Origin of the sequence: Kitasatospora sp. NPDC001261, from assembly GCF_042896795.1 — a bacterium.
In the GTDB taxonomy this organism is placed as follows: domain Bacteria; phylum Actinomycetota; class Actinomycetes; order Streptomycetales; family Streptomycetaceae; genus Kitasatospora.
Genome location: NZ_JBIAXP010000008.1, coordinates 2,154 through 113,208, shown reverse-complemented (window position 1 = coordinate 113,208; position 111,055 = coordinate 2,154). Strand labels below are relative to the sequence as shown.

Annotated in this window: 102 protein-coding genes; 57 read left to right on the top strand and 45 right to left on the bottom strand. The window is 74.8% G+C overall.

Annotated elements, in window-relative coordinates; all coding sequences use genetic code 11:
• Window positions 1-170: 170 nt before the first annotated feature.
• Together ACFY4B_RS13240 and ACFY4B_RS13235 are read left to right on the top strand one after the other, a co-directional pair.
• Window positions 171-1,550 carry a sensor histidine kinase gene (locus ACFY4B_RS13240; protein ID WP_387967794.1) on the top strand — a complete coding sequence of 460 codons (1,380 nt, stop codon included), beginning with the start codon at window positions 171-173 and terminating at the stop codon, window positions 1,548-1,550.
• Window positions 1,547-2,224: a response regulator gene (locus ACFY4B_RS13235; RefSeq protein ID WP_387967792.1), complete on the top strand. Its 678-nt coding sequence runs from the start codon at window positions 1,547-1,549 to the stop codon at window positions 2,222-2,224. Before ACFY4B_RS13240 ends, ACFY4B_RS13235 begins: the two co-directional genes overlap by 4 nt.
• A gap of 39 nt (window positions 2,225-2,263) precedes the next feature.
• On the opposite strand, the gene ACFY4B_RS13230 is transcribed toward ACFY4B_RS13235, so the two are convergent.
• Window positions 2,264-3,094, bottom strand: a complete 831-nt coding sequence (locus ACFY4B_RS13230) for an SAM-dependent methyltransferase (RefSeq protein WP_387967790.1) — start codon at window positions 3,092-3,094, stop codon at window positions 2,264-2,266.
• A 239-nt stretch (window positions 3,095-3,333) separates the two neighbouring features.
• On the opposite strand from ACFY4B_RS13230, the gene ACFY4B_RS13225 reads away from it, so the two are divergent.
• The 6 genes from ACFY4B_RS13225 to ACFY4B_RS13200 all read left to right on the top strand — a co-directional run bounded on the left by ACFY4B_RS13225 (window position 3,334) and on the right by ACFY4B_RS13200 (window position 8,915).
• Window positions 3,334-3,681, top strand: coding sequence for a PRC-barrel domain-containing protein (locus ACFY4B_RS13225; RefSeq protein ID WP_049651501.1), 348 nt, complete (start codon window positions 3,334-3,336; stop codon window positions 3,679-3,681).
• A 106-nt stretch (window positions 3,682-3,787) separates the two neighbouring features.
• Window positions 3,788-4,054, top strand: coding sequence for a metal-sensitive transcriptional regulator (locus ACFY4B_RS13220; protein ID WP_049651499.1), 267 nt, complete (start codon window positions 3,788-3,790; stop codon window positions 4,052-4,054).
• Window positions 4,055-4,417: 363 nt separating this feature from the next.
• Window positions 4,418-5,854 carry an endonuclease/exonuclease/phosphatase family protein gene (locus ACFY4B_RS13215; RefSeq protein ID WP_387967788.1) on the top strand — a complete coding sequence of 479 codons (1,437 nt, stop codon included), beginning with the start codon at window positions 4,418-4,420 and terminating at the stop codon, window positions 5,852-5,854.
• A gap of 44 nt (window positions 5,855-5,898) precedes the next feature.
• Entirely contained in the window at window positions 5,899-7,902 is a 2,004-nt protein-coding gene (locus ACFY4B_RS13210; protein ID WP_387967786.1) for a phosphocholine-specific phospholipase C, read from the top strand.
• Window positions 7,903-7,987: 85 nt separating this feature from the next.
• Window positions 7,988-8,461 (top strand): VOC family protein, encoded by a 474-nt coding sequence (locus tag ACFY4B_RS13205; protein ID WP_380737195.1) that lies wholly within the window; start codon window positions 7,988-7,990, stop codon window positions 8,459-8,461.
• Between the two features lie 4 nt (window positions 8,462-8,465).
• Entirely contained in the window at window positions 8,466-8,915 is a 450-nt protein-coding gene (locus tag ACFY4B_RS13200) for an SRPBCC domain-containing protein (RefSeq protein ID WP_387967784.1), read from the top strand.
• A gap of 37 nt (window positions 8,916-8,952) precedes the next feature.
• Here ACFY4B_RS13200 and ACFY4B_RS13195 read toward each other — a convergent pair whose 3' ends face one another.
• Together ACFY4B_RS13195 and ACFY4B_RS13190 are read right to left on the bottom strand one after the other, a co-directional pair.
• Window positions 8,953-10,206, bottom strand: a complete 1,254-nt coding sequence (locus ACFY4B_RS13195) for an aromatic acid exporter family protein (protein WP_387967782.1) — start codon at window positions 10,204-10,206, stop codon at window positions 8,953-8,955.
• A 131-nt stretch (window positions 10,207-10,337) separates the two neighbouring features.
• On the bottom strand, window positions 10,338-11,072 hold the full coding sequence (locus tag ACFY4B_RS13190) for a polyprenol monophosphomannose synthase (protein WP_387967780.1): 735 nt from the start codon (window positions 11,070-11,072) through the stop codon (window positions 10,338-10,340).
• 158 nt (window positions 11,073-11,230) lie between these two features.
• Between ACFY4B_RS13190 and ACFY4B_RS13185 the strand changes: the two genes are divergently transcribed.
• On the top strand, window positions 11,231-12,067 hold the full coding sequence (locus ACFY4B_RS13185; RefSeq protein ID WP_387967778.1) for a hypothetical protein: 837 nt from the start codon (window positions 11,231-11,233) through the stop codon (window positions 12,065-12,067).
• A gap of 10 nt (window positions 12,068-12,077) precedes the next feature.
• Here ACFY4B_RS13185 and ACFY4B_RS13180 read toward each other — a convergent pair whose 3' ends face one another.
• Complete coding sequence (locus ACFY4B_RS13180) at window positions 12,078-13,673, bottom strand: N,N-dimethylformamidase beta subunit family domain-containing protein (protein ID WP_387967776.1); 1,596 nt, start codon at window positions 13,671-13,673, stop codon at window positions 12,078-12,080.
• Between the two features lie 406 nt (window positions 13,674-14,079).
• On the opposite strand from ACFY4B_RS13180, the gene ACFY4B_RS13175 reads away from it, so the two are divergent.
• The gene (locus tag ACFY4B_RS13175) at window positions 14,080-15,981 is read left to right on the top strand and encodes an amino acid transporter (protein WP_387826484.1); all 1,902 of its coding nucleotides are present in this window, start codon (window positions 14,080-14,082) and stop codon (window positions 15,979-15,981) included.
• A gap of 64 nt (window positions 15,982-16,045) precedes the next feature.
• Here ACFY4B_RS13175 and ACFY4B_RS13170 read toward each other — a convergent pair whose 3' ends face one another.
• Window positions 16,046-16,315, bottom strand: coding sequence for a GlsB/YeaQ/YmgE family stress response membrane protein (locus tag ACFY4B_RS13170; protein WP_049651509.1), 270 nt, complete (start codon window positions 16,313-16,315; stop codon window positions 16,046-16,048).
• A gap of 271 nt (window positions 16,316-16,586) precedes the next feature.
• Here ACFY4B_RS13170 and ACFY4B_RS13165 point away from each other — a divergent pair, with 271 nt between their 5' ends.
• Entirely contained in the window at window positions 16,587-16,952 is a 366-nt protein-coding gene (locus ACFY4B_RS13165) for a hypothetical protein (RefSeq protein ID WP_049651510.1), read from the top strand.
• A gap of 60 nt (window positions 16,953-17,012) precedes the next feature.
• Here ACFY4B_RS13165 and ACFY4B_RS13160 read toward each other — a convergent pair whose 3' ends face one another.
• Together ACFY4B_RS13160 and ACFY4B_RS13155 are read right to left on the bottom strand one after the other, a co-directional pair.
• Window positions 17,013-17,813, bottom strand: a complete 801-nt coding sequence (locus ACFY4B_RS13160; protein ID WP_387967774.1) for a HEAT repeat domain-containing protein — start codon at window positions 17,811-17,813, stop codon at window positions 17,013-17,015.
• A 96-nt stretch (window positions 17,814-17,909) separates the two neighbouring features.
• On the bottom strand, window positions 17,910-18,620 hold the full coding sequence (locus ACFY4B_RS13155; RefSeq protein ID WP_387967772.1) for a TetR/AcrR family transcriptional regulator: 711 nt from the start codon (window positions 18,618-18,620) through the stop codon (window positions 17,910-17,912).
• Between the two features lie 141 nt (window positions 18,621-18,761).
• Between ACFY4B_RS13155 and ACFY4B_RS13150 the strand changes: the two genes are divergently transcribed.
• The gene (locus tag ACFY4B_RS13150) at window positions 18,762-19,961 is read left to right on the top strand and encodes an FAD-dependent monooxygenase (protein ID WP_387967770.1); all 1,200 of its coding nucleotides are present in this window, start codon (window positions 18,762-18,764) and stop codon (window positions 19,959-19,961) included.
• A gap of 40 nt (window positions 19,962-20,001) precedes the next feature.
• Here the strand turns inward: ACFY4B_RS13150 and ACFY4B_RS13145 are convergent, their stop codons facing one another.
• Window positions 20,002-21,987: a hypothetical protein gene (locus ACFY4B_RS13145; protein WP_387967768.1), complete on the bottom strand. Its 1,986-nt coding sequence runs from the start codon at window positions 21,985-21,987 to the stop codon at window positions 20,002-20,004.
• A gap of 262 nt (window positions 21,988-22,249) precedes the next feature.
• On the opposite strand from ACFY4B_RS13145, the gene ACFY4B_RS13140 reads away from it, so the two are divergent.
• From ACFY4B_RS13140 to ACFY4B_RS13130, 3 genes are all read left to right on the top strand, one after another.
• Window positions 22,250-23,335, top strand: coding sequence for a substrate-binding domain-containing protein (locus ACFY4B_RS13140; protein ID WP_387967766.1), 1,086 nt, complete (start codon window positions 22,250-22,252; stop codon window positions 23,333-23,335).
• 280 nt (window positions 23,336-23,615) lie between these two features.
• Window positions 23,616-24,242: a CBS domain-containing protein gene (locus tag ACFY4B_RS13135; protein ID WP_241853098.1), complete on the top strand. Its 627-nt coding sequence runs from the start codon at window positions 23,616-23,618 to the stop codon at window positions 24,240-24,242.
• 162 nt (window positions 24,243-24,404) lie between these two features.
• Window positions 24,405-25,055, top strand: coding sequence for a beta-glucanase (locus tag ACFY4B_RS13130; RefSeq protein ID WP_074004845.1), 651 nt, complete (start codon window positions 24,405-24,407; stop codon window positions 25,053-25,055).
• 40 nt (window positions 25,056-25,095) lie between these two features.
• On the opposite strand, the gene ACFY4B_RS13125 is transcribed toward ACFY4B_RS13130, so the two are convergent.
• A complete protein-coding gene (locus tag ACFY4B_RS13125) occupies window positions 25,096-25,635 on the bottom strand; it encodes a hypothetical protein (protein ID WP_387967764.1) in 540 nt (179 codons plus the stop codon).
• A 152-nt stretch (window positions 25,636-25,787) separates the two neighbouring features.
• Here ACFY4B_RS13125 and ACFY4B_RS13120 point away from each other — a divergent pair, with 152 nt between their 5' ends.
• Complete coding sequence (locus tag ACFY4B_RS13120; protein WP_387967762.1) at window positions 25,788-26,159, top strand: SHOCT domain-containing protein; 372 nt, start codon at window positions 25,788-25,790, stop codon at window positions 26,157-26,159.
• Between the two features lie 120 nt (window positions 26,160-26,279).
• On the opposite strand, the gene ACFY4B_RS13115 is transcribed toward ACFY4B_RS13120, so the two are convergent.
• On the bottom strand, window positions 26,280-26,690 hold the full coding sequence (locus ACFY4B_RS13115; protein WP_049658109.1) for an organic hydroperoxide resistance protein: 411 nt from the start codon (window positions 26,688-26,690) through the stop codon (window positions 26,280-26,282).
• A gap of 194 nt (window positions 26,691-26,884) precedes the next feature.
• Between ACFY4B_RS13115 and ACFY4B_RS13110 the strand changes: the two genes are divergently transcribed.
• The 3 genes from ACFY4B_RS13110 to ACFY4B_RS13100 all read left to right on the top strand — a co-directional run bounded on the left by ACFY4B_RS13110 (window position 26,885) and on the right by ACFY4B_RS13100 (window position 29,093).
• The gene (locus ACFY4B_RS13110) at window positions 26,885-27,358 is read left to right on the top strand and encodes a MarR family winged helix-turn-helix transcriptional regulator (protein ID WP_387967761.1); all 474 of its coding nucleotides are present in this window, start codon (window positions 26,885-26,887) and stop codon (window positions 27,356-27,358) included.
• Window positions 27,359-27,684: 326 nt separating this feature from the next.
• On the top strand, window positions 27,685-28,257 hold the full coding sequence (locus ACFY4B_RS13105; RefSeq protein ID WP_049658113.1) for an RNA polymerase sigma factor: 573 nt from the start codon (window positions 27,685-27,687) through the stop codon (window positions 28,255-28,257).
• A complete protein-coding gene (locus ACFY4B_RS13100) occupies window positions 28,254-29,093 on the top strand; it encodes a hypothetical protein (RefSeq protein WP_387967759.1) in 840 nt (279 codons plus the stop codon). The genes ACFY4B_RS13105 and ACFY4B_RS13100 overlap by 4 nt, the downstream gene beginning before the upstream one ends.
• 70 nt (window positions 29,094-29,163) lie before the next feature.
• Here the strand turns inward: ACFY4B_RS13100 and ACFY4B_RS13095 are convergent, their stop codons facing one another.
• From ACFY4B_RS13095 to ACFY4B_RS13085, 3 genes are all read right to left on the bottom strand, one after another.
• Window positions 29,164-29,832 carry a GAP family protein gene (locus ACFY4B_RS13095; protein WP_049652843.1) on the bottom strand — a complete coding sequence of 223 codons (669 nt, stop codon included), beginning with the start codon at window positions 29,830-29,832 and terminating at the stop codon, window positions 29,164-29,166.
• Between the two features lie 231 nt (window positions 29,833-30,063).
• Window positions 30,064-31,476 (bottom strand): argininosuccinate synthase, encoded by a 1,413-nt coding sequence (gene argG / locus ACFY4B_RS13090; protein ID WP_049652841.1) that lies wholly within the window; start codon window positions 31,474-31,476, stop codon window positions 30,064-30,066.
• A gap of 212 nt (window positions 31,477-31,688) precedes the next feature.
• Window positions 31,689-32,348, bottom strand: a complete 660-nt coding sequence (locus tag ACFY4B_RS13085) for a rhomboid-like protein (protein ID WP_387967756.1) — start codon at window positions 32,346-32,348, stop codon at window positions 31,689-31,691.
• Between the two features lie 248 nt (window positions 32,349-32,596).
• On the opposite strand from ACFY4B_RS13085, the gene ACFY4B_RS13080 reads away from it, so the two are divergent.
• Window positions 32,597-33,418: a rhomboid-like protein gene (locus tag ACFY4B_RS13080; RefSeq protein WP_387967754.1), complete on the top strand. Its 822-nt coding sequence runs from the start codon at window positions 32,597-32,599 to the stop codon at window positions 33,416-33,418.
• Here ACFY4B_RS13080 and ACFY4B_RS13075 read toward each other — a convergent pair.
• From ACFY4B_RS13075 to ACFY4B_RS13035, 9 genes are all read right to left on the bottom strand, one after another.
• Complete coding sequence (locus ACFY4B_RS13075) at window positions 33,379-34,266, bottom strand: YhjD/YihY/BrkB family envelope integrity protein (protein WP_079272594.1); 888 nt, start codon at window positions 34,264-34,266, stop codon at window positions 33,379-33,381. The two genes, ACFY4B_RS13080 and ACFY4B_RS13075, sit on opposite strands and share 40 nt — an antisense overlap.
• Window positions 34,267-34,540: 274 nt before the next feature.
• Entirely contained in the window at window positions 34,541-34,921 is a 381-nt protein-coding gene (locus tag ACFY4B_RS13070; RefSeq protein WP_049652838.1) for a VOC family protein, read from the bottom strand.
• A 101-nt stretch (window positions 34,922-35,022) separates the two neighbouring features.
• Window positions 35,023-36,180 (bottom strand): methyltransferase, encoded by a 1,158-nt coding sequence (locus ACFY4B_RS13065; RefSeq protein ID WP_387967752.1) that lies wholly within the window; start codon window positions 36,178-36,180, stop codon window positions 35,023-35,025.
• 283 nt (window positions 36,181-36,463) lie between these two features.
• Window positions 36,464-37,366 (bottom strand): STM4011 family radical SAM protein, encoded by a 903-nt coding sequence (locus ACFY4B_RS13060; RefSeq protein ID WP_387967750.1) that lies wholly within the window; start codon window positions 37,364-37,366, stop codon window positions 36,464-36,466.
• Window positions 37,367-37,377: 11 nt separating this feature from the next.
• Window positions 37,378-38,712, bottom strand: a complete 1,335-nt coding sequence (locus ACFY4B_RS13055) for an STM4012 family radical SAM protein (protein WP_375873808.1) — start codon at window positions 38,710-38,712, stop codon at window positions 37,378-37,380.
• On the bottom strand, window positions 38,709-39,551 hold the full coding sequence (locus ACFY4B_RS13050) for an STM4013/SEN3800 family hydrolase (protein ID WP_375873868.1): 843 nt from the start codon (window positions 39,549-39,551) through the stop codon (window positions 38,709-38,711). The genes ACFY4B_RS13055 and ACFY4B_RS13050 overlap by 4 nt, the downstream gene beginning before the upstream one ends.
• A gap of 29 nt (window positions 39,552-39,580) precedes the next feature.
• Entirely contained in the window at window positions 39,581-40,705 is a 1,125-nt protein-coding gene (locus tag ACFY4B_RS13045; RefSeq protein WP_375873809.1) for an STM4014 family protein, read from the bottom strand.
• Between the two features lie 16 nt (window positions 40,706-40,721).
• Window positions 40,722-41,663 carry an STM4015 family protein gene (locus ACFY4B_RS13040; protein WP_375873810.1) on the bottom strand — a complete coding sequence of 314 codons (942 nt, stop codon included), beginning with the start codon at window positions 41,661-41,663 and terminating at the stop codon, window positions 40,722-40,724.
• Between the two features lie 90 nt (window positions 41,664-41,753).
• Complete coding sequence (locus ACFY4B_RS13035) at window positions 41,754-42,731, bottom strand: STM4015 family protein (RefSeq protein ID WP_375873811.1); 978 nt, start codon at window positions 42,729-42,731, stop codon at window positions 41,754-41,756.
• Between the two features lie 201 nt (window positions 42,732-42,932).
• On the opposite strand from ACFY4B_RS13035, the gene ACFY4B_RS13030 reads away from it, so the two are divergent.
• The 4 genes from ACFY4B_RS13030 to ACFY4B_RS13015 all read left to right on the top strand — a co-directional run bounded on the left by ACFY4B_RS13030 (window position 42,933) and on the right by ACFY4B_RS13015 (window position 46,629).
• On the top strand, window positions 42,933-43,259 hold the full coding sequence (locus ACFY4B_RS13030) for a hypothetical protein (RefSeq protein WP_074004833.1): 327 nt from the start codon (window positions 42,933-42,935) through the stop codon (window positions 43,257-43,259).
• Between the two features lie 128 nt (window positions 43,260-43,387).
• Window positions 43,388-44,503 carry a DUF6745 domain-containing protein gene (locus ACFY4B_RS13025; protein WP_259317017.1) on the top strand — a complete coding sequence of 372 codons (1,116 nt, stop codon included), beginning with the start codon at window positions 43,388-43,390 and terminating at the stop codon, window positions 44,501-44,503.
• 114 nt (window positions 44,504-44,617) lie between these two features.
• Window positions 44,618-45,415, top strand: coding sequence for a MerR family transcriptional regulator (locus ACFY4B_RS13020; RefSeq protein WP_375873813.1), 798 nt, complete (start codon window positions 44,618-44,620; stop codon window positions 45,413-45,415).
• Complete coding sequence (locus tag ACFY4B_RS13015; protein ID WP_375873814.1) at window positions 45,412-46,629, top strand: glycosyltransferase; 1,218 nt, start codon at window positions 45,412-45,414, stop codon at window positions 46,627-46,629. Before ACFY4B_RS13020 ends, ACFY4B_RS13015 begins: the two co-directional genes overlap by 4 nt.
• 34 nt (window positions 46,630-46,663) lie before the next feature.
• On the opposite strand, the gene ACFY4B_RS13010 is transcribed toward ACFY4B_RS13015, so the two are convergent.
• The 5 genes from ACFY4B_RS13010 to ACFY4B_RS12990 form a co-directional block, all read right to left on the bottom strand.
• The gene (locus ACFY4B_RS13010; RefSeq protein WP_387967745.1) at window positions 46,664-47,302 is read right to left on the bottom strand and encodes a VC0807 family protein; all 639 of its coding nucleotides are present in this window, start codon (window positions 47,300-47,302) and stop codon (window positions 46,664-46,666) included.
• The gene (locus tag ACFY4B_RS13005; protein WP_387967743.1) at window positions 47,299-47,961 is read right to left on the bottom strand and encodes a TetR/AcrR family transcriptional regulator; all 663 of its coding nucleotides are present in this window, start codon (window positions 47,959-47,961) and stop codon (window positions 47,299-47,301) included. Before ACFY4B_RS13005 ends, ACFY4B_RS13010 begins: the two co-directional genes overlap by 4 nt.
• A 78-nt stretch (window positions 47,962-48,039) precedes the next feature.
• The gene (locus ACFY4B_RS13000; RefSeq protein ID WP_387967740.1) at window positions 48,040-48,813 is read right to left on the bottom strand and encodes a methyltransferase domain-containing protein; all 774 of its coding nucleotides are present in this window, start codon (window positions 48,811-48,813) and stop codon (window positions 48,040-48,042) included.
• 779 nt (window positions 48,814-49,592) lie between these two features.
• Window positions 49,593-50,039 carry a tetratricopeptide repeat protein gene (locus ACFY4B_RS12995; protein ID WP_375873817.1) on the bottom strand — a complete coding sequence of 149 codons (447 nt, stop codon included), beginning with the start codon at window positions 50,037-50,039 and terminating at the stop codon, window positions 49,593-49,595.
• Window positions 50,040-50,336: 297 nt separating this feature from the next.
• Window positions 50,337-50,828, bottom strand: coding sequence for a GNAT family N-acetyltransferase (locus ACFY4B_RS12990; protein ID WP_074004827.1), 492 nt, complete (start codon window positions 50,826-50,828; stop codon window positions 50,337-50,339).
• A 98-nt stretch (window positions 50,829-50,926) separates the two neighbouring features.
• Here ACFY4B_RS12990 and ACFY4B_RS12985 point away from each other — a divergent pair, with 98 nt between their 5' ends.
• On the top strand, window positions 50,927-51,856 hold the full coding sequence (locus ACFY4B_RS12985; protein WP_375873818.1) for a LysR family transcriptional regulator: 930 nt from the start codon (window positions 50,927-50,929) through the stop codon (window positions 51,854-51,856).
• A gap of 187 nt (window positions 51,857-52,043) precedes the next feature.
• Complete coding sequence (locus ACFY4B_RS12980; RefSeq protein WP_375873819.1) at window positions 52,044-52,433, top strand: DUF4259 domain-containing protein; 390 nt, start codon at window positions 52,044-52,046, stop codon at window positions 52,431-52,433.
• Between the two features lie 93 nt (window positions 52,434-52,526).
• Here ACFY4B_RS12980 and ACFY4B_RS12975 read toward each other — a convergent pair whose 3' ends face one another.
• The 3 genes from ACFY4B_RS12975 to ACFY4B_RS12965 form a co-directional block, all read right to left on the bottom strand.
• A complete protein-coding gene (locus ACFY4B_RS12975; RefSeq protein WP_387967987.1) occupies window positions 52,527-53,969 on the bottom strand; it encodes a SulP family inorganic anion transporter in 1,443 nt (480 codons plus the stop codon).
• A 161-nt stretch (window positions 53,970-54,130) separates the two neighbouring features.
• Window positions 54,131-54,733: a carbonic anhydrase gene (locus ACFY4B_RS12970; protein ID WP_049653421.1), complete on the bottom strand. Its 603-nt coding sequence runs from the start codon at window positions 54,731-54,733 to the stop codon at window positions 54,131-54,133.
• A gap of 199 nt (window positions 54,734-54,932) precedes the next feature.
• Complete coding sequence (locus tag ACFY4B_RS12965) at window positions 54,933-55,295, bottom strand: hypothetical protein (RefSeq protein WP_074004824.1); 363 nt, start codon at window positions 55,293-55,295, stop codon at window positions 54,933-54,935.
• 266 nt (window positions 55,296-55,561) lie between these two features.
• Here ACFY4B_RS12965 and ACFY4B_RS12960 point away from each other — a divergent pair, with 266 nt between their 5' ends.
• Entirely contained in the window at window positions 55,562-56,323 is a 762-nt protein-coding gene (locus ACFY4B_RS12960) for a class I SAM-dependent methyltransferase (RefSeq protein ID WP_387967737.1), read from the top strand.
• Between the two features lie 67 nt (window positions 56,324-56,390).
• Here the strand turns inward: ACFY4B_RS12960 and ACFY4B_RS12955 are convergent, their stop codons facing one another.
• Window positions 56,391-57,992, bottom strand: coding sequence for an ABC-F family ATP-binding cassette domain-containing protein (locus tag ACFY4B_RS12955; protein WP_387967734.1), 1,602 nt, complete (start codon window positions 57,990-57,992; stop codon window positions 56,391-56,393).
• 258 nt (window positions 57,993-58,250) lie between these two features.
• Here ACFY4B_RS12955 and ACFY4B_RS12950 point away from each other — a divergent pair, with 258 nt between their 5' ends.
• Window positions 58,251-59,165 carry a RimK family alpha-L-glutamate ligase gene (locus ACFY4B_RS12950; protein WP_387967732.1) on the top strand — a complete coding sequence of 305 codons (915 nt, stop codon included), beginning with the start codon at window positions 58,251-58,253 and terminating at the stop codon, window positions 59,163-59,165.
• A 74-nt stretch (window positions 59,166-59,239) separates the two neighbouring features.
• Here ACFY4B_RS12950 and ACFY4B_RS12945 read toward each other — a convergent pair whose 3' ends face one another.
• Window positions 59,240-60,574 carry an NAD(P)/FAD-dependent oxidoreductase gene (locus ACFY4B_RS12945; RefSeq protein WP_387967730.1) on the bottom strand — a complete coding sequence of 445 codons (1,335 nt, stop codon included), beginning with the start codon at window positions 60,572-60,574 and terminating at the stop codon, window positions 59,240-59,242.
• A gap of 472 nt (window positions 60,575-61,046) precedes the next feature.
• Here ACFY4B_RS12945 and ACFY4B_RS12940 point away from each other — a divergent pair, with 472 nt between their 5' ends.
• The 4 genes from ACFY4B_RS12940 to ACFY4B_RS12925 all read left to right on the top strand — a co-directional run bounded on the left by ACFY4B_RS12940 (window position 61,047) and on the right by ACFY4B_RS12925 (window position 65,671).
• Window positions 61,047-62,210: a magnesium and cobalt transport protein CorA gene (locus ACFY4B_RS12940; RefSeq protein WP_049654602.1), complete on the top strand. Its 1,164-nt coding sequence runs from the start codon at window positions 61,047-61,049 to the stop codon at window positions 62,208-62,210.
• Window positions 62,211-62,613: 403 nt separating this feature from the next.
• Window positions 62,614-63,474: an SDR family NAD(P)-dependent oxidoreductase gene (locus ACFY4B_RS12935; protein ID WP_387967728.1), complete on the top strand. Its 861-nt coding sequence runs from the start codon at window positions 62,614-62,616 to the stop codon at window positions 63,472-63,474.
• A gap of 336 nt (window positions 63,475-63,810) precedes the next feature.
• Window positions 63,811-65,376: a hypothetical protein gene (locus tag ACFY4B_RS12930; RefSeq protein WP_387967726.1), complete on the top strand. Its 1,566-nt coding sequence runs from the start codon at window positions 63,811-63,813 to the stop codon at window positions 65,374-65,376.
• 133 nt (window positions 65,377-65,509) lie between these two features.
• Window positions 65,510-65,671 (top strand): hypothetical protein, encoded by a 162-nt coding sequence (locus ACFY4B_RS12925; RefSeq protein ID WP_387967724.1) that lies wholly within the window; start codon window positions 65,510-65,512, stop codon window positions 65,669-65,671.
• 18 nt (window positions 65,672-65,689) lie between these two features.
• Here ACFY4B_RS12925 and ACFY4B_RS12920 read toward each other — a convergent pair whose 3' ends face one another.
• Window positions 65,690-66,046 (bottom strand): hypothetical protein, encoded by a 357-nt coding sequence (locus tag ACFY4B_RS12920; protein ID WP_387967722.1) that lies wholly within the window; start codon window positions 66,044-66,046, stop codon window positions 65,690-65,692.
• Between the two features lie 123 nt (window positions 66,047-66,169).
• Here ACFY4B_RS12920 and ACFY4B_RS12915 point away from each other — a divergent pair, with 123 nt between their 5' ends.
• The 4 genes from ACFY4B_RS12915 (at window position 66,170) to ACFY4B_RS12900 (ending at window position 69,041) form a co-directional block, all read left to right on the top strand.
• The gene (locus ACFY4B_RS12915) at window positions 66,170-66,766 is read left to right on the top strand and encodes a helix-turn-helix domain-containing protein (RefSeq protein WP_049654612.1); all 597 of its coding nucleotides are present in this window, start codon (window positions 66,170-66,172) and stop codon (window positions 66,764-66,766) included.
• Window positions 66,767-66,828: 62 nt separating this feature from the next.
• Window positions 66,829-67,842, top strand: coding sequence for a signal peptidase I (lepB, locus tag ACFY4B_RS12910; protein WP_117493041.1), 1,014 nt, complete (start codon window positions 66,829-66,831; stop codon window positions 67,840-67,842).
• A gap of 222 nt (window positions 67,843-68,064) precedes the next feature.
• On the top strand, window positions 68,065-68,286 hold the full coding sequence (locus tag ACFY4B_RS12905; RefSeq protein ID WP_375873829.1) for a hypothetical protein: 222 nt from the start codon (window positions 68,065-68,067) through the stop codon (window positions 68,284-68,286).
• Between the two features lie 95 nt (window positions 68,287-68,381).
• On the top strand, window positions 68,382-69,041 hold the full coding sequence (locus ACFY4B_RS12900; RefSeq protein WP_049654596.1) for a zinc ribbon domain-containing protein: 660 nt from the start codon (window positions 68,382-68,384) through the stop codon (window positions 69,039-69,041).
• A gap of 96 nt (window positions 69,042-69,137) precedes the next feature.
• On the opposite strand, the gene ACFY4B_RS12895 is transcribed toward ACFY4B_RS12900, so the two are convergent.
• Complete coding sequence (locus ACFY4B_RS12895) at window positions 69,138-70,823, bottom strand: LCP family protein (protein WP_387967719.1); 1,686 nt, start codon at window positions 70,821-70,823, stop codon at window positions 69,138-69,140.
• A gap of 248 nt (window positions 70,824-71,071) precedes the next feature.
• Here ACFY4B_RS12895 and ACFY4B_RS12890 point away from each other — a divergent pair, with 248 nt between their 5' ends.
• Window positions 71,072-71,455 carry a hypothetical protein gene (locus ACFY4B_RS12890; RefSeq protein ID WP_107418885.1) on the top strand — a complete coding sequence of 128 codons (384 nt, stop codon included), beginning with the start codon at window positions 71,072-71,074 and terminating at the stop codon, window positions 71,453-71,455.
• A 234-nt stretch (window positions 71,456-71,689) separates the two neighbouring features.
• Entirely contained in the window at window positions 71,690-72,898 is a 1,209-nt protein-coding gene (locus ACFY4B_RS12885; protein ID WP_074004815.1) for a PLP-dependent aspartate aminotransferase family protein, read from the top strand.
• A gap of 86 nt (window positions 72,899-72,984) precedes the next feature.
• Here ACFY4B_RS12885 and ACFY4B_RS12880 read toward each other — a convergent pair whose 3' ends face one another.
• Window positions 72,985-74,757: a SpoIIE family protein phosphatase gene (locus ACFY4B_RS12880; protein ID WP_387967716.1), complete on the bottom strand. Its 1,773-nt coding sequence runs from the start codon at window positions 74,755-74,757 to the stop codon at window positions 72,985-72,987.
• 349 nt (window positions 74,758-75,106) lie between these two features.
• Here ACFY4B_RS12880 and ACFY4B_RS12875 point away from each other — a divergent pair, with 349 nt between their 5' ends.
• Complete coding sequence (locus ACFY4B_RS12875; RefSeq protein ID WP_387967714.1) at window positions 75,107-76,330, top strand: ROK family protein; 1,224 nt, start codon at window positions 75,107-75,109, stop codon at window positions 76,328-76,330.
• A 229-nt stretch (window positions 76,331-76,559) separates the two neighbouring features.
• Window positions 76,560-77,096, top strand: a complete 537-nt coding sequence (locus tag ACFY4B_RS12870; protein ID WP_387967712.1) for a hypothetical protein — start codon at window positions 76,560-76,562, stop codon at window positions 77,094-77,096.
• Between the two features lie 37 nt (window positions 77,097-77,133).
• Here the strand turns inward: ACFY4B_RS12870 and ACFY4B_RS12865 are convergent, their stop codons facing one another.
• From ACFY4B_RS12865 to ACFY4B_RS12850, 4 genes are all read right to left on the bottom strand, one after another.
• Window positions 77,134-77,793 (bottom strand): transcriptional regulator, encoded by a 660-nt coding sequence (locus tag ACFY4B_RS12865; RefSeq protein WP_387967710.1) that lies wholly within the window; start codon window positions 77,791-77,793, stop codon window positions 77,134-77,136.
• 162 nt (window positions 77,794-77,955) lie between these two features.
• Window positions 77,956-78,351 carry a hypothetical protein gene (locus ACFY4B_RS12860; protein WP_049658815.1) on the bottom strand — a complete coding sequence of 132 codons (396 nt, stop codon included), beginning with the start codon at window positions 78,349-78,351 and terminating at the stop codon, window positions 77,956-77,958.
• A 181-nt stretch (window positions 78,352-78,532) separates the two neighbouring features.
• Window positions 78,533-79,438 (bottom strand): ketopantoate reductase family protein, encoded by a 906-nt coding sequence (locus ACFY4B_RS12855; protein WP_387967708.1) that lies wholly within the window; start codon window positions 79,436-79,438, stop codon window positions 78,533-78,535.
• Window positions 79,439-79,496: 58 nt separating this feature from the next.
• Window positions 79,497-79,676: a hypothetical protein gene (locus tag ACFY4B_RS12850; protein ID WP_387967707.1), complete on the bottom strand. Its 180-nt coding sequence runs from the start codon at window positions 79,674-79,676 to the stop codon at window positions 79,497-79,499.
• Window positions 79,677-79,800: 124 nt separating this feature from the next.
• Between ACFY4B_RS12850 and ACFY4B_RS12845 the strand changes: the two genes are divergently transcribed.
• The 4 genes from ACFY4B_RS12845 to ACFY4B_RS12830 all read left to right on the top strand — a co-directional run bounded on the left by ACFY4B_RS12845 (window position 79,801) and on the right by ACFY4B_RS12830 (window position 84,577).
• Window positions 79,801-80,820, top strand: a complete 1,020-nt coding sequence (locus ACFY4B_RS12845) for an ankyrin repeat domain-containing protein (protein WP_387967705.1) — start codon at window positions 79,801-79,803, stop codon at window positions 80,818-80,820.
• A 97-nt stretch (window positions 80,821-80,917) separates the two neighbouring features.
• Window positions 80,918-81,682, top strand: a complete 765-nt coding sequence (locus tag ACFY4B_RS12840; protein WP_074004966.1) for an ABC transporter ATP-binding protein — start codon at window positions 80,918-80,920, stop codon at window positions 81,680-81,682.
• A gap of 5 nt (window positions 81,683-81,687) precedes the next feature.
• On the top strand, window positions 81,688-83,079 hold the full coding sequence (locus ACFY4B_RS12835) for an FtsX-like permease family protein (RefSeq protein ID WP_387967702.1): 1,392 nt from the start codon (window positions 81,688-81,690) through the stop codon (window positions 83,077-83,079).
• 223 nt (window positions 83,080-83,302) lie between these two features.
• Window positions 83,303-84,577: a sensor histidine kinase gene (locus ACFY4B_RS12830; protein ID WP_387967700.1), complete on the top strand. Its 1,275-nt coding sequence runs from the start codon at window positions 83,303-83,305 to the stop codon at window positions 84,575-84,577.
• Window positions 84,578-84,628: 51 nt separating this feature from the next.
• Here ACFY4B_RS12830 and ACFY4B_RS12825 read toward each other — a convergent pair whose 3' ends face one another.
• Window positions 84,629-85,297, bottom strand: coding sequence for a response regulator (locus ACFY4B_RS12825; protein ID WP_387967698.1), 669 nt, complete (start codon window positions 85,295-85,297; stop codon window positions 84,629-84,631).
• 188 nt (window positions 85,298-85,485) lie between these two features.
• Here ACFY4B_RS12825 and ACFY4B_RS12820 point away from each other — a divergent pair, with 188 nt between their 5' ends.
• Window positions 85,486-85,914, top strand: a complete 429-nt coding sequence (locus ACFY4B_RS12820) for a MarR family winged helix-turn-helix transcriptional regulator (RefSeq protein WP_049654197.1) — start codon at window positions 85,486-85,488, stop codon at window positions 85,912-85,914.
• Window positions 85,914-87,359 (top strand): MFS transporter, encoded by a 1,446-nt coding sequence (locus ACFY4B_RS12815; RefSeq protein ID WP_387967696.1) that lies wholly within the window; start codon window positions 85,914-85,916, stop codon window positions 87,357-87,359. The genes ACFY4B_RS12820 and ACFY4B_RS12815 overlap by 1 nt, the downstream gene beginning before the upstream one ends.
• Before the next feature lie 363 nt (window positions 87,360-87,722).
• Here ACFY4B_RS12815 and ACFY4B_RS12810 read toward each other — a convergent pair whose 3' ends face one another.
• A complete protein-coding gene (locus ACFY4B_RS12810) occupies window positions 87,723-88,253 on the bottom strand; it encodes a DUF5959 family protein (protein ID WP_181970917.1) in 531 nt (176 codons plus the stop codon).
• Window positions 88,254-88,508: 255 nt separating this feature from the next.
• Window positions 88,509-89,504 carry a ScbA/BarX family gamma-butyrolactone biosynthesis protein gene (locus ACFY4B_RS12805; protein WP_387967694.1) on the bottom strand — a complete coding sequence of 332 codons (996 nt, stop codon included), beginning with the start codon at window positions 89,502-89,504 and terminating at the stop codon, window positions 88,509-88,511.
• Window positions 89,505-89,965: 461 nt separating this feature from the next.
• On the opposite strand from ACFY4B_RS12805, the gene ACFY4B_RS12800 reads away from it, so the two are divergent.
• Window positions 89,966-90,679: a ScbR family autoregulator-binding transcription factor gene (locus ACFY4B_RS12800; protein WP_117493055.1), complete on the top strand. Its 714-nt coding sequence runs from the start codon at window positions 89,966-89,968 to the stop codon at window positions 90,677-90,679.
• Between the two features lie 292 nt (window positions 90,680-90,971).
• Window positions 90,972-91,826 (top strand): AfsR/SARP family transcriptional regulator, encoded by an 855-nt coding sequence (locus tag ACFY4B_RS12795; protein WP_082345890.1) that lies wholly within the window; start codon window positions 90,972-90,974, stop codon window positions 91,824-91,826.
• Between the two features lie 114 nt (window positions 91,827-91,940).
• Here the strand turns inward: ACFY4B_RS12795 and ACFY4B_RS12790 are convergent, their stop codons facing one another.
• Entirely contained in the window at window positions 91,941-92,435 is a 495-nt protein-coding gene (locus tag ACFY4B_RS12790; protein ID WP_387967690.1) for an SgcJ/EcaC family oxidoreductase, read from the bottom strand.
• A gap of 34 nt (window positions 92,436-92,469) precedes the next feature.
• A complete protein-coding gene (locus tag ACFY4B_RS12785; protein ID WP_387967688.1) occupies window positions 92,470-93,189 on the bottom strand; it encodes a TioE family transcriptional regulator in 720 nt (239 codons plus the stop codon).
• Between the two features lie 146 nt (window positions 93,190-93,335).
• Here ACFY4B_RS12785 and ACFY4B_RS12780 point away from each other — a divergent pair, with 146 nt between their 5' ends.
• Window positions 93,336-94,490, top strand: a complete 1,155-nt coding sequence (locus ACFY4B_RS12780; protein ID WP_387967686.1) for an erythromycin esterase family protein — start codon at window positions 93,336-93,338, stop codon at window positions 94,488-94,490.
• On the opposite strand, the gene ACFY4B_RS12775 is transcribed toward ACFY4B_RS12780, so the two are convergent.
• The gene (locus ACFY4B_RS12775; RefSeq protein ID WP_387967684.1) at window positions 94,403-95,545 is read right to left on the bottom strand and encodes a LysR family transcriptional regulator; all 1,143 of its coding nucleotides are present in this window, start codon (window positions 95,543-95,545) and stop codon (window positions 94,403-94,405) included. The genes ACFY4B_RS12780 and ACFY4B_RS12775 overlap by 88 nt on opposite strands.
• Before the next feature lie 71 nt (window positions 95,546-95,616).
• Between ACFY4B_RS12775 and ACFY4B_RS12770 the strand changes: the two genes are divergently transcribed.
• The 8 genes from ACFY4B_RS12770 to ACFY4B_RS12735 all read left to right on the top strand — a co-directional run bounded on the left by ACFY4B_RS12770 (window position 95,617) and on the right by ACFY4B_RS12735 (window position 110,920).
• On the top strand, window positions 95,617-96,282 hold the full coding sequence (locus ACFY4B_RS12770) for a maleylpyruvate isomerase family mycothiol-dependent enzyme (RefSeq protein WP_387967682.1): 666 nt from the start codon (window positions 95,617-95,619) through the stop codon (window positions 96,280-96,282).
• Between the two features lie 163 nt (window positions 96,283-96,445).
• Window positions 96,446-97,570, top strand: a complete 1,125-nt coding sequence (locus ACFY4B_RS12765; protein ID WP_049659093.1) for a PP2C family protein-serine/threonine phosphatase — start codon at window positions 96,446-96,448, stop codon at window positions 97,568-97,570.
• Window positions 97,571-97,981: 411 nt separating this feature from the next.
• Window positions 97,982-99,307: an MFS transporter gene (locus ACFY4B_RS12760; RefSeq protein ID WP_380778027.1), complete on the top strand. Its 1,326-nt coding sequence runs from the start codon at window positions 97,982-97,984 to the stop codon at window positions 99,305-99,307.
• A 132-nt stretch (window positions 99,308-99,439) separates the two neighbouring features.
• Window positions 99,440-100,777: a non-ribosomal peptide synthetase gene (locus tag ACFY4B_RS12755; RefSeq protein ID WP_387967680.1), complete on the top strand. Its 1,338-nt coding sequence runs from the start codon at window positions 99,440-99,442 to the stop codon at window positions 100,775-100,777.
• Between the two features lie 318 nt (window positions 100,778-101,095).
• Entirely contained in the window at window positions 101,096-104,188 is a 3,093-nt protein-coding gene (locus ACFY4B_RS12750; RefSeq protein WP_387967678.1) for an amino acid adenylation domain-containing protein, read from the top strand.
• A 54-nt stretch (window positions 104,189-104,242) separates the two neighbouring features.
• Window positions 104,243-106,093 (top strand): amino acid adenylation domain-containing protein, encoded by a 1,851-nt coding sequence (locus ACFY4B_RS12745; protein WP_387967676.1) that lies wholly within the window; start codon window positions 104,243-104,245, stop codon window positions 106,091-106,093.
• 76 nt (window positions 106,094-106,169) lie between these two features.
• Window positions 106,170-108,086, top strand: coding sequence for a non-ribosomal peptide synthetase (locus ACFY4B_RS12740; protein ID WP_387967983.1), 1,917 nt, complete (start codon window positions 106,170-106,172; stop codon window positions 108,084-108,086).
• On the top strand, window positions 108,083-110,920 hold the full coding sequence (locus tag ACFY4B_RS12735) for a condensation domain-containing protein (protein ID WP_387967674.1): 2,838 nt from the start codon (window positions 108,083-108,085) through the stop codon (window positions 110,918-110,920). The genes ACFY4B_RS12740 and ACFY4B_RS12735 overlap by 4 nt, the downstream gene beginning before the upstream one ends.
• Window positions 110,921-111,055: the final 135 nt, after the last annotated feature.

Sequence of the window (111,055 nt, the reverse complement as noted above, 5' to 3'; positions counted from 1 at the left end):
GTACGGCCCGGACAGCGGTTCGAACCCCAACCGTTACCGTTGCTGTCGGGGACCGCCGTACGTCCGGAGCCCCCGACCCCGCCCGCCGCTCCCACCGGGAGCGGCGCGGCACGAACTGGCGATGCCCGGGCGCGGGCGCGGCCAGCGTCCCCCGACCGGAGAGCACGAGCATGAGCGACATCTGGCAGCGCCTGCGCCGCGACCATCCCCGGTTGCTCGACGCGGCAGGCGGCGCGGGCGTGATCACGGTCACCGGCCTCGGTGCCACCATCGACCAGAACGGCGGCCACTTCACCCCGTTCGCCGCGCCCACCTTCGCCATCGCGCTGTTCTCCGCCGTCACCGTGCTCGCCCACCGCCGCCACCCGCGCGCGGTGGTCGCCGTCACGCTGCTCTGCACGATGGCGCTCGCCATGGTCAGCCCCCGGCTCACCCCGACCGTGGCCACGCCGCTGCTGCTCGCCCTCTACTTCCTCGCCATCCGCACCGACCGTGCCACCGCGCTGCGCGCCTCGGTCGTCACCGCCGTCCTGCTCACCGGGATCACCCTGCTGCTCGGCCCCGGCGGGCCGATCAGCGAACGGCTCGGCGTGCTCGCCTGGGCCCTGCTGCCCGGCGCCCTCGGCGACTCCATCCGCAACCGCCGCGCCCACCTCGCGGCCATCGAGGAGCGCGCCGAACGCGCCGAGCGCACCCGCGAGGAGGAGGCCCGTCGGCGGGTCGCCGACGAGCGGATCAGGATCGCCCGCGACCTCCACGACGTCGTCGCCCACCACATAGCCCTCGCCAACGCCCAGGCCGCCATCGCCGTCCACCTCATGGACAACCACCCCGTCCAGGCCCGGGAGGTGCTCAGCCACATCACCGACGCCACCGGCTCGGCCCTCCAGGAACTGCGCGCCACCGTCGGCCTGCTGCGCCGCGCCGAGGACCGCGCCCCGCTCGAACCCGCCCCCGGCCTCGACCGGCTGCCCGAACTGATCAACACCTTCGAGCGGGCCGGTCTGCCGATCCGGCTCTCCGTCGAGGGCGAGGCCCGGCCGCTGTCGCCCGGCGTGGACCTCACCGCCTTCCGGATCGTCCAGGAGTCGCTCACCAACGTGGCCAAGCACGCCCACGGCGCCGACGCCGAGATCACCCTCGCCTACAGCGGCAGCCGGGTCGCGGTCAGCGTCGCCAACGGCCGCCCGACCGCGACCGGCCGCCGCCGCGCGGTGCCGCTGCCCCAGCACCCGCCGAGCGAGGGCGGCTTCGGCCTGATCGGCATGCGCGAGCGGGCCGGGGCGGTGGGCGGCCGGCTCAGTGCCGACCGGCGGCCCGACGGGGGCTTCCTGGTCACCGCCGAACTGCCGCTGCGCACCGGCGCCCGCGACGACGGCCCCGAGTCCGTGGGCGCCCTCACCGCCGCCGACGTCGCCCGGGCCGCCAGGGCCGCGCGCGCCGCCCCTACCGGTCGCCCGGCACAAGCCGATCGCCCGACACCAGCCGAAGGACAGGACGGCGCCGCCCGAGCGGACGGCGCGGTCCGAGAGGAGAGGGACCACGCATGACCATCCGGGTACTGCTCGCCGACGACCAGGCCCTGCTGCGCGGCGCCTTCCGGCTGCTGATCGACGCGGAGGAGGACATGGAGGTGGTCGGCGAGGCCGCCGACGGCCGGGAGGCCGTCGAACTCGCCCGGGCCACCAGGCCCGACGTCGTACTGATGGACATCCGGATGCCCGGCACCGACGGCCTCGGCGCCACCGCCGAGATCTGCGGTGACGAGGCGCTGTCCGGCACCCGGGTGCTCATCCTCACCACCTTCGAGATCGACGAGTACGTGGCCCAGGCGCTGCGCGCGGGCGCCGGCGGGTTCCTCGGCAAGGGCGCCGACCCGAAGGAGCTGCTCGCCGCCGTCCGCACCGTCGCGGCGGGCGAGGCACTGCTCTCGCCCGCCGCCACCCGGGCCGTGATCGAGCAGTTCCTGGCCCAGCCCGAGCCGGCCTCCGCCGCCTCCACGAGCGAGCGGCTGTCCGTCCTCACCGCCCGCGAGCGCGAGGTGATGTCGATGGCCGCCACCGGCCTCACCAACGAGGAGATCGCCGAGCGGATGTTCGTCAGCCCCTTCACCGTCCGCACCCACGTCCACCGGGCGATGTCCAAGCTCGACGCCCGCGACCGCGCCCAGCTCGTCGCCATCGCCTACCAGACCGGCCTGGTCCCGCCCGGCCGCCCGAACTGAGGCCCGCCCGGCCGGCGGTGGCCGGTCCGGCCCCGCAGCTCAGGGCTTGCGGGCCACGGCGCCGTACATGCTGACGCGGTCGGCGCCCGGGGCGGGGGTGGTGTCGGGTCGCCAGAGGGGGACGGTGGTCACACCGGGGTCGAGGAGGTCGAGGCCGTCGAAGAAGGCCCGGACCTCCTCGCGGGAGCGGCCGACGAGGGGTGCGGTGGCCTTGTCGTAGACACCGGTGACCCGGTCGCGGATCTCGGCCGGGATGAAGTCGGCGGTGCCGTGGGAGAGGACCAGGTGGCTGCCGGAGGGCAGGGCGTCCAGCAGGGCGGCGAGGGCCTGGTGGGGCCGGTCCTCGTCCCGCAGGAAGTGGAGGACGGCGGCGAGGACGAGTCCGACCGGGCGGGAGAGGTCGAGCAGGTCCGCCGCCCGGACGGCGTCCAGCAGCGCGGCGGGCTCGCGCAGGTCGGCCCGGATGACGGTGGTGTGGCCGGGGCCCGAGCCGGCCATCAGGGCGCGGGCGTGGCTGAGCACGATCGGGTCGTTGTCCACGTAGACGGTCCGCGCGCCCGGTCGGGCCGCCTGGGCGATCTCGTGGGTGTTGCCGGCCGTGGGGATGCCGGTGCCGATGTCGAGGAACTGGTCGATGCCGAGTTCGGCGACGCACCGCACCGCGCGGGTGAGGAAGCCGCGGTTGGCGCGGGCGGTGGAGCGGAACTCCGGGTTGGCGGCGAGCGCCTTCTCGGCGGCGGCGCGGTCGGAGGGGAAGTTGTCCTTCCCGCCGAGGTAGTAGTCGTACATCCGGGCCGGGTGCGGCACGTCGGGCCGCAGGTCGGCCGGGATCCCGGCCCCGCCGGACTCCCACATGTTCTCGTATCCCACGGTTGCCGTCTCCTCTGCCCCGGGCGCCACGGACGATCCACTCGCGGCCCTGTTGGCGGACAGCCTAAAGCCCAGGTCACGGCCCGGGTACCGGTTGGTCGGGTCACCCCCGTATGTCCCTTTTCGTCGGGCGGGGCGGGCTCCCGGGCTCGCCGCGCGCCCCTGCCGCTCCCGGCGCAGGATGGAGGTCCGGGCGGGGGAACAGCCGGGGACGGGAGGTCAGGCCCGTGGGCATCGCGATGGCGGACATCCGCGAGTGGCGCGGCCACGCCGTGGTCGACGAGAAGGGCCACCGCATCGGGTCGCTGGAGTCGGTCTACGTCGAGACGGCCAGCGATGAGCCGTTCTTCGGCACGGTCACGGTCGGTTTCGCCGGCCGGCGCCGCCTGGTGTTCGTCCCGCTGGACGGGGCGGTGGCCGGGCCGGACTACCTCCGGGTGGCCTACCCGCGCAACCAGGTCAAGCAGGCCCCGGCGATCGGCACCGACGACGTGCTGCCCGCCGAGGACGAGCCCGCCGTGTTCGCGCACTACGAGCTGCCGTACGCGACCGGCGCGGGCGGGGAGCGCCGCCTGGCCCGCCGCTGAGCCGAGCCGTACCCGGGGGCGCCGAGCACGGCTTTCGCCAGCCGGGAATGAATACCCCGCCGGGTACACTTGTCCATCGACAGTCGATGTGAAAGGCGGCCCCGACATGCAGGTGGACGAGGAAGCGGTCGGCGCGGTCCTGAACCGGCTGCGCCGCGCGCAGGGCCAGTTGGCCGGAGTGATCGCGATGATCGAGGCGGGCCGGGACTGCAAGGACGTGGTCACCCAGCTCGCCGCCGTCTCGCGCGCGCTCGACCGGGCGGGGTTCAAGATCGTCGCGAGCGGCATGCGCCAGTGCATGGCCGCCGCCGACCAGGACGCCGCGCCGATGAGCGAGGCCGAGCTGGAGAAGCTCTTCCTCGCCCTGGCCTGACCGGGCGGCACCCGGTTCGACAGTACGGTCCGACGAGGGCCGCGGCGGATCCTCCCGCCGCGGCCCTCGCGGCATGTCGGCGGAAACACCGGAGGAAGCATCCGCGAACCTGCCCGCCGAAGCACCCGCGACCACACCCGCGCCGCGGGCCGACGGCCCCGCCCAGCGAAGTTCCCGTACCGCCCGACGCTCCGTCATGCGTCGTTCACGCGCCGGTCGCCGGCCTTCGGGTGAATGAGGGCCGCCCGCAGTTGTACAGCCAACTGCGTGCGCTCCCCTCCTCCCAGTCTCCGTGACCAGCCGAACCCGGCCCCGGCGAACCGTCCCCCGGCGGTCCGGCCCCGGGCGGCGGACAGGACAACCGTGGCCGCAGGCAGCGCCCTGACGTTCAGTTCCTCCACCAACCCCACCGAAGGCGACCGGCTCACCTTCCACTGGAGCACCGACGCCCCCGACGCCAAGAACTGGGTCGGCATCTACGACGGCGACCGCCAGCCCGGCAACGGCGGCTCGCTGCTGTGGAAGTACACCGCGGGCACCTCGGGCGACGTCCAGCTCGACACCTCCGCGCTGACCGGCGGCCCGTACACCGCCTACCTGCTCGCCAAGGACGGCTACGGCATCCTGGCCCGCACCGGGCCGTTCACCTTCCGCCCCAAGCCCGCCGTCGTCCGCCCGCACGCCGCCGTCGACGCGTTCACCGCCACGCCCGTCGCCCCGGGTGCCGCGGTGACGGTCCGGCTCGGCGGCCTCTGGTCCCGCCCGGCCGGCAACCCGGCCGGCTCCGCCACCTACCGCAAGGTGAGCGGCCCCGCCTGGGCCTCGGTCGGCGCCGACGGCACGCTCACCGGCACCGCCCCCGCCACCCCCGGCCGGAACCCCGAGCCGGTGGTCGTCGGCGTCAGGGACAGCGCGGGTGCCACCGACACCGTCACCGTCCTCGTCCCGGTGGCGGACCCGGCCGCCCCGCCGCGCCTCAAGGCCGCCAGCTGGAACCTGCACGACGCGGGCTCGGCCCACACCGACGCACTGGAGAAGCAGCTGCGCATGGTCCTCGCCCAGGGCCTGGACGTGCTCGCCCTCCAGGAGACCGCGGGGGAGCGGGCCAGGACCCTGGCCGACGCCCTCGGCTGGTACGCCTACCAGAGCCCGGGCAGCGTCGGCATCCTCAGCCGCCACCCGCTCACCGACGTCACCCCGCCGACCGCCGAACTGCCCGCCGCCGTGGCCACCCTGCGGCTGCCCGGCGGCCGCACCGTCCGGTTCTGGGCCGCCCACCTGGACGAGGCGGGCTACGGCCCGTACGCCGTCCAGGACGGCCGGACCGCCGCCGAGGTGGAGGCCGCCGAGAACGGCTCGCTGCGGCTGAGGCAGGCCAAGGCGCTGGCCGCCGCCGTCCGCGCGGACATCGCCCGGCGCACCCCGGTGGTGCTGGCCGGTGCGCTCTCCTCGCCCTCGCACCGGGACTGGACGGCCGCCACCGCCGCCGCCCACCAGGGGGTCGGCGCGCTCGCCTGGCCGGTCACCGTGGCCCTCCAGGGCGCCGGATTGACCGACACCTTCCGCGAGGAGAACCGCGACCCGGTCAAGGCCCCCGGTGCGACCTGGTCGCCCACCCGCAAGCGGCGCGGCGACCGCCCCGAGCCGCAGGACCGCACCGACTACGTCCAGTACGCGGGCCCGCTGAAGTTGGTCGAGGCGCACACCCTGGCCGTCGGCTGGCCGCAGCCCGAGCCCGGCTCCGCCGCCAACGAGTGGCCCTCCGACACCGCCGCCGCGGTCGCCACCTTCCAGCTCTGAGCTCCCAGGCTCCCCGACTCCCAGCTCCGAGAGGCCAGTTCGTCATGCCCGAGCTCTCCCGCCGCACCTTCGTCGGCGCCACCGCGGCCGCCGGCGCCACCGCCCTGTCCGGCCTGACGGCCGCCCAGGCCGCCGCCGCCCCGGCCCCCGCTCCCGCCGCCGGTGCCAAGCCCGGCACCCCGCTGACCGGCACCGTCAAGGACGTCAGGCACGTCGTCGTCCTGATGCAGGAGAACCGTTCCTTCGACCACTACTTCGGCACCCTGGCCGGCGTCCGCGGCTTCGGCGACAAGCAGGCGCTCCAGTTCCCGGACGGCACCGACGTCTTCCGCCAGCCCGACGGCCGGCGCAGCGACGGCGGCGTGATGCTGCCGTACCGGATGGACACCGCCAAGTACAACGCGCAGAACGCCGGCGGCCTGCCGCACGACTGGGCCACCGGCCACCAGGCCATCAACAACGGCGCGATGAACAAGTGGATCGCCGCCAAGGGCGAGCGCACCATGGGCTACTTCACCCGGGACGACATCCCCTACCAGTACGCCCTGGCCGACGCGTTCACCGTCTGCGACGCCTACTTCACCTCGCTGGCCGGCCCGACCGACCCCAACCGGCTCTACCTGTGGACCGGCACGTCCGGCCCCGGCCGCGACGGCACCACCGGCCCGTGGATCGACAACACCCCGGTCACCGACAACCCCGTCGCCGACTGGACCACCTACGCCGAGCGCCTGGAGGCGGCCGGCGTCAGCTGGCGCGTCTACCACAACCCCAGCAAGGACGAGCGCACCGGCGACTACGACGACAACGCGCTCTCCTACTTCAAGCAGTTCCACAACTTCCCGCACGACGACCCGCGTTACGTCAACGCGATGACGAAGTTCGACCCCGCCGACTTCGACCGCCACTGCAAGGACGGCACCCTGCCGACCGTCTCCTGGCTGGTCGCGCCGTACCTGTTCTCCGAGCACCCGGAGGCCGGCCCGGCCTACGGCGCGCACTGGGTCGACCAGGCCCTGCGGTCGCTGACGTCCAACCCGGAGGTCTGGCGGCACACCGTCTTCCTGGTGATGTACGACGAGAACGACGGCTACTTCGACCACATGGTCCCGCCCACCCCCGAGCCCGGCACCCCCGAGGAGTTCACCCAGGGACGGGCCATCGGCCTCGGCAACCGGGTGCCGCTCTGGGTCGTGTCGCCCTGGTCGCGCGGCGGCTGGGTCAACTCCCAGGTCTTCGACCACACCTCGGTGCTGCGCTTCATGGAACTGGTCACCGGGGTGGCCGAGCCCAACATCTCGGCCTGGCGCCGGGCCGTCTGCGGCGACCTCACCAGCTGCTTCGACTTCGCCGCCCCCGAGCTCTCGATCCCGGTGCTGCCCGACACCAAGGCCCTGATGGCCAGGGCCGACGCGGGCACCAGGCTGCCCGGCGTCGCGCTGCCGGCGGTCGGCGCCCAGGCGATGCCCGTCCAGGAGCGCGGCGAGCGCCCGCACCGCCCGCTGCCGTACCAGCCGTGGGCCGACGTCGAGGTGGACCGGAAGACCGGCAAGGTCACCTGCACGATGAGCAACGACGGCTCGGTGGCCTTCCCGTACACCGTCTACCCGAACATCCTGCTCCCCTTCGCCGGCACCCCGTACACCGTCGCCCCCGGCGCCACCGCCCGGTACGTATGGGACGCCGCCACCACCGACGGCCGCTACGACTTCACCGTGCACGGCCCGGACGGCTTCGTCCGGCGCTTCGCCGGCACCGTGGTCCGCGACGGGCAGGACGGCCAGAACGACATCGGCGTGCCGATCGTCACCGTCGACCTGCGCGGCAGCCGCAAGCTCACCCTGCAGCTCGTCAACGACGGGATGACCGACGTGGCCTTCACCGCCGCGCCCAACGACTTCGCGGGCACCGCGCAGACCGTCTGGGTCAAGCCCGGCAAGCAGGCCAACCTGGCCTGGCCGCTGGACGAGCAGGGCCGCTACGACGTCGTGGTGACCGCCCACACCGGTCAGCGCTTCGTCCGGCGCTACGCGGGCTGGGTGCACTGACCCGGCGACGGCCGGGGGCGCCGATCCGGTGACCCCCGGCCGTGGCTCGGCCGCCCCGACGGACCCCGCCGTTACCGTCGGGCGCATGCAGAAAATCACCACCTCCCTCTGGTTCGACGACCAGGCCGAAGAGGCCGCCGCCTTCTACACCACGCTGTTCCCGAACTCCCGGGTCCTCAGGACCACCCGCTACGGCGAGACCGGCCCCGGCCCGGCGGGCTCGGTGATGACCGTCGAGTTCGAGCTCGCCGGCCGCGCGTACGTGGGCCTCAACGGCGGCCCGGCGTTCCACTTCACCGAGGCGATCTCGCTCCAGGTGGCGTGCGACGACCAGCAGGAGGTCGACCGACTCTGGGCGGAACTCACCGCCGACGGCGGCCAGCCCGGCCCGTGCGGCTGGCTCAAGGACCGCTACGGCCTCTCCTGGCAGATCACCCCCCGGGTGCTGCTCGACCTGGTCGCGGGCGAGGACCGGGCCACGGCGGACCGCGTCTTCGCGGCCATGCTGCGGATGCAGAAGATCGAGATCCAGCCGCTGCTCGACGCGGCGAAGGGGTGAGCCCGTGACCGCCTTCAGCCACCGCGGCATCACCTACCTGCGGGCCACCCCCGAGCGGGTCTGGCACGCGCTCACCAACGCCGACGAGTCCGGCCTCTACTGGGGCCACCGCAACGTCTCCACCTGGCTGCTCGGCGCGCCCTGGGAGCACCAGCGGACCGACGGCTCCGGGACCGCCGACGTCATCGGCACCGTCGAGGCGGTCGACCGCCCGCACCTGTTGGTCACCACCTGGGCCGGGCCGCAGGAGGGGCGCGCCGCCTTCCCCTCCCGGGTCACCTTCGAACTCCGGGGCTGGCACGACCTCACCCGGCTCACCGTCACCCACGTGGACCTCGCCGACGAGGCCGCCCGGGCGGACGCCGAACAGGGCTGGTCGGCGGTGCTCGCCAACCTCAAGACCTACCTGGAGACCGGCCACCCGCTGCCGCAGGAGCCCTGGCTGATGCCCTGAGACCCCGGCGCCCGCCAAACCGCCGGGTGTTCCACCGCTACGCCGCCGGGCGATCCGCCGCAGCGGACGTCCGGCCGCCGCGGGCCCGTTCGCCCCGCAGCAGGCGGCGCAGCCAGGCGTAGCGGGAGAACCGCTCCCGGTTCGCCACCGAGGCCCGGTCCAGTTCCTCCATCAGCCGCCGGCCGCGGTGCTCCAGGTCCATCTCGTCCAGGATGCGGTCCACCTCGGCCAGTATCGAACCGTGCAGCTGCCAGGCCTCCGGGTGCTCCTGGACCTTGCGCAGCAGCACCTGGGCGACGTTCTCCCGGCAGGCCCAGGCCGCCGCCAGCTCGGCGGTCAGCCGCTCCTCCGCCTCCTCGGCGCTGCGGCTCACCTGGGTGGTCACCAGCACCGCGTAGCTCACCATCGCGCCGCCGACGTGCGCCAGCAGCTCCTCCAGCCCCGTGGCGACGTCCGGCGGGAAGAGCCGTTCGCCGGGCGCGCGCCGCTTGGCCAGGTCGGTCAGCGAACGGGCCAGCACCCGGATCACGACGACGCAGATCTCCAGGGTGTCCAGCCCGGTGCGCAGCACCAGCCGGGACAGCAGCCCCTCGCTGATCCGCGGGTTGAACCGCAGGCTGTCCTCGGCCTGGCGCAGTGCCGCGTCCACGTCGGCGATCGCCTGGTCCAGCCGGCGGGCCTCGTGCAGCCGCTCGGCGGCCCGGGCCACCGGGGTGGGGCGGCCCAGCTCCTCGGAGATGTCGAGCAGCAGCTGGCGGGCCCGCCGGGCCAGGTCCTCGATCGACTCCCCGGCGGTGTCCACCCAGACCGGCGGCGCGAACACCAGGTTGAACAGCAGGCCGACGGCCGCGCCGATGAGGGTCTCCAGCACCCGGTCCCAGGCCTGCGAGGCCAGCTTGGTCACGCCCAGGATCAGCATCGCGCTGATCGCGACCTCCTGGACGAACTCCTCGACCCGGACGAACCGGCCGACGACCAGCGAGGCCAGGATGATCAGCCCGAGGCTCCACCAGGAGAGCCCGACCACCGCGCTGAACCCGATCGCGATCAGCACCCCGACCACCACCGAGTTGACCCGGCGGATGCTGGTCTTGAGCGTCGAGTAGACGGTGACCTGGACGACCAGCAGCGCGGTCAGCGGCGCCGTCAGCGGAGCGGGCTCGCTGCTCAGCCGCGTCGCCACCGCGAAGGCGATGGTGGCCGCGACGGTGGCCCGGACGCTCTGGACCACGAACGGTTCTCGGGTGCCGCGGCGGACCAGGTCCGTGAGTGTCTCCGGGAGAAGGGCCATGTCGCCCTTCTTTCCCCGCGGCGGCCGTTCACACCGCTCCGGCGGCGGTCCGGCACCCGTACGACCGCACCGGGCCGGCGTCCTGCCGTGCCCGGTCCCGTCCGGTCCCGCCTGGTCCCGTCGGTGCCTCGTCAGCCCTCGCGGTTGAAGCGCAGCTTCCAGGGCGCCAGCGCGGACTCGACCTGCACGCCCATGCTCATCTTCGAGGCGCCCTCGATCCGCTCCTCGAAGCGGATCGGCACCTCGCGGATCGTCATGCCCTGCTTGACGACGCGGTAGTTCATCTCGACCTGGAACGAGTAGCCGTTGCTCCGCACCGTCGGCAGGTCGATGGCGCGGAGGGTGTCCGCCCGCCAGGCCTTGAACCCGGCGGTGGCGTCCCTGACCCCGAGGCTGAGGATCGTGTTGACGTAGAAGTTCGCCCAGGCCGAGAGCGCCTTGCGGTGCCAGGGCCACTCCTCGGCGGTGGAGCCGCCGGGGACGTAGCGGGAGCCCAGCACCACGGCGGTGTCGCCGCCGAGCAGCAGCTCGACCATCGCGGGTATCGCCGAGGCCGGGTGGGAGAGGTCGGCGTCCATCTGCACCACGACGTCGGCGCCCTCGTCCAGGGCCCTGGCCATGCCGGCCAGGTAGGCGCGGCCGAGGCCGTCCTTCTCGGTGCGGTGCAGCACGCCCACGGTGCCGCCGGAGTCCGCGGCGAGCTTGTCGGCGATCTCGCCGGTGCCATCGGGGGAGTTGTCGTCCACCACCAGCAGGTGCAGGTCGGGCACCTGGAGCTCCGCGAGCAGGCCCGCGAGGACCGGGAGGTTCTCCCGCTCGTTGTACGTGGGGACGACCACAACGACCTTGGGGGAGGCCTCGACCATGTTCTGTTTCCCTCGTGCCTGCTCCGGATGAGACCGTGCGAGTGTATCGGGCGTTCCGACTACCTCCCGCCCCGGCCGGAGGTCGGAAGCCCGTTCGATCACGATGCGGTACCGTGACGGGCCGCGAACGCCCGGAACAGTAGCCCCGGAGACCTCCCATGACGATCCGTCGCACCACTGTCCTGCCCGCCACCGCCCTCGTCGTCGCGCTGGCCGCGCTCACCGGCTGCGGCTCCGACGCCACCGCGCCGCCGCCCGCCGCCGGGACGTCCGCGGGCGGGGTGCCCGCCGGCGCCACCACCGGAGCACCACCGGAAGCCACCGGGGCACCGGGGGAGGCCACCGGGGCGCCCGCCGACCCGACCGGGGCCTTCGACCCCGCGGTCGCGGTCGCCCACCGCTCCCGGGAGTCGTACGCGGCGACCTCCGAGATGACCGTCGAGACGGGCGAGGGCGCCGAGAAGGACGTGCTCACCGTCACCGGCCGGGCGAACCACAACACCCCGGCCGAGGGGTCCCGCCTGGAGACCAAGATGGTCCGCGGGTCCTCCGTCCTGGCCTGGGAGGAGAAGGTGGTCGTTGACCAGGCCGTCTACCGGCGGGACAAGGAGAACGGCGGGACCGGCTGGACGACGGACCAGAAGCCCCCGGCGAGCGCCGGGACCGGCGCGCAGGACACGGACGGCTACGCCAAGGTCCTGCTGGACGCCGGGCCCGCCGCCCGCAAGGGCATGGAGACCGAGGCGGGCGTGCCGGTGTTCCACCTGGCCGCCCGGCTCTCCCCGGCCGAGCTGCGCCGCGCGGACCCGACGTACGGGGACGGACGGCAGAACCAGGGCACGGACGCGGCGGACGTCCAGCTGTGGATCGACCGGCTCGGCCGGACGGTCCGGGTCGAACACTCGACGGTGGTGGCCGGCCGGCCGGTCGTGACGAGGGAGCGCCTCTCGGACTTCGGCCCCGCGGAGACCTTCACCGCGCCGTCCGCGGGCTGACCCAGCGCGGCTAGGCCGGGCCGTAGACGGCGTCGAGGTTGTCCTGGGCCGGGTGGGTCCGGCCGGCCGGGCCGGCGGCGAAGGCGCGCAGGACGTTCTCGGTGACCTGGCGGACCAGGTCCCCGGCGTGCGAGTCGATGCCGTGGTCGGCCCGGCCGCCGCCGGGGCCGCGGGCCTCCAGCGCCTCGACCCAGCGCATCGTCCCGGTGGCGAACACCCCGGCCCCGCTCGGCACGGTGTAGTAGGCGGTGTCGGAGTGGGAGCGCCGGCCGTCGCACACCACGGGGGAGTGGGCGATCACCTCGATCGGGCGCGGGGTGGGGAAGCCGGTGTGCACCCGGTCGTACTCCACCCCGACCAGGTGCGGGAAGGAGGCCCCCGCCGCGACGCCCGTCCCCTCGTACGCCCAGTGCCCGGGCGAGGTGACCACGTACGGGGCGTCCACCGGGTAGCCGTCGTAGATGACGCCGAGCATCGAGCTCTCCGGGTCGGCGCCCGGTCCGGTCCGGAAGTCGGTGGTCGCCGGGGCGCCCGCCTGGTGGCCCGGGTCCTGCGCCCAGGCGTCCTTGTAGCAGACCACCGTGCGGTCCGGCCCGAGGTCGGACGGCTCGAAGCGGATCCGGCGGTAGCAGCAGTTGGCGCCCAGGACCGCCAGGTTGGTCCCGGCGTCGCGGGCGGCGACCACGTTGGCCCGCTGCTCGGGCGACCAGTACTCGTCGTGGCCGAGCGACAGGACGGCGCTCGCCCCGGTCAGCAGGCCGGGCTCGCGGGCCACGTCGACGCCGGTGGTGTAGGCGAGCGGCAGGCCGAGGCGTTCGGCGAGGGCGACCAGCGGCGCCTCGTAGACCAGGAACAGCCCGGCGCCGTGGTCGTAGTCGTACGGCCGGTCGAAGACGACCTTCAGCGAGCGGGTGGCCAGGCCGCCGGTCGGGCCGTTGTAGAGGCTGTAGCCGCCCCACTCGTTGTAGGCCTGCCAGGTCGCCGGGGCGCTCATCACCACGGTCCGGCCCGCGGTGCTCGCCGAGCGGACGGTGAGCGGGACGTAGCGCTGCCCGGAGCCGTCCTCGGCGTCCAGCCGCAGCAGGTAGGCGCCCTCGGGCCAGCCGGCGGTGTCCACCGCGAGGGTGCGCTGCCAGCCGGTCAGGACGGTGCGGGTCGCCGGGTCCACGTGCGGCGCGGCCTGCTTGCCGCCGGGGACGTGCTCTCGGCGCCAGACCAGCCGGGCGCGGGCGCCGTCGTACCAGCCCATCCGGTAGGCGGAGACGGTGAACGCGGCGGCGGGGGTGGAGACGTGCAGGCCGAAGGGCTCGCCGGGCAGGACGCTGACCCGGTCGGCGAAGCCCTCGATGGCGCCGTCCGGGCCGGGGTCGGTGATCTCCCAGTCGGCGTTGCCGGGGCGGGAGCGCTCGCTCGTCGGGCCGGTGTGGCCGTCGGCGGCCGGGCCGGCGGTGCCGGGTGGCGTGGACGCCGGGGCGGTCGGCGCGCCCGCCGCCCCGGCGGACGGGTGCGCGGCGGGGGCCGCATCCGGGCGACGGGGGCCGCAGGAAGTGACGGCGGCCGCCATCAGGCCCAGGCCCAGGATCCTCCGCCGACTCGGCTCCGCCACCGCTTCCTCCGTTTTTCCTGTCCCTGCCCGGTCCGTGGGCACGCCGGCCCGGCCGGTGGCGCGCTGTGCGGCGCCGGCCCGGTGCGTCGGTGCGCGCGGACATCCTCGCGTGTTCCGCGAGGTCCGTGCAGCCTGGCACACCGGACCGGGCGCGGCCGCACCCGCCTCGGGACGGCCCGCCACCGGGGAGGGCCGTACGGGCGCACCCGGGCGTGTCGGCCCGCGCGGTTGACCGGCCCCGGCGGGCCGGTCCCCTAGCCTGACCAGGCCCGCCGTCCGGCGGCCACAGGGGGTCCGGAGCCGTACGAGGCCGGCCGAGTCGTGGACAGGGGTGCCCGTGGTGTCGTCGGGGTCGGCCGAAGCAGGGGCGGGGCCGGTCACCCGGCGCGGGCGGTTCCGGGAGTGGATGCTGGAAGGCCTGGCCGACCTGGCCAAACAGCACCCAGGCCCGCACGCCGAGGCGCCGCACGAGAAGGGCCAGCGCTGGTGGCGGGTCATGTGCCTGACCGGCCTGGACTACTTCTCCACGCTCGGCTACCAGCCCGGCATCGCCGCGCTCGCGGCCGGACTGGTCTCGCCGCTGGCGACCATCGTGCTGGTGGTCGTCACCCTGCTCGGCGCGCTGCCCGTCTACCGGAGGGTCGCCCAGGAGAGCCCGCACGGCCAGGGCTCGATCGCGATGCTGGAACGGCTGCTCTCCTTCTGGCAGGGCAAGCTCTTCGTGCTCACCCTGCTGGGCTTCGCGGCCACCGACTTCATGATCACCATCACCCTGTCCGCCGCCGACGCCAGCGCCCACCTGGTGGAGAACCCGCACCTGCACAGCGCCCTGACCGGCAAGCAGGTGATGCTGACCCTGATCATGATCGCGCTGCTCGGTGCCGTCTTCCTCAAGGGCTTCAGCGAGGCGATCGGCCTGGCGGTGGTGCTGGTCGCGGTGTACCTCTCGCTGAACGTCGTGGTGGTCGCCAACGGGCTGTGGCACGTGCTCAAGGCCCCGCACGTGTTCAGCGACTGGACGCACGCGCTGACCGTGGAGCACGGCAACGCGATCGCGATGATCGGCGTCGCGCTGATCGTCTTCCCGAAGCTGGCGCTCGGCCTGTCCGGCTTCGAGACCGGCGTCGCCGTGATGCCGCACATCGAGGGCGACCCGGACGACACCGAGGAGAAGCCCACCGGCCGGATCCGCGGCGCCCGCAAACTGCTGACCACCGCCGCCGCGATCATGAGCGTGTTCCTGATCGCCACCAGCTTCATCACCACGCTGCTCATCCCGGCCGACCAGTTCAAGGCCGGCGGCCAGGCCAACGGGCGGGCGCTCGCCTACCTCGCCCACGAGTACCTGGGCAGCACCTTCGGCAGCGTCTACGACCTGTCCACGATCGCCATCCTCTGGTTCGCCGGGGCCTCCGCGATGGCCGGGCTGCTCAACCTGATGCCGCGCTACCTGCCCCGCTACGGCATGGCCCCGCACTGGGCCCGCGCGGTGCGGCCGACTGTCATCGTGCTCACCCTGATCGCCTTCCTGGTCACCTGGATCTTCGACGCCAACGTGGACGCCCAGGGCGGCGCCTACGCCACCGGCGTGCTGGTGCTGATCAGCTCCGCCGCCATCGCGGTGACCATCGCCGCCCACAAGGCCGGGCAGCGCCGTTGGCGCACCGGCTTCGCGGTGATCGCGGGGGTGTTCCTCTACACCACGGCGGTGAACATCGCCGAGCGGCCGGACGGGGTCAAGATCGGCGCCTGCTTCATCGCGGGCATCATGCTGCTCTCGTTCCTGTCCCGGCTCAAGCGGGCCTTCGAACTGCGCGTCACCGACGTGGTGCTGGACGACGTCGCGGACCGGTTCGTCCGGGACTACACCCACCGCCCGCTGCGGCTGATCGCCAACGAGCCGAACAGCCGGGACCTCGCCGAGTACCGCGACAAGATCCACCAGATCCGGCGGGACAACGACATCCCGGCCGAGGACGACCTGGTGTTCGTCGAGGTCACCGTGCTCGACCCGTCCGACTTCGAGGCCGTGCTGACGGTCCGCGGCGAGGTGCTGCACGACCGCTACCGGGTGCTGGCGCTGGAGAGCTCCAGCGTGCCCAACGCGCTGGCCGCGCTGCTGCTCGAGGTGCGCGACCGCACCGGGCAGCAGCCGCACATCTACTTCGAGTGGACCGAGGGCAACCCCTTCGCCCAGTTCCTGCGGTTCTTCCTGTTCGGACAGGGCGAGATCGCCCCCGTCACCCGCGAGGTGCTGCGCGAGGCCGAACCGGACCGGTCCCGCCGGCCGGCCGTCCACGTGGGCTGAACGGGCGGCCCGGCCGGCTGGTCGGCCGGCGGGTCGGCCGGTCCGGGTGCCGGGGGTCGGCCGGTCAGCGGTTCTGGTGGGACTTCGTCCACGCGGGCGCGACGAAGGCCACCAGGGCGACGGCGAAGGCCAGTTGCAGGATGTGCCGGATCCAGTCGATGCCCGAGGTGTGGCGGACGCCGATCCAGCCGGAGACGGCGTTGCCGAGCCAGGCTCCGGCCGCGCCGAGCAGCATGGTCAGCCACCAGGGGATCGACTGCGGTCCACGCAGGATCAGTTTGGCGAGCACGCCCAGCACGAAGCCGATGAGCAGAATCCACAGGAGCTGGAACATCGCAGTCCACCTTCCGGGCGCTCCCGGGGCCGACGGCCCGGTGCGCCGAATCGCCGATGACGCGGTTCGTCCCATGATCACCCGGATCCGGCGAACGGGCATGTCGACGGGAGAGTGCGCAGGTCAGCCGCGTACCGGTGGAGCGCTCCCGGCGGGGAATGGGCGAGAACGCGCCGCAGGTCGGGCCGGAAAGTCGCTGTCCGTCATCGGCTCCGCACGGATAGGAATGGGCGGGACGCGGACGCGCCGCGTCACCGAGAGGAGCCGCCCCGTGATACGCCTTCGTTCCGCCGTCCTGACCCTGGGCTGTACCGCCGCCGCGCTGACCCTGACCATGGGGACGGCCCAGGCCGCGCCCGGTGACACCAGCACCAGCTGCTCCTCCTCGCTGACGCCGGGCGGCTTCGTGGACGTCCAGTGGTGGAACAGCGCCGGCTGCGGCTCCGGTTTCACCCCGAACACCAAGAAGATCATGCAGCTCACCGGCTACCCGGTCGGCACCGTGGTCAACGCCTGCGCCTCCACCTGGCCGCCGGCCGGCTGGACGATCGTCAGCACCTACTACGGCTCCGGCTGCAACTACTCGGCGGTGCCGAGCCTGGAGAAGAACTCCTGGCAGCTCAAGCGCGTCTCCTGATGGCGGCGCACCGGCCGGCGGAGCGGTGCTGCCCGTCCGGGGCGGGCCGCCGGCCGGGGCTCAGCTCTCCCTGACCGCCTCGACGGCCCCGCGGACCAGCGGGTCCGGATCGTCCGCCAGGCCGTCCAGCAGCTCGGCGACGCCCGGGGTCGACCAGCCGCCGACGGCCCAGACCAGGTCCGTCCGCACGCCCGGGTGCGGGTGGTCGGCCAGTCGGGCGAGCAGGTCCACCGGGCCGCGGCGGCGCAGTCCGAACCAGTGCAGGGCGGTGCGCAGTTCGTACGGGTCGCCGGGTTCGCCGGCCGCCGCGATCCGGGCGAGCAGCACCGGGACGGGCGGCGGCGGGCCGTCCAGCGGGTGCGGGTGGCGCTCGCGCAGCCGCCTGCTGCCGTACTCGCCGCGGATACGGCAGCCGAAACAGGTGCAGGGCCGGGTGCCGTGGGCGCCCGGGACGTAGCGCCAGCCGGTGGCCTGCGGCACGGCGCGGACCCGGTGCACCTCGCGGGCGCCCACCGCGCGCGGCAGGAACACCTCCCAGCCGCGCGGGTCGGGCAGGGCGCCGATCCGCCGGACCGCCTCGGCGGCCCGCACCGGCCGCTGGGCGTCCTGGGCGCGGTCGCGGTAGTGCCCGGTCAGGACCTCCTGCCCGTCGTCCAGCCGGAGGTGCACCGCGACCAGTGCGCCCTTGGGGCCGAACCGGGCCAGCTCGCGCAGCCACTGGTGGGTCAGCGTGTACGAGGGCAGCACGGGGAAGCAGTACACCCCGCGTGCGCCGCCCTGGCCCCGGCTGTCGGCGCGGATCCCGGCGCGGCGGATGCGCGGCGCGTTCGCCGCGGCGGTCAGGTGCACGAACATCGCCATGGGGCGCGATCCTAGCGAGCGGCCGGGTGGCCGGCCGAGCGGTTTTCCCGGGCCTCCGGTTCCTCGCCACCGGGCGTTCCGGGGCGCTGCCGCGGGTCAGGCGCCGGCCGTGCGGCGTTCGATCAGGGCGGCCAGCCCGTCCAGGATGCGCTCCAGGCCGAACTCCAGCGCCTGGTCGCGGCCGTCGGGGTCGGCCATGGCGGCGGCGACCGCCGGGAAGCGGTCGGCGTTCTCCTGGACCACGGTGCCGAGGGCGGCGAGGAGTTCGGCCTCGGGGGTGTCGGCGGGGCCGGCGGCGCGGGACTGCGCGGCGATTCCGCGCACGTGCCCGGTGAGCAGGACGGCGGCGTCCATCCGTTCGGGGCCGGTCAGCCCGTGGCCGTCGAGCGCCGCCACCACCCGTTCCAGCCAGGCGAGTTCCCTCGGACCGAGCGCCCGCGCGCCGACGGTGGCGTCCAGCAGCCACGGGTGCCTGGCGAAGGACTCGGCCAAGTGGTGGGCCCAGGCGGTGAGTTGCTCCCGCCAGTCGGCATCCCCCGGTGCGTCCGGGGGCGCGTCGACGGCCGACTCGACCATCAGGGCGACGAGTTCGGCCTTGCCGGGGACGTAGCGGTAGAGCGACATCTTGGTGAAGTCGAGCAGCCCGGCCACCTTCTGCATGGAGACCGCGCCGAGCCCCTCCGCGTCGGCGACCTCGACCCCGGCCGCGGCGATCCGCTCCAGGCTGAGGGCCGGCTTCGGCCCGCGGGTGGGTTTGGGGGCCGGGCCCCAGAGCAGCCGCACCGTGTCGTTCGCCGCCTCGGCCATCATCCGCTCCCGTTCTGGGGGTTCCGTTCGGGGCTTGCCACCTGGGGGGTTGCCCTTCCCGCTCAACTGTGTCTACCGTACACAGCAACAAACAGTGTCCGCCAGACACAGTTTCACGATCCTCGGACGGAGTGGATTCCCATGAGCACCAAGGTCCTGATCTCGGGCGCGAGCATCGCCGGCCCCGCGCTCGCCCACTGGCTGGGCCGGTACGGCTTCGAGGTGACCGTGGTCGAGTTGGCCCCCGCGCTGCGCGACGGCGGCCAGGACGTCGACTTCCGCGGCCGCACCCACCTGACCGTGCTGGAGCGGATGGGCGTCCTGGAGGAGCTGCGCACGCTCGGCACCGGCGGCAGTCCGATGACCTTCGTCGGCCCCGACGGGCGCCAGCTGCTGCACCTGCCCGCCGAGTTCGCCGGAGGTGACCTGGAGGTCCCGCGCGGGGAGCTGGCCCAGCTGCTCCACCGGCACAGCAGCGCCCGCGCCGAGTACGTCTTCGGCGACTCGATCACGGCGCTGGAGGAGACTCCGGACGGGGTCCGGGTCGCCTTCCGGCACGAGGCGCCGCGCGAGTTCGACCTGGTGATCGGCGCCGACGGGCTGCACTCCACCGTCCGCCGGCTCGCCTTCGGCCCCGAGCAGCGCTACGTCCGCCACCTCGGCTACTACGCGGCCACCTGGCAGCTGCCCAACGACCTCGGACTGCCCGTCGGCGGGGTCGGCCTCAACGTCCCCGGCCGGCTGATGTCCGTCGGCGCCGACCACCGCGACCCGAGCCGGGCCGGTGCGTTCTGCCTCTTCGCCTCGCCCGAACTGTGCTACGACCGCCACGACCCGGCGCGGCAGAAGGAACTGGTCCGGGCCGCCTTCGCGGGCCTCGGCTGGCGGGTGCCGCAGCTGCTGGAGAGCCTGGACGCCGCCCCCGAGCCGTACTTCGACTCGATCAGTCGCGCCGACGTGCCCGCCTGGTCGACCGGTCGGATCGCCCTGATCGGCGACGCCGCCTGCGGCGCGACCATCGGCGGCATGGGCACCGGGACGGCGGTGGTGGCCGCGTACGTCCTGGCGGGCGAGCTGGCCCGCGCCCGCGGCGACCATCGGGCCGCCTTCGCGCGGTACGAGCACCTCCTGCGCGGCTACGCGCAGGGCTGCCAGAAGGGCGGCGACCGCACCGGTCCGTTCCTCGCGCCGCGTACGGCCACCGGGCTGCGGTTCCGCAACGCGTTGCTCAACCGGCGCTGGGCGCTGGAGAAGATGCTGGAGCTGGGCAAGCAGGTCAGCAGCGTCGAACTGCCTGACTACGAGCGGGAGCTGTCCCGTCGGCCGCGGGCCGCGGCCTGAGCGGGAGCGCTCGGGGTGGAAGGGGGATGGGGCGCGGGGCTCAGTGCGGTGGGTCGATCCGGGCGCCGTTGTCGAGCAGCGCCTCCACCTGGACGGCCGCGCGGGCGGGGCGTTCGACGGCCAGGGTGCGGTCCGGCGCGGGCCGGTCGGCGGACCAGCCCGAACCCTTGACGGTGAGCCGGGTGACCCGGCGGCTGCCCGCCGCGAGCACGAACTCCGTCCCGTGCGGGGAACGCCACCAGGTCCAGGCCACGGCGTCCCGCTCGAAGCGGCCGCAGGCCCGGCCCGGTCCGCCGCCGGTGCGCTGCGCGCCGCGGGCGCCCGGCAGGACGACGGCGGTGGCCGCACTGCCCGCGCCGTCCCAGCGGTCGGCGCGCAGGCAGACCCAGGAGGCCGAGCCCGCGTTCTGCGGCAGCGGCTGGAGGGCGAAGGCCCAGAGGTTCAGCTGTTTGACGCCCGGTGTGCCGTCCGGAACGGCGCAGCCGGCCCGGGACCAGGCCTGCAGCGCGTCCTGGGCGGTCGCCTCGCGCGGCTCGCGGTCGGCCTGGGCTCGGTCGGGTGGTGAGCCGTCCGGCTGGGGGCGCTCCGGTGGCGGGGCGTAGGTGAGGTGTGCGGGGATCAGGCCGCCCAGGTCGGCCAGCAGGAAGGCGGACCTCTCGGCCTTCTCGGCGACCACGGGGGACGAGTGCAGCTGGAGCAGGGTGGCGCCCTGGCAGTCGGCGGGCCCGCCGGCCGGGGCCGGGGAGGTGAGGCCGTCGGGGTGGTCCAACGGGCGGGCGGGGGTGTCGGGCCGGTCGATCCGGCGGGTCTCGGCGGAGTCCACCCAGGGCGCCAGCAGGTAGCGGACGGTGGCGCCCTGACGGCGCAGGACCACCGCGCCCGCCGTGGTCGGGTCCGCGTCGTCGGCCCGGGCGAGGTCCAGGTCTCCGCTGTCCCGACCGCCCTGACCGTTCTGGCTGTCGGTGTAGCGGGCGATCCGCTCGCCGTCGGAGAACACCACCACGCCGGTGCCGTCCACCGTCCCGGCGAACAGCAGGTGCGGCCCGGGCGCGGCGGGCGGACCGGCGTCCGTACCCGGCTCGGCGTGGGTCCGGCTGCCGGGCCGGGCCCAGGCGGCCAGGGCGCGGCCGAGCAGCGCGCCGTCCTCGCGCCGCTCGCCACGGGCGGGCCAGGCGGTGAAGTCGACCCGGCTGGTGTGCTGCCAGGCGTCGGAGGCGACCCGGACCAGGTGGGACGGGTCGGGGTCGGCGCCCGCGAGCGGCACCGTCGTCGGACGGCCGGGCGCCGCCGGGTGCGAACCGCCCAGCACGCCCGCCGTGGTGGTGAGGCCGAGCACGCCGACCGCGAGCGCGGCCGTCAGCGTACGGCGCCGGCGTAGCAGGTCGGTGGGCTGCACCCGGACGGCGCAGGGGTCGAAGGCGGGCGGCAGCGGATCCGGACCGGACGGCACCTGCCCGGCCACGGCCACCGCCACCGCCGGGTGCGCCACCCCGGCCTGCCGCAGCACCTCAGCGGCCCGTTCGATGCTCAGCCCCTCGACCGTCCGCAGGGCGAAGGCCGCCCTGGCCGGGGCGGAGAGCGCGGCGAGCGCGTGGTCGAGTTCCGCGTCCCCCTCGCCGCCGTGCGGGGTGAACAGCCGCAGGCCCCAGACCCGGGGCGTGAGGAGACGGGCGGCCGGGCGGGGCCGGAGCGCGGCGCGCAGCACCCGCAGGCGCAGCGCGGCGTAGTCCGGGTCGTCCGGGGCGTCCGCGCCTGCCGGAGCGTCGGAGGGCCCGGGCCCGGGCCCGGGCGCGGACGGTCGGACGGCGGTTCGGTCCGTGCGGGCCCAGCGGGTGGGCAGGGCGCGCTGGACGGCGCAGTGGGCGGCGAGCACCCGGGTGTGCCGGTCGCGGTCGGCTGGCAGCGCCAGGTAGGCGAGCCGGACCAGCCGTCGGTAATGGCGCACCAGCGAGGCCTCCGCCAGGGCCACCGGGCGCGCCGCGACATCCCGGCGCAGCGCGGCCGTGCTCACCGTCCGTACTGCCAAGGGGCCCTCCCGGGAGCCGTACCGCTGTCGTGGTGGACGGTCCAACGAGTCGATCATGTGATGGTTGCGCCGTCCGGGGTGATCGGCGGGCATATGACGGACGTGCGGCGCGCCACCGCTGGAAGAACGTCCGGCGAGCGATGGCGGCCCGCCCGGTGCCGACCAGCGGCGACGGCCGCCCGCCGGGTTCGGCGGGGCTGTCGCGGCCGGTACGGACCGCCGAGGATCCCGGTACCGCCCGCCGACCCCCGAAGGACACCGCATGCCTCGCCTCGTCACCCGGGCCGGCGCCGCCGCCGCACTGGCCGCCGCGCTCGCCCTTGCCACGGCCGCCCCCGCCCCCGCCGACCCGCCGACGCCGGCCGCCGCCGACCTGGTCGGCGTGGGCGCCCCGGCCGCCGACGCGCTCTTCAACCAGCTCGCGGCGGACTACAACGCCTCGCTCGCGGCGGCCGGGGACACCACCTCGCCCCGGCTCTACAGCTGGGACGCCCGGGGAACCAGCAGGATCACGCCCAAGACCGGGGCCTACGAGATCTTCCGGCCGACCAACACCCGGAGCGCCCTCAACGCCCTGGTGTTCAACAGCAGTGGAACGGTCGACTTCGCCAGGCTGAGCAGGCCGCCACAGCAGGGCGACCCGACCTCGATCGACTTCGTCCCGCTCGTGAGGGACGCGGTGACCTGGGCGGCCCCGGCGGGCGGCAACGCACCGAAGAACCTGACGACCGCCGATCTGCGGTGGATCTACTCCTGCGACATCACCAACTGGCGGCAGATCGACCCGAGCCTTCCGGACGCGACGATCAGGCCCGTGGTACCCGGTGTCCACGTCTCGGACCCCGCCACGCTTCGATCGTCCTACCTCTCCGACGAGATGACCGCCTTCGCGGCCGCCGCCTCCCCGAACGGCGATCCGGGCACCTTCTACGCGGGCCCGTGCGTGACCTCCGGCGTCGCCGAGGACCAGGGGGAGGACGCGGTCCTGCACGACCCGAACGCGATCGTCCCGTACTCGGTCGGCCGCTGGGTCGGACAGGTCACCGGCGGTCACCGGAAGCCGGGCGACGACCCGGGAGTGCTCGTGCCGCAGTCCCTGGACGGAACGGCGCCCACGGTCGACGGCGGGACCAACCCGGCCTTCCTGACGACCTGGCACGGCCGGACCCTCTACCTCGGGGTGCGGGACGGCGACTGGACGAGTGCCGACGCGCAGGGACGGGCGCTGCGGGCCGTGTTCGGTCGGAACGGCTGGTTCTGCACCTCCCCGGCGGCCGCGGCGGCCGTCCGGAGCCACGGGTTCCTGCGGGTGCCCGTCTTCGTCTGCGGGGCGACCACGCACGCCTGACGGCGTCGTTCCCGCGGCTGCCCCGGTCGGGGACGTGGTGCCGGTGCCCAGTGGGGGCGTGGTGCCGGGCTGTGGTGCCGGTGTCCGGTCGGGGGCGTGGTGTCGGGGCCGTGTCAGCAGGTCGGGGCACAAGGTCCCGCCCGTTCGGCCCCTTGGCCCCTGGCGGTCGCGGCCGTTACGGGCGATGCTGCCGGTACCGGCCGGGACGATCCGCGTCCGGTCGGACCAGCATCGTTGGACGAGGTGAACCGGCGTGCGGCATGCCACCGTCGAATCCGTGATGACCAGCCCCGTGGTCCTGGTCTCGCCCGAGACCGGATTCCGGGAGATCGTGACGCTGCTGAGCGAGTACGACATCACCGGCGTACCGGTGGTGGACCCGGAAGGGCGACCGCTCGGCGTGGTCTCGGAGGCCGACTTGCTGCGCACCCTGGCCGCGCAGGAGGACCCGGCCAGCCTGCTGCCCGCGCCCGAGTCGGCGCAGGCGGGCCCGGACGGCGAGGTGACCGCGGCCGACCTGATGACGGCGCAGCCGGTCTGCACCACGCCCGGCACCAGCGTGGTCGCGGCGGCCCGGCTGATGAGCCGGCACGGCCTGAAGCGGCTGCCGGTGCTGGACGAGGAGGGGCGGGTCGTCGGCATGGTCAGCCGCGGTGACCTGCTGCGGGTCTTCCTGCGCGAGGACATGGTGATCCGGCGGGAGATCGTCGAGGAGGTGCTCGGCCGGATCGACGGGGTCAGCCCGGCGGAGATCGGGGTGGAGGTCACCCAGGGGCGGGTGGTGCTCAGCGGCACCGTGCCCGAGCAGCACCTGGTGCCGATCGTGCTCAACCTCTGCCGCTCGGTGGACGGGGTGGTCTCGGTGACCGACCGGCTCGGGGCCGGAGGCGCGGCTCCGGTCGGCTGACCTGCTCGGCGCCGACCCCTGACCGGCCGTACCGGTCCCGAATCGCACGTTCGTCCCGGACCCGAACGATCCACTTCGCATACTGCGGAGGGTATCGGGTAACTCACCCTGTGTGCCTGGCGGTGCGGACTGCCGGGACGCCAGCGCTCCGGGGAGGCGGCCGTGGCAGTCGTGTTCGACGCGGACTTCACTTCGACCAGGCAGTGGATCGCCGGGCGCAGCAGCGCCTATCCCCGGATGGGGCCGACCAACCGGAGCGACCACAAACTCGACTACCTCAGCCGCGACTACTGCCCCGACGGGCAGTTCACGGCGGTCAGGCGGCACAGTGGCGGGCTGTGGAGCTGCAGTCTGCTGACCACCGAGGGCAGTCCCGACGGCTTCCAGCTCCGCGCCGGGGACGTGCTGTCGGCGAGCGTGACACTGCCGGTCGAGCTCGGTGCCTGGCCGGCGATCTGGACCTGGCGGGACGGCGGCAACGAGGTGGACGTCTTCGAGTACCACCCCGACAACCCGGACCTGCTGGAGATCTCCAACCACGTCCGCGGCGGCTTCCGGTACTGGCACGGTGCGAGCGCCGGGATCGGGCCGGGGGCCACCTTCGGCCTGCGGGTGGTGCTCGGCGCGAACTCGGTGGACTGGTACGTGGAGGACGAGCTGGTCTACGCGGACCTGCACGGGGTCGGGGCCGCGTGGCACGCGTACCTGATCGTCAACATGTCGGTGGCGGACGGGACGTATCACGACCGGCCGCCGTACGGCGGGCCGGACCGGCTGAGCTGGGTGTGCCACAGCCTCCAGGTCGAGCGCTGAGGGAAGCGGGGAGGGCGAGGGCGGGCAGGGGCGCCCGGGGCTACGGTTCGTGGGGCGCGAAGGAGGCGGTGATCGGGCCGCGGGGGGCGTACCCGCCGCGTGCGTCGACGGGGGTGAGCAGGCCGCGGGGGCCCTGCGAGCCGTACGGGTTGTGCGGGTCGGCTGGGGCGTGTGGGCCGTGCGGGTTGGAACGCTGGAACCAGATCGCCCGGCGGTACGGGCCGATGTGGGCCGGGTCGGCCACGTACAGGTCGTCGCGCGGGGCGCGCTCGTTGCCCGGGGCGAGCGCCGCGTCCACGGCGCGGTCGGCGATCGCGCGCAGCAGTGCGGTGGCGGTGGCCTCGGCGGCGGCCGGCGCGATGGCGAGGGCCGTGAGCTCGGCCCAGAGCGCGGTGGCGACGTAGCCGATCGGGGAGTGGCCGAGCGCCGGGTGGGGGCGCGTGTCCGGGTGGCGCCGCAGCACCCCGGCGGCGACGAGCTGCTCGGGGGAGCGGTCGTCCTCCGGCGGGTGGAAGGCCATGGACGGCTGGTGAGCCGTGGGCCGCTGGGGGTGGAACGCGGGCGGCGGATGGTGGGTCACCAGCGGCACGCTACCCCGGTGGGGCCCGGGAACGGTTGCCGGAACGTTTTCTCAGCCCACCCTCACGCCGCTTTCACCACCGGCGGGAGCACGATGGTGGTAGGCGCTGCTCACCTCGGCGGGCCCCGACGGGGCCGGAGGAGGAGGTCCTGATGAGGTACTGGCACGGGCACGGCCACTACGTGGGTGGCTGGGGCATGGGGCTGATGGCGTTCGGGACGCTGATGTTCCTGGTGATCGTCGTCCTGCTTACCGTGGCCCTGTTCCGCTACGTAGCGCGCTCGCGGCAGCCGATCCCGCCCGGGCGGGCGGCACCCGGCGCCGGAGGAGCCGGGGCGGGCGGTCCGCACGGCTGGGGCCCGGTGGGGCAAGGGAGTCAGGGAGGGCAGGGAGGGCAGGGAGGTCCGGGGGTGTCCCCGGAGCAGTTGCTCGCGGAGCGGTTCGCTCGGGGTGAGATCGACGCGGAGGAGTACCGGCACCGACTGGACACGCTGCGTTCGGCGAACGGGCCGGGAGGCGACTGAGCCCAGGGAGGACGGACCGGGACCGCCGCAGTTCGCGTGCGGCGGGCCCGGTCCGTCGGTGGGGCGGTCGGAGGGCGCTCGGGGTGCTCTTCCTCCCGGGGCGCTCCTTCTCGGGGGTGCTTACTCGACGACCAGCTCGACCGGGATGTTGCCCCGGGTGGCACGGGAGTACGGGCACACCTGGTGCGCCTGCTTGACCAGCAGCTCGCCGGTCTCGCCCGCGAGGGACTCGGGCAGCTCGACGCGCAGCACGACGGCGAGGGCGAAGCCGGCCTCGTCCTTGCCGATGGACACCTCGGCGGTCACCGAGACCTCGCTGGTGTCCACCCGGGCCTGGCGGCCGACCAGGCCGAGGGCGCTGGCGAAGCAGGCGGCGTAGCCGGCGGCGAAGAGCTGCTCCGGGTTGGTGCCCTGGCCGCTGCCACCGAGCGCGGGCGGCATGGCCAGCGCGAGATCCAGCTGTCCGTCGGAGCTGACGGCGCGGCCCTCCCGGCCGTTGGCGGTGGCGGCTGCGGTGTAGAGCGCGTCCATGGTGGCTTCCCCTTCGGGTCCTGGATGTTCCTGTGGTCGGTTGTCCGGTCGGTTGCAGGCCCGGTGTGCTGGGCGGCGGCCGCTCGGTCGGTGGTGCGGTGGTGCGGTGGTGCGGTGGTGCGGTGCAACAAGTAGAGCACGCAATTCAATTGTGCACAACTAAATGGCGTGATGGTGATCGGTACCATGGGTTCATGACGACTCACCCCGGCATGGCGGACGAGGAGCTGCTCCGCCTCGACCAGCAGATCTGCTTCTCGCTCAACGCGGCCTCCCGCGCCTTCGGCGGCGTGTACCGGGTGCTGCTGCGGGACTTCGGGCTGACCTATCCGCAGTACCTGGTCATGCTGGTGCTGTGGGAGGAGGGCGAGCTGCCCGTCAAGCGGATCGGCGAGCGGCTGCGACTGGACTCCGGGACGCTCTCCCCACTGCTCAAGCGCCTGGAGGCGGCCGGGCTGGTGCGCCGCGAGCGGAGTCCGGAGGACGAGCGGTCGGTCACCGTCCGCCTGACCCCCGAGGGGTCGGCGCTGCGCGAGCGGGCCGGGCAGGTTCCGCGTCGGCTGCTCGCGGCGACCGGGCTGCCGGTCGAGGACCTGGTCGCACTGCGCGGGCTGCTGGAGCGGGTGACCGCCACGCTGGATGCGGCGGAGGTGGAGCCGGCGCCGTAGGGGGTTTGGCTCCTGAGGGAGTGGGGGGCCGCTTTGCGGGGTGGGGTCCGCAGGGTTGTGGGGATGGTGCGGGTGGTGCCGTGGGGCTTGTCAAGCAACACCCTTGCGCACTGTGATCTGGGTCACGTTGCGAGTCTTCCGGCTGGGTGCGCGAGGGTGAAGCGGCAGGTCAGCCGCACTGTTCAAAAGTGAACGGAAACGTTCGGCAATTGTCTGCCCGATCCGGTCAACATCCCGGACCTCCCGGACGGTTACACCACGAGCCCCAAGGGGCCGTCGGCGTGCCACCAGGCGGGCCGGCCAGCCGACCACGAAAGGGGGGTCGCGTGAGCACTCCCGGGCCGGGCGAGGAGCGGGGTCTGCGAGCCGACCCGCTCGGCGACCTGCCGAACGACTTCGAGGCCTTCTTCACCCGCGAGAACTCCGGCTACCTCCGCTACGCCCAGCAGCGCCTGCGGCACCGTGAGGACGCCCAGGACGCCGTGCAGAACGCGGGCACCACGCTCTACAAGAACTGGCGCCGGGCCCTGGCCAGCCCCGATCCGCAGGCCTTCGCCTTCAAGATCGTCAAGGACGCCGTGGTGGACGTCATGCGCGAGCGCCGGCGCACCGAACGCAAGCGACTGCGGGTGATCGCCCAGCGCCGCCCCGACACCAGCCAGGACGAGCTGAACGAACTCGCCGAGCTGGACGCCCTGGACTGGGCGATGGAGGAACTCGCGCGGGCCGCACCCGTCCAGGCCGACGTGGTCCGGCTGCGCCAGGCGGGGCTGTCGTACCACGACATCGGACGGTCCCTCGGCATCGCGCACACCACTGCCCGCACCTACTACAGCCTCGGGCGGCGTCACCTGGAGTACCTCCTGGAGCACCAGGACGACGGCGGGGCGCAGACATGAGGGTCGTGGACCTGCTGCGCGCGCACGCCGTCGAGCTGGAGCGGGAGTTCGACGACCATGATCCGGTGGACTTCACCCGCCGACTGGCCGAGCGGCTCGCCGCTGCCCGGCGGACCGCCCCGGCGCTGCGCGAACGCCCCGCCAGGCCGCCCGCCGGGGCCCGGCCACCGCACGCTCCGCTCTCGGGGCCGAGCCCGGGAGCGGCAGCGGGGGCGGGTTCAGGGCTCGGCGCGGGAGCGGGGGCCGGAGCCGGTCCCGGCCTGCGGTCGGGCTCCGGTTCGGGGGCGGGGTCCGGCCCAGGCCCGGGGTCCGGCCCGGGGTCGGTGCCGGGGCAGTCCCGGTGGGCCGGGGGCCGGGCGGAGCTACGGCGCGATTTGCGGCACCTGTGCGCGGGGGTGGCGGGCGCGGTCGAGCCGGGGGAGCTGGCCCTGGACCTCGAACTCGCCGAGAAGACCGCCTTCCGGACCCTCGGCTGCCTGCTGTACGGCATGGGCCGTGCGGCGGACGGCGTCTTCTGGTGGCGGATAGCCGCCCAGTACGGGGACCAGCTGGCCGTGCACTGCCTGGCCGTGCACTACACCGCCGAGGGCGAACGGTGCGACGCGGCCCGCTGGGCCGCCCAGGCCCAGGACCTCAGCGCCCCGGGCCGCCTGCCGGAGCTGGCGCCCGACGTCCGGCCGGGCGGGGCGGCGGAGCTGGCGCGGGTGCTGGCGGAGCGCTACGACGGCGAGATCCTGCTGACGGTACGGGAGGCGGTGGCGGCGCGGCCGACGGCCGACCCCGGGCGGTTGGGGGTCCGGGCCGTGCGGGGGCGGGGGGTGGTGCGGATCCGGTGACGGGGACGGGGTGGGTAGGAAAGCGGGCCGGCCCGAGGGGTGGGCCGGTCGGGGTCGGGTAGGCGGGGGCTCACGTGAGCCCGGAGACGGCGTCGCCCAGGTACTCGGCGCCGAGCAGCAGCGGGACGGTGATCATGATCGCCGCGCTGTGCGTGGCCGTCCAGGCGCGCCACTCGCCGAGGGTGCGTCGTGCCTGGGCGCTTCCCCGGAGGTGCGCCGCGAGCGGCAGCAGGGTGCCCAGCGAACCGAGCAGCACCATCAGGGCGGTGGCCACCGCCTTCTCCCCGCCGCCGGTCGGCGCGGCGGCGATGGAGGCGGCGCCGCCGACGGCCGGGACCAGGGTCTTCGGGTGGGCGATGACCAGGACCACGGCGAGACCGGCGGACCGGGCGGCGGTCAGCCGGTCGATCGAGAGCAGCCAGGCCGGTGGCGCGGTCACCCGGCCGGGTCGCGGTCGTTCGCGCCACTGCCGGGCGGCCAGCAGGACGAGTACGGTGCCGAGGGCGAGCTTCAGCCAGGACGACCAGGTCGGTGTGGTGCGGGCGGGGTTCAACGCGGTGCCCGCGGTTACGACGGCGGCCGACACCGCGGCGAGGCCGAGCAGCCAGCCGGCCGTGAAGGCGACCCCGTTGGCCCGGCCGCGCGGTGAGGCGAGGACCAGCAGGACGGCGATCAGCGGCAGCGGGCTGAGCGCGACCGCCACCGCGGAGGCCAGCATCGGGCCGATCGCTTCACCCATCCCCGGACCTGCCTTCCCGTCGCCGGGTGCCGTCCGCCATTCAGCTCCCGTCGGGCGGGCAGCGCACGGCCGGTGCCGCCGTTCGGGTGAGGGCGGGGCGGAGCGTGGACGGGGAGCGGTGGCGGGTGCCGGGGCCGGGAGGCGGGGGCGGGCGGAGCGGAGGCGCCGGGGGAGCGGCCGAGGGCCGCCGCACCGCTGGGGTGCGACGGCCCTCCGCGGGCGTGAGGCGCGTCAGTCGGTGCCGGACTCGAGCGCCGCGTGGTCGAGCGCGTTCGGGTCCTCCTCGTCACCGTTGCCGGCGGCGATGGGAGCCGCGCCGCCCGGGGCGAGCTCGCCGATCAGGCCGCTCCACGGTGCCAGCTGGCCGTGCACCGCGTACTGCTCCAGCTTGCTGCGCGAGTCGGCGATGTCGAGGTTGCGCATGGTCAGCTGGCCGATGCGGTCGTCGGGGACGAACGCGGCGTCGACGCTGCGCTCCATCGACAGCTTCTCGGGGTGGTAGCTGAAGTTGGGGCCCTGGGTGTCGATGACCGAGTAGTCCTGGCCGCGCCGCAGCCGCAGGGTGACGCTGCCGGTGACCGGGTGGCCGATCCACCGCTGGATGCTGTCCCGGAGCATCAGCGACTGCGGGTCGAACCAGCGGCCCTCGTACAGCAGCCGGCCGAGCCGCCGTCCCTGGGTGTGGTACGTGGCGATGGTGTCCTCGTTGTGGATGGCGTTGAGCAGCCGCTCGTAGGCGATGTGCAGCAGCGCCATGCCGGGGGCCTCGTAGATGCCGCGGCTCTTGGCCTCGATGATGCGGTTCTCGATCTGGTCCGACATGCCCAGACCGTGCCGGCCACCGATGGTGTTGGCCTCGTGGACCAGGTCGACGGCGCTGGCGAACTCCTGGCCGTTGATCCGGACCGGGCGGCCGAACTCGAACTCGACGGTGACGTCCTCGGTCTGGATCTCGACCGCCGGGTCCCAGAAGGCCACGCCCATGATCGGGCTGACGATCTCCAGGGAGGCGTCCAGGTACTCCAGCCGCTTGGCCTCGTGGGTGGCGCCCCAGATGTTGGCGTCGGTGGAGTAGGCCTTCTCGGCGGAGTCCCGGTACGGCAGGTCCCGCTCGGCGAGCCACTCGGACATCTCCTTGCGGCCGCCGAGCTGGTCGACGAACGCCTGGTCCAGCCACGGCTTGTAGATCCGCAGGTTGGGGTTGGCGAGCAGGCCGTAGCGGTAGAACCGCTCGATGTCGTTGCCCTTGTAGGTGGAGCCGTCGCCCCAGATGGAGACGCCGTCCTCCTGCATGGCGCGCACCAGCAGCGTGCCGGTCACGGCGCGGCCGAGCGGGGTGGTGTTGAAGTACGTCTGCCCGGCGGAGCGGATGTGGAAGGCGCCGCAGGCGAGGGCGGCCAGGCCCTCCTCGACCAGCGCGGCCCGGCAGTCCACCAGCCGGGCCTGCTCGGCGCCGTACGCGCGGCCCCGGGCCGGGACGTCGGCGAGGTTCGGCTCGTCGTACTGGCCGATGTCGGCCGTGTAGGCGTAGGGGAAGGCACCGTGTTCGCGCATCCACGCTACGGCGACGGAGGTGTCCAACCCACCGGAGAATGCGATGCCGATCCGTTCACCGACCGGCAGCTTGCTCAAGACCTTCGACATGGATGCACCCTTGACCCGCGTGAGCGGGCCCCTGATCTAGCGATGTGTGACGGGATTCGGCGTAATCGATCCGATGCCCGAACTCTGGCATAGATTTGCAGAGTAATGCAAGAGCATACGGAGCCCCGGGTGGCGACGAGGGCTCTCCCGGCTGCTGCGCGTCGACCGGCCCGTTGGTCAACTTGCTTGACTGGACGGGTGGTTGGTGTGGATCAGGAGGCCGGTGCGGGCGCCCGGGTGCGCATCCAGACGGTGCGGGAGGCGAGGGCGCCCAGCCCGAGGGCGACGAGGTGGCCGGCGTCGGCCAGCTGCTGGTCCAGCGCCCAGGCGCCGGCGAGGGCCAGGGCTAGCGCCGGCAGGCCGTAACGGCGCAGCGGGCGCGGGCCGAGCGCGAGGAGGCAGGCGCCGGTGGCGACCAGGCCGTAGCTGATGCCCACGTCCCGGGCGCGGGAGAGTGCGCCCGGGATGCGGGCGGTCAGCATCACCCACATGGCGCCCTCGGTGAGCAGCGTGGCGCCCAGGTGCCCGAAGACGAAGACCGCACCGGCCCGGGCCGGACCCCAGCGCCACTCGGCCAGGCCCAGGACGGCGGCGACCGCCGCGATCCCCGCCCAGGCCGGAACCCCGTCGACCACCAGGCCGCTGGTGAACAGGGTCCACCACTTGCCCACTTCCATGTGATGGACGTTGCTGCTGTTGTGCCGGACGAACCGGGCCCGCTCGGCATGGCCCTGGCTCGCCAACCAGGAGGCCGTCACCGTCAGCAGTAGGACGTACGCCGTGGTGAGGCGCAGGCGGACGGCGGCTCTCAGCGCCGGGTGCCGGGGAGCGGCGGTGCCGGTCGGTGTCCTCGTCGCGAGGCGATCGCTCATCGTGCCTGGTGCCCTTGCTCGGCGGTTCCCGGTATCGGCCCCGCCCGGTGCGTGGAGGGAAGGCCGCGACCGGGACGGTCCGAGCGCCAGCGTACGCGAGCGCCGTGGAGGCCGTCGGGGCCGGCGGCGGGGCGTGTGAGGTGGGCGGATTCCCGCGGGCTGCACAGGGACGGCGGGTGGCGGGTGGCGGGTGGCGGCCGGGTCTGGCGGGGGCGAGGGTAAGGGGGAGGAGTGTCGAGGAGGCGCCGATGGCCGGCAGCACAGCCAGGGGCGCCAAGGCGCACCGGCGGCCCTGGTGGGCGCGTGCCGTCCACGCGGTGTGGGCCTATGTCCGGCGCGCGCCGGGTACCTACACCTGGCTGGCGGTCCTGCTCGTCACCACGCAGGTGATCCGGCACGTCGATCCGGCGACCGCGGACCGCATCCTGGAGCGGCGTTCGACCAACCTCCACCATCTCCAGGTGTCGCCGGTGCGTGTCCTGGTCACCAGCGCCCTGTGGATCGCGGGTGGCGGCTGGCCGTTCTACTTCCTGCTGTACAACCTCTTCCACGTGCCCGCCGAACGATGGCTGGGCACGCTGCGCTGGATCTCGGTGGCGGCGCTCGCGCACGTCGGCGCCACCTATCTCAGCGAGGGCGTGCTCGGCTGGGCGATCCACCGGGGGCTGGCCTCGCCGAGGGCCCTCTACACCCTGGACTACGGCGTCAGTTACGCGCTGGCCGGCGTGGTCGCGGTCCTCACCTACCTGATCGTGCGTCCCTGGCGGTACCTGTACGCGGTGGGAGTGCTGGTGGTCTACGGACTGGGCGTGCAGCAGAGCCGGGACTACACGAGCATCGGCCACTTCAGCGCGGCGCTGATCGGGTTCGCCTGCTACCCGCTGACCCGGGACCGCCCGGGCTCCTTCGACCCGGTCGCCTCGGTCCGTGCGGGCTGTCGGCGGGTGCGCGGGCGGTCGGGTCGTCCGACGCCGTCGGCGCGTTCGTCGGTGTGGCGGGTGTGGCGGGTGACCAGTGCCGGGGCGGCTGGTCAGGTTCCGCGCCGTTCGGGGCCGGTCGGCCCCAGGTAGGCGCTGAGCGGCCTCTCCTGGGCCAGTACCGCGCCGGCCGTGATGGCGAAGGTGACGGCGATGCAGAAGGCGATCAGCCAGGACAGCACCATCAGCACCAGGCCCAGCGAGCCGTACTGGGCCAGTGAGCGGTTCAGTGCGATCGGCATGTAGATCCGGGCGGTCAGCGACATCGCGGTGGACGCGATGGCGGTGAGCAGTGCTCCCGGCACCAGGGACAACCAACGGATCCGTGCGCTCAGCAGCAGGCGGGCGGTCCACCACCAGACCAGGAAGGAGGCCGTGAAGGTCAGTGGCAGGCCCAGCCAGAGCCCGGCGCCGAAGCCGTTCCGCAGCACGCCCTGGAACAGCAGCACGACCACCCAGCAGGCGATCCACAGCAGCCACCGCCAGGCCGCGACCCGGGTGCCGGACTTCGGCAGCTGCCAGGCGTGTTCGCAGACCCGGGCGACCGCCCGACTACAGCTCGTGCCGGACAGCAGTGCCATCAGCAGGCCGATGATCCCCGTGGTCTGCCGCAGGTCGCCGGGGCTGTACAGCGCCTGGCGCAGTTGCTCGGCGGAGGCGCCGGAGATGCCGAACAGCGAGCGCAGTGAGGAGTTCATCTGGTTCCGCACGCCCTCGGGGGCGAAGGCGGCCACGGCGAACAGGAGGGGGATGGAGGTCAGGAACAGCTGGGAGGCCATCCGGGTGGCGGAGTCCAGTAGGCCGGGGGAGAACAGGCGGGCGGTCAGCTCGGTGATCACCGGGAAGCGCCGCTCGGCCTCACTCCGTGCCCGCACGACCCGCATGCGGGCCAGGAGCAGCTGTTCCTTCCGGCGGCCGCGGGTGCCCCTCGGCAATCTCATCCCTCGGTCCTCCCGCATCCGGGCGGCGGTCCGCACCAGTCAAGGCGAGGCGGTGGCGGGCCGCCACCGGAGCGAGGCGTCCGGAGCGGCCGCGACCCGGGGGCGGCCGCTCCATCGGCCTGGCCGTTCTTCGTGTTCGGGCGGGTCCAGCCAAGGATGGCCACCCGGCACCTGCCGCTGCTGCCCGGCCTGTTCCGTACGAGCGGGCCGGGCAGCAGCGCCGTGTCCGACGGGTGCGGTGCAGCGCTTGACGGGTGGGCCGGGTGCGGGACGGCTACTGGCCGACCCGCTGGGACACGCAGACGATGTTGCCTTCGCTGTCCTTGAACCAGGCCGCGCGCATGCCCTCGCCCTCGGCGACCCCGTTGACGGTCTGCAGACCGGGGAAGTCGTACTCCTCGAAGGTGATGCCGCGGTCGCGGAGGCCGGCCATCTCGCCGTCGAGGTCGGCGACCTTGAAACTGGCGAGGGTGTGGGCGGCCTGTCCACCGCTGGGAGTGCGGTAGACGGTGAACTGGGTGCCGCCACAGTCGCAGACGAACTCCTCCTCACCTTCCTCGGCGAGTTTGAGGCCGAGGGTGTCGGTGTAGAAGGCCTTGGCGCGGGCGAGATCGGTGGCGGGGATGACTGCTTGCAGCGGAGCGTCTCCAAGCATGGTGTTTCGCCTCCTCTCTGTCACCAGGCTAGGGACGTGCGGGCCGGGTCGCCCGGTGGGCGCAGGGCTGCTTCGGGCTGTGTGCGGCAGGTCGCCGGGAGTCATGCGGGGACCAGCCTCCAGAGCGAGGTGACCTCCGCGGCGCGGGCGGTGTGGAGGAGGGGGTCGGCCCGGTCGGGGGTGGTGGCCCTCGGGTGGCGGGGGACGGTGTCGAGGCGCCCGGTGACGCGCAGCCCGGCTCCGGAGACGGCACCGAGCAGATCGGCGCGGGAGCGCAGGCCGAGGTGCTCGGCGAGGTCGGAGAGGACGAGCCAGCCCTCGCCGCCGGGCAGCAGACGGTCGGCCAGGCCGTCGAGGAAGCCGCGGAGCATGCGGCTGCCCGGGTCGTAGACGCCCTCGTCGAGCGCGGAGCCCGGCCGACCGGGCAGCCACGGGGGATTGCAGACGACCAGGGCGACCCGGCCGCGGCCGGGAGGGTAGAGGCCGGTGCCGGCGGTCTCGATGCGGTCGGCGAGACCGAGCCGGTGGGCGTTGTCGCGGGCGCAGGCGAGGGCGCGCGGGTTGGCGTCGGTGACCAGGACCTCGTGCAGGCCGCGCCGGGCGAGGAGCGCGGCGAGCACACCCGTGCCGGTGCCGAGGTCGTAGGCGGTGGGGTGGTCATGGGCGGCCGGCGGCAGCGGCGCCCGGGCGACGAGGTCGACGTACTCGCCGCGGACGGGTGAGAAGACCCCGTAGTGCGGGTGGATGCGGGCGCCGAGGGCCGGGACCTCGACGCCTCTGGCGCGCCACTGGTGGGCGCCGATCACACCCAGGAGCTCGCGCAGGGACACGATTCTGTTGTCAAGGAGCGGTCCGTAGGCCGCCCGGCAGGCCTCGCGGACGTCGGGCGCCCGGTGGAGCCGGACGCGGTGATCCGCGCCGAGCGGTACCAGCAGCATGCCCAGGACGCGCGCGAGGCGGGCGCGCTCCCGGCGGTGCTGCCGGAAGGCCTCGGCCGAGGAGCCGGGGGCGGATCGGGGCCGGCGCCGCTCGGCGCGGCGGCGCATGGCGTGCAGGAGGCGGAGCGCGCCGGGGTAGTCGCCCTGCCAGAGCAGGGCGGTCCCCTCGCAGGCCGACCGGTAGGCGGCCTCGGCGCGCAGGGTGTCGTCGGCGGCGATCAGGCGGCGCGGCGGGGGCGTGCCGTTCTCGCTGTGCCAGGGTGCGGGCAGGACGGAGGTGGTGGGCAGGGTGACGATGCTTGGCCGGTGGGTGTCGGACACCAGGGGTTCCTCGAGGTCGAACGTGCAAGGGGCACGAAGAGCACTTCGACGAGGAGGCGAGCAGCAGGCGCGTCGGGCCGTGGCGCCGCCGGGACGGCGGGCGCGGGCGTCAGGCCGGGTGCGGCTCGCGCGTCGAAGCGCGAGCCGGGGTGTCACCGAGCACGAGGCCCGGCACGACGGCGAGTCGTATGCCACTGATCATCTGAGGGCCTCCCTTCCGAACCAGCTGGTCCTGCGCGGTTGTTCGTACGCTTTCACACAGAGTGGCCGACTGGCAACCGATTTATGACCGGCCCCCGGACCAGCCGTGCGGCACGCGCTCCAGCACACCCGCGCCGAACAGCTCGTACAGCGGCAGCGTCTCCAGGTGGACGTAGCCGATGTGGCAGTCGCAGACCGGCAACGGGCAGGCTCGCGGCAGCAGTTGCGCGCGGTAGCTGCCGTCGTAGAGGTTGCCGAGGACGTCCCGGACGAAGTGGCAGCGGCGCACGGTGCCGTCGCCGTCCACCGACAGCACGGACTCCCCGGTGCGGCACGGCAGCCCGGCGCTGGGGTGGGCGTGCCGGCTGTAGCCGAAGTGCGGGTCGACGGCGGCCCATTGGGCGGCCTCGGCGTCGGTGTAGCCGAGGCCCTCGGCGGCGTTGACCCACAGGTAGACGCCCTCGGGGAGCTCGGCGCGCAGCCGGCGGGCCTCGGCGAGGTGTTCGGGTTGGCCGACGACGCCGACGCTGTAGCGCACGCCGAGTGCGTCCAACTCCTGGCACTTGGCGAGGAAGCGCTCGCGGGTGACCTGGCCGGGATGGAAGGTGACCCAGAGGGCGAGGGTGTCGAGGTCCGCCTCGGTGAGCCAGCCCGTGCGGCAGCTGAGGTTAGTCTGGATCGCGACCCGGCGGACGTGCGGCAGGCGGCTCAGCTCGACCAGCGCGCGGCGGTACCAGGACCGCACCAGCCCCTCGCCCCAGGGGGTGAACAGCAGCGACAGGGTGTCGCCGGTGCCCGCGCGCCCGGCGGCCCAGCCGGTGAAACGCTCCAACGCGGCCCGGTCGGACCGCAGTTGCTCCGGGCTGTCGCGCCGCTTGGCGAACGGGCAGTACGGGCAGTCGTAGTCGCAGGAGGCGAGCGGGCCGCGGTAGAGCAGGGTGAGGCTCCGCGCCCCGTCCTCCGGCAGCGGTGAGGCGGAGGGCATGCCGAGGAAGGTCATTTCGCCTCGTACGCCGCCATCAGGGCCCGGACCTCGGGCGAGAACAGCATCGGCCCGGCGGCGTCCGAGTGCGCCAGCCCCTCCGGGCTGAGCCGCAGGAACTCCGCGTCGCCGTCGTCGAGCCACCCGCGCTCCGCGAACTCGGCCAGCTCCGCCGGGAAGTCCTCGGCCGGTGAACCGCCGAACCGGGCGCGGTAGTCCGCCAACGGCAGACCCTCGGCCTGGAGCAGCGACTGCACCAGGTGCCGCCGGCGCGGCTCCGCGCCGCCCATCCGGTGGCCCACCTCGGCACGGTGGAAGTCCTCGGTGGCGACGTAGTCGTCGATGATGCCGCGCACCTCGGTGGCGTTCACCGCGTAGTCGAAGGAGTAGTGCAGCTGGGAGGTGTAGGAGCGGGCGCCGCAGCCCAGGCCGACCATGCCGTCGGTCTGGCAGGCGTACTCGCCCGCGCCGGCCTGCGGGGAGGCGGCGCGACGGAACATCCGCATCGACACCTGCTGGTAGCCGTGGGCGAGCAGGTGGTCGCGGCCGGCCCGGTAGAGCGCGAGCCGGCGCGCGTCCCAGGCGGCCCGGCTCTCCTGCTCGCCGCGCCGGGCCAGGCCGGTCAGCGGGCGGACGTACAGCGGGTAGAGGTACAGCTCCTCGGGCTGCCAGGCGAGCGCGGTGTCCAACGAGCGGAGCCAGCTCGCCTCGGTCTGGCCCTCGATGCCGTAGATGAGGTCGATGTTGAGCACCGGGAACCCGGCCGCGCGGATCCGGCCGAGGGCGGCCTCCACCTCGGACCGCTTCTGCGGGCGGACGGCGGAGCGCGCCTCGGCGTCGTCGAAGGACTGCACGCCCAGGCTCAGCCGGGTGGTGCCCCGGGCGGCCAGCACCTCCAGCCGGTCGGCGGTCGCGGTGGCGGGCGAGGCCTCCACCGAGAGGGGTATCGCCCGCAGGTCGGCGCCCATCCGCCGCTCGGCGATGTCGCACAGCCGCTCCAGCTCACCGGCCGTCAGATAGGTGGGCGTGCCGCCGCCGAACGCGGCCAGCGCGAACCGGGCGCCCCCGTCCAGCGCCGCGCGCACCGCCGTGGCCTGGCGCTCCAGGGCGTCCAGGTAGGCCGTGGTCAGGCCCTCGGGGCTGCCGATCCGGGTGAACAGGTTGCAGAAGCCGCAGCGGACCTCGCAGAACGGGATGTGCAGGTAGAGCGAGAGCGCGTGCTGCGCCTCGCCGGCCCACAGCTCGCGCAGCGGCGGGCGCTCGGGCAGCGGGCGGTAGGCCGTCTTGTGCGGGTACGCGTAGACGTACGACTGGTACGGCGAGTCCGGGCGAGGGGGTGCGGTGGTCATGCGCGCTCCTCGGAGGTCGTGGCGCTGCCCGCCGCTCGGGCGGGGAGGGTGAAGTGCGCGTACGGGACCGACCAGACCACCTCGTGGCCGATCCGGTGGCCGGTGTAGCCGTCCTCGCCGTAGGCGGTGCCGTGGTCGGAGCAGACGATCGCGAAGCAGGGGCGGCGGGCGCTCATCGCGGCGAACAGCCGGCCGATGTGCGCGTCCACGTACTCCAGGGCCGCGGCGTGGGTGGCCCGGGAGTCCCCGTGCTCGCGGGTGGCTCCGGGCAGGTGGAACCAGTTCGGCTGGTGCAGCGCCGAGACGTTCAGGAAGAGGAACAGCGGCTGGTCGGCGGACTGTTCGGCGGCGACCCGCTCGGCCCGGGCGACCTGCTCCTCGAAGGACGTCGGCGAGGCCACGCCCAACCCGGGCGCCCAGTGGCTCTCCTGGAAGAGGCCCGGCAGCACCGAGCCCAGCGGGCCCTGCTTGTTGAAGAACCCGACACCGCCGATGCACACCGTGCGGTACCCGGCCGCGGCCAGGGCCGTCGGCAGGTCGGGGGCGTCGAAGACCCAGGTGCGCGGGGCGGTGCTCTCGGAACCGGCGAAGCGGGCCGCGAACAGGCGCGGGTGCGGGCCGTCCGGGGAGGCGGGCGTCGGCAGGAAGCCGGCCAGGATCGCCTGGTGGGAGGCGTAGGTGAAGCTGCCGGGCGCGTGCCGGTGCTCCCAGCGGCCGCCGGGGAGGACGGCGGCGAGGTTCGGGATGCGGCCGGCGGCGGCCAGCTCCTCGGCGACGTCGAGGCGGAGCGTGTCGAGGGTGACGAGCAGCAGGTCGTGGCTGCCCACGACGGCGTTCATGTCGGGGGACGGGAGGGTGGTCGGGTGGTTCATCGAGCGGGTTCCGTGATCTGGTGGTCCGTCGCCGCGGGCGACGACGGGGAGGGGGCGGTCAGCGCGGCCAGTTGGGCGCCGTAGGTGTCGAGGCCCTCGGCGGGGCCGCCGGGCAGGCCGGTGAGGTTGGGGAGCAGGTCGCCGAAGGCGTTCACCTCGCCGACCAGGGCGCGCCGCCAGCCGGTCGTGGGCAGCACGTCGACGCCGACCATCGGTGAGCCGGGGAAGCAGGCCGCCGCGCGCTCGGCCGTCTCCAGCAGGGCCGGCCAGGCCGGCCCGGCGGCCTCCCGGGCCTGGTCGAGGCTGCCGCGGGCGCCGCCGAGGTGCAGGTTGGTCATCGGCTGGCCGCTGGTGCGCACCACGGCGTGGGTGGCGCGGCCGGAGACCACCACGACCCGCAGGTCCGCCGAGCGCCCGGACTGCGAGGCCTTCGGGATCCACTGCTCGACGTGCAGCCCGTCCGGTGCCAGGCCGTCGACGATCGCGGCGACCTCCCGCTCGCCGCGGTAGCGGCGCACCCGCAGCGAGTTGTGGAGCCGGCCGTCGGCCAGCTCCACCGAGGTGGTGGCCTGCAGCTGCCCGCGCGGTCCGAACTCCAGGGCCATCACCCCGGAGGCGGAGGAGCCGTGCGCCGGCTTGACGAAGACCCGGTGCAGGCCGGCCTCGGCGAGGCGCCCGCGCAGGTGCTCCCAGCCGGTGACCTCGCCGCCGAGCGCCCTGGGCACCGGCACCCCGGCCCCGGCGAGCAGCGCGTGGGTACGGCGCTTGTCGAACATCACGGCGACCTCCTCCGGATCGCCGAGCAGCCGTACGCCGGGCCGGGCGGCCAGCCCGCGCAGCGCGGCCATGACCCCCGCGTACCAGACGGCCGTGCCCTCGACCCTGGTCGGGGCGTAGCCGGGGCCGAGCGCCTGGCCGCGCAGCAGCCGGTCGACCTCCGGCTCCTCGCCGGGCGACTCGATGCGCAGCAGACCGCCCTCGGGCAGCCGGTACCGGCCGCGCAGCACGTCCAGCCAGGGCAGGACGGCGGGCTCGGGCAGCCCGGCGGCCCGGGCGGCGGCCGCGAACAGCGTCACCCGTCGGTGCCCCGGGTTGCCCAGGACGGTCAGTCGCACGGTCATCGCCTCCGCCGCCCGCCTACTCGGAGACCGAGACGTAGCGGTCGTCCTCGTCGTCCGGGTCGTCACCCTCGGCCTCGTCGAGGTCGACCCCGACCCCGGGCAGGGCCTCGGACAGACGCTCCTGCATCGCGTCGCTCAGGTAGTGGTGGTGCAGGTCGAGGGAGTTCAGGTGGGTGAGGGGCTGGCCCTCCAGCAGGGCGGTGGCGCCCTCGTCCGTCAGCACGCCCATGGAGAGGTCGAGCGACTCCAACCGGGCGACTATCGGGGCGTGGGCGAGGGCGGCGGCGATCTCGTCCTGGAACTCGCTGTTGGACAGCCCGAGGTGGCGCAGCTCCGGCAGCCGGGAGCCGTCCAGGAACGGCGCCAGGTCGTCCATCGTGGCGTCACCGCCGTACTCGTCCACGCCGAGCCAGAGGTCCAGACGCTCCAGTGCGGGCAGCTCGGAGGCGGCCACCGCGCGCACCACGGTGGCCGGCAGGCCGCCGGACTCGAAGCGCAGGCTGGTCAGGGCGTCATGACGGACCGGATCCAGGCCGAGGTCCGTACCGCCGCGCACGGCCAGCGACTTCAGCGCGGGGAAGGCGGCCAGCAGCGGGGTGACATCGTCCATCACCAGCCAGGAGACCTCGCACTCGTCGTAGGTCACCTCGGCGAGGAACAGCGCCTCCAGGGCGGGCAGGCGCCCGGCCTCGGCCGTGAGGGCCTCGATCACCGGGCCGACGGAGCCGTAGCCCTCGGCCCCGTTCCACCAGGGACCGATCACCAGGGCACGGACGCTCGCCGGATCGACGTCCTGGAGGAAGGACTGCCAGAGCTGGGCGAAGTCCTGCTCGGAGCGGTACGCGAGGGCGAGCCGCCAGGCGACGCTGTCGGCGGCGGGCCGCGGCCGGGTGTCGTCGGGGGCGAACTCGTGGATCGGCAGCTCGTGGAAGCGTTCGATGTGGCGGGAGATGGACATATCGGATCCTGGTCGGTCGGGGTGGGCGAGTACGCGGGCTGTCGGGCTGTCGGGCTGTCGGGCGATCAGGCGGGCGCGGGGCGTTGACGACTACTCGGCCACGGCCACGTAGCGCCACTGGTCGTCGGGCTTGCCGGGCTCGGAGAGGTCGACCTCGACACCGGCCAGGGCCTGGCGCAGGCGCTGCTGCATCTCCTCGGTGAGGTAGTGGTGGTGCAGGTCGAGGGAGTTCAGGTGGGTGAGGGGCTGGCCCTCCAGCAGGGCGGTGGCGCCCTGGTCGGTCAGCACGCCCATGGAGAGGCTGAGCGACTCCAGCCGGGCGACGACGGGCGCGTGTGCCACGGCGGCCGCGATGTCGTCCTGGAACTCGCTGTTCTGGAGGCCGAGGTGGCGCAGCTTGGGAAAGCGGGTGCCGTCCAGGAACAGCGCGACGTCGGCCATCGTCGCGTCGCCGCCGTAGTTGTCCACGCCCAGCCAGAGCTCCAGCCGCTCCAGGGCGGGGAAGTCACAGCCGGCCACCGAGCGCACGACCGAACCCGGCAGGCCGCCGGCCTCGAAGCGCAGCGCCTCGAGGGCCTCGTGCCGCAGCGGCTTCAGGGCCAGACCGCCCTTGCCGTCCCAGTCCTGCGAGGCGCCGCGGACCACCAGCTCGGCCAGCCGCGGGAAGGCCGTCAGCAGCGGCGTGATGTCGCACTGCTGGATCCAGGAGATCTCGCACTCCTCGAAGGTGATGTCGCCGACGAACAGGGCGCGCAGGGCGGGCAGCCGGCCGGCGGCGGCGACGATCGCCTCCATCGGCTCCTGGAAGCCCTCCGGCTCCTCCGGGGACCACTGGCCGATCACCAGGGCGGTGACCCGCTCGGTGTCGACGGCGCCGAGGAACTGCTCCCAGCGTTCGGCGAACGTCGCCTCGGACTCGTAGTCGAGCTTGACCCGCCAGGCGGCCGAGGCCGCGTCCGGCAGTTCGAGGGCGCCCGATCCGCCCTTCTCCTCGGCCTCCTCCAAGGCCTCCACGAAGTCGAAGACGGGAAGGCCGTGGAACCGCTCGATGTGGTCGTTGACAGTCATGCGCTGCTCCTCTGGGGTCTGGGCCGAACAACTGTCTACCAGCCGGGACTGACAATCCGGCGGCCGGGTCGCCGTCCGGGCGCGTTGTCAGACCCTTGCTCTATGTTCGGGTCCTGGCTCCGGAGAGTGACCGCGGCGGACGCGGCGGAGCCATGGGTTCCGGCGTCCGCCGGAGCCCCTCCGTACGGCGAGGGAGGACTGATGTACCGCCAGGGCGATGTGCTGATCGTGCCGGTAGAGGAGGGCGCGGTGCCGCCGAGGGTGGTGGAGCTGGCCGTGCAGCCCCGGGACGCGCGGGGCCGGATGGTGCTCGCGCTCGGCGAGGTCACCGGGCACGCGCACGCCGTGGTCGGCCCCGGCGTGCTGCGCCGGGAGACCGGGCCGTTCGGCGCGGGCTGGCTGCACCTGCCCGAGGGCGGCCGGGTGGTGCACGAGGAGCACGCGGCGATACCGCTGCCCAAGGGCTGGTACCGGGTGGTCCGCCAGCGCGAGTACGTGCCGGGTGCGGTGCGGATGGTCGCGGACTGACGACCGCTCCGCCCGCCGTACGGGGGTCGGCGGGCGGGTGCGGACACGAGGGCGGAGCGCGGCCGTGGCCGCGGCACGGAACGGGAACGGACGGCCGGGCGGGGAGCCCGGCCGGGAACGGAGCAGGGATGGAGACGGTGATCCACGACGAGGTCCACGGCGACCGGGCGCAGGCGCGGGAGCTGCCCGGGCCGGTCGAGGTGACGGCCCGCTGGCGGGCGGCCGCGGCGGCCACCGGAGCGGGCGACCGGGCGGCGGCCGAGCGCGCCGTCCGGGCCGCCTACCGGGCGGCCGGGCTGCCCGAGCCCGCGGCGATCCGGTGGTTCGGCTCGCCGCTCGCCGCGACCGGGGCGGCGCTGGAGCTGCGGGCCGCCGGGGCGGAGAGCGTGCGCGAGGCCGTGCGCACCAAGCCCTGGGAGGAGGCCAGGCGGCGGGCCGTCGAGCAGGTCGGCGCCGCCGGGTGGGCGGGCCACTGGGCGCTCACCGGGGGCGAGCTCGGCCCGGTCACCACCCCGCTCGCCGACCGGCTGCGCAACGCGGTGCTCGACCGGCTCGCCCCCGAGGCCGACCGGGAGGCCGACGCCGCCGTGGCCGAGGAGGCCCGGGCCCGTCGCACCACCGTCCGGCTCGCCCTGCTGGACGCCGTGCGCGGCCAGCACGACGCGCCGTGGTTCGCCGCCTTCGAGGCCGCCGGGGCGAGCGCCGCCGCCGCACCACTGGCCGAGCTGGCCCGGGAGGTCGGCTGGTGGTGGCCGTACCGGGACGTGGCCCTGCTCAGCGAACGGCCGACCGGCCTGCACCGCGACGAGGCCGGGCGGCTCGACCGGGCGGACGGGCCCGCCCTGGAGTACGCCGACGGCTTCGCCCTGCACGCCTGGCGCGGCATGCCCGTCCCGCCGGAGTTCCTGGCCGGCCTGGCCGAGGTGACGGCCGAGCGGATCCGCACCGAGGAGAACGCCGAGCTGCGCCGCGTCCTGCTGGAGCACTACGGCTACGAGCGCTACCTGGCCGACTCCGGCGCCGAGCCCGTCCACCGGGACGAGACCGGCGTTCTCTGGCGGATCGTCCTGCCCGACGACGAGCCGGTGGTGATGGTCGAGGTGGTCAACTCCACGCCCGAGCCGGACGGCACCCACCGCACCTACTGGCTGCGCGTCCCCCCGAGCACCCGCACCGCGCGAGCCGGGGTCGCCTGGACCTTCGGCATACCCGAGACCGCCTACCACCCGCAGCGCGAGACCTGACCGAGGACGCCGTCCGGCATCCGGAGCAGGCCCCTGAGCTGCGCGTGTTGACCCTTACCCCACGTCAGGCCGCACGGTGGGGCGCAGTGAACGCACGGATGATCGGAGGGACGCATGAGCTGGTCGGTGGGCCAGGTCTCCGGCTTCGCCGGGGTCACGATCCGGACCCTGCACTACTACGACCGGTCCGGGCTGCTCACGCCCAGTGAGCGAAGCCCGGCCGGCTACCGGCTCTACAACGGCGCGGACCTCGCCAGGCTCCAGCAGATCCTGTTCTACCGGGAACTCGGCTTCCCGCTCGACGAGATCGCCGACATCCTGGCGGACCCGCAGGCCAACGCCCTCGACCACCTGCTGGCGAGACGACACGCCCTCACCGAGCAGATCGCCCGGCTGCAGAAGCTGGTCGACGTCGCCGAGCGGGCCATCGAGGTCCAGCGCACCGGGGTCGAGCTGAGTCCGGAGGAGCGCTTCGAGGTCTTCGGGGACGTCGTCTTCGACCTCAGCTACGCGGCCGACGCCCACCTCAAGTGGGGCGAGCGGGACAGCCACCAGGAGGCCCTGGCCCGCGCCGCCACCCACTCCAAGGAGGACTGGCGGCAGCTGATGGCGGAGGCCGCGGAGTGGCGCGGCCGACTGCTGGAGGCCTTCGACCGGGCACTGCCGGTCGACCACCGGACGGTGCTGGACCTCGCCGAGCAGCACCGGCAGCACATCACCCGGTGGTTCACGCCCTGCCCGCCGGAGATGCACTGCCGGATCGCCGACGACTACGAGGCGGACGCCCGTGCCTTCGCCCTCGTCGTCCCGCCGGCCGAGCAGCGCCCGGGGTTGGCCGGCTACCTGCGTGCGGCGATCGGCGCCAACGCCGAGCGGCGCAGCGGGAGCGACCCCGAGGAGGCGGCCCGATGAGAATCCTCGTCACGGCCGCCGGATCGCACGGCGACGTCGCCCCCTACACCGGTCTCGGGGCGTACCTGCGCGGTGCGGGGCACGAGGTCGCGCTCGCGGCGCCCGAGACCTTCCGCGAGCTGGTGGCCGGCAGCGGCCTCGACTTCCGCCCGCTCCCGGTCGATCCGCGCGGGGCGGGCACCGGTCCGACGGGTGGGCGCTCCGAACTGCTCGCGCGGGCCGCGGCGTTCATCGGGAAACTGGGTGACGGGCTCGCGGACGCCGCCGCGCCCGGAGCCGATCTGCTCCTGCTGAGCACCACCACCGCGCCGCTGGGCTGGCACCTCGCGGAGGCGATGGGCGTCCCCAGCATCGGGGTCTACCTGCAACCCACGCTGCCGACACGGGAGTTCCCGCCGGTCGTCGGGGGCGGCCGCTCGCTGGGGAGCTGGGGCAACCGGGCGGCGGGCGCGCTCGGCCAACGGGTCGTCGACCGCCTGCACGCCGGGGCCGCACACCGGCTGCGGTCGCGGCTGGGCCTCCCGGCGCTCTCCCAGACCGCGCGCCGGCGGGCCGTGGAGCGGGCGCACTGGCCGGTGCTGCACGGCTTCAGCCCGACCCTCGTACCGCGCCCGGCCGACTGGCGGCAGGGGCTGCGGGTGGTCGGCAACTGGTGGCCGTACGTGGCGGAGGACTACGGCTTCCCGGCCGAGGTCGAGGACTTCCTGCGGGCAGGGCCGCCGCCGGTGTTCATCGGCTTCGGCAGCATGGCGGCGGGGCAGGGCGAGCGGCTGAGCGCCCTGGCGGTGGAGGCCCTGCGGCGGGCGGCAGTCCGGGGCGTGGTGCAGGCCGGCTGGGCCGGGATCGCCGGGGAGGGCGACGACGTGCTGACGGTCGGCGAACTGCCGCACGCCCGGCTCTTCCCGCGCATGGCGGCGGTCGTGCACCACGCGGGTGCGGGCACGGCGGCTGCGACGCTGCGCGCGGGTGTGCCGAGCGTCCCGGTCCCGGTGACGGCGGACCAGCCGTTCTGGGCCGACCGGCTCCGCCGGCTCGGTGCCGCCACCGCTCCCGTCCGGTTCGCCGACCTGACCGCCGACCGGCTGGCGCAGGCCATCCGTCAGGCCGTCGAGGAGCGGCGACTGCGGGAACGGGCGCAGGAGGCGGCCCGCGCCCTGGCGAAGGAGGACGGCGCGGGCCGGGTCGCGGAGGCGGTGGTGGCCTTGGGCGGGTAGTGGAGGAAGCGCGGACGGCCCGGCCCCGTTCCGGTCAGGCCCGCAGGCCGTGGCGCCTGGTGTACCGGAGGTGGAAGACGAGCAGCGGCGCGGCGATCACCGGCCAGCACAGGTTCATGGCCGCCGGGGCGGTGTCGATGGGAAGGAGGTACGCGAAGGCCAGTTGGGCAAGGGCGTTGAGCAGGCTGGCCGCGCCCCAGACCGCGGTGAGCACCCGGACGCCGTGACGGAACGCGGAGTCCTGCTCCCAGCGTCCCTCCCAGGCACGCAGCCCGTCCTCGCCCGCCTTGGCCTGCACGAAGGAGCGGAAGACCACCATCAGCGCCGGGCGCCCGTAGCCGACGGAGGCCAGCAGCCAGATCCCGAGGAGCCCGCCGAGCATGCCCGTCCAGGCCTCGCGGATCAGCAGGGTGCGGGCGTCCCCGGTGAGAACCGAGAGCACCAGACCGAGGGCGATCATGCTGAGGATCAGCAGGGCCAGGAAGTCGACGCGGCGGGTTCGGACCAGCCGTACCACCACGGTGACCGCGGGTACGGCGGCGGACCACAGCAGGGCCCACCACTGGTCCGCGCCTGCCGAGCGCAGCCCGTAGTAGACGGCGAGAGGAAGGACGAGATCGATCAGCAGGGGTAAGAGGAGGGCGGTTCGGCGCGGGGCGGCGTGGAGGGTCACTTCGTCTCCTCGGTCCCGGCCCCGGCCTCGGTCCCCGTCGCGAGGGCGAAGAGGGTGACCAGCTCGCGCCCGTAGGCGCGGACGTCGAAGTCGTCCCCGGCGGACAGGCGGTTGGCGGCCGCATCGATCGAGGCACGGATCGCCAGGGCCATCGCCTCGGGGTCGAACGGCCGGAAGTCACCGCTGAGCTGTCCGTCCCGCAGGTGTCGGACCAGCAGCGAGACGGGGGTGTCGAAGCCGGCGGAGCTGACCAGCGGGCTGCCGTCCTCCCGGCGGGCGTTGGCGAGGACGTCCACCAGCGCCCGTACCTCGACCGGGTGTTCCGCCAGGAACTCCAGGTTCGCCTCGATGTAGGCGGCCAGCTGCGCGGCGGGCGCGGACCTGGCATGGATGCGCGGCTGCATGAAGGCCTGCGCCGACTCCTGGACGGAGTCGACGAGGGCCTGGAAGAGGTCTTCCTTGTCCTGGAAGTGGTACGAGATCAGCCGCACGCTGGAGAGCTTCGCCCGCTTGGCGATCTGCGCGAACGAGGCCCGGGCGTAGCCGAGTTCGGCGACGGTCCCGATCGCGGCGGCGACGATCTGGGCGCGTCGGGCATCAGTGGTGACGCTCCGGCCGGAGGCGGGGGCGTCAGGAGAGGAGTCAGGATTTACTCGCATGAGTAAAAATTAACATGGATCGGCAAAAGTGGAGGCGCAAAAGGGCCCTGCCACGGCAGGCCGTTGCGTCCGCGCAGGTCAGGGCGTCCGGGCGATCAGGACGGGCTGGAAGAAGCCGGTGTCGGCGGGCTGCTCCCAGCGGATGCCGGCCAGGCCGGCCTCGGCGGCGAAGGCGCTCAGCTCGTCCTGGGTGAGCGCCCAGTACGTGGAGCGGCGGACTGCGACCCGCCACTCGTCGGCCTCGTCCGGCAGCAGCCGGAAGAGCTCGAGGTCGTACCGCTCGCCGTCCTCGTGCCACTGCCAGAGCTGGAAGAGGACCGACCGTCGGCCGCCGTGCTCGGCGGTCTGCGGCGGAGTGGAGGCGGGCCGGGTGCGGCGCAGCTCGTCGTACGGGCGGGTGGTGACCAGGAGCAGTCCGCCCGGGCGCAGGACCCGTCGCATCTCACCGAGCGCGGCGCGGACGTCCTCGGCCGTGAGCAGGTGGGGCAGCGCGTTGTCGGCGCAGACGACGACGTCGAACCGGCCGTCCGGGAAGGGGAGTTCTCGCATGTCGGCGGCGGCGGTGGGCAGCCGGAGGCCGCGCCCGGCGGCCTCGGCGGTGGCGCGGGCGGCGGCGACCGGGCTCAGGTCGGTGCCGGTGACGCGGTGGCCGAGGGCGGCCAGGCCGATCGCCTGGGTGCCGATGCCGCAGGCGCAGTCCAGCACCTCGGCGGGGCCGTCGCCGAGAGCCGCGCGGACCACGGCGTCCAGCGCGGAGCCCTGACGGGCGAGCGAGGCGTTCCAGTCGGCGTAGAGGAGGTGGTAGTCGTCGGCGAAATCGTCGTAGAAGCGGCCGAGGGCGGACTGGCTCATGGTGTCAGGACCTCCAGGGGGCGTCGGCGGGAGCGGCAACGGTCCGCCGCGGCGCCATCATGGCGCGGCCGTACCGGCGGTGAGTACCCGTTTTTCGGGGCCGTCACGGAACCGCCGAGAGGCGGGGAGCGGGGAACGGGGGCCGCTGGACGGCCGGCCGATCCACCGGCAGGACGGCGCCTACGCCGCGGTGATGCGGACCGATGCGGACGAGTGCGCCTTCGACCAGCTGGTCGTCGAGGCCCAGATCGAGGCCGTGTCCGTGGACGGTTGGGACTTCTCCTGGCTGGGAGGCCCCGGGCGGGCTACCGGTGGTGCCAGTCGGGCGGCTGGGCACGGCGGCAGGGACCCTGGACGTCCAGACCGGTGACGGTGAGGTGCCTGCGGGCACCGGGCGGCTGGACGGGCGCCCGTCCGTGCTCGTCGCCACCGAGCCCTGGTCGCCGAACCCGGACCGCGCCACGTGGTTGCTGAACCCGCTGGGCGCGGGGGCTGCCGAGCATGCGTAGCGGGAGGGCGTTCAGCGTGCTGATGAGCTGACCGCGCAGCAGGAAGCGTCGGACCGTGAGCCGGTGGGGCCAGTCGACGCCGGGCCCACCGGGCCCGGGTGCCAGGCGAGATCGGGCGGCGGCCGGCCCAGGTCCGAGGAGCTGCCGACGGCGTCGACCCGGGCGCGTAGCGGCCGCAGCGGGGCTCGGACCGGGCTCGACGTCGTGGTACCTGCCCGGCCCCGGGCGGTCAGGGATGGGGTTCCGGGTGGCTCACCCGGTGGCAGGCGGTCAGGACGTGACGGCGCCCGGGCGGTTCAGGTCGGCCCGAGTCCTCAGGAACCCGAGGTACTTGGGGTCGTCCTCCTCGAAGATCTCGGGCCCGCCTCCCATGAAGGCCCTGATCAGCTCGTCCGCGGCGCGGTCGTGGTCGCCCAGCTCGAAGGCGGTCTGGCCCAACCGTAGGTGGACGTACGGATTGCCGAGTCCGTCGGGGCACTGGACCGCGTTGTGGAAGCACTTGTAGGCCCTGTCGTGGACGCCCAGTCGGAGGTGCACGTCTCCGATCGCGACGTAGATCCAGGTCGCGGCCGCCCATGCGCGGTGGTCGCCCGGCAGCAGCCGAAGGGCTTCGAGGTAGCGCTGCTTGGCATCGGCGAACTCTCCCAGTCCGACCAGCGCATCACCCTCCTGGCACAGGGCCCTGATCTCCGTACGAATCCCGTCGGGCAACTCCACGGTCGTCCCCCCGTCCTGAGGTGCTTCGCGCGCACCGGGCGCGTCACGTTCCTCGATGCTCCCGAACCCCGGGCCGTGATCGTACCGGTGGGCTGCCGGGCCGCTGCCACGGCCGCCGCTGCTACCGACGGGCCCGTCGCTGCCGAAGGGCCCGTTGCCGCCGACGACGGCACCGCTGGGTCACGAGTCACCGCCGTCACGACCGTGGTGACCACCGTCCATGCCGACCTCCTCCGTTCACGCGTCCGTCCGCACCGCAGGTGCAGGCGCGGGCGGTACGGACGGGCGGCACGGGCCTCAGCCCAGTTCCATCAGTATGTCGGCGCGGGCGTAGTAGTCGGCCACCGGGAGCCGGTCGCGGGTGATTCTGACGAACCCGGCGTCCTCGTAGAGGTGGACGGCGGGGGCCAGCCTGCTGTTGGTGCCGAGGAACAGCCTGGTCCCGCCGAGTTCGCGGGCCCGGTCGATCGCGGCGGCCACGAGCAGGCGGCCGATGCCACGCCCCTGCGCGTCGGGGTCCACGGCCATCTTCGCCAGCTCGAACACGGCGTCGGGGTGGGCCAGGAGCGCCACGCAGCCCACGACGGTTCCGCTGTCCGGCTCGCGGGCCAGGAGCACGTCGCCGCCCGGGTCGACGATGCGGCCGAACGGATCCCCGAGCACGGCCCGGTCCGCCTCCTCCAGGGTGAACAGTCGCGCGATCCATTCCTCGTTCAGCGTGCGGAACGCCTCGGCGTCGCTCGGCGAGGCGATCGAGGAGACCACGGGCGGGGTTGAGGCGTACGGCACGGGGCGGCTTCCTTCCCTGGATGGCACCACGTCAGCCTGCGGCCGCGCCCACCCAGGTGTCCAATACGTACGCCGGCCGCCATCCATAGGCTGGAGATATGGATCAGCGAATCGAGCTCCGGCACCTGCGGTACTTCCTGGCGCTGGCCGAGGAGTTGCACTTCGGCCGTGCCGCGCGGCTGCTGCACATCGCCCAGCCGGCCCTGTCCCAGCAGATCAGGCAGTTGGAGAGGATCGTCGGTGTCGAGCTGTTCCGGCGGACCTCCCGGAGTGTCCGCCTCACGGACGCCGGGGTGACGTTCCGGCCGCGGGCGAGGGACATCCTGGGCCGGCTGGCCGCCGATCTGGACGAGGCCGGCCGGGTCGGCCGCGGTGAGGCGGGCCGCCTGGACGTCGCCTTCATCACCTCCGCCACCGCGATCGTCAGTGAACGGCTCCGCGCCTTCTCGCTCCGCCGCCCGGACGTCCAGGTCAGGCTGCACGACGGCTTCACCGTCGACGTCCTGACAGCCCTGGAACGCGGCACGGCCGACATCGGGATCGTCCGGGACGCCGAGGAGCGCGACGACATCGACCTCGCCCTCCTGGCGACGGAACGGTTCGTCGCGGTCGTCCCCGCCGACCACCCCGCCGCGCGGGGGGAGCGGGTGCAACCGGCGGCGCTGGCCGCCGACCCCCTGATCCTCTTCCCGCGCTCGGCGGGGGCCCGCGCCTTCGACGTGAACACCCAGCCGATCCGGGACACCGGCAACGAGGTCCGGGTCGCGCAGGAGTGCTCGAACTGGCACACCATCACCATGCTGGTCGCCGCCGGCCTGGGTGTCACCATCGCCCCCCACAGCGTCACCACGCTGCTCCCCGAGGGCGCCCGGAGCCTCGAACTCGACGGGCCCTCCGCCGTGAGCCGGGTCTTCCTGGCCACCCGCCGAGGAGACGACCGCCCCCTCGTGCGGGCCTTCGTCGCGGTGTCCGAATCCGTGGCGGGCCGGGGTGAACGGTCGAACGACGGGGGAGCGTGGGCCCGTTGAGCGGTCCGGCTCCTCGGCCGCCGGAAGGCCCTGTCGGTGTCTCCGGAGCCGGAGCCGGAGCCGGAGCCGTCGCCCGAGCCCGAGCCGTCGCTTGAGCCGTCGCCGCGACCGGACGGCCGCCCGGCGGTGTCAGTGCCGCCTGCTTCGATGGCGGGGACAGACGGCGGCACCCTTCAGAGGAGACCTCGTGGGCACGTGGGGCAGTGGGAACTTCGAGAGCGACACGGCGCTGGACCACCTGTCGGTCCTCATCGACCGGCTCGTCACCGAGGTCGCCGAGGCGATGGCCGGCGATCCCGTCGAGCTCGAACCGGACGAGTACTGGGGCGTCGCCGTGCCGTGCAACCTGGAGCTGCTGCACGTCATGGCGCGGGCCGGCCACGGTGTCCACCAGCTGCCGGAAACCGACGTGATCACGGGCTGGAAGACGGCGTTCATGGCCGTCTGGGAGCGGACCGTCGACGACCTGGAACCCTCCCCGGGCTACAAGGACGAACGCCGGTCGGTACTCAACCGCACGTTCGACCAGCTGGCCGAGGTCACCGCCGGGGTCGGGGCGGAGGAGCCCGGACGGTAGCGGAACGCACGGCCGGCGCCGACGGGGACACCGCGGCGGGTGGGCGGGGTCGCTCCGAAGGGGCGCCCCGCCCACCCGCCGTCCGTCCGATCGTCAGGCGCTCATGACCAGTGGCGGTTTCAGCCGTACGTCGGTGCTGCCCCGTGCGGTGTGCTGGTCGGCCCAGGTGAGCAGGGCGCTGCGGCAGGCGTGGTCGAGGTGGCGCAGTTCGCTCCAGTCGAGGTCGACCGCGCGGTCCGTCGGCAGCGACTCCAGCGTGTCCAGCAGGCGGGGCAGCCGCAGGAAGGTGGCGTTGCCGCTCAGCCGGACCTGCAGCGGTCGACCGTCACCGTCGTCGGTGAGATCGATGTGCAACCGGGAGGTCTGCCAGGCGCTCTTGGCGACGGCGAGGGCCACCCCGAGCAGCACGCCCTCGAAGAGGTTGGTGACGACGATCGCGCCGGCGGTGGCGGTCAGCACCACGACCTCGCCGCGGTGTGCCCGCCACTGGTCCGCGCCCTGCCGCAGCGGGATCAGCTTGCCGCCGGCGTGGATGAGGACGCCGCCGAGGACGGCGAGCGGGATCAGTCCCAGGACGGCGGGCAGCAGTGCGGCGAACAGCAGCAGCCAGACACCGTGCAGGACGCGGGAGGTCCTGGTCCGGGCGCCGGCCTGGACGTTGGCGGCGCTGCGGACGATCACGGCGGTCATCGGCAGCGCGCCGAGCAGCCCGCACAGGGCGTTGCCGACGCCCTGGGAGGTGAGCTCCCGGTCGTAGTCGGTGCGGCGTCCGTCGTGCATCTGGTCGACCGCGGCGGCGCTGAACAGGCTCTCGGCGGAGGCGATGACGGCGAACGCGAGCACGGTGCCGAGGCCCGCCGCGCTCGCGACGGCCCCGAAGCCGTCCGCGGTCGGGACGGCGACGGCGCCGAGCAGGCCGTCCACGTCCACCCTGGGGACGTCCAGGTCGAACAGCGCGGTCGCACCGGCGGCGAGGGCGACCGCCGCCAGTGGGGCGGGCACCGCGCGGACGGGGCCGGGCAGCTTCTTCCAGCAGATCAGCAGGGCCACCGTGGCGGCGGTCATGAGGACGGCGGTCATCGCGGCCCGGCCGGTCAGCCAGTCGCCGAGCAGCGCGGGGAGCCCGGCCACCTTGGCGGGGCCGGTGCCCGGCGCGGACCGGCCCGAGACGGCGTACAGCTGGCCGAGGATCAGGATGAGGCCGATCCCGGCGAGCATGCCGTGGACGACCGACAGGGAGATCGCGCGGAACCAGCGGCCCATCCGCAGCAGGCCCATCGTGACCTGGAGGACCCCGGCGGCGAGGACGAGGGGCCCCAGGGAGGCGAGCCCGAACTGCTGGACGGCGTCGTAGACGAGAACGGTCAGTCCGGCGGCCGGCCCGCTGACCTGGAGGCTGCTGCCGGGGAGCAGGCCGACGACCAGGCCGCCGACGATGCCGGTGATCAGGCCGCGTTCGGCCGGCACGCCGGAGGCGACGGCGACGCCCACGCAGAGCGGGACGGCCACCAGGAAGACGACCAGCGAGGCGGGCAGGTCCTGGCGCCAGTGCGCGAAGGGGCCGCGCGGCGCGGACGCGGCGGAACGGTCGGAGCCGTCGGGAACCCGGTTGCGGCCACGGGACCCGGAGCCGTCGGGAACCCGGTTGCGGCCACGGAGCCCGGAGCGGTCGGGGATGCGGTTGCGGTAGGGCGTGTTCACAGCGGCAGGAACCCCCGGTCCGAGCCGGCCAGGACGGTGCCGGTGTGCACCTCGTAGTACCAGCCGTGCAGGCGCAGGGTGCCCTCCGCCAGGCGGCGGGTCACGCCCGGGTAGGTGTGCAGCCGGTCGAGCTGGGCGAGCACGTTGCGCTGCACCGGCCCCGCGACGTCCGCCTCCTGGTCGTGGGCCGGAACGGGGGCGAGGTGGCGGGTGGGCGGAGCGGCGTGCTCGAGCCAGGTCCGCACGGCGGGGACGGGGGCCAGGTCCTCGGCCCGGACGAGGGCACCGATGGCCCCGCAGTGGGAGTGCCCGCAGACGATGATGTCGGGGACCCTGAGGATGTCGACGGCGTACTCGATGGTGGCCGCCTCACCGCTGGGGGCGGTGGTGTCGTAGGCGGGGACGATGTTCCCGGCTGTGCGCAGCTCGAACAGCTGCCCGGGGCGGGATCCGGTGATCAGGGCCGGAACCACGCGGGAGTCGGAGCAGGTGATGAACAGGGCTTCGGGGGCCTGCCCGGCCGAGAGCCGGCCGAGGTCGTGGCCGCTGGTGGCGAGCCGGTGCGGGAAGACGCGGGCGTGCGTCACGAGGGACTGCATGAGAGGTCTCCTTCTGCCCGCCCGGGTGGTGCCGGGCGGGGAGCTGCTGTCGTGGGGCAGCGGCGGGCTGACGCGGGTGCGGCGGAGCGGTGCGCCGGTCCGGGCCGCGGATCGTCGGCCGAGGGCATGGCGGGGCCGCGCGTGCCCGTACCGGGCGCGCGCCGGATCGCGTGCGGGGAGCGTCAGCTCGCGGGAGCTGTCAGCAGCGGAACACCTGGAGGCGCGCGAGCGCGGCCGGTCTCGACCCGTTCGCTTCCGGTACCGGCCCGGTGGGCACCGTGGCGGGTGTGGCCGCGACGCCGGTGCCGACGGGGGCGAGGAGGGCCGTGCGGACGGCCGTGCCGCCGCACGCGCGGTGGCGGACCGCGGCCCGGCCGGTCAGGGACTCCGCGGCGTGGTGGGCCTTGCAGGTCGGGTCCCCCTCGGCAGCTGCCGCGGGTTTCGGCAGCGGCTCGGCGGCGTACGCCTGGGCACCGGTCCCGAGGACGGCGAACAGGGCCGAGACGAGCGCGGCGAAGAGAAGGGCGAGCCGCTTGCCGCGCGAGATGCGCCGTGCCGTCACCGCCGCCTCCCCTCGGGTCCGTTGCCGATCACCGTTGTCCCCCAGCGTACCGACGGTGTGTAACCACGACGTTAGCTCCGGGCTCCGCCGAGGTGAGATTTCCCCAACATCGCGTGAAGGTTCTGTCGGGGCCAATCGAGCCTCGTCCACAGGAATATGAGGATCCGTCATCAATTTTCGGAAGCCGCGGCCGATGCAGTAGCCGGCGGCGTCTCGGTCGAGGGAATCCGCTGGCCGGGCGGTGGACCCGCCGCCATGATGCGGACATGCGTACCTTCGAAGAGCTGATCGCCGAGGCGGAGTCCGTGTCCGTGGACGGCTGGGACTTCTCCTGGCTGGAGGGCCGGGCGACCGAGGAGCGGCCCTCCTGGGGTTACCAGCGGCTGCTGGCCGGGCGGCTGGGGGCGGCGACGGCGGCGCTGGACGTCCAGACCGGCGGGGGCGAGGTGCTCGCGGGCGCCGTACGGCTGGGCGGGCGGCCGCCCGTGCTCGCGGCGACCGAGTCCTGGCCGCCCAACCTGGCCCGCGCCACGCGGCTGCTGCACCCGCTGGGCGCGGTGGTGGTCGCGGACCCGGACGAGCCGCCGCTGCCGTTCGCCGACGGGGCCTTCGACCTGGTCAGCAGTCGGCACCCGGTGCGGGCCTGGTGGACGGAGATCGCCCGGGTGCTGCGCCCCGGTGGCACGTACTTCGCCCAGCACGTCGGCCCGGCGTCGGTCTTCGAGCTGGTCGAGTACTTTCTCGGGCCGCAGCCGGAGGCACGGGAGGGCCGCCGCCCCGAGGTGGAGGGTGCCGAGGCGCGGGCGGCCGGGCTGGAGGTGGTGGACCTGCGGTCCGAGCGGCTGCGGACCGAGTTCCGGGACATCGGCGCGGTGGTGTACTTCCTGCGCAAGGTGGTCTGGATGGTCCCGGGGTTCACCGTCGAGGCCCACCGGGACCGGCTGCGCGAGCTGGACAGGCGGATCCGCGCCGACGGGCCGTTCGTCGCCCACTTGGCGCGCTTCCTGATCGAGGCGCGCAAGCCGTAGCCGGGCCGGGCCGGCCCGCCCGCCCGCCCGCCCGCCGGGAGGAAGCCCGGCGGGCGGGCACCAACCCTCAGGACTGCGTGACCAGGTCCAGGTAGGTGTCGTGCCAGAGGTCCTCGTCGCCGTCCGGGAGGAGGAGCACGCGGTCCGGCCGGAGCGCCTCGATGGCGTCCGGGTCGTGGGTGACCATCACGATCGCGCCGGGGTAGCCGCCGACCGCGGCCAGGACCTCCGTGCGGGAGGCCGGGTCGAGGTTGTTGGTCGGCTCGTCGAGCAGCAGCACGTTGGCGCCGGAGTGCACCAGGGCGGCCAGGGCGAGCCGGGTCTTCTCGCCGCCGGACAGTACCCCGGTCGGCTTGTCGGCGTCGTCGCCGCGGAAGAGGAACGCGCCCAGCACGTGCCGCAGTTCGCCGTCGGTCAGGCCGGGCGCGGCCGCGGCGAGGTTGTCGCGCACGCTGAGCGCCGGGTCGAGGGTGTCGTGCTCCTGGGCGAAGTAGCCGAGCCGCAGGCCGGTGCCGGGGACGACGCGGCCGGTGTCCGGGGCCTCCCGGCCGGCCAGGACGCGCAGCAGGGTGGTCTTGCCGGCTCCGTTCGGGCCGAGCACGACCAGCCGGCTGCCGCGGTCCACGGCGAGGTCCAGGCCGGTCAGCACCGGCCGGCCGCCGTAGGACTTGGCGAGGCTGATCGCGCCCAGCGGCATCCGGCCGCACGGGGCGGGCTCGGGCAGCCGGATCCGGGCGGTGCGCTCGGCCTGCCGGACGGGTTCGAGCTCGGCGAGCATCCGGTCGGCCCGGCGGGCCATGCTGCGGGCGGTGGTCGCGGTGGCGACGTTGGCCCGCATCCGGTCGGCCTGGGTGTGCAGGGCGGCGGCCTTGCGCTCGGCGTTGGCGCGCTCCCGGGTGCGGCGGCGCTCGTCGGCGGCGCGCTGGGCCAGGTAGGTCTGCCAGCCGGTGTTGTGGACGTCGATCGTGGCGCGCTGCGGGTCCAGGTGGAAGACCCGGTTGACGGTCTCCTCGAGCAGTCCGAGGTCGTGGCTGATCAGGACCAGTCCGCCGCGGTGGGTGGCGAGGAAGCCGCGCAGCCAGGCGACGGAGTCGGCGTCCAGGTGGTTGGTCGGCTCGTCCAGCAGCAGGGTGCCGTGGTCGGCGAACAGGATGCGGGCCAGTTCGACCCGGCGGCGCTGACCGCCGGAGAGCGTGCCGACGGGGGAGTCCATCACCCGGGTGGGCAGGCCGATCCCGGCCGCGATCCGGGCCGCCTCGGCCTCGGCGGCGTAGCCGCCCCGGGACTGGAACCCGGCCTCGGCCCGGACGTACGCGTCCATCGCCCGGCGCTCCTCGGTGGGCGACCCGGCCCGGGCCATCGCGGCCTCGGCGGCGCGCACGGCGCGGACGGCGGCGTCCAGGCCGCGGGCGGACAGGACGCGGTCGGTGACGGTGGCCGACGGGTCGGCGGCGCGGGAGTCCTGCGGGAGGTAGCCGACGGCCCCGGTCCGGGTGACCGTGCCGGCGGCGGGCGCGAGCTGCCCGGCCAGGGTGGCGAGCAGGGTGGTCTTGCCGGCGCCGTTGCGGCCGACCAGGCCGATCCGGTCGCCGGGGGCGATGTGCAGGGTGACGTCGGACAGCAGCAGGCGGGCGCCGACGCGCACGTCGACACCACGGGTGGTGATCATGGGATAACGCTCCGAAAAAGCTTGCGGACACACGGGTGGCGTGGAAGTGGGTCCGCGAGCTAGGAAATTCGGGGCGTAGACATGTCGGGCAGGTTAGCGGGTGGGCGGAGCGGGCGCATCCGAATTGACAGGGCGACGAAGCGGACGGCTCGGAGCGGGGCGGCACGGTTGCGGATACCCGGTTTCGGCCACCCCGCCGGGCCGATGGCGCACGAGGCCGCCTTGTCGTGATCACGCCGCACTCGCTTGCATGTCCGCATGCCCCGACGCGATCTCGTACTCCTGACCGATCACAGCTCGACCGAAGGCAGTCGGCAGGTGCTCGCCGCCGCCGCCCGGACGCTGACCGGCCGGGAACCCGTACAGCTGGACGCCCGGCACTTCCTGACCGGCGGCAGCGGCCTGATCGAGGCCGACGACGCGGGCGGGTTCCGACTGGAGGCGGGCGGCCGGACGGTGACCGCCGAGACGGTGATCGTCTACGAGATCCCGCCGCACCGGCGCCGCGCGTTCGAGGACTTCCAGCGGCGGCTGCGCGGATTCGGCGCCCGCTCGCTCGGCACCGACGCCCAGGCGTGGCGGGCGGCCACCGAGAAGGACCTCACCGTCGCCCGTTTCGTCCGGGACGGCGTGCCGCACATGCCCAGCATCGCGCTCCGCGAGCCGAGCCCGGAGGCCGCCGCCGAGGCCTTCGCGGAACTCGGCGGCGACGTCTGGGCCCGGCCCTGCGTCGGGATGGGCGGCGACGACGTCTTCCACGTCACGACCCGCGCCCAGCTCGACGCCGCCGCGCGGCACTACGCGCGGGCGCCCTGGCTGCTCGCCCGTGACGCCCGCAACATCCTCCCGGACGGGCGCCGCCACCAGTACCGGGTGGTGGTGCTGCACGGGCGCGTGGTCCGGGTGGTCGAGCACGTCCAGGCGGACCCGGACGCGCCCTGCAACGAGAGCCGGGGGGCCGTCTCCACCGTGCTCGACTACGCCGAACTGCCGGACGGGCTCGCGGAGTCGGCCGTCGCGGCGGCCGCCTCCCTGGGGCTCGACCTGGCCGGGGTGGACCTTGCGGCCGAGAGTGGCGGCGTGGTCTTCGAGGTCAACGTCCACCCCGCCTTCGGCCTGCGCGGCCTGGAACAGGTGGCGCTGCCGTACGTCGCCGCGCACCTCGGGGCGTAGCGCTCCGGAGCGCCGCGCCGGCGCCGCGCCCCCAAGCCCGGAGCGCCGCGCCGGCCCCTCGTTCCCGTGCCCCCTCAGGCCCGCAGGACCGCCGCGAGCACCGACGGCCGGAACAGCAGCGACGGCGGCTCCACCAGCGACATCACCTCGTGGAACGCCGCGGTGACCGCCGGGTCCCGGGTGCTGGCGGCCAGCACCTTGTCGAAGAACCGGTGCTGGAGCCCGACCAGGGCCCCGGAGGGCGCGCCGGCGGTGGCGCGGAAGCGGGCGTCCTCGGCGCAGGAGATCATCCACGGCACCGCGGAGGCCGCGGCGACGGCGCGCCGCGCGGCCCGGGCCGCGGCGTGCCCGATGCCGCCGTGCCGCTTCGCGGAGCGGCGCAGCTCCCGGGCGCAGAACAGGGCGACGGTGACGCCCTGCCCGTACACCGGGTTGAAGGTGCTCGCGGCGTCGCCGACCACCACCAGCCCGTCCGGGCCGCCGCGCTCGTAGTGCCGGCGCACGCCCGGGCCGGGGAGGAACCCCCGGACCTCGCCCGCCGGTTCGGCGCCCTGCAGCACCTCGTGCAGGAGGGGGTCGCGCAGCTGCCCCAGGTGCTCGGCGAACCCCTCCGGGCCGGCCGCCGGTTCGGCGCCGCGCATCCCGGCGAGGCTGACGATCCAGCGGTCGCCCTCGACCGGCAGCAGGACGCCCATCCGCTGCGCGTCCGGGGCCTTGGTCTGGAGGTAGACCGCCTGGTCGCCGAGGTCGGACCCGGCCGGGCGGTGGAAGATCCGGGAGGCGTACGCGACGCCCGCGTCCACCCGCTCCTCGGGCACCGGCGGGCAGCCCAGTTCGGCCAGCCACTTCGGCACCGAGGTCGAGCGCCCGGCCGCGTCCACCACCAACTCGGCCGGTATCTCCCGGACCTCGCCGCGCTCCGGGCCGCGCTCGCGGACCTTCACCCCGGTCACCGCCGCCGCCGAGCCGAGCAGCCCGACCACGTCCGTCCCCTCCAGGAACTCGATCGCGGGGTGGGCGCGGACCCGGTCCAGCACGAACGCGTCGAGCAGCGGCCGGGTGCAGGAGAGGAAGGCCATCTGCGCCGGGTACTCGGCCAGCCACCCCGCGGAGCACAGCCACCTGACGTCCGAGGCGGCCACCCGCTGCGCGCCCGCGTCCATCAGCTGCTGCTTGATGCCGGGCATCATCTCGTCCAGCAGCCGGTGCCCGGCCTCCAGTACCAGGTGGGCGTGCCGGCCCTGCGGCACCCCGGCCCGGAACTCCGTCCCCGCCGGGTACCGGTCGCGCTCCACCACGACGATCCGCTCGGCGATCCCGCGCAGCGCCCAGGCGGCCGCCAGCCCCGCGAGTCCGCCGCCGACCACCACCGCAGTACCCCGCCCCGGGGCCTTCTTCGAAGAAGTCATGACACGTAGCGTAGTGGCGTGGTCGCCGATTCGTGACGGCTTCGCTGTGGACGAACAACCCCACCTGGTGCGGCCGTTGAGAGGGCGCGGGGCCGGCGCCGGGCGCTCCGTGGAACACCGGTGCGGGCGGTGGACGCGTGCCCGGCCCGGGGCCCTGGTCGGAGGCCGGGGCGTACGGGTACTAGACTCGGCGGGGTTGTGCTGGCGCCCCTCCCGGTGCGTGAGCGCGCGGAGCCGAGGAGGTGAGAGCCGTGGAGTGCAGTAGTACGGGTCGAAGTCGGCCCCGCCCCCGGTTGTCCCGCACCACTCGCAGCCCCCGGCACACCTCCTCCCGTACGGCTCCCGCGCGGCACTGACCTCGTCCTCCCGGCGAGGCGCCGCCGGTCGCGCCGTGCGCGTGGCGGCCGGCCGGGCGCCTCCGGCCGCCGTGTTCCCGTACGGCGGCCGGGCATCCCCCGTGGAGGTCTCCGCCATGTCCGACTGGCGTGTGCGCGCCGTGCGCGCGAGCAAGCGTCCGTTCTCCCGTTCCGTCGTCCGGCCCTCGGACACCCAGCCGGCGCCCGAGCACTCGATGGACCCGCGCCCCGACCAGCCCGTCGAACCGGTGACGCTGGAGCGTTCCGTCGTGGACGCGGCGGTCTACCGCGACGGCCGCCGGATAGACGCGCCCACCGACCTCGCCGACATCTACCGCACGCTGCCCGACCGGCCCGGCACGATGGCCTGGATCGGCCTGTTCCGCCCCGCCGAGGCGCAGCTGCTGGAGGCCGCCGACCGGTTCGACCTGCACGAGCTGGCCGTCGAGGACGCCATCGTCGCCCACCAGCGGCCGAAGCTGGAGCGCTACGGCGACACCCTGTTCGTCGTGCTGCGCGCCGCCCGCTACCTGGACGAGGCGGAGGAGGTCGACTTCGGCGAGATCCACCTCTTCGTCGGCCCCGACTTCGTGCTCACCGTCCGGCACTCCCAGGCCCCGGACCTGTCGGCGGTGCGCCGCCGCCTGGAGGACGACCCGGAGCTGCTGGCGCTCGGCCCCGAGGCGGTGCTGTACGCGGTGCTGGACGCCGTGGTGGACGGCTACGCGCCGGTGATCGCCGGCCTCCAGCACGACATCGACGAGATCGAGACCGAGGTGTTCGGGGGCGACCCGCAGGTCTCCCGCCGCATCTACGAGCTGTCCCGCGAGGTGATCGAGTTCCAGCGGGCCACCCGCCCGCTGCTGGAGATCATGAAGAGCCTGGAGGCGGGCTTCGGCAAGTACGGCACCGACGAGGAGCTCCAGCGCTACCTGCGCGACGTCGCCGACCATGCCACCTACGCCGCCGAGCGGGTGGACGGCTTCCGGCAGATGCTCCAGAACATCCTGACCGTCAACGCGACGCTGGTCTCGCAGCGGCAGAACGAGGAGATGAAGCAGCTCGCCGAGGCGGGGCACGTGCAGAACGACGAGATCAAGAAGATCTCCTCCTGGGCGGCCATCCTCTTCGCGCCGACCCTGATCGGCACGGTGTACGGGATGAACTTCGAGACGATGCCGGAGCTCCAGTGGGCCTTCGGCTACCCGTTCGCGATCGGGTTGATGGCACTGGTGTGCACCGGGCTGTACCTGGTGTTCAAGAAGCGGAACTGGCTGTAGGCCGGAGCTCCGGACCTCCGCGGGGGTGGCTGCGTCAGGGATTCGTCAGGGCGTCGGCGCGGCGCTTGCCCGGGTGGGCGAGCGTCGGTTGGATGAGGAGCATGAACCGCCCGGTACGCCATCACGACCGTCCGCCGCATAGGCGGCCGACGGTCCGCGCTGCCGTGGCCGTCATCGCCGTGCGCTGATCCGCGCCTCCCCGCCGGAGGGCACGGTGCGCGCCGTACCCCGTCCCGGCGCCGTCGCGGCGCGGGCGGGGGCGGGCGCGCGCGGGCCTCGCCCGGGGCCGTCGCGATCCGTAGAAGGCGTTCGGCGTTCCTCTTCTCCTCATTCCATCGGGCCAGTTGAGCCCGCACCCCCGGTCCGGTCAGGGCCGGCGGTGCCACGCACCCTGGGAACGGTCATGTCCGACTCCGTCCTGTCCATCTCCGCCGTGTCCGCAATGTCCGGCACCGTGCTGTCCGGCCGCACCGCCCTGGTCACCGGGGCCTCCTCCGGGATCGGCTGGGAGACCGCCCGGCTGCTCGCCGGGCTGGGCGCCACCGTGCTGGTGCACGCCAGGACCGCCGCCGAGGCCGAGGCGGCCGTCGAGCGCCTGGTCGCCGCGGGCGCCCGGCGGGACCAACTCGTCGAACTGGCAGCCGACTTCACCCATCTCGCGGAGATCGCCGTGCTGGCCGGCGCGGTCGTCAAGCACTACCCGGCGCTGGACCTGCTGGTGAACAACGCCGCGGCGATGGCACCCGAGCGCTGCACCCTCACCGAGGACGGCAACGAGGTCTCGCTCCAGGTCAACTTCCTGGCCGCGCACCTGCTGGCGCGGCTGCTGCGGGCGCCGCTCTCGGCGGCCGGCGACGCCCGGATCGTCAACGTCTCCTCCTCGCTGCACCGCACCGCCTCGATGAACTGGGCGGACCCGCACCGGACGAAGCGGTACTCGCGGGTCGCCGCGTACGCGCAGTCGCAGCTCGCGCTCACCATGGCGACCGCCGAGATGGCACCGGCCGGCTCCGGCATCACGGCCGTCAGCCTCAACCCGGGCCAGTGCGCCACCGCGCTGCTGCCGCTGTACGGGCGTACGGGAGCGCCGGCCGCGGAGGGGGCGGCGGCCGTGGTCCGGCTCTGCCTGCCGGGCGTCCCGGTCGCCAACGGCGCCTACTACGACGGCGGTTCGGTCGCGCAGACGGCGCTGGTCGCCCAGGAGGAGCGTTCGTTGAAGCGGCTGGCGAGGCTCGCCGACCAGCTGGTCGGCCGGGCGGCCTGAACCGGGCCGACCCGACGTCCACGAGGAAGACCGCCGTGTCCGAGCGCGCCCGTAAGAAGAGGGCCCGTCGGAAGAAGAACGCGAATCGCGGCGGCAGGGCCGGCCAGGGCTGAGCCGCCCGGCCCTCGCCGGAGGGTGACGGCTGCCGGGCACCGGGAGGGCGCGCCAAGAGCGCGTCAAGAACGGTGCCCGGCGGCGTCAAGGAGGTGTCAGGGAGCACCTCGTCGCCGGTGACGCGGCACTAGCGTCGCGCGGCGGAAGTGGAGAAACGGTTCTGTGCTTTGGTTCCGGCCGGGGCGTCGGCAGACCGTGCGACGGGGGAAGGGACGGGTGGTCATGACGACCTCCATGGAGCACCGGGCGAGCGCCCCGCGGGAGGACGACCCTGCCGAGGAGGGCCGCGCCGGGGAAGGCCGGGGCCGGGAGGAACGGGCCGAGGAGGGCCGAGCCGGGAAGGCGCCGGGCGCCCCGACCCGCCTGGGCCGGGCCGTCCGCAGGACGGGCAGTCGGGCCTACTGGACCACCCCGCGCCTGGTCCGCGGCCTCACCGCACTGAGCCTGGCCGCCCTGCTCGCCCTCGGCGCCACCGCCACCGCCGTGCTCGGCGGAGCCCGCGACGGCACCGACACCATCGGCCACCGGGCCGCCCCGCAGGCCACCCGCGCCGCCGACCTCTACTTCGCGCTCAGCGACATGGACGCCCAGGCCGCCAACCTGCTGCTGGTCGGCGCCGACCCCGACTACACCGCGCTGCGCCGGCAGACCCTGGACGCCTACGAGCAGCGCCGCGCCCAGGCCGACGACGACCTCCAGCAGGCCGCCCAGGCCGCCGCCGACGATCCGGCCGGGCAGCGCGCCGTCCAGCTGGTGCTCGACCGACTGGGCGGCTACGAGGCCCTGGTGGCCCAGGCCAGGCTGCTGGAGGAGCAGGCCAAGGCACCAGCCGGACAGCCCTCCCCGGCCGCCCTGGACACCTACCGGCAGGCCACCGACCTGCTGCGCCAACAGCTGCTGCCCGCCGCCGACCAGGTCACCGCCGCCAACGAGGCCACCGTCGAGCAGGTGTACTCCGGGCAGCGCCGGGCGCTCGGCGGCGGCTGGTGGTGGCTGCTCGCCGTCGGCCTGCTCGCGCTGGCCGCGCTGCTGGGCCTCCAGCGCGCCCTCGCCGTGCGCTACCGGCGGGTCCTCAGCCCGGCGTTGGCCGCCGTCACCGTGCTGACCGGCGCGGCGCTGGTGACCGCGCTCGCCCTGGCGGGCCGTGCGGACGACCGCCTGGTGACGGCCAAGAGCAACGCCTACGACTCGGTGATCGCGCTCAGCCGGGCCCGCGCCGTGGCGTACGACATGAACGCCGACGAGAGCCGCTACCTCACCGACCCGAGCCGCGCCGCCGCCTACGAGCAGGGCTTCCTCGACAAGGCGCAGGCGATCGTCCGCCTCGACGGGGCGGCACTGCCGGACTACGGCGCCCGGCTGGCCGACGCCGCCGCCCGGCACCGCGCGGACCGTACGGCGGTCCCCTTCGGCGGCTACCTGGGGAGCGAGCTGCACAACATCACCTTCGCGGGCGAGCAGGACGCCGCTGAGCGGGTGCTGGACGCCTTCCAGCAGTACCAGCGGACCGACCGCGGGATCCGCGAGCTGCGCGACGCCGGGAGGCTGAAGGAGGCGGTCACGCTCAACACCGGGCTGTCGAAGGGCCAGTCCGACTACGACTTCGGGCAGTTGGGCACCGCGATCGGGGACACCATCGCGATCAACGCGGGTGCGATGGACCGGGCGGTCGCCGCGACCGACGACGACCTCGACGGCACCACGGCGGCGCTGGCCGGCGGGGCGCTGCTGCTGGCGCTCGGCCTCACCGCGTTCGGGGTGCGGGCCAGGCTGCGCGAGTACCGGTAGCGGGCCGCGCTTCCCGCCCCCGTTGCTCACCGTTGCTCACTGCTCGGTGACAACTCGGCCTCGGTCCAAGGACGTTCGGTGCCGCCACGGGGCCGGCGGGGGAGTCTCCCCGGCGACGGGGGAGGAGGCCCGGATGCGGGCGATCGCGGGGATGATGACGGCGGCCGTGGTGGCCGGGCTGCTGTTGGGCGGGGCGGTGGGCCTGGTGCTGTTCGTCGTCACGGACTGGTCCGAGCCGATCGTGCGGTCGCTGTACGAGCAGGGGCCGTTCTTCTGGTTCCTCGGCACGCCGTAGCTGTTCGGACCCGTAGGGCTAGCCGGGCAGCAGCCGCTGGTACTCGGCCTCCGGGTCCAGTTGGCGCCGGTACTCGATGTGCAGCCGGACGGTGCCGTCCGCTCCGGCCAGGCGGTCGAGCGGGCCCTGCCAGGCCGGCAGCGGGCGGGGCCGCGGCCACTGCTGGGCGAGGACGGCCAGCGGGGTGCCGTCGGCGGCGCGCACCACCCAGGTGGCGAGGCCGCCGCCGATCAGCGGGAGCCGGGGCCGGGGGAGCCCGAGGGCGGTGAGCGCCGCCGGGGCGTCCAGGCCGTCGGGGAGCGTGACGGTCCCGGCGTGCGGGGCGTCGGCGTCGTCGCCGGCCGCGACGCTGTCCCGGGTGAGGTGGATGCGCATGACGCGAGGATAGGCGTCGGGGCCGTGGACGCGCCCCGGGGCGTGACCCGCAGGGGTGGCGGAGCGGTCCTCACCCGTGTGCCGGATTGACAAGGGTCCTTGCCGTACCGGCAAATGGCAGGCATGGCCGACGAAGAGTTCGAGAACGTCCTCACCACGGTGGGCCCGCGGCTGCGGGCGCTGCGCAGGGAGCGCGGCACCACGCTCGCCAAACTGGCGGCCGCCACCGGCATTTCGCTCAGCACGCTGTCCCGGCTGGAGTCCGGGCAGCGCAAGCCGACGCTGGAGCTGCTGCTGCCGCTGGCCCGGGAGTACCGGGTGCCGCTGGACGAACTGGTCGGCGCCCCGGCCACCGGAGACCCGCGGATCCACCCGCGCCCGGTGACCAGGAACGGCCAGACCATCGTCCCGCTCACCCGCCACCTGGGAGGCCTGCACGCCTACAAGCACATCGTGCCGCCCGGCCGGAACGCCGGGCCGGACCTGGAGCTGAAGGTCCACGAGGGGTACGAGTGGCTGTACGTGCTGTCCGGGCGGCTGAGGCTGGTGCTCGGCACCCACGACCTGGTGCTGGCGGCCGGTGAGGCCGCCGAGTTCGACACCCGCACCCCGCACGCCTTCGGCAACGCGGGCCCGCAGCCGGTGGAGTTCCTCAGCCTGTTCGGTCCGCAGGGCGAGCGCATCCACGTCAGGGCGCGCCCGGGAACCTCTGTTCGGTAGGTTCGTTCCTGACAGGGGGTCTTCCTACCGGCTCCCGCCAGGCCGTCGGAGGGGCCGAGGAAATGACTGTGCAGCAGAGCGCGGAGTCCGGCGAGAGCGGCGGAGCCGCGGAGCGCGAGGGGGCCGGGGACGGCCGGGCGGGAGCGGAGGCGGGTACGGGCACCGCGGTGGCGGAGGGGGCGGACGCGGTGAACGCGGGCGCCGACGCTCCCGGGAAGGCCGACGAGGAGGCCGAGCGCCCCCGGAAGAAGCGCCCGTTCTGGCAGGAGCTGCCGATCCTGCTGGTGATCGCGCTGCTGCTCTCGCTCGGCATCAAGACCTTCTTCGTGCAGGCCTTCTCCATCCCCTCCGGCTCGATGGAGCAGACCCTCGCGATCGGCGACCGGGTGCTGGTCGACAAGTTCACCCCGTGGTTCGGCGCCAAGCCCGAGCGCGGCGAGGTGGTGGTGTTCCGCGATCCGGGTGGCTGGCTGGAGGGCACGCCGGCGAGCTCCGGCGACTCCGTCATGGGCAGTGTCCAGAAGGTGCTCAGCACCGTCGGCCTGATGCCCTCGGCGGACGAGAAGGACCTGATCAAGCGGGTGATCGCGGTCGGCGGGGACACCGTCGACTGCGAGGCGGGCGCGCCGCTGAGGGTGAACGGCGTCGCGCTGGACGAGCCGTACCTGTTCCCCGGTGCGACGCCCTGCGACAACGACCCGGTGGGCACCGTCACCGTGCCCAAGGGCAAGCTGTGGGTGATGGGCGACCACCGCAACAACTCGCGGGACTCCCGCTGGCACCACAACGAGACCGGCGACGGCTTCGTGCCGGTGGACAACGTGGTCGGCCGAGCCTTCGTGGTCGCCTGGCCGCTGTCCGACTGGTCCACCCTGCCCGTCCCGGACACCTTCGACAAGGTGCCGGCCGGGGCGGCGGGCGCGGCCGGCGCGCCGTTCGAGGCGCCGCCGGCGCCGGAGGCCGCCGCGCTGGCCGGGATCGTGCCGCTGGCCCTGTGGCAGCGGCGGCGGTCGGCGCGCAAGTCGTCGGCGCGCACGCCGTCGGTGCAGGAGCCCTCGATGCGGAAGGACCGCTGAGGCCGGCTCGCCCCGGCACCCCGACCCGGCCGGTCCTCCGGCCGGGTCGATCGTCTTCGACGGAACTCCTCCCGCTGACCTCTACACGCCTGTAGAGTTCAGGAGGTGAGCTGCACCCCGGCCGTCGGCCGCCCCCGAGCGGGGCGTCCGGCGGCCGGGTCCGGGTCGGGAGACGGAGCCGTGATGGAGAGTCAGTGCAGTCCCGTGGGCGCCGGAGGTCCGGTGGGAACGGAACCGGCGGACCGGGACGTCCAGTGGGTCTACCAGCCGGTCGAGGTGGACCTCGGGGGCGGTGCCTGGGCGCTCGGCCGGATCAGCGGGTGGTGGCAGGACGCGGCCGGGCAGCGCTGGTGCCGGCTGCGGATCGGCCGCAGCGGGCAGCCCGCGCGCTGGCAGCCGTTCGATCCGGCACGGGTGCTGCTGCTGCCGGCCACCGGGCTCTGATCGGGGACGGTCGAACGTTGTTGGCGGAACCGTTCGATGGGCCCTATCGTCCCTGGGAGCGACCGCTGACAGGCCATTGAGCGACCGGGGACGACGTGAGTTCGGAGATCTACTTCAGCAGCAACTACCGCGACATGTGCGAGCAGCACGGCACCGGCGCGGGCTTCCAGTTCGAGTTCTACTGCTATCGCTGCTCGGACACCTGGCGTTCGACGTTCGAACCGTTCCGGACCGGCCAGATGGCCGGCTGGATAGGCAAGGGCGTCAGTGCGGCCTGGAACCTGATCGGCGGCAACGCCAACACCATCAGCAACGCCGCCGACGGGCTGGCCGGGCAGACCTGGGGCACCTCGCGGGACGCCGCGTTCCAGCGGGCCATCACCAACGCCCAGTCCCACTTCAACCGTTGCGCCCGGTGCACCCAATACACCTGCGGGCGCTGCTTCGACCCGGCCCAGGGCCTGTGCCACAACTGCGCCCCGGACACCGCGGCCGAGGCGGTGGCGGCGCAGCACCGCGGTCTCAACGACGCGGTCACCGAGCGCGCGTTCAAGGCCGGGCAGCAGTCCGGGGCCGGGTACGACGTCAGCACGCCGCGGCAGCTGGTCTGCCCGCAGTGCCACACCGAGACCCACGGCACGCCGTTCTGCCCGGGCTGCGGCTTCCGGCTGGCGCAGCCCGTCCAGTGCACGGGCTGCCGCCAGGACGTCCCGGACGGCGCCGCGTTCTGTCCGTCCTGCGGGACGAGGCGCTGACACCCCCTCGGACGTACCTCGGCGGGGCGTCTCCGGAGCGATGTTCCGGAGGCGCCCCGCCGTCGTGCGGGGGACCGCTGTGCGAGGGGGCCGGGCTCAGCCGTACGAGAGGTTGCTGCAGGGGTCGTCGTCGGCCGAGCGGGCGGCGCCGCTGATGCTGGTGGGCAGCGGGGCCGGCGCGGTGGCGGCGCCACCGGGGGCCGGCGTGGCCGGGCCCGCCGGGTTGGCGGCGGCGAAGTCGTGGCCGAGGACGACGCTGACGCCCCGGCCGCCGGGCTGCACGGTCGCACCGGGGAAGAGCTTGGCGACCGACTCGGCGGCGGTGCGCTCGCCGGTGCCGTACTCGACGACGGTGGTGCTGCGCGGCTTGCCGACCGCGTTGCCGACGCCGGTGACGGTGTAGCCGGCGCCCTTGACGGTCTCCGCGGCCCGGCCGCCGAGCCCGGTCTCGCCGGTGCTGTTGAGCACGGAGACCTTCACCTCGGCGGCCTTGGCGTCCGGGGCGGCCGTCGGGGCCGGAGCGGCCGCGGGGGTGGTGGCGGGATCCGCGGCGGGGGAGGCGGAGCCGGCTTCGGCCGGGGCGCTCGCGTCCTGGCCGTCGATGGTGCGGTCGGCCTTGAGCGCGGCCCAGAGCTGGTCCACGTCCGGGTGGACCAGGGCGACCCGCGGGCCCTCGTAACGCCACGGCACGGTCAGGAACTTGATGTCGTGCAGGTCCACGTCCTTGAGTTCCATGGCGAAGGAGAGCAGCTTGGCGGCGGAGCCGAGGCCGGGGTCGACGGTCAGCGACTTCGTGGCCGCGTCGGCGAGCGGCAGCAGCGTGGTCGGGTCCATGCCGTGGGACTTCACCTCCTTGATGAGGGAGGAGAGGAAGGCCTGCTGGCGCTTGGTGCGGCCGATGTCGGAGCCGTCGCCGATGCCGTGCCGCACCCGGACGTAGTCCAGCGCGCTCTGGCCCTCGACCTTCTGCTTGCCCTTGGCGAAGAGCAGCTTCCCCTTGCGGCCGAGGTTGGGGTTGAGGTCTCCCTCGTGGATGTCGTTCGGCAGGCAGACCTCGACGCCGCCGACCGCCTTGGTCATCGACGCGAAGCCGTTGAAGTCCACCACGATGGTGTGGTCGACGCGCAGGTTGGTGAGCTTCTCGACGGCGTTCTGGGTGCAGGCCGGGTTGCCCTGGTCGCTGTCGCCGACCGAGAAGGCGCTGTTGAACATCACATTGGTCTGTTCCTTGGTCCACTTGCCGTTGGGGAGCTTGCACGGCGGGATGGTGACCAGGGAGTCGCGGGGGATGGAGATGCCGACGGCGTGCTTGTGGTCGGCGTAGACGTGCAGCAGGATCGCGGTGTCCGAGCGGGCGCCGCCGTCCCCGCCGCCGCCCAGGTCGCTGTTGCCGTTGCCGCGGCTGTCCGAGCCGATCATCAGCACGTTGACCGGGGTGCGGCCCTGGGAGTCCGGGGCCGCGGCCTCCGGGCGGTCCTTGCTGAGGGCGTCGCCGTCGAAGGTGCTGATGTTGCTGTTGAGCCGGTAGTAGAGGGCGGCGCCGCCGAGGACGGCGAGGGCGGTGCAGCCGGCGGTCGCCCAGAGCACCTTCTCCTTGGTGCTGCGCTTGGGCTTCTTCTTCGCCCGGCCCGCCGCACGGCCCTCCGCCGGGCCCTCCGCTATGTCCGAGCTGTCCGGGTTCTGACCGGTTCCGGTCCGGTCGGCCCTCCGGCCGGTGCTCCGGCGCCCGCCCGCCCGGTGCGGCGAATTCTCGGCTCCGGGGGAACCCTTGCGGCCAGACACGTCGTCATCCTCCACAGTTGCCACGCGCCCCCCGTCGAAGCGGCGGGTTCGCGTGGCCGGGGGCCGGAGCCGATCCGGGCAGGGCCCGTCGCTAAACTTTTACACCGCTGTAGAACTTCAGTGGAGCATACTAGGCGCGGATGGGAAAACCAGCTGGTCAGACCATGAGAAATTGGTCAGATCGGCGGGGTCCGCGCTGCTCCGGAACCGCTTTGAGGAGCACGATGACTAATCGGATCATACGTTCGATGGCTGGCGCCCTGGTGGCCCTGCTGGCCGCCACCGGCCTCACCGCCGTGGCATCGGGCGCGGCGGCGGTGGCCGCACCCCGAACCGTCGCGGCCGCCGCCGCGAACCCGGGGGCGGCCGTGGGGGCCTCCACCGCGGACGCCGGTACGGAGGTCCGCACCGGGGCGAGCGCCGCCTCCGGTGCCTCCGTCACCACGGTCGCCTCCGGTGCCTCCACCGCCGAGGCCGCGCACCTCGCCAAGGAGGAGAAGAAGAAGTCGGGCTTCTTCGCCAAGCTGGGCAAGTTCCTGCTGGTCGTGGTGATCCTGATCATCCTGTTCGTGGTGCTGCTGATCGTCGGGATCGTCTACGCGGCCAAGCGGATCTTCAGCCGCCGCAAGTAGCCGCGAGTAGCCGCGAGGCGTCGGGAGCCTCTCGCCGCCGCCGGGAGCCACCCGCCGTGGTCGGGAGCCACCCGCCGTGGTCGGGAGCCGCCCGTCGTAGAGGGGAACCACCCGCCGCCGCGACCCGGGCGTCGCCACCGCCTTCGGGCGGTGGGCCGGAACGACCGCCCGGGCAGGCCACTCGACGGCGATTGGCCATGGCCCGGGCGCCGAGACCGCCCGAGGATGAACGCCATGAGCGACCACCACTCCCACGAGGCCCCCGACGAGCTGCGCCCCGAGAGCCGGGTCGTCCACCCGCCGCTCACCGAGGTCACCGGCAGCCGTCCGCTGGGCGTCCCGCTGCACCAGAGCCACCTGTTCGCCTTCGACACCGGCGACGCGCTCGCCGGAGCCCATGGGGGACCGGACGGCGCCTTCTTCTACAACCGCTTCGGCAACCCCACCGTCCGCTCGCTGGAGCAGGCCGTCGCCGGACTCGAGGGCGGCACCGGAGCCCTCGCCACCGCCTCCGGCATGGGGGCGATCAACACCGCGCTGCTCGCCCTGCTGCGTGCCGGCGACCACGTGATCGCCCAGCGCAGCCTGTACGGCGGCACCGTCGGCGCGCTGACCGACCTCACCGAGCGCTGGGGCGTCGAGGTCGGTTACGTGAACGGCGACGACCCGGCCGGAGTGGCGGCCGCACTGCGCCCCACCACCCGGGTGCTGTTCCTGGAGACCGTCTCCAACCCCACCACCCGGGTCACCGACCTGCCCGGGCTGATCGCCGTCGCCAAGCGGGCCGGGGTGGTGAGCGTGGTGGACAACACCTTCGCGACCCCGCTGCTGTGCCGCCCGATCGAGCACGGCGCGGACATCGTGATCCACTCCGTGACCAAGTACCTCGGCGGACACTCGGACGTCCTCGGCGGGATCGCCGTCTTCGCCGACCCGGCGCTGCACCACCAGGTCTGGCGGCGCTCGCTCGAACTCGGCGCCTCCGCCGACCCGTTCGCCGCCTGGCTGACCCTGCGGGGGATGCAGACCCTCGCCCTGCGGGTCCGCCGCCAGTGCGAGACCGCGCTCGACCTGGCCGGCCGGCTCGCCGCCCACCCCGCGGTCACCGCCGTCCACTACCCGGGCCTGCCCACCCACCCCGACCACGACCTCGCCCGCCGCCTGCTGCCCGACGGCCACGGCGGAGTCCTGGCCTTCGACCTGGCCGGCGGCCGGGAAGCGGCCGCGACGTTCACCGAGTCCGTCCGGCTCGCCTCGCTGGCCCCGTCGCTGGGCGACGTGCACACCCTGGTGCTGCACCCGGCCAGCACCTCCCACCGGCAGCTGTCGGACGAGGAGTTGGCGGCGGCGGGCATCGGCCCGGGGACGGTGCGGGTGTCAGTGGGCATCGAGCACCCCGAGGACATCTGGGCGGACGTCCGGCGGGCGCTGGCGAAGGTGTGAGCGGAGGTGCGGGGGCGGGGGGTGCGGGCCGAGGGGCCGTCAGGGCCGGGCGGCTGTCGCGGTGAGGACCGGCGCGCGGCGGCCCGTCAGCGCTGCCGGGGGCGGGCCACCAGCAGGGCGATGTCGTCCTCGGCGGCGGCCGGGGGCGGGGCGAGGGAGTGGAGGACGGCGTCGAGCAGCTCGTCGAGGTTCCCGGTGGCGGGCAGGCGCAGGGCCGCGAGCCGCTCCAGGGAGGCGTCGATGTCCTCGTCCCGGCGCTCGACCAGACCGTCGGTGTAGAGCAGCAGGGTCTGGCCCGGCAGGAGCGGGTGGGCGGTCTGCTCGTAGCCGCCGAGGCCGGTGCCGAGCGGCGGCCCGGTGGGGACGCGCAGCAGCTCGGTCGGACGGTCGGGGGCGATCAGGGCGGGCGGCAGGTGGCCCGCGCTGGAGAGGGTCCAGCGGCCCCGGCCCGGGTCGGCGAGGGCCAGCAGGCAGGTCGCCGGGCGGGCGGAGTCGTCGGCGGAGATGACGTTGTCGAGCTGGCGCAGGATCCGGTGCGGGGGCAGGTCCATCCCGGCGAGGTCGCGCAGCGCGGAGCGGTAGTGGCTCATGTCGACGGCGGCCTCGACGCCGTGCCCCATGACGTCGCCCATCGCCAGCAGGGTGCGCCCGAACGGCAGGCGGACCGTCTCGAACCAGTCGCCGCCGACCACCGAGGAGCTCCCGGACGGAAGGTACCGGGAGGCGAGGGAGAGGTTCTGGTGGGGGTTGCCGGGCTCGCTCAGCAGCGCCCGCTGGAGCTCCAGGGCGATGCCCTGGGACCGGGCGAAGCTGCGGGCGTTGTCGAGGGCGGTGGCGGCGCGGGCGGCGAGATCGCCGAGCAGGGCGGCCTCGTCGGGGGTGAAGGCCGGGCCGGCGGCGGTGCGGCCGAGGGTGAGCAGTCCGATCAGGCGGCCCCGGGCGGCCAGCGGGAGGACCAGCAGCGAGGCGGTCCCGGCCGGGCAGGAGTCCTCGGGCCCGGGCTCGGTGAGCACGGCGACGCCGCCCGCCAGGCTGCGCGCGGCGGCCGAGCCCTCCCGGTGGCGGATCGATTCGCCGGGCCGGGGCAGCTCGGCGAGGGCGTCGGCCAGCGCGGGTACGGCCCGGGCACCGACGCGGTGCAGCCGCTGGGACGCGCCGTGGCCGACCCGGGCCGGCTCGACCGCGGGCGGCAGCACGTCCACGGTGGCGAGATCGGCGAGCCGGGGGACGGCGAAGGCGGCGAGCTCGGTGCCGGTGGTGCCGACGTCGAGGGTGGTGCCGATGCGTTCGGTGGCGGCGTCCAGCAGGGCGAGCCGGGCCCGGGCCCGCTCCAGCTCGCGCAGCTGCTCGCGGGCCGGGTCCGGGTCGTCCAGCACGACGACGATCACGCCGGTGGTCCGCCCGGAGTGCCGCAGGGCCCGGTAGCGCACCCGCAGGCCGGGCGGTACGGGGGCGCCCGCGCCGTCCGGCCCGCCGGTGGCGTGCTCGCGGGCGAGCCCGTCGGCGAGGACCCGGCGCAGGATGCCGAGGGCCCCGGCGAAGGCGGTGGTCCCGGCGGCGCGGCCGAGCAGGTCGGCGCGGCGCAGCCCGGTGGCGGTGGTGAAGGCCGCGTTCAGGTACTGCCAGCGCAGCCGCTCGTCGAGCAGCGCGACGCCGACCGGGGCGGCGGCGAGGACCTCGCGGAGCCGCTCCGGATCGTCGCCCGGGCCCTCGCCGCCGGCGCTGCCACCGCCGGCGCTGTCACCACTGGTGAAGGCGCCGAGCCGTGCGGCGAGGGCCGCCGCGGTCGCCGCCAGGGACCGGGAGTCCGGTGACGCGGGCCGCGGCCCCTCTGCTCGGTTGCCGTGCCGGAAGTGCATACGCCCATGATCACGCGCCCGGGCGCGGCACGCCCACAAGTGGGTGAAACGTTGACCGGTCGGAGACGGTGCTGTAACGGGGTCCGGCTGGCTCCGCGCGGAGCCGGCGGCGAGGCCGTGGGGGAGTGGGGAGGTGGTGGGGAGGCGTGGGTGGGACCGGGGGATACGGCAGGCGAACACCGGATGATCACCGGTCATACTTGGGCGGCGGCGCCCGCCCCGGACGCCGCGGCCCGGGCCGGGCCCACCCGGCCGTACCGGCCCGGACATACCGACTCGGCCGCACCGGCCCGGACGTACGACCCGGCCGTACCGACCCGCGCCCGAAGACCCAGACCGGAGGAACCCGATGAGCCCCCACCAGCCGACCAGTCGCCCGGCGGCCGGGGCCCCCGGGATGCCGTGGAACCGGCAGCGGCTGCGCAGCAACAACGAGTGGCTGCTGCTGGAGCTGCTGCGCACCGGCGGCGGCTCCACGCGCGCCCAGCTGGCCCGGGACACCGGTCTGTCCAAGCCGACCGTCTCGGCCGCGCTGGCCGAGCTGGAGCGGGCCGGACTGGTCCGGGAGGCCGGGCGGCTGGCCCCCGAGCGCGGCCGCACCGCCGTGCTGTACGAGGTCGACCCGACGGCCGGGCACGTGCTCGGCGTGGACATCGGCCGGGCCCGGCTGCGGGTGGCGGTGGCGGACCTGGCCGGGACGGTGGTCGCCCGCCGGGACGTGGCCAACCGGGGCCGCTCGGCGAACGCCGTCGCCGACGCCGTGGTCGCCGCCGCGCACGAGGCGATCGCCGAGGCGGGCCTGGCGGCCGGGGACATCGTGCACGCCGTGATCGGCACCCCGGGGGTGTGGGACGAGCAGCGGCGCGGGGTGCGTTACGCCAACAGCCTGCCGGGCTGGGACAGGCCGGGACTGTTCGACCGGATAGGCGAGGGCCTGGGGACGGCCGTCTCGGTGGCCAACGACGCCAACCTGGCGGCGCTCGGCGAGTACACCCTGGGCGCCGGGCGGGGCAGCCGGATGTTCGCCTACCTGCTGGTCGGCACCGGGCTCGGGCTGGGCGTGGTGAAGGACGGCGAACTGCTGCTCGGCGCACACGGCGGGCTGGGCGAGATCGGCCTGGTGCCGCTGTCCGGGCGGCCCGGCGAGCCGCCCGCGACCATCGAGCAGGACGCCGCCGCGGACGCCGTGGTGCGCGCCGCCCGGGACTTCGGGTTGGACGGGGAGTCCGCGGCGCGGCAGCTGACGGCGAAGCAGGTGTTCGAGCGGGCCCGGGCCGGGGAGCCCGCGGCGGTCCGGGCGGTGGAGCGGGAGGCCGAGCGGCTCGCCTACGCGGTGGCCGTGCTCTCGGCCGTCCTGGACCCGGACCTGGTGGTGCTGGGTGGCGGGATCGGCAGCAGCGCGGACCTGCTCCTGGAGCCGCTGGAGCGGGCCCTGCACGGGCTCGCCCCGATGCGGCCGACGCTCGCGCCGAGCCTTCTGGGGGAGGAGGCGGTGCTCCTCGGCGCGGTCGCCACGGCGTTGGAGACCGCCCGCCCCGCGGTGTTCGAGCGCCGGACGGCGGGGCTGCGCTGACGGCGGGGCCGCGCTGACGGCCGGTCTGGTCGGACGGTCGAGCAGGGCGGGGGCGGTCGGCGGTCGGCCGGTCGGCGGACGCGATTCGGGCGGGGTTCGGGCGGGGTGGCGACGGTCGGTGACCGGAAGGTCTCGATCTGCCAACGAGTGGGGATTCGGTGGACGGTACGTGTGCGATTCCTGCTTCAATCGCACGACTCATCCAAACGGAACGGAGCGTTCTCCTCCCATGCCTTCACGGATACCCGGTCGCCGTCGGGCCGGCCTGGCCGGATTCGCCGGACTCGTGCTCACCGTCGGCCTGGCGCTGACGGGTTGCGACCCGTCGGCGGCCGACGGCGGTGCCATGGCCTCGGCCACGCCGACCGCCACCACCCCCGCGGCGACCACCCCGCCGGCGACGCCCGCCGCGGCGGTCCCGCCGGCGGCCCCGGCCAGCACCCCGCCGGCCCAGCCGGCACCCGCGGCACCGGTGGCCACGCCCCCGCCCGCGGCCCCTCCGGGCCAGCCCAGCGCCCCCGCGCAGCCGCCCGCCACCAAGGCGCCGCAGCCGAAGGTGACCACGGCCCAGCCGCCGAAGGACCCGGAGCCCCCCGCGGCGGCGGCCGGTGCCGGCGCCGGATGCGAGATCCGTTCGAACGCGGGCAACTGCTACGAGGCGGGCCAGTTCTGCCGCAACGCCGACCTGGGCAAGAGCACTCACGAGGCCGGCGGCCGGGTGATCTACTGCCGGATGGTCAGCGGGAAGCCGCACTGGCAGGCCTGAGGCCTCCCGGCGCCGGGGCGGGCCGGACGGTTCGCCCTCAGGCGTCGATGGCGCCCAGGGTGTCCCAGAACAGGTGCTCGTAGGCCTGGAGCAGCAGCCCGTACTCGTGCGCGGTGGCCAGGGTCGGTTCGTCCAGCCGGTCCGGGCCCAGGGCGTCGGCGGCCTGCTGCTCCAGCTCGGGCGCGGGCTGGGCGAAGAAGTCGAAGAACGCGCAGGACTCGTCGGAGAAGCCGTACTGGCGGCGCAGCGCCTGCGCGATCGTGGCGCAGTAGCCGCCCCAGGCCGCGAAGTTGGCGACGAGCGCGGCGGCCGCGGCGGCGGGCTCGCCGTTCAGGGCGAGCCAGGCGAGGTAGTGCGGGTAGGCCTGGCACCCGGGCAGCGGCGGGTGGGCCTCCAGCGCGCCGTGGTCGAGTCCGACGGCGGCACCGAGCGCGGGCAGGGTACGCAGCGCGGCGCTCTCGCCCTCGGCCAGGGTGGCGAACCAGGCGCTGACCGGCCGGTCCGCGGTGTGGCCGGCGAGCAGCAGCAGGCTGCGGCGGTCGGAGCGGATGATCCGGTGCTGCTGGGCGGCGAGTTCGGCCAGTGCCGAGCGCGGCGCGGTGCCGTCGGCGAGCGCGGTGACCAGCGCGGGGGCGGTGTCGCCGGGTGCCAATTCGGCCCGCAGGTGCTGGATCTGGTCGAGGATCGGGTGGTTCACCGGTGCCTCCGGGGTGCGGTTCGGTCCGGTGCCATTCCTACCGCCTGGCGGTGCCGGTGCGGCGGCGACAGGCCGGGGCCCGAGGCGGGGACCGGCTCCCGGCCGGGGCGGCGCCGGGCCGGGAGCTGGTGGCGTGGGGAGACGGGGGGTGCCCCCCGTGCGTCAGGAGTCGGCGCAGGCCTTCCCGATCTCGCCGGCAGCGTCGGTGATCGGTTTGAAGTCGGGCTGCTTGCCCTTGGAGACCCGGTCGATGGCGTCGTTGACGGCCTTGGAGAGCCGGTCGGCGGCCGCGTCGATCTTGTCCCCGTTACCCTCGCGGATCTTCTTGGTGTCGTCGGCGACCTTCCGCAAGGCCTCGACGGTGTGGTTGCGGCGGCTCTCGTCGGTGATCTGCCCGACGTTGATCGCCGAATCCGCGAGGTCCTGGACGTCGCCGGTGAGGCTGATCGCCCGCTTTCCACAGTCCAGGGCCTGGTCGGCGTCGCACGCGGTGAACAACGGGGCCGCGAGCAGCAGTGCGAGCGTGGTGGCGGCCAGACGGTACGGCTTCCTTGTCATGTCTCTATCCCTCCCGCCCCTATCAACGCCGGTCCGCCGTGCGGAGGTTCCGGAAGACTGCGTGAACCGTTGGGAAAGTCTTTGCTTCCAGTGGAATGTGACGTTCCATCAGTTCTTTTCCGGGATGGATCCGGGCGTTCATCCCTCGGTGCCGTCCGCGGGGTGAACGCCCGGGCGGGCACTACCGGGTGGCGGATTCGGTCAGGTCGTGCACCAGGCGGGCGATGGTCGGCACCGCCACCGCGTGCGCGTCGGCCGCCCGCAGCACGGCGCCGCCGATGGCGTCCAACTCGGTCGGCCGTCCGGCTTCCACGTCGCGCTGCATCGAGGACCTCATCGTCCCGGGGATGCGGTCGAAGGAGGTGAGCAGCGTCTGCGCGTCCGCCGGCGCGCCGACCGCCCGGGTGACGGCGGTGATCTCGTCCAGCACAGCGAGGAGTTCGGCCCGGTGCTCGGTGCGTACGGTGCCGATCCCGCTCGCGTGGCGGGTGGTCAGCAGGGCGAACGGGGCGAGGAAGGAGAGCTTGCTCCACAGCATCGCCGTCTCCTCCTCGCGCAGTGCGACGTCCAGACCGGTGTGCCGCAGCTGCTCGGCGAACTCGGCCACGGGGGAGTCGGGTTCGGCGTCCGCGCCCAGCTCGATGGCGGCGAACGGGCTGGTGTGCTCGATCCGCCCGGGCGCCGTCCGGGCGGCCTCGACCCGGATCGTGCCGGCCACCACCCGTGCGGCCGGGTAGCGCTCGCGCAGCACGGCCATGTGGTCCAGACCGTTGAGCAGCGGCACCACGATCCCGGTGCCGAGCACCTCCGCGGGCAACCGGTCCAGCGCGGCGGCCAGCGCCGTCTCCTTGACCGTCACGAAGACGGCGTCGACCGGCTCGCGCAGCTCGGTCGCGGCCTCCACCCGGGCGGTGAACTCGCCGAACTCGGCGCTGCGGACCCGCAGTCCGTCCCGCGCGATCGCGGCCGCGGTCGCCTCGCCGGCCAGGCAGACGACCCGGTGGCCGTCGCGGGCGAGCAGCCCGCCGATCAGTCCGCCGACGCCTCCGGGGCCGAGGACGGCGACGGTCAGGGGGGTGGTGGTCATGGTGACTCCTGTGGGTGGGTGGGGTGGTGAGGGATGGGGAAGCGGGGGCCGGGTGCGGTTACGGTGAGCGGCAGGATGCGCCCGCCCGGCTGGAGGAGCAGGCCGTCGCCCGGGAGCAGCCGCGGACGAAGGTGCCGCGCACCCCGCCGGGCAGCAGCCCGCCGTACGGGACCGGCAGCCCGCACACCTCCGCCTCGGTGGGGCCGAAGCGCGGCTCGGGCAGCAGGTCGATGGTCACCGGATCATGATTCCCCGTCGGGCGGGCCCGGCGGGAGGCGGGGGCGTAAAAGGGGAGGGCGTGCCCGGCTCCGGCGGGCTTAGGGTGCGCCGGTGGAGGCTGTGCGGCGAGGGGGAGTCGGCGGATGACGGCGGACGGGCGGCTGGTGGCGGCGGTACGGGCGCGGGATGTCGACGGCGTGTGGGAGGCACTCGCCGCAGGCGCGGATCCGAACGCCCGCGATGCGGATGGGCCGCCCCTGCTGTGGGTGGCCGTGAACGGGTTCGACCACGAGGTCGCCGGTGTCCTGGTCGACCACGGTGCCGATCCGGACCGTCCGCTGCCCGACGGGACGACCCCGCTGCTGCGCGCGGTGGACCTCGGTTCGTCGGCGCTGGTCGGGGCGGTGCTGGGGAAGGACCCGGCGCTGCGGTTGCCCGCCGACGCCCGTGAGCACCTGCTCGCCCTGGCCAGGGCCTGGCACGAGACGGGGACGGAGGAGGAACTGCGGCGACGGACCGGGGCCGTGGGGCCGGCGGAGCGGGTGTGGGTGACCGAGCAGTACGCGGACGTCGAGCAGGTCTCCCTCGGCGGGCTGACCGTGCGCGCCGGGCACGGGGCCGTGCTGACCGAGCTGGAGTGGCGGTTCCGCGTCCTCACCCCGGTCGACGAGTTGGTGGCCAGGGCCGTCCGGCACCGGGAGCCGGGGCACGTCGGGCAACAGGCCGTCCGGTTCGTGCTCGGGGAACGCCGCAGTCGGGAGACCTGGTCGGCCCTGACGGCCCACCACCGGCACCCCGACCCCGCGCACCGCCGCTTCCTCGCTGCCTTCCTGTGCGACGCCCCGCTCCTGCGGATGGGGCACGCGGTCGAGTACGAGGGGGAGGAGACGGAGCTGCTCGTCGCCTGGGCGTCGGCCGAGCCGGACGGCGGGGTGCTCGCCGAGGTCCTCCGAGCCCTGGGCGGTCGTGAGTGCCCGGAGGAGGCCGTCGGGTTGCGGCGCGCCGCCGCGTCCGTCCTGGCCCCGTCCGCCGACCGGACGCCCGAGGTCGCCGACGCCCTGGCGGCACTGCTGGACGTGGACGACCGGCTGGTGCGCCTGGAGGCGACCTACGGCCTCGCCCTCCGGGCCTGGGAGGCCCGCAACCCGTCCGAGGGGACGTAGCACCACCTGTGGGGTTCGGTTTTCCGAACCCCGGATTCGGGTGCCAGCACAATCGATCTCCCGGCCCCGGACGCCCACGATGGAGGGCATGAACGGGATGACGACAGCCGCCGCCACGGCGGCGCACGACGGGGTGACGGACGCGGCCCTGAGCGCGGTGGGGCTGCACCGGCAGTACGGGCGGGGCACGGCGGCCGTACAGGCGCTGCGCGGGGTCTCGGTGGCCTTCGCGCCGGGGACGTTCACGGCGGTGATGGGGCCGTCGGGCTCCGGCAAGACCACCCTGCTGCACTGCCTGGCCGGGATGGACCGTCCGACCGGGGGCACCGTGCGGTGGGGCCGCACGGAGGTGTCCGGGCTGCCCGAGCGGCGGCTGGCGGAGCTGCGCCGCACCCGGGTGGGGTTCGTGTTCCAGGCCTTCAACCTGATGCCGGCGATGACGGTCGGGCAGAACGTCGAGCTGCCCGGCCGGCTCGCCGGGCGGCCGCCGGAGCGGGCCGCGGTGCGGGAGGCGTTGGCCCGGGTCGGACTGGCAGGGCGGGAGCGGCACCGGCCCGGGCAGCTGTCGGGCGGTCAGCAGCAGCGGGTGGCGATAGCCAGGGCGCTGGTCTCCCGGCCGGAGGTGCTGTTCGCCGACGAGCCGACCGGCGCGCTGGACCGGGCCACCGGGCAGGAGGTCCTCGGCCTGCTGCGTTCGGGCGTCGACACCGACGGACGGACCTGCGTGATGGTCACCCACGACCCGGTCGCCGCCGGGTACGCGGACCGGGTGCTGCTGCTGGCCGACGGCCTGCTGGTGGACGAGCTGACCGCGCCGACGGCCGCGCAGGTCGCCGAGCGGCTGAGCCGGTTGGGCGGGTGAGCACGATGAGCAGTCCCGTACTGAGCCTCTCGGCGGGGCAGATCCGCCGCCGCCCGGCCTCCTTCGCCGGGCTGGGGACGGCGCTGTTCCTGGCGGTGGCGGCGGTGACGCTGTTCGGGTCGCTGGTCGCCGCACAGGTCACGGCGCCGGCCGCGGTGGCGCGCACGGCGGTGTCCGGGCCCGGCCTGGTGCTGATCGCCGGGGCCTTCGGCGAGATCGCCGTCCTGGTCGCGCTGTTCGTCGTGGTCAACGCCCTCGGCTTCACCCTGCGCCAGCAGCACCGCGACCTGGCGCTGCTGCGCACCGTCGCGGCGACACCCCGTCAGGTCCGGCGGGTGGTGCGCGCGCAGGTGGTGGCGACCACCCTGCTGGTGTCCGGGCCGGGCGGCCTGGTGGGCTTCCTCGCCGCCCGGGCCTTCCTCGCCGCACTCCAGCGGCGCGGCATGGCCGCACCCGGGCTGCGCATAGCCGGGGCGCCGGTGCCGGCGCTGATCGGGCTCGCGGTGGCGCTGCTGGTGGGCTTGGCGGCCAGTGCCGTGGCGGCCCGCCGGATCACCCGGCCCGCCCCGGCCGCCGCACTGACCGAGGGCGCGGGCGGGCCACGGCGGACGCCCGTGCCGCGGGTGCTCGCCGGGCTGGCGGTGCTCGCGGGTGGTGGGCTGCTGCTGCGACTGGCGGCGAGCCGGCCGGCCGGAGAGCTGGACAAGGCGGGGCAGGCCGCGCTGCTCGGCTCGCTGGTGCTGCTGGTCGCGGTCGGACTACTGGGGCCGGTGGCGGCGCGGGTCCTGGCGGCGGTGCTCGGCGCCCTGGCGCGGGTGCTCGCGCCCCGGGCGGGCTGGCTGGCGGACGCCAACCTGCGCGGCTACGCGGCCCGGCTCTCCTCGGCGGTGGTGCCGGTCGCGCTGCTCGTCGGGCTCTCCGGCACCCTGCTGGTCCTGACCGGCACCGCTGAGCACGTCGTCCGGGCGACGGGCGCCGCGACCAGCGTCACCAAGCAGAGCGACATCTGGCTGCGCGAGGCGGAGCTCGGGATGCTGGTCTGCTTCGCGGCGGTCTCCACGGTCAACACCCTGGTGGCGCTGACCGCCGACCGGCGCCGCGAGTTCGCGCTGCTGCGCCTGGTCGGGGCGACGCGGCGGCAGCTGCTGCGGATGCTCGGCGTGGAGGCGGTCCTGACCACGGCGATCGGTGTGCTGCTGGGTGCGGCGGTGGCGGCCGCGGCCTCGGGGGCGTTCAGCCTGGCGGTGACGGGCTCGGTGGTGCCGGTGGTGCCGGGCGCGGCGTGCGCCTGGGTGGTGCTGGGGGCGGTGGTGCTCACGGTGCCGGGGATCGTGGGCACGGGGCTGTGGGCGGTCGGCGGTTCGGCGGTGGAGACGACGGGTGGGGAACGGGGGTGAGGCGGAGGAGGCGGAGGCCGGCGTCCATAGCGGGTGGGCGCGGGGTCGGTGCCATGGCTGTCCGAGGGGTCGTGCGGACGGAAGGGCAGGTGGATGCGGTGGTCCGGGCGGGTCCTGGTGGATGCTGGGGGCCGGTCGGCGGCTGAATGCCGGTCGGTGAGTGCTGGTCAGTGATTGTCGGTGGGTGTCGGTGGGTGTCGGTGGGCGAGTGGTGAGGTGGACGGTGGCTGAGCGGCGGCGGTACCGGTCGGTGCGCGGTGGTGAACTGGCCTTCGCGGTGCTCGGGTTGCCGCTCGGGGTGCTCGGCGGCGTGTACGCCGTCGCCGTCCTCTACGCGGGGGCCTTGCTCTCGCTCACCGTGCTGGGCCTGCCGTTCGTGGCGGCCGCGTTGCTCGGGGCGAGGAGGCTCGGCGGGTTGCACCGGTGGCTGGTCGGGCGGCTGCTCGGGGAGGAGGTGCCGGCACCGCGGCCGCTGCCGCGTCCGGCCGGAGTGTTCGCGCGGGGCCGGGTGGTGCTGACCGATCCGGTGGCCTGGCGGGCGCTGCTCTACCTCTTCCTCCGGCTGCCGCTGGGCGTGCTCGGCTTCCTGGCCGTGGTCGGGCTCCCGCTCGGAAGCGTCTGGCTGGTGGGCTTCCCGCTCTGGGTGCGGATGATGGAGCCGGGCCCGAGGTCGATCGGCCTGCTGGACCTGGGCGCGATCCCGATCGGCCTCGCGGTGCTGGTCGCCGTACCAGCGGCGGTGCAGGCGCTCGGAGGGGCGAACCGCACGCTGGCCCGTAGCCTGCTCGGGCCGGTGCGCTCGGACCAGCGGGTGCGTCAGCTGGAGAAGGCCCGGTCCATCCTGCTGGCCGAGGGCACCGACCGACTGCGGCGTCTGGAACGCGACCTGCACGACGGCACCCAGGCGCAGCTGGTCGCGCTCGCCATCACGCTGTCGCTGGCCGACGACGTGCTGGGGGCGGGCGCGCCGCCGGTGGGCCTTCCGCCGGTGGGCGTTCCGGCCGAGGGTGGCTCGGACGGGCTCGACCTCGGGCGGCTGCGGACCCTGGTGGACCGGGCCCGTGGGCAGGCCGAGGACACCATCACCGGTCTGCGCCGGCTGACCAGGGGCATCCACCCGGTGGCGCTGGAGGGCGGGTTGGCCGAGGCGCTGCCGGGGCTGACCGCCACCTCGCCGGTGCCGGTCGACGTCCGGCTGGACCTTCGGGAGCGTCCGGAGGAGGTGATCGAGCGGGCCGTCTACTTCTGTGCGGCCGAACTGCTGACCAACGTGGCCAAGCACAGTGGCGCGCGGTCGGTGGAGCTGAGCGTGAGCGCCGCCGAGGGGAGGGTCCGGCTGACCGTGCGCGACGACGGGCACGGCGGCGCCGTGATCGGTGCGGGTACCGGGCTCACCGGCCTGGCCGAGCGGCTCGCGGTGCTGGACGGGACGCTGCGGGTGGACAGTCCGCCCGGCGGGCCGACGGCGGTCAGCGCCGAACTGCCCGGCCGGCTCTGACGGGCGGTCACGGCCCGGGCGGTCGGGGTCGCCGTCCCGGGAGGTGCTACCTCAGGAGGCGCCGCTCTCCGCGAGGTAGGCGAGCACGGCCTTGACCCGCCGGTTGTCGGCGTCGGTCGCGGGCAGGTCGAACTTGCCGAACACGGCGGCCACGTGCTTCTCCACCGCCCGCTCCGAGACCACCAGCAGCGTGGCGATCGAACGGTTGGAGTGCCCCTGCGCCATCAGCTCCAGCACCTCCCGCTCGCGCGGGGTGAGCGCGTCCACCCGGCTGCGCCGCCCGCCGTGCAGCAGACCGTTGACGATCTCCGGGTCGAGGGCCGTGCCGCCTGCGGCGACCCGGTGCAGCGCGTCGACGAACTCGGAGGTGCGGGCCACCCGCTCCTTGAGGAGGTAGCCGATGCCGGAGGCGCCGTCGGCCAGCAGCCGGGCCGCCCAGGCGGTCTCGACGTGCTGGGAGAAGACCAGGATGCCGACCTCGGGCAGGGTGGCCCGGATCTCCACGGCGGCTCGGATGCCCTCGTCGGTGTGGGTGGGTGGCATCCGGATGTCCACCACGGCCACGTCGGGCCGGTGCCCGGTGACGGCGGCGATCAGCTCGGCTGCCGTCCCGGCGGTGGCGACCACCGCGCACCCCCGGGCGGTGAGGAGTTCGACCATGCCGTCCCGGAGGATCACCGAGTCCTCGGCGAGGACGACGCGGAGCTGCTTGTCGATCATGCCGTCATTATCCGGGCCCGCCGCCGGGCCGGGGCACGGGTGGTGGAGGGCCCGGTCCGCCCTAAGGAAATCTTCAGTTCAGACTGGACAGTCCAGACTGATGAAATTACCATGGAACCGTGACCGAGAAGCGAACCGCCCATACCGTCCCGGCCGACCCCGCCGGGCCCGTCGGGTCCGCCGAAACCGTGGTTCCCGACAGCGCGGCGCTGGCCGCCCGTGAACTGCGCGCCGTCTTCAGCCGGCTGCGCCGCACCCTCCGGGAGGCGAGCGGCACCAGCGACCTGACGCCCTCCCAGACCGCCGTGCTCAGCCGGCTGATCAACGACGGTCCGGCCTCCGCCAGCGCGCTGGCCGCCGCCGAGCGGGTCCGTCCGCAGTCGATGGCCGCCACCCTCGCCGCGCTGGAACAGCACGGACTGGTCGGGCGCCGTCCCGACCCCGAGGACGGCCGCCGTCAGGTGGTCAGCCTCACCGAGGTCGGCCTGGCCCGGGTCGCGGACAGCCGCCAGGCCCGTGAGGAGTGGCTGACCCGGGCCATGGCGGAGCACTACACCGAGGCCGAGCGCGCCACCGTGCTGGAGGCGCTGGCCCTGATAGACCGGCTGAACCGGTGATGACCGGCCCGGCCGCCCTGCTCGCCCGGCTCCGGCCGCGCCGCCGGCAGCCTGCTCCGGACGACGGGTTCAACCGCCGGCTGATCGCGCCGATGGTGCTCGGCTCGGTGCTCAACCCGATCAACTCGTCGATGATCGCGGTGGCCCTGGTGCCCGTCGGCGCCGCCTTCGGCGCGCCGCCCGCCGAGACCGCCTGGCTGGTCACCGGGCTCTACCTGGCCACCGCTATCGGCCAGCCGGTGATCGGGCGGCTGGTGGACACCCACGGCCCGCGCCGGCTCTACCTCGCCGGGACGGCCCTGGTCGGCCTCGCCGGACTGCTCGGTGCGCTCGCCCCGTCGCTCGGGCTGCTGATCGCCGCCCGGGTGCTGCTCGGACTGGGCACCTCCGCGGCCTACCCCGCCGCGATGCACCTGACCCGCAGCGAGGCCGAGCGGACCGGGCGGTCCAGCCCCACCGGGGTGCTGACGGTACTGGCCGTCGCCAACCAGACCGTCGCGGTGGTCGGCCCCACCCTCGGCGGTCTGCTGATCGGCGCGGGCGGCTGGCGGACGGTCTTCGCCGTCAACGTCCCGCTGTCACTGGCCTGCCTGGCACTCGGTGCGGCCCGGCTGCCCGTCACCGCCCGCCGCCCGGACCCTGCCGACGGCGGGGAGCGCCCCGGGCGTCCGGAACGCCTCGACCACCTCGGGATCGCGCTGTTCGCGGTCCTCCTGCTCGCCCTGATGCTGTTCCTGATGAAGCCGGGCCCTGCTCGCTGGTACCTGCCGGTGCTCGCCCTCCTGGCAGCCGTCGCCTTCGCCCTCCGCGAGCGGCGGGCCCGTGCCCCCTTCATCGACCTGCGGGCGCTCGGCGGCAACCGCCCGCTGATCGCCACCTACCTGCGCCAGGTGCTCGGCTACACCGCCATCTACGCCTTCCTCTACGGCTACACCCAGTGGCTGGAGGAGGGGCGCGGCCTGTCCGCCGCCACCGCCGGACTGGTGCTGCTGCCGCTCTCGCTGACCGCTCTCGCGGCCGCCGGGGCCAGCGGCCGCAGTCCGGGCGTCCGCGGCAAGCTGCTGGTCGGCTCCGCCTGTCAGATCGCGGCCTGCGCCGCCCTGCTGCTGGTCCACGCGAACAGCCCCGGCGCCCTGCTGATCGGAGTCGGCGTGCTGGCGGGCGTCTCGCAGGGGCTGATCGGGCTCGGCACCCAGACCGCCCTCTACCACCAGGCGGACCCCGCCGCCATCGCCTCGGCGGCCGGGCTGCTGCGCACCTTCATGTATCTCGGCGCCATGGCGGCCTCCGCCGCGAACGCCGCCTTCTTCCCGCACGGCGCCACCACGGCCGGGCTGCACCACCTCGCGCTGTTCATGCTCGGCGGCGCGGCCCTGCTCTTCCTCCTCACCGTGCCCGACCGTTCGCTGGGGCGGCTGGGAACACCTCCGGGGCAGCAGAAGTGACGGCCGATCCGTTCGCCTGGACGTACCGACCGCGACGGTGGGTGACGGGGTTCAGTGAGGGCCTTTCCGGCTCGGTGCGGACTGCGACACCCGCACCGGCACCCGGAAGGCCCTCGCGCCACACCGTGACCACCGCCGACCTTCACCGGACGCTGCCGCCTTGCCGACCTCCCACACCCGGACCGGGCCACCGGCCACCCGGTGCGGCGCTACGAACGCGCCGCACCGGGTGGAGACGGTCGGGTTGCACCAGCTCGCGCTGGTCATGGTCGGCGGCGCGGCTCTGGTCTTCCTTCTCGCTGTTCCCGACTGATCGTCCGTGCGGCTTGGAACGCTGGTGCAGTAGTAAGAGGTGACGATCGATCAACTCTCGTCGGGCAGGTTTCCGCGCCAGGCGTGGATGCCCGGGGAGAGTTCGACCACCTCGGCGGGGTAGGCGCTGCGGACGAGGTGGAGCAGGGTGCGTTGCTCGGCCAGCCAGTTCGGCGCGGGGGAGAGTACGACCCGGAGGGTGACGCCGGATTCCTCCGCGTCGGAGACGGTCACCCAGAGGCCGCCGGGGCGGCCGGGTTCGATGCGTAGCTCCGGTCCGTGTTCCTCGTCCAGCCAGCGGACCGCGGAGCCGCGGCCGAGTCGGTCCAGGGCGGTTTCCCACTGCCTGAGGTGGCGGTCGGTCACCAGGGTGACGAACTGCCCGCGTACCGAGTCCGCGGTGACGGTGATCTCGCAGTCCAGCCAGTCGTGTCCGAGCAGTGAGCCCGGCGCGTGCCGTCCGAGGACGCGTACGCGGACGTTCCGGCCGCCGGTCCGTCCGTCGCAGCCGGGGGCGTCGTCGGTGCCGGGGCGGTCGGCGAGTCTTATCAACTCGTTCTGCTGCGAAGGGACTTCACTCACGGCGGACTCCTGTTGGCAGCGGGATCCAGGGGGTGACATCCTCGCGCAGGTGTTCGCCCCGGTGCCAGTCCGGGAGCGGGGCGTTCCGGCCGGGGCCGGCCCGTGGTGGGCCCCCGGAATCGGCTGGTGCCCGTGGCCGCAGTCCCCGCGGGCGTCGTCGGCACGCGGACGGCCCGCCGGACCGGGAGGGTCGGGCGGGCCGTTCGGGTGCTGCGAAGGGGTACTCCGGAGGTCGGTGCGGCGGCGGTCGTCGGGTCAGCGGTGGTCCGGGTGGCCGGTGAGCACGGTGGTGAAGATCGGTTTGCCGTGCTGGTGGCCGGTCACGGTGGTGGTGAGGGCGTCCGGGTCCCCGCCGGGGGTGTGCTGGGCGGTGATCGTGGTGGGCGCGTCGTGCTCGGCGTACCGGTGGAAGGTGGTGGCCGCGGCGGTCGGTGTGACGGTGGCCGGGCTGCTCAGCGCGTTGGCCGCCTGCCGGGCCGCCTCCAACAGCACCATGCCGGGGATGTGGTCGTTGGCGTGGTCGAAGAGGATCGGGTGCCAGAAGTCGGGGGTGAGGTGCCAGGTGCCGGGGGCGTCCGCCGGGGCCAGCAGGACGTCGCACGGGCGGAGCCGGCCGACCCGGGCCGGCGGGAGCGGCTCGGCGGTCACGGTCGGCGCCGCCGGGAGCTCGGCGGAGTGGCGGCCCCGGCGCAGCCGCTGGTAGGTGGAGTCCGGAACGGTGGTGAAGCGGGCGTAGCCGGTGGCGGCCAGCTGGGCGCCCCGTCGGACGACGGTCTCCAGCGTGAAGTCGACGGTGGTGCCGGAGCGGCGCGGCTGGGCGACGAGCTGGACCTCCAGGGTGAGGTCGGTCGGCGCCGCACCGATCAGCAACTGCCGCGACCGGGTGGTGTAGTCGAGGTTCCACATCATGAACTTGTGGTCGAGCGGTACGCCGAACCGGGTGTGGGCGAGGTAGAGCCCGGCTTGGCGGATCGTTTCAGCAGCTTGGATCGGGTCGTGCCGGGTGCCGTCCGGGGTGCTGAAGAAGGTGTGCGCCCGCGGCCACTGCGCGGTGACGGCGAAGGTGGTGTCCGTGAGCTGTTCGCTGCCGGTGAGGAAGACCTCGGCGTGGCAGGCCCGGTGGACGTACTCCTTGGCGACGGTGCTGGTCAGGCGAGGCGCCGGGGCTGCTGCGGCCGGGCCGGGGATCGTTCCGGAGTCCGTGCCGGTGGTGAGGACGGATGCGGGCGTACGGAAGGCAAGCAGAGTCATGGGGAGCGCTCCGAAAGGCCGTGACGGGCGGGGTGGGCTGCTCAGGGCTCGTAAGATACGTACCTACCGGTTTGGTTTTCAAGGAGCCAGAACAAAGGTTCGTCGGCGGCCGAGCGTGGTCGGACGGGCACGGTGGGTGGGTGTCGATCACTGCCCGGAGATCGGCTCCGACGGGTGAACCTCCTTGACCTGTGGGGATGTCGGCGCACAGGCTTGACAGGTTCATGGCCATTATGTGGTCGTTCGTTGCCATCCCGGCCACAAGTGAGAGCTGGTATTCCGCTTAAGGGGGCTGGCGGCGAGATGTCGGCCATCTGTTCGTCTCATACCGTCTACGCGGTTTTAGTCCGCTCGAGGACGGCCCTATGTGACCTGGGACGCAGGGATCCCCGCCGACCTCGGCGGGTAAGATACGGGGTGTTTGGTTTTGTTTGCCGAGCGTTTCGGGTGGGGTGGTTGCGGTGGTGCGACAGGAACGGGCGGTCCGGACGCGTCGGCTGATCCTGGAGGCGGCGGCGTCGGTCTTCGACGAGTACGGGTACGAGGGGGCGACGATCGGTGCGGTCGTGGCTCGCGCCGGAGTGACCCGGGGTGCGGTGTACTTCCACTTCGCCTCCAAGCGGGAGCTCGCCCAGGGGGTCGTCGAGGAGCAGTTCGGCCGGGACGAGATTCCCGAACGGCACTGCAAGCTCCAGGAGTTCGTGGACCTCGGGATGGTGGTCGCCCATCTCATGCCGCGCGACCCGGTGTTGAGCGCCGGCGCGCGGCTCTCCCTCGGCCAGGACGTGTTCGGCGACTTCAGCGGCGGTGCGGCGCCCGGCTGGATCCAGCGGGCCGAGACCGTGCTGGAGACGGCCGGCCGGCGCGGCGAACTGCTGCCCCAGGTGGTGCCCGCCGAGACGGCGTGGCTGGTCACCGGGGCCTGGACGGGCGTGCAGATACAGTCCCAGAAGATGTCCGGCCGGTCGGACCTGGAGCGCCGGGTCGCCTCGCTGTACCAGCATGTGATGCCCAGCATCGCGGTGCCCGGGGTGCTGGCCACGCTCGACCTCGCGGCGGACCGGGGCGGCCGGGTGGTCGCGGAGCTGGCGGCGGCCCGGGCGGCCGAGGCGGAGGCCGGGGCGGCTGCGGGCGAGGCGGCCGGGACGGGTGCGGGCGGGGCCGGTCCGGCCTGAGTCGGGGTGATCCGGGCGGGCTCCGGGCGGTTCCGAGTGGTTCGCGGGGGTCTCGGGCGAAGCCGTTCGAGGCCGGACCGGCGGTCCGGTGTCCTACTCCCACGGGCTTGCTCCGCCCAGAAACAAACAGCGCGTTCGGTTTTGTATTGACAAACCGTCTGTCCTGTTTTTGGATAGGTGTCGGGTGCTCGACCGACCTTCCAGCGGACCTGCGCGGACGGTGAGCAGCGGAGCGCCCGCCCGACCGGCGGCCGTCGGGGCCGCCGATCCGTCTGGATGTGGGGTGGTCGTCGTGGAGATCCGCGTGCTGGGGGTCTTGGGGGTCCGACTGTGCGGGGTTTCGGTGGTGCCCTCGGCGCCGAAGCCTCGACAGGTGCTCGCCCTGCTGGCGTTACGGGCCGACCAGGTCGTCCCGGCGAGCGTCCTCGCCGAGGAGCTGTGGTCCGGCCGTCCGCCGCGCAGCGCCCGCACCACCGTGCAGACCTATGTGCTCCAACTGCGCGACCTCATCGACCGGGCGCTCGCCCAGGGGGACGGCGGCCCGGGAGCCTCCTGCGCGAAGGACGTCCTGGTCACCTCGGCCGGCGGCTACATGCTGAACAGCGGTGGCGGGCTGGTCGACCTCCAGGAGTTCGATCGCCTCGCCGGGCACGGCTACCGCGCCATGGACGGCGGCGACTTCCCGCTCGCCGCCCGCCAGTTGGGCGAGGCGCTCGCGCTGTGGCGCGGCCCGGCCTTCGCGGACGTCCCGGTCGGCGGCCAACTCGCCGTCGAGGTCAGGCGGTTGGAGGAGACCCGGCTCTGCGCGCTGGACCAGCGGATCGAGGCCGACCTGCGCCTCGGCCGGCACCGCGTACTGCTCGCCGAACTCACCGTCCTGGTCGACCGCTACCGCACCCACGAGAGCCTGCACGGCCAGTACATGATCGCGTTGCACCGCTCCGGCCGCCGGGGCGAGGCGTTGGAGGCCTACCAGCGCCTGCGGAACACCCTGGTGCGGGAGTTGGGCATGGAGCCGTCCGCGGCACTGCGGCGACTCCAGCGCTCCATCCTGCTCGCCAGCCCGGAACGCCCGGACCAGGAGCAGCCGGGCGTGCTCGCCGAGGGAGCCGTCGCCCGAACCGCCCGCCTCACCCGGGTCGGCTGAGCCCGGCCCGCGACATCGCCGCCCGACCGCTCCCGACCACACCGGGCGGCGACGGGCAGCGACGGGCGGCGCGGGGTGGCGGCGGAACCGGTGGCCGGCCGGCGGGCGCGTCGGTCAGTCGGTCAGCACGCCGGTGTTCTGGCAGGCGTGCAGCAGCCACTGCCCGTCGTCCTGCCTGGTCATGACGTACAGCGGTGCACCCTCCGAGCCGCCGTCCGCGTCGCCGTTCGCCGAGTGGTAGACCTGGCGGACCTTGACGGCGGCCACGTCGGGGCGGAGGAACTGGATGTGCACCGGCTCGTACGTGACCCGGCCGTCCCAGGTCGCGGCGGGCAGGACGGCTCGGGTGAACTCGGCGATCGCGTCCAGGCCGAGGAGGACCTTGCCGTGCGCGGTGGTCCAGAGCGCCTCGGGGTGGAAGAGGGCGAGGAAGGTGTCCGGGTCCTTGGCGCGTTGGGCGCGCTCGACGGCGGCCACGACCTGCTCGATGGCCGCGATGTCCGCGAGCTTGGTGTCGGAGGGAGCCGCGTCGGAGGGACCGGCGTCGGAGGGGGCGCTGCCGGAAAGGGCGGTGTCGGCGGGCGCGGGCGTTGCGGATTCGGTGTTCATGAGGATCACTCTGGGAGCTCAAGTTCCCTTGAGGTCAAGCCCGTCGGGGCACCTCGGGGCGCAGCGCCAGGTAGGTGTCGAGGCGGGCCGAGGCGGTGAGCATCTCGAGCCCCCGGGTGGTGAGGCGCTGTTGCCAGCCGTCGAGGGCGGCGGCCAGTTCGCCGGTGCCGCCCGCCGTGCGGATCTGCCGCAGCACGGTGGCGACGCGGTCCAGCAGGTAGCCGCCCCGGCGGAGCAGGTGGGCGAGTTCGGCGTCGCGGACGTCGGCCGGGAGGTAGCGGCGGTGGCCGGTGGCGCGGTCCCGGGCGGGGGTCAGGATGCCGGCGGCTTCCCAGGCCCGCAGGGTCGCGGGGGTGACACCGAGCCGGTGCGCGACCTCGCCGACGGAGCGGGGGCCGGGCAGCGCGGGAAGGGCGGGGCCGGGCGTGGCGCCGTCGGTCAGGTGGCCGACGGCCGCGCGGACGGCGGCGAGGGTCTCCCGGTCGCGCAGCAACTGGGCGTGGCCCCGGTCGAGTTCGGTGAGGGCGTCGCCGAGCCGGTCGGCGTGGACGGCGGTCATGACCGAGCCGGCGGTCGCGTGCCCGTACGCCGGGACGAGGGCGAGGTAGGCGCGCAGGGCGGCCGCGTGCGGCTCGGTGTAGATCCGGTACCCGGTGGGTGTGCGGTCGGCGGGCGGGAGGTAGCCGTCGCGCTCGTAGTTGCGGATGGCCTGGGTCGAGATGCCGTGCTCGCGAGCGAGGTCGGCGGGTCGCATGGTCGTCTCCGTTCGGGGGCGGGCGGGCGTTCGGAGTCGGCCGATGGTTCAGGGCCGTTTGAGGCTTTCGGCCACAGTTGGGCAATGCCTGGGCGGCGCTGGAGGGAAAAGTTTCAACCGTTCTTTCAAGGATACGCTTGAGGTTCATGAACCAGGACATCAACGATTTCGTCCCCCCGGCGTGCGAGCTTCTGGGCCTCGGTGAGCCGACGCACCAGGAGCCGGCGTTCGGGCGGGTCCGCAACGAACTGTTCGCCCGGCTGGTCGACCGGGGTTTCCGGTCGATCGCCCTGGAGACCGACCGGGTGGCCGCGTTCGCCGTGGACGCCTACGTCCGGGAGGGTGTCGGCACCCTCGACTCGGCGCTGGAGGAGGGCTTCACCCACGGCTTCGGGGAGCTCGAGCCAAATCGCCGACTCGTCGCCTGGATACGGGAGTTCAACCGGGACCGGGCGTCCGGTGCGCAGCTGTCCTTCCATGGCTTCGACATCCCGACCGAGAACACCAGCGCCCCCAGCCCGCGCCGCTACCTCGAACACGCCCGCGACTACCTGGGGCTCGACCTCGACCTCGCCGGGGTGGCGGGCGAGGACGAGCGCTGGAGCCGCACGGAGGCGGTGACGGATCCGGCCCGGTCGCCGGGTGACAGTGCCGAGGCCGTGCGGCTGCGCTGCCTCGCCGACGACCTCCTCCTCCAACTCCACATGCGGGCACCGGCATTGATCGCCAAGACCTCGTCCGCCGAGTGGTACGCGGCCCGCACCCGGCTGACCGCCGGGATCGGACTGCTGCGCTACCACGCGCAGTCGGCGGTCCGGGGCCTCGATCAGAGCGCCCGGATCAGCGCCCTGTCCGGCGTGCGGGACGCGCTGATGGCGCAGAACCTCCTCGACATCCGCGCGATCGAGGCCGAGCGCGGACCGACCCTGGTCTTCTCCCACAACCTGCACCTGCGGCGGAACCCGAGCGCCTGGTCGTCGGGCGAGCTGGACTGCCGCTGGATCGGCGCGGGCCACATCGTGGGCACGCTGCTGGGCGAGCGGTACGCCTTCGTCGCCGGGAGCCTGGGGCGCAGCGAGGCGATCGGGCTGGCCGAGCCGGCGCCGGGGACGTACGAGGCCCACCTGCAGGGGCGGGGCGCGGCCTGGGAGTTGACGGACACGGCGCTGCCGGCCGGGGTCCGGACGCGCACCGACACCGTCCCGCGGCAGGGCTACTTCCCGCTCGACCGGGAGGTGCTCGACGGCGCGGCCGCGCTGCTGCACATCGCCGACGGCGCGGCGGTACCGGCCGGAGCCTGAACGGGGGCCGGAGCCTGAGCGGCGGCCGGCCCCGGGTAGGCCCGCCGCAGGTGGGCCACCAGGGCGGCGGTCGGCGGTGAGGCGGGCTGCCCGGTCGGCCAGGTGAGCGCGATCCGGACCCGGGGGACGGGTCCGGTGAGCGGGCGCACCCGCAGACCGGGCAGCGGGCCCGGGTTCGGCAGGACGGCGACGCCCAGCCCGTGTGCGGCGAGTTCGGCCAGCTGCGGTGGCGCGGCCGCCTCGACGCCGACCGCCGGATCGACACCGGCCTCGGCCAGGGCGCACTCCAGCGCGGTGCGCAGACCGGTGCCGCGCGGGGTGCTGACCAGGGCGTGCCCGGCCAGCTCGGCGACCGGGAGCGCGCTCCGGTCCGCACCGGGGACACCGGGGACACCGGGGCCGGCGCCCGAGCCAGAGTCAGAGCCAGAGCCCGGACTATCGGCGGAACCCGGGCCCGTACCCGCCGCGAGCGGGTGCCCCGACGCGCAGGCCGCGACCAGCGGGACCTCCAGCACGGTGTGCAGCGCGAGCCCGGTCAGCGCCGACCAGCCGTCGTCGCCCTCCCGCCCGCTCGCCGGGGCGGGCAGGCCGACGACGGCGAGGTCCAGCCGGCCGTCGCGCAGGGCGTCGAGCATCCGCGCGGTGGTGTCCTCGGTGAGCGAGAAGTCGATGCCGGGGTGCTCCTGGCGGAACGCCGCGAGCGTGGTGGCGAGTCCGGGGAAGGTCCCCAGCTCGGCCGGCGGGGTCAGGGCCGCCCCGGCGACCATGCCCAGGCGCACGTGCCCGCGCCGCAGCCCGCCGAACTCCTGGGCCGTGCGGCGGGCCGCCGCCGCGGCGGCCAGCGCCGCCCGGGCGTGCGGCAGTACCGCCTCGCCGACCGGGGTGAGCCGCACGGTGCGCCCCGAGCGGTCGAACAGCGGGTGGCCCAGCTCCCGTTCCAGCTGCCGGATCTGGGAGCTCACCCCGGGCTGGCTCAGGTGCAGCAGCTGCGCGGCCCGGGTGAAGCTGCCGTGCTGGGCGACGGTGACGAAGTACTGGAGCTGCCGCAGTTCCATAACTCCTGATCATAGGTGCCAGAACTTCCCGGTCTTGGACGGGCGTACGGTTCCGGCCGCAGGCTGGACGCATGGAAACCGTGCCGCAGGACCAGGACGCCGGGCAGATCCGGTGGATCCGTGCGCAGATCGCGGCCGAGCGCCGCGAACTCGCCGCCGTGTTCGCCGCCTTCACCCAGGTGCAGTGGAACTCGCCCTCGCTGTGCGCGGGTTGGCGGGTCCGTGAGGTGGCCGCGCACCTGAGCACCGGCTTCCGGCACTCGACGGCGCGCACGCTCCTCGAACTCGCCCGCTCCGGCGGCAACGTCCACCGGATGGCCGACCGGATCGCCCGCCGTGACGCCGCCGCCCTGAGCGAGCGCGAACTCGTCGCCGCCATGGCCGACCACGCCGACCACCCCTGGCGCCCGCCGGTCGGCGGCCGGATCGCGGCGCTCGCCCACGACGCCGTCCACGGTCTCGACATCACCGTGGCGCTCGGGCTGCCGGCCCGGCTGCCGGTGGCGCGTACGACCGCCCTGCTGGCCGGTGTCTCACCCCGCACGCTGCGGTTCTTCGGGGCGCGGGTGGACGGGGTCCGGCTGGAGGCGACGGACACGGAGTGGTCCTACGGGCACGGTCGGCTCACCGTGGAGGGGCGGGCTGAGCACCTGCTGCTGGTGGCGTACGGGCGCCGGGTGCCGGAGGGGCTGCTGGCCGGGTCCGGCGCGGGACGGTTCACGGCGGGCGGTGCGTAGCGGGCACCTGAGCGGTGCGTAGCGGGCACGTGAGCGGTGCCCCATCGGCGGGAGGTGTTTCTCGGCCACCGGCGAGGGCGGCCGTCATGCGGGCCTCCGGGGCCCGTGGCTACGATCGGAAGGAGTACTTCCGGATGGTGGCGAGACGGAAGCCAGGTCGCCGATGGCCCCGAGGTCCGTGCAGTGGCCGCCGTACGTGCGGGTCGCGCCGTGGTTGCTGACCGTCGGCGGGCTGGTGTGGAACGCGCTGGACCCGACCGACTACTGGGGCGATCCGATGCTGGCGGCGGCCGCCGTGCTGGCGGGGGCGCTGCTGATGCTGGGGGACACCGTCGCGGTGGGGGCGGCCAACGCGCTGGGCATCCTGGTGCTGTCCGCCCGGGACGGGTCGCTCGGGACCCGGGCCGGCTTCCTGGAGCTGGGGAACACGGTGTTCGCGGCGCTGCTCGGGATCGCGGTGAACCGGGTGGTGGCCCGGCACGGGCGGCGGTTGGAGCGGGTGCGTTCGGTGGCCGAGGCGGCGCAGCGGGCGGTGCTGCCGGAGCCGCCCGCGCGGGTGGGGCGGCTGTCGGTCGCGGCCTGCTACCGGGCCGCCCAGGACGAGGCGCTGATCGGCGGGGACGCGTACGCGCTGCAGGTCACCCCGTACGGCGTGCGCGGGCTGATCGCCGACGTGCGGGGCAAGGGGCTGCACGCGGTCGGCGCCGTGTCGGTGCTGCTGGGCGCCTTCCGGGAGGGCTCGCACCGGCTGCCGGACCTGGTCGCGCTCGCGGACGCGCTGGAGGACTCGCTGCTGCGGGAGAGCGAGCGGATGAGCGAGGAACTGCGGCTGGAGGGGTTCATCACCGCGCTGCTGGTGGAGTTCCCGCCGGGGGAGGAGAGCGTGCGCACGCTCGACTGCGGGCACCCCGGCCCGTACCTGCTGGGCCCCTACCCGCCGGGCGGGGCCGCGCCCCGGGTGCGCCGGCTGGACGCGGCGGACCCGGGGCTGCCGCTGGGGATGGGCGGGCTGGGCGTGGCGCGTCCGCTGCCGGAGGGGCGGCCGTTCCCGGCCGGGTGCACGCTGCTGCTGGTGACCGACGGGGTCACCGAGGCCCGGGACGCGGCGGGGGAGTTCTATGACCCGGTGCTCGGCCTGGCCCCGCTGGGGCCGTTCACCGGGCCGGGGGAGGTGCTGGACGCGCTGGTGGCGGACGTCGAGCGGTGGACGGGAGGGCCCCGGGACGACGACATGGCGGTGCTGGCGATCACCCGTCGTGCGGAGCCGGGGGCGGACAGTCGGCGCTGAGGGTCGAGGGCGGCGGCCGGTGGACCGGTTCGCGCCGGGGGCGGCTCGTATCCGCCCTGTGATCCCCTTCTACGGCTCGCTTCGGTCACGCCGGTATCACGATGAGGTGACGGTAGGGCTGCACTCCATGGAATCCGGCCAAGTTGAGCGCCTCCGTCCGGTGGCCGGAAAGGTCCTGTCCGAATAGCGGACGTCGAAATGGACCGGCGGGCCCCGGGGTGATCAAGGTGCCCGTCGGGCCGCGCCGCCTTGGCCGAGGGGCGCCGTCGGCGGCGCGGCCGCGCGGGACGCGTCCATAAGGAGCGCGCAAGGGTCCGGCGGGCGAGTGGCGGGATTCGGCCGACCTGCGGTCCGTCCGGAAACGGACCCGGTGCTTGCCCGGTGTCGAAGGGGTGACCGAGAGTCGCACCAATGAACGAGAAGCCCAGCTCCCGCCAGGCCCGTCTGCTCGGCCACCGCGATTTCCGGCTCCTGCTGACCGGAGCCGCGGCGGCCCAGACGGGCACTCAGGTCACCCTGGTGGCCCTTCCCTTGGTGGCGGTGATGGTGCTCGACGCCACGCCGTTCGAAGTCGGCCTGCTGACCGCCGCCGAGACCGCCGCCTTCCTGCTCATCGGCCTCCCTGCGGGCGCCTGGCTGGACCGGATGCGCAAGCTGCCGGTCCTGATCAGGGCCGACGTGGTGCGCTGCCTGGCCGTGGGGTCGATCCCGCCGGCCGCCGCGCTCGGCGTGCTGACCATGCCGCAGCTCTACCTCGTGGCACTGGTCACCGGGGTGGCGACGGTGTTCTTCGACGTCGCCCACCAGTCCTTCCTGCCCGCCGTCCTGCCGCGCGAGCAACTGGTCGGCGGCAACGGAGCGTTGGAGACGGTCCGCTCCTCGGCGCAGATCGCCGGGCCGGGCCTCGGCGGCGGGCTGGTCCAGCTGCTCGGGGCGCCGCTCGCCATCGTGGCCGACGCCTGCGGCTACCTCGTCTCCGCGCTGCTGCTCGGCCGGATCAAGGTCGAGGAGCAGCGGCCGGAACCCGAGCCGGGGCGCTCGCTGCGCGCCGAGGTCGGGGAGGGTGTGCGGTTCGTGCTCGGCCACCCGCTGCTGCGGGCGATCGCGACCGCCACCGCCACGTCCAACCTGTTCTCCGCCGTGCTGACCGCCGTGCAGACGGTGTTCTGGGTACGGGTGCTCGACCTGTCGCCGGGCGCCATCGGCGTGCTGCTGTCGGTCTCCGCCCTCGGCGGACTGGCCGGCGCGCTGTGCGCCGGGCAGCTCGCCCGGTGGATCGGGCAGGCCCGGCTGATCTGGCTCTCCACGCTGGTGACGGCACCGTTCGCGATGCTGTGGCCGCTGTCCGGCGGTGGCGCGGGCGTGGTGCTGTTCGGCCTGGCCTCCGGGGTGGTGCTGTTCGGCGCGGTCGCCTACAACGTCGCCCAGGTCAGCTTCCGGCAGAGCCTCTGCCCGCCGGAGCTGCTCGGCCGGATGAACGCCACCATGCGCTTCCTGGTGTGGGGCACCCTGCCGATCGGCGCCCTGGTCGGCGGCGTGGTCGCCGACGCGGCCGGGCCGCGCGCCGCGCTCTGGGTCTGCGCCGTCGGCTTCCTGCTGGTGCCGCTGCCGCTGCTGCTCTCCCCGCTGCGGCGGATGCGCGAGCTGCCGGACCCGGACCGTACGGCGGGGCCGGGCGCGGGCGAGGGCGCGGACGTCAGCGAGGAGGAGAGCGCCGTGAGCCCGGGGGTGTCCTGACCCGCCTGCCTGTCTGCCCGCCAGCCCGCCTGCCCGTAGCACCCGGACCTGAGCAACGCCCCGATCGGTCACCTCGACCGATCCCGACCGATCCCCGACCCGAGCCGCGACCGGAAACCGGAGACCGTTCCCGTGCACGCCAGCATCACCGCCGCCTACCTCGCCCGGTACCGCTCCGCCGCCGCCGAATCCCCGGTGGAGCTGCTCCCGCTGACCGGCGCCCAGCGACGGTTCCTGATCACCCGCCGGCTCACGCCGCAGAGCCGCAGCGACATCGTCCCGCTGATGTTCGCCTACCCGCGCGGCACCCTCGACCTGGAGCGGCTGGCCCGCGCCGCCACCGCGGTGGCCGCCCACCACCCGGCGCTGTGCGGAGGCTTCGCCACCGTGCGCGGCACACCCGTGCTGCGCGCCGGCGGCCCCTCCGCCGAGGCCGCCCGGATCCCCGTCGCCCCCGGCGGCACCGCCCGCGCCGCGCTGCGCGAGGCCCTGCTGGACTGGCCCGCCGACGGGCCCGCGCTGCGCCTGCTGGTGGCCGCGGACCCGGACGGGGAGCCGTCCGCGGACCCGTCCGGGGCCGAGGAACTGCTCGTCGTCGCACTGGACCACGCCGCCTGCGACGAGCAGTCGCTCGGGGTGCTCACCGCCGAGCTCAGCGCCGCGTACGAGCAGGACGAGCCGCCCGCGGCCGGGCCCACCCCCCGGGCGCTGGCCGACTACCGGCAGGCCGTCGAGCTGCAGTTGGACGCCGAGGACGCCGCCGGCGGCCCCGCCGCCCAGGCCTACTGGGGCCGCCGGCTGGGCGGCCTGACCGGGGCGGGCGGCAGCGCGGCCACGTCCACCGGCATGCTCACCGAGCGGCTGCCCGCCGCCGAGGGCGCCGCCCGCGGCGCCGTCTTCCCGGCCCTGCTGGACGCGGTCGGCTCGGCCCTGCACCGGCTGCACCGGACGGAGGGGCCCTCCCGGCCGGAGACCGGGGGAGGGGCGCTCGCGCTCGGCTACCCGTGGGGCGGACGGCCGGCGGGCGCTCCCGCCGCACTCGGCTGCTTCCTCAACACCCTGGTGCACCCGGCGACTCCGGGGCCGGTCGCGGACCTGGACGCGCTCGCGGACGCCTGGTGGGACGACCTGGACCAGGCCGGCACCCCCTTCGACGAGGTGGTCCGCGCCGCCCGCACCGCCGGGGCCCCGTGGTCGGGCGCCCTGGACGGCCTGCTCACCCTGGACGACCTGCACCGCCGCCCACCGCTGGTGCTCGGCGGCACCCCCGGCCGGGAGACCCCGCTGGACGGGCGCCCGCTCGCCGCGCCGATGGCCGTCTCCGCCTCGCACGGCGACGACCTGCTGGTCCGGCTGGCCTGGGACCGCGACCGCTTCCCCGAGGCCGACGCCCACGCGGCCTTCGACGACCTGCTCGCCGTGCTGCGGCACCACCTGCCCGCCCGGCCGAGCCCGGCGCCGCAGGCCTGAACCCGCCTGCCCCGCAGGCCCGACACCGCACGTCCGAGACCGTACTTCCGACGCCGCCCGCCCGAGACCGTACGCCCGGAACCACCTGCCCGGGACCGTACGCCCGAGACCGCGGGCGCCGAACTCCCACCCAGGATCCCGAACGGCGGATCCGCCATGCCCGTCCGCGCGCGTCCGACACGCCCCCGGACGGGACCCCCGGGCCCCGGGCCGCACCTCACCCCGGTGCGGCCCGGCCACCGGCCGGTACGGGAACACCCCACGCCCGCTTCCGGCCACCGCAGTGCCGACACAGCCCACCACACAAGGGAATCGACGATGTTCGCACTCTCTCCGTCACAGGAGATCGTCTGGCTGCACGAGCAGATGCTGCCGGGCAGCCGCGCCTACAACTTCACCGCCGTCCTCGACCTGTGGGGCGCTCTCGACCGGTACGCGCTGCACACCGGCCTGGCCGCCGTGCTGGCCCACCACCCGGGCCTGCGACTGGAGTTGGTGCCCAGCCCGGAGGGCCTGCCCGGCCAGCGGGTCGCCGAGGACTGCGAACCGGAGCTGCGCCACAGCGACTTCGCCGCCGAGCAGGACCCGGAGGCCGCCTTCCAGCGGCTGCTCGCCGCCGAGGCCGAGGAGCCGCTGGACACCGGCCGGGCGCCGGTGCTGCGCTGGCACCTGGTCCGGCTCGGCGAGGACCACCACCGGCTGATCCACGTCGAGCACCACCTCGTCCACGACGGCCACTCCTTCGCGATCCTGCTGCGCGACCTGTTCACCGTCTACCGCGCCACCGTCCTCGGCGAGCCGTACCAACTGCCCGTCGCCCCCTCGTACGAGGACCACGCCCGCGCCGCCGCCGACCTCCCCCGGGACCGCGGCCTCGACTTCTGGACCAGGGAGCTGGCCGACGCGCCGCGCGAGGTCACCCTGCCCGGGCTGGCCCGGCCGCGCGCCGAACGGCGCCACCACGGCGGCCAGTTGCGCCAGTCGATCGGCGCCGACCTGGCCGGGCGGCTGCGCGAGCGCAGCAAGGCGGACGGCCACACCCCGTTCAGCACCCTGCTCGCCCTGCTCGCCGAACTGCTGCGCCGGCACAGCGGCCACCGCGAGCTGGTGATCGGCACCGCCGTCGGCAACCGCCCGGAGGGCTTCGAGGGCACCGTCGGCATGTTCGTCAACACCGTCCCGCTGCGCCTGCGGCTCGACCCGACGGTCCCCGGCACCGAGGCCGTCGACGAGGTGACCGACGTCCTGCTGCGCGCGCTGCCGTACCAGGACCTGCCGGTCCAGGAGCTGACCCGCCGGCTCGGCCTGCACACCAGCGGCGCCGACAACCCGCTGTTCAACGTGATGTTCAGCGCGCACGACGCGGCGCTGCCCGACGTCCAGGCGCCCGGTCTCGAGGTCTCGCTGTACGAGGGCTTCAACACCGGCACCACCCGCTTCGACCTCGACCTGGTGCTGCTGCCCGACGACCGCCGGGTGGTCGGCGAGAAGCACGGCGCCGCCGGGATGACCCTGGTCTGGGACTACGACGCCGACCTGTTCCGCGAGTCCGACGCGGTGCTGCTGTCCGAGCGGCTGCTGGAGCTGCTGCGCTGCTACCTGGACCGCCCGCAGACGCCGATCGCCGACCTGGCCCCCGCACCCGAGGCCGCGCAGGCCGCCCCGGCCGCCCCGGTCACCCCCGCCGTGCTCGACCCGGCCGCCGCCCACGACCCGGCCTCGCTCGCCCTGCTGGCCGGCACCGAGCGGATCAGCTACGGCGAACTCGACCGCCGGGTCGCCGAGTTGGTCGAGCGAATGAGCGCCGCCGGCGTCACCCCCGGCCAGCCGGTCGCCGCCGTGCTGCCGCGCGGCGCGGACAGCGTGGTCGCGCTGCTCGCCTGCCTGCGCCACGGCGCCGTGTACGCGCCGCTGTCCACCGAGGACCCGGCCGCCCGGCTCGGGCTGCTGCTGGAGCGGCTGAGCCCGGCGCTCGTCCTCACCACCCGGCAGAGCGCGTCGGCACTGCCGGAGGAGGGCGTCACCCCGGCGCTGCTGGACGGCCCCGAATTCCCGAAGGCCGAGCCCGCCGCCGTGCTGGACGGTGCCGCGTACGTGATCCACACCTCCGGCTCCACCGGCGTCCCCAAGCCCGTCCTGGTCGGCCGCGAGGCCCTCGCCGGGTACGTCGCCGCGATCGTCGACCGCTACCGCCTCACCTCCGCCGACCGGGCGCTGCTGTTCGCCCGGCCGTCCTTCGATGTGGCCCTGGAGGAGGTGCTGCCCGCCCTCGCGGCCGGCGCCGCCCTCGTCGTGCCGCAGCGCGAGGTGCCTACCGGGCCCGAGCTGGTCGCCGTGCTGGCCGCCCGCGGCGTGACCGTCGCCAACCTGCCGACCAGCTACCTGCTCGCCGTCCGCGAGGATCTGCGCGCGGCGCTGGACGACGGCCGCTGGGCGCCCCGGCTGCTGGTGCTCGGCGGCGAGCGGCTGCCCGCCCGGGCACTGACCGGCCTGACCGGGGCCACCACCGTGCTGAACGCCTACGGCGTCACCGAGGCCACCGTCACCTCCACCGTGTACGAGATCACCGCCGCCGACGTCGCCGAGGACGGCGAGATCCCGCTCGGCGCCGAACTCGACGGCGTGAGCGTCCACGTCCTGGACGACACCCTGCGCCCGCTCGCCCCCGGCTGCGTCGGCGAACTCGTCGTCAGTGGCGGCCTGTTGGCCGAGGGCTACCTCGGCCTGCCGGAGCCCACCGCGGCCCGCTTCACGACCGTCCCCGCGCTCGGCGGCGCCCGGGTGTACCGCACCGGCGACCGCGGCTACCGCGACCTGGACGGGCGGCTGTGCTTCCTCGGCCGCGCCGACAACCAGGTCAAGCTGCGCGGCCACCGGATCGAGCTGGAGGAGATCGAGGCCGCCGCCTCCGCCGAACTCGGCGGCCGCTCCTGCGCGGTGCTGCTGCACACCGACCCGCGGACCGGCCCCCGCCTGGTCGGCTTCCTGGAGGGCGCCGACCGCCCCGACCAGGCCGCCCTGCACGAGGCGCTCGCCCGCCGACTGCCCGGCGGACTCGTCCCGGCGAGCTGGACGGCCGTCGCCACGATGCCGACCCTGCCCGGCGGCAAGCCCGACCGCGCCGCCCTCGCCCGCCTGGTGGAGCAGACCCCGGAGCCGCAGGAGGACGCGCCGGGCGAGTTCGCCGACCCCGGCCAGCAACTGATCGCCGCCGCCTGGCGCGAGGTGCTCGGCCACGACCGCTTCACCGCGGACTCGCACTTCTTCGAGGTCGGCGGCCACTCGCTGCTCGCCGCCCAGCTCGCCGCGTACCTGGAGCCCCACCTCGGCAGCCGCCCGCCGCTGCGCACCCTGTTCCGCCACGCCGTGCTGGCCGACCAGGCCCGCGCCCTCGCCGCGGACGCCAAGTGAACGCGCCTTCCAAGGCATCGAACTGACGGCTCGTCACTTTCTGTGGAGATGATGATGGAACACCTTGGCACGGAACTCCGGAGCACGGACAGCCTGAGTGCGGGCAACCCGGGTACGGGCAGTCTGAGCATCGGCTACGGCCGCCCGCACCAGGACGGCGCGGTGCTCGACCTGTTCACCGCCTGGGCGCACCGCACCCCCGACGCCCCCGCCCTGATCGACGGCGAGCAGGTCTACAGCTACGCCGAACTCGACCGCCTCGCCGACACCGTGGCCGAGGCGCTGCGCGGCAGGGTCGGCCCCGGCGACCTGCTCGGCGTCTGCCTCGCCCACTCGGTCTCGCTGGTCGCCGTCACCCTGGCCGCCGCCAAGCTCGGCGCCGTCCACCTGCCGCTCGGCCCGCGCCCCGGCGAGCGCCGGCTGCGCGCCGTCGCCGAGCAGCTGCGCCCGGCCTGCCTGGTCGGCGAGCCGGACCTGCTGCCGCCCGGCGGCGAGCGGCTGCCGCTGGACCTGCCCACCGCCGGCGTGGTGGCCGCCCTGACCTCCGGCGGGCAGGTGCGCGTCCCGGTCGGCACCCACTACGCGGTGCTCACCTCCGGTTCCACCGGCACCCCGAAGGCCGTCGCCGTCACCGAGCCCGCGCTCGGCGCGCTGCTGCAGTGGTACCGCGGGGCGACCGGCCTCGGCCCCGGGGAGCGGCACAGCCTGCTGATCGGCGTCGCCTTCGACCCGCACGTGCAGGAGCTGTGGGCCGGCCTCACCTCCGGCGCGGCCCTGGTCGTCGCCCCCGAGGCGGTCCGTTGGGACACCGGCGCGCTCACCGACTGGTGGCGCGAGGCCGGCATCACCGTGTCCATCCTGCCCACCCCGCTGGCCGAGCCCGTCCTCGGCCGGCCCTGGCCCGCCGGGCTGGCGCTGCGCCACCTGGTGATCGGCGGCGACCGGCTGCGCCGCGCCCCCGGGCCCGACGTCACCGCGACCGTCCACAACGCCTACGGCCCCGCCGAGGCCACCGTCACCACCACCATGCACACCATGGCCCCCGGCGGGGACCACGGCGCCGGCGCCCCGCCGATCGGCCTGCCGATCGACGGCGTCGTCGTCCTGGTCACCGACGAGGACGGCCGCCCGGTACCGCGCGGCACGGCCGGCGAGCTGCGGATCGGCGGCCGCGGCCTGGCCGCCGGGTACCTCGACCCCGAGCTGACCGCCCGCCGCTTCGTCGACGCGCCCGCCGGCGTGGTCGGCACCGACCGGGTCTACCGCACCGGCGACCGGGTGGTGATGCGGCCGGACGGCGTGCTGGAGTTCCACGGCCGCCTCGACGACCAGGTCAAGGTCAGCGGCGTGCGGATCGAACCCGCCGAGGTCGAGGCCGCCTTCGAGCGCGACCCGCAGGTGCGCCGGGCGGTGGTCGCCGCCGAACAGGCGCCGACCGGCGGGGTCCGACTGCTGGCCTTCGTCCACGCCGAGGACGGCGCCGACCCGGCGGCGCTGCTCGACTCCGTCCGGCCCTGGCTGCCCGAGCAGGCCGTGCCCTCCGCCGTCCACCTGGTGGAGCGCTTCCCGCTGGACGCCAACGGCAAGGTGGACCGCCAGGCCCTGCTGGCCGACGTGGCGGTGCCGGACGCGGTCGTGGCGGACGCGGTGGAGGAAGGGCACGGCCCGGTCGAGCGGACCGTGCTGAAGCTCTGCCGCGAGCTGATCGGCCGCGCCGACCTCGGTCCCGAGGACAACTTCCTGGCCGCGGGCGGCAATTCGCTCGCCGCCGCGAGACTGCTGGAGGCCCTGGAGAACGAGTACGGCGTCCGGCTGCGCGCCCCCCTGGTGCTGCGCCAGCCCGACCTGCGGGCCGTCGCCCGGCTGATCGAGGAACGGGTGGCCGATCTGGCCGCGACCGCCTGACCCCGCCCGAACCTCCTCAGCGGGGCGCCCCGGCCCACCCGGCCGGGGCGCCCGGAAGGGAACCACCGTGACCACCATGTCCTCGCCCGCCGCGGCCCGGTCTGCTGCGACCGACCAGCTGGCCCTGACCGACCTGCCCGCCCTGGTCGCCCGGCAGGCCGAGAGCCGCCCCGACGCGCTCGCCGTGACCGACGGCTCCACCGTCCTCACCTACCGCGAACTCGTCGACGCCGCAGGCCGGTTGGCCGCCGTCCTGGCCGCCCGGGGGATCGGCCCCGGCAGCGCCGTCGGCCTGCTGTGCGCCCGCTCGACCCGGTACGTCGTCGCCCAGCTCGCCGTCTGGCGGGCCGGCGCCCTGGCCGTCCCGATCGACCCGGCCTACCCGCGCCCGCGGATCGCCGAACTGACCGCCGACGCGGACCTCCGGCTCGTCCTCGGCGACAAGGGGCTGCTCGCCGAGGCCGGGCTCCCCGAGGAGCTCACCCTGGTGCTGACCGAGCGCGGCACCGAGGCCACCGACGGCACGGCGCCCGACGCCGCCGACCCGGCCGCGCCCGCCCTGCTCTACTACACCTCCGGCTCCACCGGCCGCCCCAAGGGCGTCCTCGTCCCGCACCGCGCCGTCGCCGACCTGGTCACCGCCGAGGACGCGGTCGTCCTCGGCCCGCGCGACCGGGTGCTCTTCCACTCCACCGTCTCCTTCGACGGCGCCACCTTCGAACTGTGGGCCCCGCTCGCCCGCGGCGCCGCCGTGGCCGTCTCCCCGAGCGAGCGGCCCAGCGCCGAGGACCTGGTCCGCGACGTCGAGAGCTTCGGCGTCACCACCGTCTTCCTCACCACCGCGCTCTTCCACCACCTGGCCGCCCGGCGCTCCCGGATCTTCGGCGTGCTGCGCACCCTGGTCGTCGGCGGCGAGGCGATCTCCGCCGAGCACGCGGGCGCCGTGCTGCGGGCCTTCCCCTGGCTCGAACTGGTCAACGGGTACGGGCCGACCGAGGCCACCACCTTCACCACCGTCCACCGGGTCACCCCGGCCGACTGCGCCGGCTCCGTCCCGATCGGCCGGACCTTCGGCGGCGCCCGCGCCTACGTCCTGGACGAGGGCCTCGCGCCGGTGGCGCCGGGCGCCGTCGGCGAACTGTGGATCGCCGGCGACCGGCTGGCCCTCGGCTACCTCGACCGGCCGGAGCTGACCGCCGAGCGCTTCCGTGAACTGCCGGGCATCGGACGCGCCTACCGCAGCGGCGACCGGGTCGCCCAACTGCCGGACGGCTCCCTGGAGTACCACGGGCGCACCGACGACCAGGTCAAGGTGCGGGGCTACCGGATCGAACCCGGCGAGGTCGAGCACGCGCTGCTCCAGCTGCCCGAGGTCGCCGAGGCGGCGGTCGTGGTCCGCCGGGCCGGGCAGCCCGACGCCGCGCTCACCGCCTGCCTGGTGCTCGCCGAGGGCGCCCGCCCGGCCGTCGAGGCGCTGCGCGCCCGGCTGGCCGAGCAGCTGCCCGCCCACCTGGTTCCCACCGCCTGGACCGTGCTCGCCGCGCTGCCGCTGACCGGCAGCGGGAAGGTGGACCGGCGGGCGCTGGCCGCCGACGAACGGGCCGGGGCGCACCCGGCCGGGGACGAGATGGCCGTCGGCGGGGCGGCCGACGCGCACCCGCCTGTGAACGAGACGGCCGACGCGCACCCGGCCGGTGGCGGGCCGACCGGGGCGCACCCGGCCACCGGCGCCGGCCTCGGCCCGATCCAGCAGGTCGTCGCCGAGGCGTGGAGCCGGGCCCTGGAACGCCCGATCACCGACCCGGCCGCCGACTTCCTCGCCGAGGGCGGCCACTCGCTGCTCGCCATGTGGGTGGTGGACGACCTGCGCGAGGACCTCGGGGTCGAGCTGTCGCTCGCCGACTTCCTCGCCCACCCGACCGTCGCCGCCCAGGCCGACCTGCTGGAACGCGCCCTGCGGGCCGCCGACGACACCCCCGGAGCCGACCGATGAGCACCGTCGACCAGACCGACCTGCTGCGCCGCGCCCGCGACCGCCGCACCGCCACCACCCCCGCCCGACCTGTCGCGCCCGGCGGTCCGGCCGCACCCGTCGAGCCGGCCCCGCTCTCGCACGCCCAGCAGCGGATGTGGCTGATGGACCACCTCGGCCAGGGCGGCGCCCTCTACAACGTGCCGATCGCCACCCGGCTGCGCGGCCCGCTCGACCAGGCCGCCCTCGCCGCCGCGATCACCGGCCTGACCGAGCGGCACGCCGTCCTGCGCACCCGCTACCCGCGCCGGGGCGACCAGCCCTACCAGCAGACCGACCCGGTCGCCCCGGTGCCGCTGCCGGTGCTGGACGCCACCGGCCCCGAGCAGCTCCTCGCCGAGGCCGCCCGCCCGTTCGACCTCGCCGCCGGCCCGGTGCTGCGCGCCCTGCTGTTGCGGCACGGTCCCGAGGACCACACGCTGTTGCTGACGATCCATCACATCGCGGTGGACGGCGGCTCGCTGCCCTTCATCGCGTCGGACATCGCCGCGCTGTACCGCGCCGGATGCGAGGGGGTTCCGGCCCAACTCCCGTCGGTGGCCCCCTCGTACGCCGACTACGCCCGCCAGGAGCGAGCCCGGGAGGCCGAGTTGACGGCCGCCGCCGACACCCTCGCGGCCGGTCTGTCCGGAGCCCGACCGCTGTCGCTGCTGCGGCCCGTCCCGCCCGGCGCCCGCGAGCGCCGCGCCGCCCTGCATGCCGCCCCGGTGGACCCCGCCGTCGTGGAGGAGCTGCGCGTTCTCGGCGCGCGGCACGGCGCCACGCTGTACACCGTCGTCCTGGCCGCCGCGTTCGCCGTGCTGCGCACCGCCTCCGGGCAGGACGACCTCGTCCTCGGCTGCGCCAGCGGCCACCGCGCGCGGCCCGAGTTCCGCCGGACCGTCGGCCTCGCCGTCAACACCCTCGCCGTGCGGACGAATCCGTCCGGAGACCCGTCGTTCGCCGAACTGCTCGGTCTCGTCCGCACCGCCCTGCTCGACGCCCAGCAGCACCACGAGGTGCCGTTCGACCTCGTGGTCGAGCGGCTCGGCGCGGCCTCGCGCGGGGCGGACGGCACCCCGCTGCTCTCGGTCAGCTGCGACCTGCTCCGGATCGCCGACCCGCTGGTGCTGCCCGGCCTCGACACCGAGAACGTCGAACTCGACCTGGGGCTGGCCAAGTTCGGCCTCACCCTGCTGCTGGAGGACGGCCCGCGGCCGCGCGTCCTGGTCCAGCACGACCGGGACGCGCTGGACGCGACCACCGCCGCCCGGCTCACCGACGCCTTCGCCGCGCTGCTCACCGCCGTGGCCGGCAACCCGGACCTGGCGCTGTCCGCACTGCCCGGCGAGCGGCTGGCCGCCGCCGAACACCCGGTGGTGGCTGCCCTCACGGCCGATCCCGCGGTGGTCGAGGCGGCCGTCGTCGAGCACCCCGACGGCCCGCCGCTCGCCTACGCGGTGGTGCGCGGGCCGGTCGCGCCGACCGGCAGCGCCCTGCGGGCCGCCCTGCGCGGGCGCCTGCCGGCCGCCGAACTGCCGCGCGCGGTCACCCTGCTGGACCGGCTGCCCCGCCTCCCCGACGGCACCCCGGACCGCGACCGGCTGCCCGGCGCGGGCCCGCAGCCCGGCACCGCCCTGCTGAAGGGCGACCCGCTGGAGGGCGGCCCGCTGGACGTCGTCCGGCAGGCGTTCGGCGAACTGCTCAGCGCGACCCCGCCCGCCGACGGCGACTTCTTCGCCCTCGGCGGCCACTCCCTCATCGCCGTCCAGCTCGCCGAACGCCTGCGCACCCGCACCGGGCTGCCGCTCACCGGCCTCGACATCCTGGAACAGCGCACCCCGCGCGCCCTCGCCGCCCTGCTCGCCACCCGCGCGGACGAGCGCAGCGCCGCCCTCGCCCAGGCCGGGGCCCGCCCGCGGAGCACCGGTGCCCGCACCGGCAGCGTCCTGCTCACCGGCGCCACCGGAGGGGTCGGCGCGGCCGTGCTCCAGGAGCTGATGGCCCAGGGCCGGCCGGTCCGGGTGCTGGTCCGGCCTGAGTCCGCGCACCTGCCCGCGCTGAACGGCGCCGAGGTCGCGGAGGGCGACCTCGGCGACCTCGACAGCCTGCGCCGGGCCGTCGAAGGCGTCGACGCCGTCATCCACTCCGCCTGCACCTTCACCGACCACGCCACCGACCTCGCCGCGATGCGCGCACTGGTCGACGGCTGGCGGGGCGGCCCGTTCGTCTTCGTCAGCAGCATCGACGCGTACGGCCGCCCGCCGGGCACCGAGGTCCCCGAGGGCGGCCCCAGCGGTGCGCCGGTCACCCCGTACGGGCAGGCCAAGCTGGACAGCGAGCGCATCCTCTTCGAGGCCGCCGCCACCGGCCGCGGCCAGGCCGTCGCCGTCCGCGCCCCGATCGTCTGGGGCCCGCACCACCGCCTGCGCGACCAGCTCCGCTGGGGCTCCACCGGTGCCCTCTACCAGGCCGCCCTGGCCGGACGCCCGATCGGCCTGCCCGCCGACGACGAGTGGTACGGCGCGTCCTGGGTGCACGCCGCCGCCCTGGCCCGCGCCCTCACCGCCTGCCTCACCCCCGACCACCCCGCCGCCGGCCGGGTCGTCAACGCGGTCAGCGGACACGTCTCCTGGCCCGACTTCACCGCCGAACTGGTCCGCCTGCTCGGCTCCGACAGCCCCATCACCACCGCCCCCGACGCCGACGAGGACCTCCGACGCCCCTGGCACTACCGCGCGGACACCCTGGCCGCTCCCCTCGCCCCCGAACCCGGCGAGGACTGGCGCAGCGTCCTGGCGGCCATGGTCCGCTGAGCCCCCGCCGCGGGGGGGGGGGGGGGGGGAAGCCGGCCCCCCCCCCCCCCCCCGGGGGGAAACCCCCACCCCCCCCCCCCCCGCCCCGGGGCCCCCCCCGCCCGGCCCCCCGGGCCCCGCGGGGCCCCCCCCCCC

Bases quoted from the DNA above. Each gene is read 5' to 3' on its own strand.
- ACFY4B_RS13195 (WP_387967782.1), bottom strand. From the start codon at position 10,206: ATGGCCCTTCTCCCGGAGACACTCACGGACCTGGTCCGCCGCGGCACC.
- ACFY4B_RS12960 (WP_387967737.1), top strand. From the start codon at position 55,562: ATGCGTACCTTCGAAGAGCTGATCGCCGAGGCGGAGTCCGTGTCCGTG.
- ACFY4B_RS12940 (WP_049654602.1), top strand. From the start codon at position 61,047: ATGTCCGACTGGCGTGTGCGCGCCGTGCGCGCGAGCAAGCGTCCGTTC.
- ACFY4B_RS12875 (WP_387967714.1), top strand. From the start codon at position 75,107: ATGAGCCCCCACCAGCCGACCAGTCGCCCGGCGGCCGGGGCCCCCGGG.
- ACFY4B_RS13035 (WP_375873811.1), bottom strand. From the start codon at position 42,731: ATGACTGTCAACGACCACATCGAGCGGTTCCACGGCCTTCCCGTCTTC.
- ACFY4B_RS13015 (WP_375873814.1), top strand. From the start codon at position 45,412: ATGAGAATCCTCGTCACGGCCGCCGGATCGCACGGCGACGTCGCCCCC.
- ACFY4B_RS13240 (WP_387967794.1), top strand. From the start codon at position 171: ATGAGCGACATCTGGCAGCGCCTGCGCCGCGACCATCCCCGGTTGCTC.
- ACFY4B_RS12970 (WP_049653421.1), bottom strand. From the start codon at position 54,733: ATGCAGTCCCTCGTGACGCACGCCCGCGTCTTCCCGCACCGGCTCGCC.
- ACFY4B_RS13140 (WP_387967766.1), top strand. From the start codon at position 22,250: ATGCCTCGCCTCGTCACCCGGGCCGGCGCCGCCGCCGCACTGGCCGCC.
- ACFY4B_RS13155 (WP_387967772.1), bottom strand. From the start codon at position 18,620: ATGGCCGAGGCGGCGAACGACACGGTGCGGCTGCTCTGGGGCCCGGCC.
- ACFY4B_RS13220 (WP_049651499.1), top strand. From the start codon at position 3,788: ATGCAGGTGGACGAGGAAGCGGTCGGCGCGGTCCTGAACCGGCTGCGC.
- ACFY4B_RS12785 (WP_387967688.1), bottom strand. From the start codon at position 93,189: ATGCGACCCGCCGACCTCGCTCGCGAGCACGGCATCTCGACCCAGGCC.
- ACFY4B_RS13060 (WP_387967750.1), bottom strand. From the start codon at position 37,366: ATGCCCTCCGCCTCACCGCTGCCGGAGGACGGGGCGCGGAGCCTCACC.
- ACFY4B_RS13000 (WP_387967740.1), bottom strand. From the start codon at position 48,813: ATGAGCCAGTCCGCCCTCGGCCGCTTCTACGACGATTTCGCCGACGAC.
- lepB (WP_117493041.1), top strand. From the start codon at position 66,829: ATGACTGTGCAGCAGAGCGCGGAGTCCGGCGAGAGCGGCGGAGCCGCG.
- ACFY4B_RS12765 (WP_049659093.1), top strand. From the start codon at position 96,446: ATGGCCCCGAGGTCCGTGCAGTGGCCGCCGTACGTGCGGGTCGCGCCG.
- ACFY4B_RS12870 (WP_387967712.1), top strand. From the start codon at position 76,560: ATGCCTTCACGGATACCCGGTCGCCGTCGGGCCGGCCTGGCCGGATTC.
- ACFY4B_RS13175 (WP_387826484.1), top strand. From the start codon at position 14,080: ATGCTGGAAGGCCTGGCCGACCTGGCCAAACAGCACCCAGGCCCGCAC.
- ACFY4B_RS12885 (WP_074004815.1), top strand. From the start codon at position 71,690: ATGAGCGACCACCACTCCCACGAGGCCCCCGACGAGCTGCGCCCCGAG.
- ACFY4B_RS13120 (WP_387967762.1), top strand. From the start codon at position 25,788: ATGAGGTACTGGCACGGGCACGGCCACTACGTGGGTGGCTGGGGCATG.
- ACFY4B_RS13115 (WP_049658109.1), bottom strand. From the start codon at position 26,690: ATGGACGCGCTCTACACCGCAGCCGCCACCGCCAACGGCCGGGAGGGC.
- ACFY4B_RS12735 (WP_387967674.1), top strand. From the start codon at position 108,083: ATGAGCACCGTCGACCAGACCGACCTGCTGCGCCGCGCCCGCGACCGC.
- ACFY4B_RS13205 (WP_380737195.1), top strand. From the start codon at position 7,988: ATGCAGAAAATCACCACCTCCCTCTGGTTCGACGACCAGGCCGAAGAG.
- ACFY4B_RS13070 (WP_049652838.1), bottom strand. From the start codon at position 34,921: ATGCTTGGAGACGCTCCGCTGCAAGCAGTCATCCCCGCCACCGATCTC.
- ACFY4B_RS12935 (WP_387967728.1), top strand. From the start codon at position 62,614: ATGTCCGACTCCGTCCTGTCCATCTCCGCCGTGTCCGCAATGTCCGGC.
- ACFY4B_RS12860 (WP_049658815.1), bottom strand. From the start codon at position 78,351: ATGACAAGGAAGCCGTACCGTCTGGCCGCCACCACGCTCGCACTGCTG.
- ACFY4B_RS12840 (WP_074004966.1), top strand. From the start codon at position 80,918: ATGACGACAGCCGCCGCCACGGCGGCGCACGACGGGGTGACGGACGCG.
- ACFY4B_RS13225 (WP_049651501.1), top strand. From the start codon at position 3,334: ATGGCGGACATCCGCGAGTGGCGCGGCCACGCCGTGGTCGACGAGAAG.
- ACFY4B_RS12825 (WP_387967698.1), bottom strand. From the start codon at position 85,297: ATGATCGACAAGCAGCTCCGCGTCGTCCTCGCCGAGGACTCGGTGATC.
- argG (WP_049652841.1), bottom strand. From the start codon at position 31,476: ATGTCGAAGGTCTTGAGCAAGCTGCCGGTCGGTGAACGGATCGGCATC.
- ACFY4B_RS12760 (WP_380778027.1), top strand. From the start codon at position 97,982: ATGAACGAGAAGCCCAGCTCCCGCCAGGCCCGTCTGCTCGGCCACCGC.
- ACFY4B_RS12835 (WP_387967702.1), top strand. From the start codon at position 81,688: ATGAGCAGTCCCGTACTGAGCCTCTCGGCGGGGCAGATCCGCCGCCGC.
- ACFY4B_RS13080 (WP_387967754.1), top strand. From the start codon at position 32,597: ATGGCCGGCAGCACAGCCAGGGGCGCCAAGGCGCACCGGCGGCCCTGG.
- ACFY4B_RS12930 (WP_387967726.1), top strand. From the start codon at position 63,811: ATGACGACCTCCATGGAGCACCGGGCGAGCGCCCCGCGGGAGGACGAC.
- ACFY4B_RS12920 (WP_387967722.1), bottom strand. From the start codon at position 66,046: ATGCGCATCCACCTCACCCGGGACAGCGTCGCGGCCGGCGACGACGCC.
- ACFY4B_RS12780 (WP_387967686.1), top strand. From the start codon at position 93,336: ATGAACCAGGACATCAACGATTTCGTCCCCCCGGCGTGCGAGCTTCTG.
- ACFY4B_RS13085 (WP_387967756.1), bottom strand. From the start codon at position 32,348: ATGAGCGATCGCCTCGCGACGAGGACACCGACCGGCACCGCCGCTCCC.
- ACFY4B_RS13025 (WP_259317017.1), top strand. From the start codon at position 43,388: ATGGAGACGGTGATCCACGACGAGGTCCACGGCGACCGGGCGCAGGCG.
- ACFY4B_RS13045 (WP_375873809.1), bottom strand. From the start codon at position 40,705: ATGACCGTGCGACTGACCGTCCTGGGCAACCCGGGGCACCGACGGGTG.
- ACFY4B_RS13100 (WP_387967759.1), top strand. From the start codon at position 28,254: ATGAGGGTCGTGGACCTGCTGCGCGCGCACGCCGTCGAGCTGGAGCGG.
- ACFY4B_RS13235 (WP_387967792.1), top strand. From the start codon at position 1,547: ATGACCATCCGGGTACTGCTCGCCGACGACCAGGCCCTGCTGCGCGGC.
- ACFY4B_RS12925 (WP_387967724.1), top strand. From the start codon at position 65,510: ATGCGGGCGATCGCGGGGATGATGACGGCGGCCGTGGTGGCCGGGCTG.
- ACFY4B_RS12750 (WP_387967678.1), top strand. From the start codon at position 101,096: ATGTTCGCACTCTCTCCGTCACAGGAGATCGTCTGGCTGCACGAGCAG.
- ACFY4B_RS13160 (WP_387967774.1), bottom strand. From the start codon at position 17,813: ATGGCGATGTTCGTGCACCTGACCGCCGCGGCGAACGCGCCGCGCATC.
- ACFY4B_RS12790 (WP_387967690.1), bottom strand. From the start codon at position 92,435: ATGAACACCGAATCCGCAACGCCCGCGCCCGCCGACACCGCCCTTTCC.
- ACFY4B_RS13150 (WP_387967770.1), top strand. From the start codon at position 18,762: ATGAGCACCAAGGTCCTGATCTCGGGCGCGAGCATCGCCGGCCCCGCG.
- ACFY4B_RS12915 (WP_049654612.1), top strand. From the start codon at position 66,170: ATGGCCGACGAAGAGTTCGAGAACGTCCTCACCACGGTGGGCCCGCGG.
- ACFY4B_RS13055 (WP_375873808.1), bottom strand. From the start codon at position 38,712: ATGACCACCGCACCCCCTCGCCCGGACTCGCCGTACCAGTCGTACGTC.
- ACFY4B_RS13185 (WP_387967778.1), top strand. From the start codon at position 11,231: ATGACGATCCGTCGCACCACTGTCCTGCCCGCCACCGCCCTCGTCGTC.
- ACFY4B_RS13020 (WP_375873813.1), top strand. From the start codon at position 44,618: ATGAGCTGGTCGGTGGGCCAGGTCTCCGGCTTCGCCGGGGTCACGATC.
- ACFY4B_RS13030 (WP_074004833.1), top strand. From the start codon at position 42,933: ATGTACCGCCAGGGCGATGTGCTGATCGTGCCGGTAGAGGAGGGCGCG.
- ACFY4B_RS12775 (WP_387967684.1), bottom strand. From the start codon at position 95,545: ATGGAACTGCGGCAGCTCCAGTACTTCGTCACCGTCGCCCAGCACGGC.
- ACFY4B_RS13095 (WP_049652843.1), bottom strand. From the start codon at position 29,832: ATGGGTGAAGCGATCGGCCCGATGCTGGCCTCCGCGGTGGCGGTCGCG.
- ACFY4B_RS12815 (WP_387967696.1), top strand. From the start codon at position 85,914: ATGACCGGCCCGGCCGCCCTGCTCGCCCGGCTCCGGCCGCGCCGCCGG.
- ACFY4B_RS13210 (WP_387967786.1), top strand. From the start codon at position 5,899: ATGCCCGAGCTCTCCCGCCGCACCTTCGTCGGCGCCACCGCGGCCGCC.
- ACFY4B_RS13135 (WP_241853098.1), top strand. From the start codon at position 23,616: ATGACCAGCCCCGTGGTCCTGGTCTCGCCCGAGACCGGATTCCGGGAG.
- ACFY4B_RS12740 (WP_387967983.1), top strand. From the start codon at position 106,170: ATGTCCTCGCCCGCCGCGGCCCGGTCTGCTGCGACCGACCAGCTGGCC.
- ACFY4B_RS12770 (WP_387967682.1), top strand. From the start codon at position 95,617: ATGGAAACCGTGCCGCAGGACCAGGACGCCGGGCAGATCCGGTGGATC.
- ACFY4B_RS12955 (WP_387967734.1), bottom strand. From the start codon at position 57,992: ATGATCACCACCCGTGGTGTCGACGTGCGCGTCGGCGCCCGCCTGCTG.
- ACFY4B_RS12985 (WP_375873818.1), top strand. From the start codon at position 50,927: ATGGATCAGCGAATCGAGCTCCGGCACCTGCGGTACTTCCTGGCGCTG.
- ACFY4B_RS13075 (WP_079272594.1), bottom strand. From the start codon at position 34,266: ATGAGATTGCCGAGGGGCACCCGCGGCCGCCGGAAGGAACAGCTGCTC.
- ACFY4B_RS12880 (WP_387967716.1), bottom strand. From the start codon at position 74,757: ATGCACTTCCGGCACGGCAACCGAGCAGAGGGGCCGCGGCCCGCGTCA.
- ACFY4B_RS13170 (WP_049651509.1), bottom strand. From the start codon at position 16,315: ATGTTCCAGCTCCTGTGGATTCTGCTCATCGGCTTCGTGCTGGGCGTG.
- ACFY4B_RS13040 (WP_375873810.1), bottom strand. From the start codon at position 41,663: ATGTCCATCTCCCGCCACATCGAACGCTTCCACGAGCTGCCGATCCAC.
- ACFY4B_RS12855 (WP_387967708.1), bottom strand. From the start codon at position 79,438: ATGACCACCACCCCCCTGACCGTCGCCGTCCTCGGCCCCGGAGGCGTC.
- ACFY4B_RS13050 (WP_375873868.1), bottom strand. From the start codon at position 39,551: ATGAACGCCGTCGTGGGCAGCCACGACCTGCTGCTCGTCACCCTCGAC.
- ACFY4B_RS12805 (WP_387967694.1), bottom strand. From the start codon at position 89,504: ATGACTCTGCTTGCCTTCCGTACGCCCGCATCCGTCCTCACCACCGGC.
- ACFY4B_RS13110 (WP_387967761.1), top strand. From the start codon at position 26,885: ATGACGACTCACCCCGGCATGGCGGACGAGGAGCTGCTCCGCCTCGAC.
- ACFY4B_RS12745 (WP_387967676.1), top strand. From the start codon at position 104,243: ATGGAACACCTTGGCACGGAACTCCGGAGCACGGACAGCCTGAGTGCG.
- ACFY4B_RS12890 (WP_107418885.1), top strand. From the start codon at position 71,072: ATGGCTGGCGCCCTGGTGGCCCTGCTGGCCGCCACCGGCCTCACCGCC.
- ACFY4B_RS12950 (WP_387967732.1), top strand. From the start codon at position 58,251: ATGCCCCGACGCGATCTCGTACTCCTGACCGATCACAGCTCGACCGAA.
- ACFY4B_RS13005 (WP_387967743.1), bottom strand. From the start codon at position 47,961: ATGCGAGTAAATCCTGACTCCTCTCCTGACGCCCCCGCCTCCGGCCGG.
- ACFY4B_RS12845 (WP_387967705.1), top strand. From the start codon at position 79,801: ATGACGGCGGACGGGCGGCTGGTGGCGGCGGTACGGGCGCGGGATGTC.
- ACFY4B_RS12945 (WP_387967730.1), bottom strand. From the start codon at position 60,574: ATGACTTCTTCGAAGAAGGCCCCGGGGCGGGGTACTGCGGTGGTGGTC.
- ACFY4B_RS13190 (WP_387967780.1), bottom strand. From the start codon at position 11,072: ATGGTCGAGGCCTCCCCCAAGGTCGTTGTGGTCGTCCCCACGTACAAC.